This window comes from Bacillus sp. T17B1 (genome assembly GCF_026796395.1).
GTDB lineage: Bacteria > Bacillota > Bacilli > Bacillales > Bacillaceae > Bacillus > Bacillus spizizenii_A.
In genome coordinates this window covers 1-115,343 of sequence record NZ_JALAYA010000006.1, presented here as the reverse complement: position 1 = coordinate 115,343, position 115,343 = coordinate 1, and the positions used below count along the sequence as shown (strand labels likewise).

The following is a 115,343-nucleotide window of genomic DNA, read 5'->3' as shown; positions in this document are numbered from 1 at the left end:
GCAGCACCTCCCTGTGGAGAGCGATACGAACGATTGTGCTTGCAGATCTCTTTATGTCTCTGGACAACGTCATAGCAGTTGCGGGAGCGTCACACGGTGAGTTTTCTCTCGTGGCCATAGGTTTGTGTGTATCGGTGCCGGTTATTATTTGGGGCAGTAAACTCATCCATATCGCACTTGAGAAAATGCCGGTTCTGATTTACGCGGGAAGCGGTCTGCTTGCTTATACAGGGGGAGAAATGATTGTCAGGGACAAGAAGCTGTCTTTTTTTATGGCGCAGCACGGCGTAGTCGAAACGCTCCTCCCCGTTTTAACGGTCGCGTTTGTTATTCTTGCGAGTATTTATTATCAGCAGGTGGAAAAATAAAAGAAGGCTGATCACTCAGCCTTCTTTTGATGATTCGATCTATTAGTTTGCCAAACGCTGTGCTTCTCTTAATTGGAAAGAGCGGACTTTTCTTGGCAGGAAACGTCTAATTTCGTCTTCGTTGTACCCGACCTGCAAACGTTTTTCGTCGATGATGATTGGACGGCGAAGCAAACCTGGATGCTCGTTGATCAAGCGGTACAAGTCTTGCAGCGGCATAGATTCAACGTTCACATTCAGTTTTTGGAATACTTTTGAACGAGTTGAGATAATTTCATCTGTTCCGTCCTCAGTCATTCGAAGAATTTGTTTTATTTCATCAATTGATAAAGGTTCAGAGAAAATGTTTCTTTCTTCAAATGGAATATCGTGCTCCTCCAGCCACGCTCTCGCCTTTCTGCATGAAGTACAGCTTGGTGATGTGTATAGTGTAACCATTCATCTTCACTCCTCTAATTAGTAGGATGAACATCTATTTTATTCTTAAATTGAAATTACTCTAAAAAAGGAATCTTTATAGGTATTATACTATAAAAAAGTAAGTGTGAACAGTATCCTAAGAAAAAAATGTGTCAATCCGGCAAATTTTTAATTTTAATGATATGTTCTAATTCTCAATTAGCTTAACTGATCGAAAATATTTTTTTGTTTTTCTTCATCAATGAGTTTCAGGACCTCATCTGTTTTTTCGTACGATTCGCCGTACCATTTCTCATCTTTATAAGTATGAATGTTTTCATATGTCTGTTTCATGGCTTCAAGAATTTCTTCTTCTGATTCTGTTTTTGGTGACCAGTACAGAATCTCCATCTTGTTTACTTCATTCGTAGCCAATGACCGGCGCCGGTACCCAATTGACTGAGCATGTTTGAAATGCTCTCTTTGATAAAACCTCAGGCGTCTTTCTGTATCAGTGTCATCTTCATCCACAGGCTCCACCTCGAGCAAGATCGGCTTATTTTTCTTTTTCAGGTTCGCGATCAATTTACCGCCAAGCCCCTGCCCTCTTGCATCCTTAGACACATACAGATAATCAACGAATATAAAAGAATCAAATTCCGCAAACATTAAAATATGATGTTTGCCTTCATCTTTATGATAAATATCGCTCCGCTCTTTCATAAGAGCTTCCATATGCGCTTTTGATTTCATTTCTTCAATTGGAAAGTACTCGCTAAGCTTTTCATACCAGTTCATTGATTTGCTCCTTATGAGTTCATTGTCTTCATACTTTTAGATATACCCCATTTCTTCTTGTTTAAACAGCTTTACATCTATAAAGACGTACGAACTTCCGCCATGGTTTCATTTTTTTTCTGCCTGGCGCTCGGTTCATTGTGAAGGGTATGCAAAAAGGCCTCATTAAGTGCTGCTTTCTCTTCTATAATGAAGCAGCCGCGGCTGTGTCAGTGCGATAAAAAAGGTTATGCCATATAATGCGGCAGCCGCGATAAAAACCGTTTTCGCACCAGCCGTATCAGCCACGAGCCCCATGATGGAGTAGGTGACGCCGGACCAAGGAGTCAAAATCGCATTTTTGGCAGCCATGATCCCGATACGCTTCTGTTTCGGAATAACCTCCTGAAGCACGGTTTCCTGGCAAATATCACGCACCTGATAAAAAGGCCCCATTGCAGCACAAGCAAGAGCACATAAAAACGGAATTGGAGAAAATGAGAACAAAAGAGTCAGCATCGACATGACTAGCGAGCTAAACATAATGGCAAATCCCATTTTCCGTTCAAAAAAAGCAGAAAAACGAATGGCAATCAGACTGCCGACAATGGCACCTACAAAATAAGAAGCGTTAAACATCCCCCACCACACCTCTGTTTCATGCAAAACAGCCACCGTAAATGCGAGAAGAATCGCAGACGACCAAACAGAACCTGCCAAAGCTTCTAACATGTCCATTAGCGTAATGTCTCTTACAATAGGGATGATCATGACATCCTTCCATATACCCCCAGCAGATGCTGATTCAGCTGTGCCATCAGCCACTTCTTCATTTACCTGAAGCAAACAAATCGAAGCCCCTGAAAGGACAAACAGGAAAAAGGCTGCACCGACAACGAGTTCAAAAGGTACAGCATACGTCAAAAGGCCTCCTAGTCCCCAGCCTGCAGTCAGAAACAATTGATTCGAGAGGGAGATCACGCCATTCGCTTTCACATATTGCTCTTTTGGAACAATCATCGGCAGCAGCGCGAATCTTGCCGGCTGAAAAAAGGCGCCTGTGAAAGAAAAACAGAACACAAACAGCAGCGTTACCCAAAAGAAAATCTGTCCGTGATGGGTGACGCTAAAAGCCATCAGGATTGTAAAGGCCGCTCTCAGCAGATTTGCGCCCGCAAGCACCTTTTTAAAACCGAGATTGCGAAGCACCGCAGAAATGCAAAAGCTCGCCGCTATACTCGCAAACGACATGAACGATAAAACAAGACCCGCCAAAAAGACGGAATCGGTCATTTGATAGACCCGGACCATTAAAACGATTGTGACAAGGACTCCTGCTAAAGATTGAAGGGATTGAGACAGCAGCAGTGCAAAAACATGTTTGTTATGCAGAAATTGTATCGTATTTCGCCTCCGTTTTTTCCTCTAATTGCAAATATTATCATTCTCACTTTCTATGATTGCGCAAAAAAATCCTTCAAGACGTTTCTCTTGAAGGATTGAAGAATCATGAGTATGCTTTAAATTCTGCTTCCGTGCACATCACAAAATGTCCCGGTTTCACTTCACGGAATTCCATCGTTTCCCCATCTTTTAATTGATGGACAGATGGATCGTATTTCTGACGGACGCGATTTCTCTCGTAATCCGGATCAGGCAGCGGAATCGCCGAAAGCAATGACTTTGTGTATGGGTGAAGCGGATTTTCATAAAGCTCATCTGCTGGCGCAAGCTCAACAAGTTTACCAAAATACATGACTCCGATGCGGTCGCTGATGTATTTGACCATCGATAAATCATGGGCGATAAACAGATATGTGAGGCCTTTTTCTTTTTGCAGGTCTTTCATTAAATTCACGACCTGCGCTTGAATGGATACATCCAGAGCAGAAATCGGCTCATCCGCGATAATAAATTCCGGATCAACAGCAAGAGCTCTGGCAATCCCGATTCTTTGGCGCTGGCCTCCGGAGAATTCATGCGGATAGCGGTTCGCGTGTTCCTTGTTTAAGCCGACTGTTTCCAAGAGCTCGTGCACCCGTTGCATCCGCTCTTTTTTCGTTTTCGCCAGCTTATGAATATCGAGGCCTTCGGCAATAATATCAGCAACTGTCATTCTCGGATTCAGGGATGCATATGGATCTTGGAAAATCATCTGCATTTTGCGGTTGAATTCCAGCAGTTTTTTCCGCGATTTCTTTCCGTGCACATTTTCGCCGTTGAACAGCACCTCACCATCGGTCGCTTCGTATAGCCGAATAATGCTTCGGCCTGTTGTTGATTTACCGCAGCCAGATTCTCCAACCAGCCCTAATGTTTCGCCTTTATAGATATCAAATGATAAATCGTCTACAGCCTTAACCGTTCCTTTTGGCGTGACAAAGTGCTGTTTTAAATGTTTGATTTCTAATAGTTTCTCAGTCAATTCATTCACCTTCTCTCACTAAGACAGGTTTTTCATACGTATTTGCCAGTTTACGCATTTTCGCTTTTACCGCTTCAGGCGGCTCTACCTTTGGCGCGTCAGGATGAAGCAGCCACGATTTGACATAATGAGTATCGGATACCTTAAACATTGGCGGCTCCTGTTCAAAATCGATTTTCATCGCGTAAGAGCTCCGCAGCGCAAAAGCATCTCCTTTTGGCGGGTTTGTCAAATCAGGCGGCGTGCCCGGAATTGCAGTCAGCTGCTCCTCTCCTGAACTTTCCAGTGTCGGCATGGATGCAAGTAGCCCCCACGTGTACGGATGTCTCGGATCGTAGAAAATCTCGTCTACCGTACCGGTTTCTACAATCTGTCCTGCGTACATGACAGCAACCCGGTCAGCAACGTTAGCCACAACACCAAGGTCGTGTGTGATAAAGATGATGGATGTGTCAATTTTCTTTTGCAAATCCTTCATCAATTCGAGAATTTGCGCTTGTATCGTTACATCAAGAGCGGTTGTCGGCTCATCGGCGATCAGCAGCTTCGGATTCGCCGCAAGTGCCATCGCAATGACAACCCGCTGCCTCATACCGCCTGAAAATTCGTGCGGAAATTGGTTAACCCGCTTTTCCGGCATCGGGATACCGACTAACTCCAGCAGTTCAACCGCGCGTTTTTTCGCCGCTTCCTTTGAGATTTTTTCGTGTTTAAAAAGCACTTCCGTAATTTGTTTGCCGACCTTCATCGTCGGATTTAAAGAGGTCATCGGATCCTGGAATATCATCCCGATCTCTTTTCCCCGGACATTTTGCATTTCTTTTTCGGACAGCGGCACCAGATCCTTTCCTTCAAACAAGATCTCACCGCGTTTGAAATAACCCGGAGGCATTGGGATCAGCTTCATGATCGCTTGAGAGGTCACACTTTTTCCGGAACCTGATTCTCCAACGATAGCCAGCGTTTCTCCTTTATCGAGATGAAAATTCACTCCGCGGATCGCCTGAACCTCTCCGCCATATGTTTTAAATGAAATCGCTAAATCTTTTACTTCTAATAGGCGTGTCACCCGTATCACTCCCTTATTTACGTAACTTAGGATCCAATGCGTCTCTTAATCCATCGCCGACAACGTTAAAGCCAAACATCGTAATGCAGATGAAACCGGCAGGGAAGAATAAACGCCACGGATAATATGTCAATGCAGGCAATCCGTCAGAAGCCATCGTTCCCCAGCTTGCCAGCGGAGCCGGCACACCAAGTCCCAAATAGCTTAAAAAGGCTTCTGTAAAAATCGCAGTCGGAACTGTCAATGTCATCGTGACCAAAATAGGACCCATAGCGTTTGGCACGATATGTTTAAACAGGAGACGGGATGTTTTTGCGCCAAGTGTCTGTGAAGCAAGCACATATTCCTGATTTTTCAGCTGCAGCACTTGTCCGCGTACGATTCTGGCCATATTAATCCAGCCCGTAATCGTCATGGCAATAATAATCGTAAATAGCCCTTTCGGAAGAACAACCATCAGTAAGATAACCATTAATAATGAAGGAACGGCCCAAAGGATATCGGCAATACGCATCATAATTTCATCTGTTCTGCCTCCGCGGAATCCTGAAATGCTTCCCCAAATGACGCCGATCAGCAAATCAAGAACAGCGGCTGCAACACCGATAAAGATTGAAATTCGCGCACCTATCCAAGTGCGGACGAAAATATCCCGTCCAAGATCATCTGTTCCGAACCAGTGATCTTTTGAAGGCGGCTTATCCGCATTTAAGAGATTAGTCGTTGAATAATCATATCTTGAGAACATCGGCGCAAAAATGGCCATAAGGATAATGAACACAATAATGATAAGCCCGACCATTGCAAGCTTATTGCTGCGGAAGCGAAGCATCGCATCTTTCCAGAGGGAAAGGCTCTTTTTACTTATTTTCTCAGCATCGCCGGCATTCGCTGCGGCTGGCTCAAACATGTTTTTTGGAATGTTCTGCATGGCCTAGGCTCCTTTCTTTGCTTTGGAAAGCTTAATTCTTGGATCAATAATGCCGTATAGCACGTCTACAATTAATACACACAATAGAAGGATGACACTGAAGAACACCGTTACACCCATAATGACTGTATAATCACGGTTTGTAATACTGTTTACGAAGTGTGCACCAAGCCCTGGGATACCAAAAATCGTTTCAATAATAAAGCTTCCCGTTAAGACCTGCGCGGCCATCGGGCCCATGTATGTAACGACTGGCAAAAGCGCGTTTCGAATGGCGTGCCGCACTGTAACGGCTGGACGGGACAGCCCTTTTGCTTTCGCTGTGCGAATATAATCACTGTTTAACACTTCGATCATGCTTGAACGGGAAAGTCTGGCAATAAACGCCATCGGCATGGAAGCAAGTGCGATTGAAGGCAAAAAGGTGTATGCCCAGGACTCCCACCCCGCGACTGGAAACAGCCCCAGCTTCATGGAGAACATATATTGCAGAACAGCCGCCATGATAAAGCTTGGAACTGAAATGCCGAAAATTGTTAAGATCGCAACGGTATAATCCTGCCACTTATTATGGTAAAGGGCTGCTATAACCCCAAACAATACACCTAACGCTAGAGCGAGGAGAATAGCTTCTGCTCCAAGAGTGAATGAAACGGGGAAACCTGAACTGATCAGGTCGTTAACACTCTGACCTTTATATTTAAATGACGGTCCGAAATCCCACATTGCAACTGATTTTACATAACTGACGTATTGTACAAACAGCGGCTTGTCCAAGCCGTAATGTGCATTTAAGTTTGCTTCAATTTCAGGCGGTAGCTTTTTCTCACCTGAAAATGGCCCGCCCGGTGCTGCCTGCATTAAGAAGAATGTCACTGTAACAATCACAAATAATGTGATAACCATATAGACTAAGCGTCTTCCGATATATTTTAGCAAGGGGGAACACCTCCATGTTTTTTACATTTTAATACTCTTTCAGTAAGAAAGGTATATGGGGCTTTTTTCCCCATATACCTTGAGGTCTTTTATTTTCAGACGAAACCTTATTCAAAATATGCGTTTCTGAAATAAACCTCACCAGTACCTGGCATGATAACACCTTTTAAATTTTCATCCTGTACCCAAGTATCAGTATAGAAATAGATTGGGGCAACTGGCATTTCATCAATGAAAATACCTTCTGCTTTTTTCAGCAGCTCTGCACGCTTTGTTGGATCTGTTTCTGTTTGTGACTGGTTCAGAAGCTTTTTGAATTCTGGATTTTCCCAGCCGGTATCGTTATTTCCTCCGTCTTTGTCACGGAACAATTCAAGGAAACTAATAGGATCATTGAAGTCGGCCAGCCAGCCCATACGGCCGATTTGATAGTCTTGGCTGTGAAGCTTATCAATATATACATTCCATTCTGAGTTATCCAGCTCAACATTCACGCCTAAATTTTTCTTCCACATTTCTTGTACGGCTTGAGCGATTTTCGCATGTGCATCATCAGTGTTATAAGATAATTTGATTTTCGGCAGGTCGGATGCCTTGCTTAGGCCCATTTCTTTCAGGCCTTTTTCAAGGTATTTTTTTGCCGTTTTGATATCGTTGTCTTTGAAGTAGCCTTCTTTGTTATCCTCAAATCCCTTCATTGTCGGCGGCACCGCAGCCATTGCCGGGATTTGCTCTCCTTGTGTAACGTTTTTAACAATCGATTGACGGTCAAGAGAATATGTTAAAGCCTTACGGATATTTATATTGTCTAACGGCTTAGCTTCAATGTTGAATTTGTACCAATACACACCAGCGATCGGCTCAACATGTAAAGAACCGTCTTTTTTCAGGGTAGGCAGAGATTCAGTCGGTAGCTGTCCGAGCGGCATACCGGCCCAATCAAGTTCGCCAGCTTGGAATTTTTTTAGCTCAGTATTGTTATTGTTGATCATCACCATATCGATTTTCTTCAGCTTGACTTTGTCTTTATCCCAGTACTGGTCATTTTTTTCAAGAGTGATAGAACCGCTGTGTTTCCATGCCGTCATTTTGAACGGTCCGTTCGATACATAATCATCTCCGGCATTTGTGTTCCATTTTTTGTTTTTCTCTGCAATATTCTTGTTGATCGGCATATACGTATAGAACGCTGTTAATTCAGTGAAATATGGAGTCGGGTTATTTAATTCAACCTTTAGCGTTTTATCATTTACAGCCTTTACAGCCACATCATCAAGGCTGCCTTTTCCTTTGTTCGCCGCTTCAGCACCTTTTATGTAGTAAAGCTGGTAAGCGTATTGTGATTCGTTATTAGGATCAAGCACCCATTTCCAGGCATATTCAAAATCTTGTGCTGTTACAGGGTCACCATTAGACCATTTCACACCATCACGAATGGTAAATGTATATGTCTTTCCATCTTTGCTCGTTTCAATTTTAGAAGCCATGCCTTCTTCAGGCTCACCATCTGCATTGATGCGTGTCAATCCTTCAAAAGTCTGACGGATGACACCGCCTGATACTGAATCATTTGCCAATCCCGGATGTAAGGAAAACGGCTCAGTTTTAATATTAATGTTAAGTGTCGTCTTTCCTTTACTGTCCTTTTTCCCTTCACCGTTTGATCCGCTGCCGCCAAAGCCGCATGCGCTCAGCACGAGAGTGAAAATGAGCATCAACGTGACAATCGACCAACGCTTATTCATTATCGCAAACCCCCTAATAATAATTTTTCAGCTCCTTACGGCTAAATCCTCAGAAATATCAGACAAATGAACCTGAGTTTCCGTAACTTTTATTCTGTTCCGTCTTTTCTGATTATTTTTGTAAAAAAGCTGTAACAATAGAGTGAACAAGTTCATTATAATGAAACAAATAATTTATTGCAATATTATTTTATCAATTTAAAATATTAGAACTTCGTTAGTTTTTCTTCCACCAACATAATATCCTTCTACCATTTAAAGCATAAATTGATTAAAAACTATTTTATGAGTTTTCTGTCCATATTGCTTTTTACATATAATATCTAGCTGTTTTCACGCTGATAGCAGTTATCATTTAGGGGTTTTACAGCACTTATGGTATTTATATCTTTACAATGTTACTGGATAAAAGAATGTTTTTTCTTGATGACAATTGGTTATAATTGATTTATAATGAAGCAATCAAAAGAAAAGCGTGCTATGAAAAAGAGTAGTACACATTTCACCTGTTTAAAGAGAGTCTGCGGTGCTGGGAGCAGATAACAGGCAATGTGGAATGGACTTTGGAGCAGCTGACCGAAACCGAAAAAGTAGGCTCAGCCGGAGCAGTCTCCGTTAAAAACGTCAGAGTGATTCCATTTTAATGGAATAATCAGGGTGGTACCACGGTTCATTCGTCCCTTTTTTCTTGGGGAAGAATGAGCCTTTTTTATTATGTTTTAAGAAATGAGGTTGATGTTTTCATGAAACAAACAATTTTTTCAGGCATTCAGCCAAGCGGCTCCGTTACGCTCGGCAACTATATCGGTGCAATGAAGCAGTTTGTCGAACTGCAGCATGATTATAACAGCTATTTTTGCATCGTGGATCAGCATGCGATAACCGTGCCTCAAGACCGTCTTCAGCTAAGGAAGAATATCCGCAGTCTGGCGGCACTTTACTTAGCTGTCGGACTTGATCCAGAAAAAGCAACATTGTTTATTCAGTCAGAGGTTCCCGCGCATGCTCAGGCCGGATGGATGATGCAGTGTGTCGCATATATCGGCGAGCTTGAACGGATGACCCAATTTAAAGACAAATCCAAAGGCAATGAAGCTGTTGTCTCCGGCTTATTAACATACCCGCCGTTGATGGCCGCTGATATTCTCTTGTATGGAACGGACCTTGTGCCTGTCGGTGAGGACCAAAAGCAGCACCTTGAGCTGACGCGAAATCTCGCAGAACGCTTCAACAAAAAATATAATGACATCTTTACGGTTCCGGAAGTGAAAATTCCAAAAGTCGGCGCGCGCATCATGTCTCTAAACGATCCGCTGAAGAAAATGAGTAAATCCGATCCGAACCAGAAATCTTATATTACCTTGCTGGATGAGCCAAAGCTTCTTGAAAAGAAAATCAAAAGCGCTGTGACAGATTCTGAAGGCATTGTAAAATTTGATAAAGAAAACAAACCAGGCGTTTCCAACCTTCTTACGATTTATTCAATCCTCGGCAATACGACAATTGAAGAGCTTGAAGCAAAGTACGAAGGGAAAGGCTACGGCGAGTTTAAAGGTGATTTGGCAGAAGTCGTGGTTAACGCATTAAAACCGATCCAGGACCGCTATCATGAACTAATTGAATCTGATGAATTAGATTGGATTCTTGATGAAGGTGCGGAACGTGCGAACCGGACAGCGAACAAAATGCTGAAAAAAATGGAGAACGCCATGGGTCTTGGCCGAAAAAGACGCTAAACAAAAAACCGCTCTTTATAAAGAGCGGTTTTTTTCAGTTTACCTTTGATTCATTTTCCATTTCCCATAGCTTTTCGAAAAAAGGCTGTCCTTTTATCAGGTTTTCACAAAATGCCAGATGCTTGTCCGACCAGCCCTCAATGGTTTCGTTATACAGCATGTCCCAAATCTCTTCAAAGCTCATCCGTTTGATTTGTTCATACATATGTGGGTTCCACTCTGTGTACCAGTAGCCGATTTCAGCGCGGTTTTTCAACCCTTTTAATTGATCCAGCGCCATAAACATCAGCTGCTTGATTTGCCGTTCTTTTCTTGTCAGCCCTCTGACATGCTCTGGTGCTAATGATAAAATGTGATATTCTTTAGAGGATTCCAGCTTCTTTGCCTCAAATTCATATGTAACAGGCTCTACATCTTTTACCATTTCATAAACGAGCTGCTCCTGCCTTGGGATCAGACGGCTTTTTCTGACAGGGATTGTGTAGCCGATCGTGTCGACAGCCAAAATGCCGATTCCGTCTGTTACAACAAAACAATACTCAAGCTTTGTCCGCTCATGATTTTTCCGAATGTACGATTTCTGGTGTACGTCGTCAAGCAAACCTTTCGGAAGCTCAGACAAATCGTTTTCTATGTAATGAAACAGTACCGACGGCACCCTTAACAGCGGCACCTGATCCAAAAGCTCAACCGTATCTTCCTTGCGCCATTCGTGAAAGTGGCATACATTGTAGCCATTTTCTTCCCCTTCAAACCAATTGACCCACACATCATGAAGAAATAACATCTCTAACCCCTCACTTTTATAAAAACTGTTGTCCACAGTATAGGCAAGGCATAGAGAAATTATTCCAAAGAGATTGAGGAAATCTGGAATTACTGGGTTTATGTAAAAATCGAAAAAGCAGATCTCTTTGTATATTTTCTAACAAAAAGAGATCTGCTTTTCTTCTGATTTCGTTATGTTTTATAACAGATATTATTCTCATTGTCATTTAATATTTTTGGGATCCAATGCATCCCGCAGACCATCACCGACAAAGTTGAAGCATAAAACAGTCGTTAAAATTAATAGCCCGGGAAATAACGGGTACCACCATGCTTGAATCATTAATGTAAAGTTTTGAGCATCCTGAAGCATATTTCCCCAGCTTGCGATTGGCGGCTGGATACCGAAACCCAAATAGCTTAAGGTTGATTCAGCTAATATGACACTGCCTACTTTTAAAGTAGCGGAAACAATAATCGGCCCGATACAATTGGGCAAAATATGCGAAAAAATAATTTTATAATTTTTGGAGCCGATTGTTTTAGCGGCCAATACAAATTCTCTTGACCTTAGAGATAAGAACTCACTTCTGACAAGCCTAGCCGTTGTAGTCCAACCCGTCAGAGAAAAAATTAAAATTAATTTATCCATCCCCGGTTGAAAAATTGTCACCAAGGTAATAAGAAGAAAAATATCCGGAATAGATAGGACTACATCGACTATCCTCATCAATACAGCATCTACTATCCCTTTAAAGTACCCCGCTAATGCGCCCACAACGGTACCTATAGTAATGGCACCAATCACTGAAACAAAACCGACCAACAAAGACACACGAGCCCCGTATAACACCCTTGTAAATATATCGCGCCCAAACTTATCTGTCCCCATGAGATTTTGAGAGCTTGGCGGTTTTAGTTTATTTAAAAGAGATTGACTCTCAGGCGAGTATGGCGCAATAAAAGGTGCAAAGACCGCCATTAAAATGATAACTGTTAAAATGATGCCACCGACAACAGCAAGCTTATTTTTGAAAAACTTCTCAAAAAAGATCCTAGTCATTGTTTCTGGTTTTTTTCCAATATTTTCTTTTAGCTTTACCTCATTTGAGGGAGCTGCAGTGTTTGGATGTGCCATATGTGTCTCCCCCTTTTAATATTCAATTCTCGGATCAACTAAAGCATACAAAATATCCGCAATCAAGTTCCCCAGTACAACCAAAACAGCAGAAATAACAGTCATAGCCATAATAACCGGATAATCTCGCGAGAATGCCGAATCAATAAATAACTTCCCTAATCCCGGCCAAGTAAAAATTTGCTCAACCACGACAGCACCACCAATAAATGATGGAATCATTAATCCGAAAATTGTAATAACAGGTAGTAGGCCATTTCTCAAGCCATGTTTGAAAATGACTTTATTTTCTTTAAACCCTTTTGACCGAGCTGTTCTTATATAATCTTGCTTTAATACATCGAGCATACTTGATCGTGTATATCGAGTAATACCGGCCATATCAGCAGTTGCTAAAACAAATGCAGGCAAAATTAAATGATGGAGCCTATCAAAAATGCTAAAGTCAGCGTTTAATGTGCTGACACCCCCTGTAGGAAACCAGCCGAGATTTACAGAAAGAACCATAATAAGAATTAATCCGAACCAGAAATTTGGTATTGCCAGCCCTAAAAATGATGTAACAGTAATACCATAATCAAGTTTAGAATAAGGGCGTTTCGCGGAAAGAACTCCGAAAGGAATTGAAATCAGAAGAGCAAGAAAAGTTGAAAACACCATAAGCACCAAAGTATTCGGTAAACGTGAAAGGATTAGATCAGAAACTGGTGTACCCTTTTTCACAATAGATGTCCCAAAGTCACCTTGGAGCATATTTCCTAGCCATTTTAAGTATTGAACAGGTTCCGGGTCATTGAGTCCATACTTTTCAATAAATTTCGCTCTGTCAGCCTGACTGATTGTTGGATCCATCATTAGTGACATCGGGTCACCTGGTGCCGCTTTCATTATCGCAAATGATAATATTGTAATGCCTAAAAGAATTGGCAGAGACATTAATGTTCGACGAACAATATATGTAACCATATTCTTGTCCCCTTTTCTAAAATAGGATAAAGAGGAAAGGATGCTTGATCCTTACCTCTCTAGGGATTTCTTTATTATTGTTCAAGCCACCATTTTTCAATATGATATAAGTCATTCTTTGGATGGAATACATAGCCATGCATGTTTGTCGGGATTGCCCTATGGTAATTGTAATAAAATAAGAATGAATAAGGCTGATCCTCTGCAATCAATTTATAAATTTCTTCGTATTTTTTCTGATATTCTTTTCTGTCTGTGATTGACTTCGCTTCAACTAAAAGTTTATCTACTTTAGGGTTTTTATACCACATATTGTTCAAGCCCTTTTCAGACTGACTTGAATGGAAGATCGAGTACTGGTCAGGGAACGTAGCTAGACTCCATCCGAGCAACAACGCATCATAATCCCAATTTGGCGGATTTGTCTGTTCAATAAGAGCACTAAATTCTACTATTTGCGGTTTTGCTTCAATTCCTACTTCTTTAAGTTGCTGCTGAACAACAACCGCTAAATCTTCCCGCATTTTATTGCCTTGATTTGTCTTAATGGTAAACGAAAACTTCTTTCCATCCTTATCAAGGTAACCGTCTCCGTCTGTATCTTTCCATCCCGCTTCTTTCAATAGTTTCTTAGCTTTTTTAGGATTGTAATCAAATGTAGGTACATCACTTTTCGGGTAATTCCAGGATAGCGGACTTTCAGGAACGTTTGCAACTTCACCATCACCGTTTAACACCTGATCTACCATTGCTTTTCGATCAAGTGCATGCGTAAGAGCTTGGCGGACTTTTTTGTCTTTAAATAATTCGTTTTTTTCATTCCATCCAATATAGCTGTAGTTCAAACCAAGATCTGATTTAACTTGAACATTATCAAATGTTTTAACTGTCTCAATGTCTGTGCCCGGTACAACAAAGAAGTCAATATCCCCAGCTTTTAACTGAGCAACAGCGGCATTAGAATCAGGAATCGTCTTAACTGTCACTGTATCTAAATATGGTCTTCCGCCATAATAGTCATCATTTGCTTCAAGTTTTACATAATCGCCCTTCTTCCATTCAACAAACTTGAATGGACCCGAACCAATTGGATTCTTCCTGTTAAATTCATTTTCGCCTAAATCTGCAACTGGCACTTTCCCTAAAATGTGTTTAGGCAGAATACCGTAACTGCCTAAAACAACATTGTAAAAATACGCATCCTTTTTCTTTAATTTAAATTCAATTTCATAATCACCTTTTTTTGTCACAGATTTTAGTGATTCAAAACCAGAACCGCGTTCACCATTATAGTCCTTATTTAAAGGGATGCTATAAGTGAAAACAACGTCATCGGCTGTAAGTTCTTTTCCATCATGGAATTTTACACCTTTTCTAATTTTGACATCATAAGTCAGGCCATCTTTGGATTCCGTTACTTTCTCAGCTAAAGCAGGTTTCACATTTAGTTTTTCATCCGTTTCTAATAATTTACTATAGATCATCCCTTCAATATCTGAACTGACGACATCAGTAGAATAGAGTGGATTAAACAACGTTGGCTCCCCGATTGAACCCACAACCAAATCCCCGCCTTGCTGAGGTTTTCCGTTTGATTTTTTCTCACTGCTGCTGCTCGATTTTGATCCGGAGCAGGCCGATAAAAAGATGGCCATAACCATCAATACACTTAGCATCATCAGTGCGGTTTTACGTCTTTTCATTAGATATTCCCCCTCTTGAAATGTTCGTTCTTCTCAGCTGTTGTTTATGTAGTGTGCATACCCCCTCTCAAAGCTGTGCGGGCAACATTAGCTATAAAGGTGACAAGCCACAAAATGGCTGGGAGCAGCTTCTTTAAATTCTGGTATTTGTTCCTTGCATATCGGTTTTGCAACAGGACATCTTGTGTGGAAAACACAGCCTTTTGGCGGATTGGCCGGACTCGGCAGTTCTCCCTTCAGGACGATGCGTTCACGTTTGACAGATCCTTTTTTTCTTGTAACCGGAACGGATGATAAAAGTGCTTGGGTGTATGGATGTAGCGGATTGTCGTAAAGCTCATGCTTGCCGGTCAGTTCCATCATTTTGCCAAGATACATCACTCCGACTCTGTCGCTGATATGGCGGACGACACTTAAATCGTGAGAGATAAATAGATACGTCAGATTAAATTCTTCCTGCAATTCTTCCATTAAGTTAATCACTTGGGCCTGAATGGATACATCAAGTGCGGAAACGGGTTCATCTGCAATGATCAGCTCTGGATTCAAAGTGAGCGCTCTGGCGATGCCGATCCGCTGACGCTGGCCGCCGGAAAATTCATGGGGATAACGGCTGGCAAACGACGGGTGAAGGCCTACTCTCGCAAGCAATTCTTCGACTTTCTCGTTTCGTTCACGCATCGTATACATGTGGTGCGTATTAAACGGCTCCTTTATGATGGAACGCAGCGTCTTTCTTGGATTCAAAGAGGCAAATGGATCTTGGAAAACCATTTGAATATTTTTGCGGACACTTTTCCGCAGCTTCTCCTCTGACAGATTGGATATATCCTGCCCTTTAAAAAGGATTTGGCCTTCTGTCGGTTTGTACAGCCTGATCATCGTCCTGCCGGCAGTCGATTTCCCGCAGCCTGACTCTCCAACAATTCCGAGTGTTTCTCCTTTTTTTAATGAAAGTGAAACACCGTCCACCGCTTTCACATCGCCTACTTTTCTTTGAAAAAGGCCTGAGCGGATCGGGAAGTATTTTTTTACGTCACGAAGCTCTAAGATTGTTTCTTGATTAGCTGCTGTCATGATTGTTCGGCACCCTCTTCCTCATATAAAAAGCATCTGACCGTTCTTCCGCTTTTGTGCGTCAAAAGCGCAGGCTGATTTGTCCAGCATTTATCCATGGCTTTCGGGCACCTTGGGGCAAACCGGCACCCCGGCGGCAGATTATCTGGTGTCGGCACGCTGCCTTTAATCGCATTTAATTTATCAATCTCTCCATCTATGACGGGAATCGACGTAAGCAGTCCTTCTGTGTAAGGATGAAGCGGCTCTAAAAATAAGTCGTCAACGGTGGCGTTTTCTACGACTTGTCCGCAGTACATGACAATCACTCTATCGGCTGCTTCCGATACGACACCTAAGTCGTGTGTGATGAGAAGAATCGACGTGTTGAACTTCTGGCAGAGATCTTTCATGAGCTCCAGCACCTGGGCTTGTATTGTCACATCCAGCGCTGTCGTCGGTTCATCGGCAATGAGCAGTTTAGGATTACAGCTGAGTGCGATGGCAATCATCACCCTCTGTCTCATTCCGCCGGACAGCCGGTGCGGGTACTCTTTCATTATTTGCTCGGCCCGGGAGAAACCGACCATCTGCAAGAGTTCAACAGCTTTTTGGCGAGCTTCTTTTTTCTTCATGTTTTTATGGTAAATCAGCACTTCGGTAATTTGTTCTCCGATCGTTAACACCGGATTAAGGGAGGTCATTGGTTCTTGAAAGATCATGGATACTTCGTTTCCGCGGATTTTGCAATAGTCATTTTCAGTGAATGAGGTGAGGTCCTTGTCTTCGAGTTTAATCGTACCGTCCATGATTTTTCCGCCTGAGCTTTGGACAAGGCCCATAATTGATAAAGAAGTAATGCTTTTTCCCGAGCCTGATTCACCTACAAGCGCGACGGTTTCGCCTTTGCTGATGTGAAAATCGACTCCGTCAACGGCAGGGATCGGCTCCTTTTTCCTGAAAAAATAAGTCTTTAAATTATTCACTTCTAAAAGTGTGCTCATGCTAGCTCTCCTTCCCCCTCTTGTTGTCAAACATTTTCAAGAGAAAGCAATTCCTTTATTCAGAAATAATAAATAATATTGAATTATCGAAAAATTTTATAGTTGTATATTATTACAATCATTTTGCAAAATCAAGAATTTTTTAGGATAAATGTAATATTATTAACGAAGTTCCATTATTTTATTCTTTTAAAGCGTTGCATTCAAAAAGGTTTCTGCAGGAATGGGCAGCCCGTCTGCCGTGTTTGCTTTGTTGACCGTTAAATACTTTTTCACAATATTGAATCCGACGGCGTATCCAAGCATTTTGGGCTGATATCCTTTACCGTATAACAGCTGTGAGAATAATCGATTGTCCCGTTTGATATCCTGATGGGGCGCAATCTTTTTTTCATATAAAGCCTGCAGCTGCTCCGGGGTATACCAAGACGTCCATTCAGCCGTTTGACTTCGGCCGAACCTCTCATAAACAGCATATTCTGCCAGCCCTTCCATGATGATTGTATCAAGTAATGTGACATCCTTTTCCTCTTTTGTCAGATGATCTAACCGGCAAACGTGATGATATTCATGCGTCATCAGAGCAGACACCGATGCGAGATCTAAATTTGACGAGAGAAAGAGAAACACTTTGTCTTGAAAGGCGAGTCCTGATTTTGATCCGAATTCTAAACGAATTCTCTTGTTTTGTTCATCAACCGGCAGTGTGACAATTGGCACATCAGGACCATGCCATTTGTTTTTGAGGTACTGTTCTTCCTTTTGAATATGCTCGTAAAAACCTTTATCTTTCAGCTTGGCAGCAGACTGAATGCCCTCTTTTATGTTTTTAAACATCCCGTGATGCTGGAGATGCCCCAGAATGCCTTTCCAGTTCTTTTTCTCCGCACCTGAAAAAAGCGGGACGATGTAATGGGCCAGATCATCTATTGAAGCAGCCTTCCCGAGCCAGCTATATGTTTGTTCCACACTCATGTAATCGCCTCCTCTTTTTATCCTATGCGCACAAAAAAAACCGGCTACCCTTTAGGGGCAGCCGGTTTGGCGTGATTATGCTTGGTATTTCTTAAAGATTAATGTTGCATTGTGTCCGCCGAATCCCAATGAGTTGCTGAGAACATAATTGAGGTCCTGTCTGCGGGCTTCATCTGGCACATAATCTAAATCGCATTCTTCGTCTGGTGTTTGAATATTGATTGTCGGCGGAATCACACCTTCTTTAATGGCAAGGATAGAGAAAATCGCTTCAATACCGCCAGCTGCTCCTAAGAGGTGGCCTGTCATCGATTTTGTAGAGCTTACCGCAAGTTTATGCGCATGCTCGCCGAATACGGTTTTAATCGCCATAGTTTCGTATTTGTCGTTGTAATACGTGCTTGTGCCGTGAGCATTGATATAATCAATTTCTTCAGGCACAATTCCCGCATCTTTAATGGCTTCTTGCATCGCTCTCGCTCCGCCTTCACCGTCTTGGGCAGGTGCTGTGATATGATAAGCGTCTCCCGTTGAGCCGTAACCAACGATTTCTCCATAAATTTTGGCCCCGCGTGCAAGTGCATGCTCAAGTTCTTCAAGAACGATAATACCTGCTCCTTCACCCATGACAAAGCCATCACGGTTTTTATCGAACGGGCGGCTTGCTGTTTTCGGGTCTGGATTAGTAGACAGCGCTTTGTTGGCACTGAAGCCCGCGAATGACATTCTTGTCAGCGGCGCTTCTGTTCCACCTGTGATCATAGCGTCTGCATCCCCGCGCTGAATGACTTTAAACGCGTCACCGATAGAATTCGTTCCTGTTGCACATGCTGTAACCGTACAAGAGTTAACCCCTTTTGCTCCTAATGCAATCGAAATCTGGCCTGTCGCCATATCAGGAATCATCATTGGCACGAAAAACGGGCTAACACGTCTTGGTCCTTTTGTTAAGAAGATTTCAAATTGAGACTCTAGTGTTTCGAGTCCTCCGATACCGGAGCCTACCCACACACCGACTCTTGGCGCAATCTCATCGGTAATGTTAAGATTAGCGTCTTCAACCGCCATTTTTGCAGCTACAACCGCATATTGTGTAAAACGGTCCATTTTTCTGGCTTCTTTTTTATCCATATAATCTTCAACATTGAAGTCTTTCAATTCAGCGGCAACTTTTGCCGGATATTCTTCAGCATCAACACGAGTGATCGGACCGATTCCGGATACACCGTTGATTGCGTTATTCCAGCTTGTATCGACATCGTTGCCAAGCGGAGACAATGCTCCGAGCCCTGTAACAACTACTCTTTTTTTACTCATCTTGTGTGCACCTCTCACCTTTTTTTATCGGCCCCAGCGTATTGCAATGGCGCCCCAAGTTAATCCTCCGCCGAATCCTACCATGACGACCACATCGCCATCTTTGATTTTACCGGCTTCCAATTCTTCTACGAGAGAAATCGGAATGGATGCGGCAGAAGTATTTCCATATTTATGAACGGTTTTAGACATCTTTTCGACAGGAAGCTCCAAACGCTCACGTGCAGCTTCCATGATGCGGATGTTCGCCTGATGCGGAATCAAAAAGTCGACGTCTTCTTTTGAGAGTCCGGCTTTTTCGATGACATTAACACATGATTCTCCCATTTGGCGGACTGCAAATTTAAAAACTTCTCGTCCATTCATGATTGTATGTCGTTTTTCATCGAGATACAAGTGCTGACCGCCTGTGCCGTCTGCTCCAAGTTCAAATGATAGGATCCCTCTGTCATCACTGACTGGTCCGACTACCGCAGCGCCGGCTCCGTCACCAAACAGAACGGCTGTGTTGCGGTCTTCCCAGTCTGTAATGCTCGAGAGCTTTTCTACACCGACAACAAGGACATGTTTGTACGTTCCGGCTTCAATAAATTGTTTACCGGTGACAACCCCGTACATAAAGCCCGCACAAGCCGCGCTGATATCCATAGCGCACGCTTTCTTCGCGCCGAGCTGTTCTTGAATCATACAAGAGACCGTAGGAAATGACTGATCAGGTGTAACAGTTGCAACCAGGATCATATCCAGGTCCTCAGCAGCCACCTCGGCTTGTTCGAGCGCTTGTTTTGCGGCTGCAACAGCCATATGTGATGAAAAGACGTCGTCTGCGGCAATTCTTCTTTCTTCTATTCCTGTTCTAGTACGAATCCACTCGTCAGAAGTTTCAACCATTTTTTCAAGATCATGATTTGTTAAAACCTTCTCAGGGATATAACGTCCCACTCCAAGTATTCCAGCTTTCATAAGGGAAGACTCCTTTATATAGTAAATTTAGAAGATCAATCAGGTTGTGATCAATTATTAGTATCAGGTACTAATTCTATCCTATTTTTTTTCACATGGCAATATATTCGTCTAAACTATCAGTTCATCTTACTCATACAGTATGGTATATGGAAAAGGAGGCGTATACAGTGGATATATTTTCAAAGATGATGTTCGGCGATAACGCAAAACAAAACCCAGAGAAGGAAGAAGTGGAGGAGGAGGTTTCCCGTACAAACAAAGAAGAGACGATTGATTACATGTATATTATGAACCAAATCGGTTCGATTATGAACTCTATCGATCAAATTAAGCCCGCTCTCAAAGAGCTCGCGCCTATGGTTACCGCTATTAAAAAGAAAATCAAGTGAAAAGCCACTTTCGAAAAAGTGGCTTCTTTTTATTCGGTTTCAGATTTTGCGTCAGACTTGCCAAGCTCATAAGCTTCCGCCATTACCGTTGTAAATAAATTCATAAACGGCTGTAAGGCCTCCATCGACAGCTCAATGCCTGATTTTTCAAGCTGTTCTTTCGCTTCAGGCAGATACTTTATGGCAATTTGCAAGAACTCAAGTGATTTTTCGTGCTGCATGTAACGTCACTCCATTACTCGTTTTTTGGCAGTTCGCCTGTTTTGTTGTACGTTTTGATCAGCTTGGCGATTCTTTGCTGAAAGTCTTTATCGACAAGCGGGCTGAATGTTCCCATTTCAACAACCCCCGTTTTGAGGTCGTAGTAATGATCGCCGCCTTCGAGGGTGCCTTTATTGAATTGCTCAGCGATGATTTCATAAGCCTTGTCCACATTTTGCACCGTGCTGGTTAAAACGGTATTCTCGCCGAGATCCGATTGATCTGTGACGTAACCGATGGCATAAAGGCCGTCTTTTTTGATTTGCTGAATGACAGGAACATTATACCCATCTCCGGCGGGATACACAACATCTGCGCCTTCGTTCTTCATTTTCTGATAAAGCTTTACTGCTGTCGTATCATCATCCCAATGATCCGTATATTTTGTGTTTACTTCTATATCCGGATTTTCATATTTGGCCCCTTTGATAAAACCGTCAACCTCGGGCTGCCACGTAAAAGAAGCAATCACGCCGACTTGATTCGTTTTCGACATATGGGCAGCTGTCATTCCTCCAAAGAAACCCATTGCTTCGCCACTAAAATGGACACTCGTCACATTATCAGCTTTTGCTTTAGCATTAGAAATGACGAATTCCATATCAGGATAATCTTCGCTGACCAAGTTAAACACCTCTCCGTATTCACTCCCATGGCCATAGAGAAGATTAACGCCCCGCTTATGAAAATCCTCAATCGCATTTATAATATCTTCATCTGTTTTAATGCCTTCTTTATAGTAGACATCCACATTGTATTTTGATTGTATATTCAGTAATCCTTTATACCCTTTTGTGCCCCATACGAGGTCATTAATCGTATCAGGAAAGAGCATGCCGACCTTCTCAATTTTTCCTTTAAACGGAGTTTGTCCACAACCGCTTAATAAAAGGAGGACAGAAAAGATCATGACAAGCCTTGTGATCAAGTCATGTTCAACTCCTTTTGACAAGCTATAACATGTATCATTTTTATACGTTTATTGTATCTAGAAAACTCAAAACATGGAAGGTGTTTCTTAATATTTGTCGAAAATTGATGAAAATTGTCTTTTCCACTCGGAAATTTTTGCTTTTGCTTCTTCTTTTGAGGTTTTTTCTGTGACTAGCAAATCAAAAAACTGATCTTTGCTGTCGCGGCTTGATTTAATCAGAAATCTCAGCAGCTCGTCAGCCACATCGTCTGTGTAATAGCCGTCTACCTCAATTTCTTCTTTCCAGGGCCCATACATTTTCGGCAGAATCACCGTTTTTTCTGAACCCTTCTTATCACGCTTCTCCCATTTTTTTCGGTCTTGTTCATATATTAATATATAAGGGGAATCAAATTGGTCTAAAGGCAAAAAGCCGCCGAACTGGATACAAATTGTATCATATTTTTGCTCTCCAATGCGTTCAAGCTGGCGAAAGAGTCCATTTCTCCCAAGCCACATGAGTCTTTCTTCTAAGTACATTTGTCTCGTTTCATCTTTTGTTTCCGCCAGAACGACGTCAACATGTATGCCTTCATTCATCATTCGCTCGCATAATGAAAGGCCGAAAAATTCGTCCGCACCTACAATCAGCGTTGACTCCATTGCATCTGCATCCCTTCCGGTTTTTCTTTACCCAAAGCAAAAAACAGCCTCCGCAAAAGGGAAGGCTGTTGTTATTGTATTCTTTATAACTCTTTTTCATGACTGTGAAAGAATTTGCAGATTGATGCATAAATTCTGCTTGGATGCTCAAATAAGTGAAATGTTATGTCAACCGGTGACCCTTGCTTTTGCTGTTTTCCCTTGAATACTTCGGCATGTACGCTGTACGGATAGGGAGCTCCGGTCATTCGCTGCCATATATGAACCGGCACGCCGCTCGGATAGCTTTCAATGGTTTTGTAACGAAGCACTTCCGCTTCTTTTTCAGAAATTCCGTAGCTTTCTGATACTTCTTTTAAAAATTGCTTATAGAAAAATTTATTTTCTTTCTCTGATTCATAATGTGCCTGAAGATCGAGACAAGGATTCAACATGGCGGCTGAGCGGATATGATCCGGGGAAAAACGAAGCAGTTCATCGGCCACGAGAGCACCCATGCCTTCTGCTAAAATATGAATCTTCGGATTGAGAATTTCCTGCTTCAGCACGGAATGTATCAGCTGTTTGGCATAGGCGACCGCTTTTTCCGCACCCCAATGCCTTCCGAACAGATTGCTGTTAAAAAGAGTATATCCTTCATTCCTCAGCATGTTTAGAAGCTGATTTCTGCCGTAATGTTGAAGCCAAAAGCTTGAATGATTCCCGACAAAGTGGGTTCTGTCTCCCAAGATAAAGATGCCGAAGCCGTTCGGGCGATAGGGCAGATGAATGACATTATGCTCCGTTCCCAATTGAAAGTACCTTTCCGTTATTCCCATCGCTTGCCCGCCTCCTTTCACACTTCATCTCACGCTATCTTATGTAAAAAGAAAAGAAACGAATAAGGTAAAGTCCTAGCCTTTTACAGTTTTGGCTAATATACTGATTGATGTTTTTATATTTTACCATTAAAGTGTGACGAATTAGACTTTTTTGTCACCTCACTTTCTGCTAAAATTTGATTCCCCCTTCGCTTTTTGTATGGTATGATAACTTTTAGAATAGAATGAGAAGGACGAGGTGGAAACGTGCGATATATTATTGCCTTTATTTGGACGTTCCTTTTATCACATATGGCATGCTACTTGATTGCCAGCATGAACAGTGCTGCGTATAACTTCACAACATCATCTGTCATTGCTGTTGTGCTGTATGTCTTAATCATGGTTTTAGCCGAAATCATGCCTATGAACAAAAATGCAAGCCAGCATTAAATAGCCAAAAACCCAAAACTATAAATGTTTTGGGTTTTTTCTTGATCACGGCTTTCTTTTATATGTCCACAGCCGATTGTGATTTGATGTTTCGGGGAACATTTCTCCTGCTGACAGATGGATCTTTTGAGGATTTTTAACCATGCTTCCCGTCTCGCCGATTTCTACATAGATACCGTTATTAGGCGCTTTCTGCCCGGGCCGGAATTGATGCTGCTGTCCCACTATTTTTCCTCCTTATCCTTTTTGCTGTAGTATGCGCCTAAGCAGCTGTGAATATGTTGCCATCAAAAAAACTGCTGAGTCAGGCTCAGCAGTTTTTTGATTATTCCCCTTTGTATAAAATGGCCTTCAGCAATGCTTTTTGCACATGAAGACGGTTTTCCGCCTGCTGGAATACTGCAGAATTTGGCCCGTCAATAATCTCCGCAGTCACTTCTTCCTCACGGTGCGCAGGGAGGCAATGTAAAAATGTATAGTCAGGCTTGGCATGGCTGACAAGCGCCGCATTCACCTGATAAGGTGCAAAGACAGCGAGACGCTCTTGCTCTTCCGCTTCCTGTCCCATGCTTGTAAATACATCAGAATAAATCACGTCCGCCTCCTTTACAGCTTCAACCGGGTCAGCTGTAAGCGTGATAGAAGCGCCCGATTGAAGTGCAAATGTTTTTGCCGCTTCAACTGCTTCGTCTAACACTTCGTATCCCTTTGGAGAAGCGATCGAGATATCACAGCCCATTTTTGCGCATCCGATCATTAATGAGTGCGCCACGTTATTACCGTCACCGATATACGCGACTTTTACGCCTTTAAGCTTCCCTTTCACTTCCTTAATCGTCAAAAGATCCGCTAGCGCCTGGCATGGATGGTATTTATCAGTTAGTCCGTTGATGACCGGAATGTCAGCTTCTTTGGCAAGTTCCTCGACCTTTTCATGCTCAAAGGTCCGAATCATGATGGCGTCCACATAGCCAGACAGCACTTTTGCCGTATCAGCGACAGTCTCACCGCGCCCCAGTTGCAGATCTTTTTGGCTTAAGAAGAGGGCGCTCCCGCCCAGCTGCGCCATGCCGGCTTCAAATGAAACACGGGTCCGCGTGGATGATTTTTCAAAGATCATCGCCAAGGTTTTGCCTTGGAAAATAGGCTGGATTTTGTTTTGTTTCAGCTCACCGGCTTCTGTAAGCAGGGCGTTTATATCCTGTTCACTAAGATCCTTTAACGTTAATAAGTCTTTTCCGTATAAACTGGTTTGCGTCACTGTGTGCATGATGCCACTTCCTTTTTATAGAGATCTTTGAGAGATACAGGCTGCGGATGGCCTGAACCGCTTTGTAAAAACGCCCGCACGGTTTCTTCTTCAGTAAAGACGTTGATGCCATGCGTCATAGCTTCCAAACGTTCTTTACGCGCTTCTTCAGAGCCGCTTAAATTGACGTGGAGCGCTTTTCCTTCCTGTTCCATCCATGAGGCAAATGTCCCTTCATGAACCGTAAAACCGGCGTTTTCTGCTAACTCCTTCACATCGTCCGGCCCGTTTTGCAAATAAATGCTTCCTTTTTGATTCCACACACGTGTATAGATTTTTTTCAAGGCGCTGTCGGCATCATATGCAACACACATGCCTTCTCCCGTTGATTTCATTTCCGGTCCAAGCTTGACATCCACATCCTGAATCGCATGAGAAGAAAAAACAGGGAACTTCACGGCAAACCCATGATGATTCTGAACTGCCGGTTTTAGATCTTTTAATGACGCACCTGCCAGCAGACGTGTGGCGAGCGGGATCATCGGAACGCCCATTACTTTGCTGACAACAGGAACCGTGCGGCTCGCTCTCGGGTTCACTTCAAGAACAAGAATGTTTCCATTGTCGATCACAAATTGGATGTTCATGATGCCTTTAAATGAAAGCTTTCGGGCAATTTTTTTCGCGGCATCTTTTATGCCCTGCTGCAGCTCGCTTGTGATGGACGGTCCGGGAAGGATGGCAAAGCTGTCTCCCGAGTGGACACCTGCCCGTTCAATATGCTCGGTATATGTTGGAATAAAGACATCCTTACCATCGGAAATCAAATCAATTTCGACTTCCTTTCCCGACACATACTGATCAATTAAAATCGGGTACGGCATGCTGTCCTCACCGTTCAGCAGCTGAGAAAGCTGGGCTTGCGAGTCAACAATGATCATGCCCATTCCGCCGATGACGTAAGATGGACGGATGAGCACCGGATAGCCGATCTCATCTGCCTTTTCAACGGCCTCTTCTTTTGTATATGCGATTTCTCCTTTTGCGTGGTTCAATTCAAGCTCATCTAGAAGCTGATAGAATTGATCCCGATCCTCTAACACGTCGAGCGTTTCAAATGAGGTGCCGAGAAGGGTAATGCCGGCTTTTTCAAGCATTTTTGCAGCATTGATCGCGGTTTGGCCGCCAAATTGCACGATTGCAAAATCAATATTTTCCTGCTCCGCCACGTTTAAAATGTGCTCCGTTGTCATCGGTTCAAAATATAGGCGGTCCGCAATTTCATAATCGGTGCTGACCGTTTCCGGGTTATTGTTGATCATGATGGTTTCGAATCCAAGCTCTTGCAGTGTCAGCACGCCGTGAACAGCACTGTAATCAAATTCAACGCCTTGGCCAATCCGAATCGGGCCTGATCCGATAATCAGCGCTCGTTTTTTCTCTTTACGGCTGATGTCCCCATCGGTCTCTCCAAAATATGTGGAGTAAAAGTAGTTTGTTTTCGCATCAAACTCAGCCGCGCACGTATCTACAATTTTGAAAGAAGGCGTAATGCCCATCTCCTTGCGAAGCGTACGCACCTCTTCTTCTGTTTTGCCGATCAGTGTGGCAATCGTTGCGTCTGATAGTCCCTTTTCCTTGGCTTTTTTCAATAATTCAAAAGAGAGATCGCTTCCCGCTTCCATCATGCGGTTTTCCAGTTTGATGATGTTGTCAAAGGTATGCAGGAAAAACGGATCAATTTTTGTTTTTTCATGAATGTCATCAATCCGCACGCTGCGGCTTAATAGCTCCATGACAACGAAAAATCTGCGGTCGTCCGGAGTGACCGCCAACTCCCATAGCGCTTCAATCGACAACCCGCTGAGCTCTGGAAGGTGCGTACCGATATTTTTCAGTTCGAGGGACGCGGCGGCCTTTTGTATCGCCGCTTCTAAATTACGTTCAATCGCCATTACTTCACCGGTGGCTTTCATTTTTGTGCCGAGCTTGCGGTCTGCGTTTTTAAATTTATCAAACGGCCAGCGCGGAAATTTGACGATGACATAGTCCAGTGCAGGTTCAAAGCTTGCGTAAGTCGAGCCTGTGAGCGGATTTTTCAGTTCATCAAGGGTATATCCGACTGCCAGTTTTGCAGCCATCTTCGCAATCGGGTAGCCTGTTGCTTTAGACGCGAGAGCCGATGACCGGCTTACACGCGGATTGACTTCAATGACATAGTATTGTTTGCTGAATGGATCAAGCGCGAATTGAATGTTGCAGCCGCCTACAACATCAAGTGCTGAGATGATCGTCAGACTAGCCGTCCGCAGCATTTGATAGTCTTCATCTGTCAATGTTTGTGACGGCGCCACAACGATAGAGTCCCCTGTATGCACACCGACCGGATCGATGTTTTCCATGTTACATACGGTGATGCATGTGTTATTGCTGTCACGCATGACTTCGTATTCAATTTCTTTAAAGCCGGCAATGCTTTTTTCTACAAGGCATTGATTAATCGGGCTTGCTAATAGCGCCTGCTTAATCATGGCGGTAAAGGCTTCTTTATTAGGAGCGATTCCTCCGCCCTTTCCGCCTAATGTGTAAGCAGGTCTGATAATAACAGGAAAACCGATGGATTCCGCAAAACGGAGGGCGTCGGTCTCGTTATCAACAATTTCACTCTCCGGCACGGGCTGATTCAATTCGTTCATTAACGAACGGAATTTTTCCCGATCTTCACCTTTTTGTATCGTTTCGACGGATGTGCCGAGCAATTTGACGCCGTGCTCTTTTAAAACACCCGTTTCTTCAAGCTCCACCGCTAAATTTAACGCGGTCTGCCCGCCTAAATTGGCAAGAAGGCCATCCGGCTGTTCTTTCTTAATGATGGCTGTCAGGCTTTCTGCTGTCAGCGGCTCAAAATAAATTTCATCAGCGAAGGCTTCATCGGTCATAATGGTCGCCGGATTGTTGTTGACGAGGATCACCCGATAGCCCTCCTCCTTCAGCGCGATGCACCCTTGAGTGCCTGAATAATCAAATTCTGCCGCCTGCCCGATGATGATCGGGCCTGAGCCGATTACTAATATGCTTGAAATACTGGTGTCTTTAGGCATGCGCGATTTCTCTCCTTGCTGGTATCACATTCTTTACATAATCATCAAAAATCCATTCGCTTTCCGCCGGTCCGGGATGGGCTTCCGGGTGGAATTGAACACTCATGACAGGCAGTTTTTTATGGGAAAGCCCTTCAACTGACGTATCATTGACATGATGAAACCTGATCGTGAGCTCTTCTTTATTAATGGACTGTTCATCAACCACATAGCTGTGGTTTTGGCTTGTCATGAAGACGCGTTTTGTTTCACGGTCGATGACCGGATGATTTGCACCCCTGTGTCCGAATGGCAGCTTGAATGTATTCCCTCCAAACGCGAGCGCGATCAGCTGATGGCCAAGACAGATGCCAAGAGTCGGATAACGGCTGACAATGCTTTTGATCTTCCCTAAATACGGCTTAATGGCTTTTGGGTCTCCAGGTCCGTTCGATAACACAATGCCGTCCGGCTTTATATCGTAGACAGCTTCCATTTGCTGATACGGCACCACGGTGACCTTGCATCCTCGTTTGACAAGTGATGACGCGATGGATTTTTTATAGCCGAAATCGATGAGTGCGATATGTTTATTTCCGGCACCGAATGTGCTGATTTCCTGTGCGGAAGCCAGTTCTGCCACGTTCTCTGGCTGAAGGGAGATTTCAGCTGCTTCTTTAGAGGCTGTGACAGTCGCACCCATCGTTCCGTTTGCACGGATTTTTTTCACGACTGCCCTCGTATCAACATGGGTCAACAATGGAATATTCCATTTCTGTAAATACTCCTTGAGGCTGTATACCGCTTCATGATGAGAAAAATGATCACACGCCTCGTAGACAACCGCGGCTTTTACTTGCGGTTTCTTGCTTTCAAAATCCTTTTCATTAATGCCGTAGTTGCCAATCAGCGGATAGGTAAATACGATAATCTGCCCTTTATATGATGGATCTGTCAGCACTTCCTGGTAGCCTGTCATTCCTGTAAAAAAAACAGCTTCTCCCCTGCAGTTTTCATGACTGTCCAGCTCGCCGCTGAACACTGTTCCATCTTCTAACACTAAATAACCTTCCATCTCACAGCCCACCTCTTGATGAATAATTAATTATAAAAATGAATTTTTATACTTTTAAACCGAAAAAAAATTACTGGTTTACAGCAGAATGATGAGTGATTGCCTGTTTCAGCTTGCTGACAGCTTCTGCTATTTCATCCTTTGTTACGGTGAGCGGCGGCAGCAGCCGAATGACGTTCGGGCCGGCCGGCAACACAAGCAAGCCTAATGTCTGCAATTCAGTAATGATGTCAGCAACAGGCCCATCACACTCAATTCCAAGCATTAATCCTTGACCGCGGATTTGTTTGATAAACGGGCTCTTTAGCTCAGCCTCGAGCTGTCCCTTTAAAAACGCCCCTTTGCCAGCAGCCTCTTGCAAAAAGTCAGGCTCGAATACAATTTGTAATGTGGCATTTACAGCAGCCATCGCCAGCATATTTCCTCCGAAAGTCGTTCCGTGAGAACCAGGGGTAAACGCTTCTCCGAGCTGTTTCTTTCCGATGACAGCGCCAACTGGAAAACCATTTCCCAATCCTTTTGCGACTGTGATAATATCCGGTGAAAGTCCGAAATGCTCGTATGCGAAGCCCTTTCCCGTCCGTCCGATGCCGGTCTGGATTTCATCAACGATCAGAAGAGCTTGCTTTTCCTTACAAAACGACTGTACGGCTGTTAAAAATTCAGCGCTTGCCGGATTGACTCCGCCTTCTCCCTGCACTGTCTCAAGCATCACCGCGGCAATGCCGTCTTCCTCCCCAAGAGCCTCAAAAGCGGAAGGTTCGTTGTATGGCAGGTAGTGAAAACCTTCCAGCATCGGGCCAAAGCCTGTTTTGATTTTTTCCTGTCCGGTCGCAGCCATCCCTGCATACGTGCGGCCATGGAATGACTGTAGGAAAGTGATGATTTTCGTTTTCCCAGTTGCTTTTCGGGCGAGCTTTATCGCGCCTTCATTTGCTTCCGCACCGCTGTTGCAGAAAAAGACAAGATCCCCCGCACTGTGCGCCGCCAGTTTTTGTGCCGCTTGCTCCTGGAGACTGTTTTGAAACAAGTTGGATACGTGCCATACGCTGTCGAGCTGTTTTTTGATTGCTTCTGTAACCGTTTCATGGCAGTGGCCTAGGTTAGATACCGCAATCCCCTGAATAAAGTCCAGGTAGGTTTTGCCGTTTTGATCCTCAACGTACGTTCCCTTTGCTTTTTTGATGTCAATATCCCAGCGGCCGTAGGTTTGAAACAAGCTGCTCATGAAACAGCCTCCTTTGCTTTAACAATTTTTGTTCCTTGAAAGGTTTGTTCTGTGAAGAATGATCCTTTACCGTTTACGATCATGACTTCAGACACCTGATCCGATAAAGCTGACAAGGCTGAATTGACCTTCGGAATCATCCCCCCTGTGATCACTTCCTGCTTGATCAGCATTTGAACCTCCTCAGGGGTCAGGACGTCAAGACGCTGCTTTTCTTTCATGATCCCATCGACATCAGTGACAAACATCAGCTTATCTGCTTCAAGCGCTCCGGCGACTGCGGAAGCAGCCAGATCAGCATTCACATTCAGCGTCTTGCAGTCTCTCGTCATAGACAGCGGCGCGATAACAGGAATGATGCCCTTTTCCATCAACGCGTTTACCATGGATGCATCAACCTTTTTGATTTCTCCGACTTCCCCGTATGTTTCCGAATCGAGATAATCTGCCTCCAAAAGACCGCCATCCTTACCAGAGATGCCAGCAGCACACAGTCCGTGTTTGGCAAGCTCAGCAACGAAAAATTTATTCACAGAACCCGATAAAACCATCTCCGCCACTTCTAACACTGGCTTCGTTGTTTTCCGCTGTCCTCCCGAAAACTCTGTTTTGATATTTAACCGTTTCAGCATATTTGTGATTTCCGGGCCGCCGCCGTGAACGATTGCCAGTTTCCATCCCGACGCCATTAATTCTTTCAGATTATCAAAAAATTCCTCAGACAGCTCACGAATGACACTTCCCCCGCATTTAAAAACGATTGTTTTCTTCATTGTGCTCCCCTTTATTACGTGCGATAGCTCGCGTTAATTTTGATATAGTCATAGGTCAGGTCGCAGCCCCACGCTCTTCCGTTCCCCACACCTTCATCCATCTTGATGACAATGGTGATTTTATCTCCTTTAAGATATTCCTTGGCAAGAGATTCAGAGAATGGCTGAGGTTCGTTATGTTTGAACAGGCATTGGCCCCCAAGATATACCTCAACTTCTTCTGCCGTCACCTGAGCTGCGCTGTGCCCGATGGCTCCGATGATGCGTCCCCAGTTGGCATCTGTTCCGTAGACTGCCGTTTTTACGAGATTCGACCCGACAATTTTTTTGGCAATCACGTTTGCATCAAGATTGTTTTTCGCACCCTGCACTTGGGCTTCAATTAGTTTTGTCGCGCCTTCTCCGTCTCTGGCAATCTCTTTAGCCAAATCCTCGCAAGTAAGCAAGAGTGCTTTTTTAAAGACCGGCCATTCTGGATGATCTTCCGTCAGGCACTCGTTTTCCGCGCAGCCGTTTGCCATGACCAAAACCATATCGTTCGTGGATGTTTCACCGTCAACTGTGATTTGGTTAAATGAAACGTCAGTGATGTCACGCAGCGCCTTTTGCAGCGCTTTTTCTTCGATTGCTGCATCTGTTGTGACAAACCCCAGCATCGTGGCCATGTTCGGGTGAATCATTCCCGAGCCTTTAGCCGCTCCGCCGATCGTGACTGTTTTGCCGCCGATTGTCAGCTCATAGCACGTCTGCTTGATCACTGTATCGGTTGTTAATATCGCTTCCTCAAAATCCCCTGAACCCGCAGGTGTTTGTTTCAGCAGCTCGATGCCTGCCTGAATTTTTTCCATGTCTAAATGTTCGCCAATGACGCCTGTAGATGAAACAGCGACAAGCTCCGGCTCAATGCCAAGCTGTGAAGCAAGACTCTCCCGCATTGTGTATGCGTCCTTTATGCCCTGTTCTCCCGTGCAGGCATTGGCAATCGCGCTGTTGACGATAACGGCTTTCAACGCTGCCCCCTGCTTTAAGCTGTCTTGTGTGACTTTGATCGGGGCGGCCTGAAAGTGGCTCTGGGTATAAACGGCTGCACTTACGGCCGGTGTCTCGCTGATAATGACGCCGAGATCTTTTTTCGAGTAGCGCAGCCCGCAATGCACGCCCTTTGCCTGAAACCCTTTTGGCGAGGATACATCCCCTGTTACTTTTACAATTTGATCTTCACTTAACTGAATCATGATTCGATTCTCTCCCGTTCTATGGATATATTGGCGTCATGGTGAGTCCAGTCTCTTCATTCCAGCCATTCATCAAATTAAAGTTTTGCACAGCCTGACCGGCGGCACCCTTCATTAAATTATCGATTACCGAAACGATTGTGACTCTGTTCGTTCTCTCGTCGAAGGTAACAGCGATATCACAGAAATTGCTGCCGTACACTTCCTTCGTTTGCGGATACTGCCCTTTTGGCCTTACTCTCACAAAATATGAATTTTGGTAAAATTCCGAATATAAATGATGAAGGTCATCTGCCGATAGTTCAGAGGTTAATTGTGTGTACATCGTTGCCATGATCCCTCTTGTCATCGGAACCAAATGAGACGAAAATGTAATAGGCCCGAGCCCCGGCTGCCATTCTTGCAGCGCCTGTTCAATTTCCGGCGTATGCTGATGTTCATTGACTTTATAAATTTTAAAATTATCGTTCAGCTCAGAAAAATGAGTTCCCATGGATGCTTTTCTTCCCGCTCCGGAAACACCGGTCTTTGCGTCAACGATAACGAAAGATTCATTGAGCAGTTTCTTTTGAGCCAATGGCGCGAGGCCAAGTAAAACAGCAGTTGGAAAACAACCAGGATTGGCAATGAGTTTCGCCTGTTGAATTTGCTTTTGATTGAGTTCTGCCAGACCGTATACCGCCTCATGAATCACTTCCTTCGGTGCAGCTGTCCGTTTATACCATTTTTCATATTCAGCCGGCTCTTGTATCCTCAGATCACCTGACAGATCAATAACCGGAATCCCTGCATCTGCCAGCTGGGGAGTCAATTCACTTGATACCCCGGGCGGCGCAGCAAGAAACATGATATCTATTTCGTGTTTGATCGTATTCATATCAATCGGCTTCAGCTTTTGATTCGCTAAGCCAGCAAGATGAGGATAAACCTCGCTGTAGACATTCCCTTCTCCGCTGGATGAATAGAGTATACATTCCTCTGCATGAGGGTGATGTGAGAGAATCCTGACAAGTTCGGTGCCTCCATATCCTGTAGCGCCTACAATTCCTATTTTCAAATCAAGTTCACCTTCTTGGTCTTTGTGAAATTATTTAACATTATAACATGAATAAAAATAAATTCAATCGTATATTTAATATTTTTATTCATTTATAAATTTTCTGTTCAATAAAAAATCCGTTCGAAAAAAATGGCAGAGATTCACCAGAAAACGTTGATCTGGCGCCTTATTTCAGCCGCATAAAAAAACAGACTGATCGCATCAGCCTGTTTTCATCATCATCAATCCACTCAAAAAATATAGAATAGAGCTTGCATAAAAAATCATTTCTACTGTAAAAAAGTCAGCGAGAAAGCCGCCGAGCATAATGGCTGCCGCTGAAAAAACAGCTGTCCAAAAATGGTAATTCCCAATCTTCTTTCCGCGCTCTCCGCTATCTGTAAAATCGGCGATCAGCACTTTTTCTCCGTGCTTTTGCAACGCACCAAAGAGCCCTAAAAGGACTTGGACGATATACACTTGAACGACGTTTCCAATATGCGGGACATATAAAAGCAGAACAGCCATGCCCCAAGAGTTTGCAAGCAGAAAATAACGGCTGTCGAACCTTTCAGACAGCCGTCCGAGCAACGGGTAAATGAGCGCTCCGCTTAGCCCGAACAATCCGTAGGAAAAACCGAACTGCGTGTAGCTGGAGCCAATATTTTTCACAAACAGAATATAAAACGGAAAGATTAAGCTGCTTGCAAAAAACACGCTGCTTTGTGATAGTGTCAGCCATTTTAATTTGTTTTTCCCCATTATTTATACCTCTGATAAAAGTAATTCATAAAGCGCTCATCCGGGTCATACGTTCGTTTTTTCTGAAAAAACGCTTCGCTTTTCGGGTATGCCTGTCTCATTTGCGCTTTTGTCTGGTAAGTCATATACGGCAAGTAATAGCTCCCGCCGTGCTTGATGGCAACGTCTGTCATGCGCCTGATGATCCGGGCAGTATCTGCCTGGCCTTCTTTTGAAAAGCCCTCATTTATTAAAAGCACAAGCGAAAACATATCATCCTTCGCATAGGAAAGATCGGCTTTTTCATTTTTCTGCACATAACGAATCGTAATGTTCAACATGTTTAAATCCTCGTCCGACAGAGTTTGTCTCAGGTCGTCAATATAGGACGAATACTCCTTCACCGGCACAAAGTATTCTTGCAGAACATCTGTGTTGTCATTGTTTTCATATTCGAGAAATTTTGATTCGGACCGCATAACATTATTACGTGTGATCTTTGTGCCGTTTTGACTCAGAAAATAGGACTGCTGCGTGTTCCAAAGCCAATTCCTTCCCCATTCATATCTTCTTGACAAGCCGAGTGCAAACTTTGTGATCCCCGTATACTCTTCTGCTTTGAGATCGCTGTATGATGGCAGCTGATCCTGATGATCAGCCAATTCATAATTTGTAACATACATGTCTTTCAGAAATCCTTTTTTCGCTGTTGAAATTCGCGCCAGATGCATTCGGACATCCGGATTTCCTTTTACGTGCTTTGTAAAATAGTCCGCGTATGCACTGTAATTCATTGTTTCAGTCTGCATGACATACAGCTCATCATCCGTCAGCTGAAGCGTTACATCAAGAATCACGCCAAAAAGACCGTACCCTCCGATGACTGCCGTAAACAAATCATCTTTTGGAGTGACGGTGACAATTGATCCGTCCGCTTTTAAAAGCCGAAATGATTTGACTGTATCAATCAGCGAGCCATAGCGGATATCACGTCCGTGGGCATTGGCGCTGAGAGATCCTCCAATTGTAAAAATGTTTTGTGACTGCATGACTTTTACCGCGAGTCCGTATGGATTCACGTCATTCTGGATGTCATTCCATGTCGCGCCGCTTTGCACTCTGATGGTTTTCTTCTCTTGATCAAGCGACAGAATTTTATTGTAGCCTGTCATGTCGAGAACGATCCCGTCCTCATAATATGTATGGCCGCCCATGGAATGCTGGGCCCCGGCGATTGAGATCTTTATGTTTTTTCGATTTGCCTCTTTGATCGTGTCAATGAGCGTTTCCTCTTCCTGCCCTTTCACTGTCTGCTTAATTTTCACAGGCATTAGGCGGCTGACATCCGTCATCTCGCTTGTGTCTGTTTTTTGATCTGAATGCACAGAGTATGCAAACAGGGCCGCATACGCGCCTATACAAAGCGCGAATGCAAGCATTTTCTTTTTCATGGCGCTCTCCCTGCTGTTTTTTTATACCATTATACCAGGTCTGCGCCCTCATTTTTCCAGATTATCTTGCCCGTTTTTCGGCACGGCGGTCAGCCACGATAAAGCAGGCGTGAATCGCGCCCGGCAGCCAAAAGATACAGGTCAATATAAGATTCAGCAATGCCTGAAACGGTTTTCCCGAAAACAAAACAGCAAGCGGCGGGCATAGGACAGCAAGCAGGTACATCATTTTCCCTCACTCCTTTTTTGTTTTGTTTTATTGAATGCCAAGCGCGATTTTCGCGTATCTGGACATTTTGTCTCTTGTCCAAGGCGGATTCCATACAATGTGAACCTCCGTCTCTTTCACTTCCGGAATGTCCGCTAATGCTTTTTTCACTTCATCAACGATAATCGGCGCTAACGGGCAGCCCATTGATGTCAGTGTCATCGTAACGTGCGTTAAGCCATCTTCATCCATATCAACATCATATACCAAACCAAGATTCACGATATCAACACCAAGCTCAGGATCAACAACCTGTTCCAGAGCGCCCATGATGTTCTCTTTTAATGCTTCTTCCATGTTCCCTCACTCCTTTTTTCTACAGTATAACGTAAATCAAGCCCTTCTTCACACCATTGTGCTTTATAAGTACGTATCAAACCATTCAATCGTTTTTAACACAGCTGTCCGCGGGACTTTATGGTCAGCATGTTCATCTCCGATAAATTGGAGGCGTTCCGGCTGCTCGCTGTAATGAGATTTGACCTTGTCATAAAATGTCCGGGTCGGCGCGTAAGGCACGACTTTATCTTTTGCGCCGTGCCAAAATAATAGCGGGCGCTGGCGCAGTTTTTCCGGCTGAAGGCTGAGATCCCGCAATTCGAGACGCTTCATCAGCTCCTCTACCTTTTCTTCCGGCACATCGATATCAATACCCTGAGATTGAATATGGTCAATTTGCTGCTGAAACAGTTCTACGTAATTCGGGCTTCCCATCAGGCTTACGCTGGCTTTTATCCAATCATAAGCAGTTAACGCGCCAAGCGTTGTGATACCTCCCATTGAGGTGCCTGCGAGGCCGATACGACCGCTGTCTATCAGGCCCTCTTTTTCAAAATGCGTTTTGAGTACGCCGATCTCTTCAATCTCATTGAGGACGATATCCCAAAAATGGCCGGCCAGCTCTTCAACAGCCATTTCTTCTCCCCGTTCACCATGGTGCAGAGCCTCCGGCAGAACGGCCCTGAAGCCCTTCTCCGCAAGCAGGTAAGCAATATGAAGGTTGTGTTCCTTCGCGCTCGTAAAACCATGTATAAAGATGACGAGAGGAACAGCGCGGCGCCTGTTCTCTTCCTTTACAATATGTAAAAACGGAATACCGGAAACAGTTTGATTTTCAATTTGAATCACAATGTGCCCCTCCTTAGGATAACCATAATCATAAGTGTAACATGTAGACAATAAAGATGGTAAAAAGCTACACTGTAAGTAAGGCAAAACAAGCAAATTCTAAGGTTAAAGGAGCTTTTCATGAAGACAAAACCCTATTTAATCGCATTAGATTTAGATGGAACGTTATTAAAGGATGACAAAACCATATCAGAATACACCCTTCGGACGATACAGCGCCTAAAAGATGACGGGCATTATGTCTGCATCTCAACGGGCCGTCCATACCGTTCAAGTTCCATGTACTATCAGCAGATGGAGCTGACAACGCCGATTGTCAATTTTAACGGAGCGTTTGTCCATCACCCGCAGGACGACAGCTGGGGACGATATCATACCTCGCTGCCGCTTGATGTTGTCAAACAACTAGTCGAGATCAGTGAGAGGTACAACGTACATAATGTGCTTGCCGAAGTCATTGATGACGTGTACTTTCATTACCATGATGAGCACTTGGTTGATGCCTTTAATATGAATACAACAAATGTGACGGTCGGAGACTTGCGGAAAAATCTCAGTGAGGATGTTACATCCGTACTCATCCACGCAAAAGAAGAAGACGTGCCGGCCATACGCTCCTATTTATCAGATGTGCACGCCGAGGTGATCGATCATAGAAGATGGGCCGCGCCGTGGCATGTCATCGAAATTATTAAAAGCGGCATGAATAAAGCGGTCGGCCTCCAGAAAATCAGCGATTATTACGGTGTGCCGAAGGAGCGGATCATTGCTTTCGGAGATGAGGATAACGATCTGGAAATGCTTGAATTCGCTGGCTGCGGCGTTGCGATGGGAAATGGAATTGACGAGGTCAAGCAGATTGCCAACCGGACAACGACTACAAATGAAGAGGACGGCGTGGCAAGATTTTTAAAAGAATATTTCTCACTTTAAAGACCGTCCATATTAATTTTTCCCACTCATAAACGTTACTTCATCCCACCATACTATTGAAGACGACTCATCTCGTCAAAGTATGGAAGGGGGCAGTCTCACAATGGGTAAACGAAGCAAATCGAGAAGGTTTATTCACCAAGGTAAAGACTCCATCGGGCTACACGCCGCAAGATTTCCATATCGGTCTACATTAGAAGAAGCTCACCAGCATGCCGCGGCACGAGACTCGGCAGAAAGGCAGTATGAATATTAAATGAGAAATGAACTGTTTCAGCAGGCAAAATCATTTGTTCAACAGGCTGTCATGGTGACAAACGGCTTTGAGGAAGGCGATCAGGAGCAAGCCATTCTGAGAGCCAAAAATGCTGTGTCTTCTGCGTATGCCAATTCGACAGATGCGGAACGTCAACAGCTTCACCAATTTCAGGATCAGCTAGACAAACTGCAATAAAAAAAGGCTATGGCGATTCGCCATAGCCTCTATTTGACATCAAATTGCTGAACGGCCTGAACCTGCTTGAGATTTTCCGCTCTCCCCTTAAATGTTACCTTTACCTCGTAAGTTCCGGGCTCAGGGACTTCCTTCCACACATCAGAGAAATCATATGTTTCTCCAGGTTCCAATGTCAGGTTTTGAAAAGCCTGCGTAAACATTTTGTCTTTCGAATAAAGGTATCTTTCTTTGTTGTCAGAATCATACACGACAAGTTCAAATTTTTGTCCTGTGCTGAATTGAAACTCGACAGCACGTTCGCTTTGGTTCTTCAGCGACATGTTAAACTTGATTTGTTCAGGCTCCTGAATTGCGTCAACAGATAAAACAACCTCTTGATTCTCCATTCCGCCTGATACCTCCTTATCGGGTTCTGTCTGCTCATCTTTCCCGCAGCCTATCAAAAGCAGCACAGGAAGGAGCATCACAAGCAGCCGTTTCACGACTTCCACCTGCTTTCGTCAGTCTTTTCTAAAGAAACCAAAAATCCCTGTCGTTTGAACAATGTTCGTAAATGCTTTCGGATCAACTTCTTTAACAATCTTCTCTAAATCGTACAATTCATACCTTGTGATGACGATAATCATCATTTCTTTCTGTTCGTTCGTAAAGGCTCCTTTGGCCGGAACAGTTGTGATGCCGCGCACCATTCTTCCGTAAATGGCTTCTTTGATTTCGTCCGCTTTTTTCGTCACGATCATTGCCGTGAGCTTCATGTGGCGGGTATGAATGGCGTCGATCACCCTCGTTGTCACATACAGTGTTACCAGGGTATATAATGCTTTCTCCCAACCTTGCAATAATCCTGCCGTCAAGATGATAATCCCGTTGAGAATAAAGAAATATGTGCCGACGGGTTTATCCTTCCACTTTGCTAGCACCATGGCGACGATATCGAGCCCGCCTGTTGAAGCGCCGTATTTTAATGTTAGGCCGATACCGACTGCGGAAATGACGCCGCCGAAAACAGCGTTCAGCAAAATGTCATGTGACAGGCTTGTTTCCGGCAGAATTCCCATAAACACAGTGGTGAGTGCGACACTTAAAATACTGTACACCGTAAACGATTTGCCGACCTTCAGCCACCCTAAAATACCGACCGGAATGTTTAAGAGGAACAAGAGCGTTCCCGTCGATATGTAAAAGGGGGCATATTCAACAATGACGCTTGATAAAAGCTGGGCCACACCTGTAAATCCGCTGGCATATACATCTGCCGGAATCAAAAATAAGTTCAGCCCGGCTGCATTGAGTAAAGCGCCGATGATGACGATGAGTAATTTTTTTGTTTGATCTAGTACCATGGCATGTTCCTCCGCTCTTTCTTCTTAATATGTTTTCCCTTAAAACAAATATTTGAACACGATTTTGGCAAATTAATATGATATAGTTGGCTTAACTCTTATGATAACGAGCGATAACGGAAAGAAGGGAAGCAATATGACAGTTCATCTCATCGCTGACAGCGCCGCTGATTTGCCCCGTTCTTATTTTGAAGAAAACGGCATTGGCTTTATTCCGCTCAGAGTCTCTCTCAGCGATAAAGAATTCGAAGATGCAGTCACGATTGATGCGGAACAAATATTTGAAGCGATGCAAAATGGAGAAACGCCTATGACGTCCCAAGCCTCACCGCAAACGATTAAAAATGTGTTTTTGCAATATGCCGAAACAGGTGATCCCGCTCTTTACATTGCCTTTTCCTCAGGCCTCTCCGGCACGTATCAGACAGCTGTGATGATGGCCAATGAAGTAAAGGAGGAATTCCCCGATTTCGATTTACGGGTCATTGATTCCAAATGTGCTTCATTAGGATACGGGCTGGCTGTCCGGCATGCTGCCGATCTCTGTATCAACGGAAATACAATACAAGAAATTGAAACGTCTGTAAAGAACTTTTGCGAACAGCTTGAGCACATTTTTACCGTCGATGATTTAACGTACCTCGCCCGGGGCGGCCGAATTTCAAAAACGTCCGCTTTTGTCGGCGGTCTGCTCAATATTAAACCGCTTCTTCATATGGAGGACGGCAAGCTTGTGCCTCTTGAAAAAATCCGCGGACAGAAAAAGCTGTTCAAACGGATTATTGAATTAATGAAAGAGCGAGGAGACAATTGGAGCGATCAAACCGTCGGAATCAGCTATGCCGCTAACGAAGGAACAGCCAATGACATGAAAAATTTGATTGAAGATACGTTCAAGCCAAAAGAGATTATCATGCATTCAATCGGTTCTACGATCGGCTCACACGCCGGTCCCGGCACATTAGCCGTATTCTTTTTAAGAAAATGAGCAAACAAAAACCTCCAGATATTTGATATATGCTGGAGGTTTTATATTAATTTTTTGTTTACATAAATGATGACTCCAGCTCCATATGCCAAAATCATTGGCGGAATCAGCTGATCTTGTCCTTGGAATGAAATAAAACCGTTTAAAAGAATAAATATCCCTGAATTCAGAAAAAAGTTTCCCGCAATTCTAGCCAGACGGTCTTTGTCACGTATCCGGGACTCACGGAAACCGGACAATATCCATGTTTGCTTTTTAATTCCTGCCATATAAGCAATCCAAAAGAAAAGCATCGCAATCAAGATCAATAAAAAATCGATGCGAATGTACACGACATCTCCCCCTGTCTTTTCACTAACAAAACAATCTGTCTCCTAATGATACGTAACAGAAATTTATTTGTGAAGTTCTTATATAAAAAAATAGAGGGCCTGTACGGCCCTCTATTTTTTCTCGTATGTCCATCCGTCTTCCTGATACACTTTTCCGTTTTTCATCAAATGGCCAAGCGCGCGCTTAAAGGCGGCTTTGCTCATGTTAAAACGTTCTCTGATATCGTCAGGCTGGCTTTTGTCGCTGTACGGCATAGCGCCGCTTCTTGTTCTCATATACGTTAAAATGTACTCGGCATCCACAGACAATGCATCCTGTTTTCTCGGGAGCAGCGACATGTTGACTGAGCCGTCTTCTTTTACTTGAATCACCCGTCCCGTGATTCTTGAGCCGAGTCTTGGTTCCTCTTTTCTTTCTGACGGATGGATAAAACCGCGGATACCATCGTCTGTGATGATAAATGAACCCGTTGCGATTAATCTGTACACCGTACCTGTCAGCTCTTTATTCATCAAATCTTCTGAAGCGTCGGTAAACAGTTCGCTTATCATATCCTCCGGTGCTGGTTTGGCAAACATGCGCCCCCGATTCGTCACTTTGAGCATACAGTAAAGTTTATCCCCTTTTTGCGGCCAGACCTCCTCGTATGGCGGCAAATGCTCAGTTGCAACAAGCGCGTCCTTAGTTAAGCCAACATCAACGAAAACGCCCATATCTTCCACTTTATCCACCACTTCGACCCAGCCGTACTCATCAGCGCTGATGACCGGAATTTTCATCGTGGCCGCAAGTCTTTCCTGCTGGTCGACATATATAAAGACCTCTACCTCATCCCTGTCTTCGATATCCTCAGTTATTTCACTGTTATGTAAGAGAATCGTATCTTCTCCGTCGGTTAAAAAGTAACCGAAGTCAGTTTGGTGATCTATACTCAAGGTTAATTGCTGCCCTGGTCTCATGCTATCGTCCTTCCTGTACCGCTTATTTTTATGCGGATTCTGTTAACATTTTTTCCAATCATCACAAATTGATTCTTTGTTCTGTTGGAAGTTTCTCTTTATTCTACTATAATCGACACATAAGTTAAATGTTATGGAGGTTTTCATATGGCAAAAGAAAGTTCATTCGATATTGTATCCCAGGTGGAATTGCCAGAAGTGCAAAATGCGATTCAAATTGCGCTGAAAGAAATCAGCACACGCTATGACTTTAAAGGAAGCAAAAGCGACATTTCGTTAGATAAAGAGGAGCTTGTTCTCGTTTCTGATGACGAATTTAAATTAAGCCAGCTCAAAGATGTGCTGGTCAGTAAATTGATTAAACGAAACGTGCCGACAAAAAATATTGATTACGGCAAGGTTGAAAGCGCGTCAGGCGGAACGGTGCGCCAGCGTGCAAAGCTTGTTCAAGGCATTGACAAGGACAACGCCAAAAAAATCAATACCATCATCAAAAACTCCGGCCTGAAAGTAAAGTCTCAAGTGCAGGATGATCAAGTTCGTGTCACCGGAAAAAACAAGGATGACCTGCAGCAGATTATCACAGCAGTACGGGGCGCAGAGCTGCCAATTGACGTTCAATTTATAAATTTCAGATAAATTTTCTGAATCCTATTGATTATTGTCTTTATTTTCGGTAAATTTGGAGAAAGGGAAAACGCCAGGCATCTTTTGGCAGCTCCTGAACATGTAAAATTTCATATCCGTTCTTATCAAGAGAAGCAGAGGGACTGGCCCGACGAAGCTTCAGCAACCGGTGTAATGGCGATCAGCCATGACCAAGGTGCTAAATCCAGCAAGCTCGAACAGCTTGGAAGATAAGAAGAGACAAAATCACCGACAAAGTCTTCTTCTTAAGAGGACTTTTTTTATTTCTCTTTTTTCCTTGCTGAATGTGAATAAAGGAGGCAGACAATGGGACTTTTAGAAGATTTGCAAAAACAGGTGTTAATCGGCGACGGCGCCATGGGGACGCTCCTCTACTCCTACGGCATTGACAGATGCTTTGAGGAGCTCAACATTTCAAAGCCGGAGGAAATTCAGCGCATACATAAAGCGTACGTTGAGGCTGGAGCCAACATCATTCAAACTAATACGTACGGGGCCAATTATATTAAATTATCCAGACACGGGCTTGAGGATGACATCAAAAAAATGAATCAGGAGGCGGTAAAAATCGCGCGGGCTTCAGCAGGCGATGCGTACGTGCTGGGGACGATGGGCGGCATCCGCACCTTTAATAAAAATGCGTACAGCCTTGACGAAATCAAACGCAGCTTTCGCGAGCAGCTGTACCTGCTGCTGCATGAGGAGCCGGATGGGCTGCTGTTAGAAACGTATTATGATTTGGAAGAAGCCCGTGAAGTGCTGAAAATCGCGCGCAAAGAGACTGACCTTCCGATTATGCTTAATGTCTCCATGCATGAGCAAGGTGTACTGCAGGACGGAACACCGCTTTCTGAAGCATTGCGATCGATTGCGGATCTCGGGGCTGATATCGCCGGCATTAACTGCCGACTCGGCCCTTATCACATGATTGAAGCGCTTAGCGAAGTGCCGATTTTTGATGATGTGTTCTTATCAGTTTATCCGAACAGCAGTCTTCCCTCACTTGAAGAAGGCCGGCTCGTCTATGAAACAGACGACACGTATTTTCAAAACAGCGCGTCAGAATTCCGCAAGCAAGGCGCACGGATTATCGGCGGCTGCTGCGGCACCACGCCGAATCACATCCGGGCGATGGCGGAAGCGATTGGCGGGCTTGCTCCGATTACAGAAAAAGAAGTCAAAACCCGGCCTAAGGAATTCATTTCTGTTCAGGATGAGCGCACAGAACCGGGCCTGAATGAGATCGCAGCGGTAAAACGCTCCATTATCGTAGAGCTGGATCCGCCGAAAAAATTGAGCTTTGACAAATTTCTGTCCGCCGCTGCTGAATTAAAAGAAGCGGGAATCGACGCCCTGACCCTTGCCGACAATTCCCTGGCTACTCCGCGGATCAGCAATGTTGCCTGCGGCACCCTTGTGAAGCAACAGCTCGATATGCGCTCCCTTGTCCATATTACGTGCCGTGACCGAAACATTATCGGCTTGCAGTCACATTTAATGGGCCTTGATACGTTAGGGCTGAATGACGTGCTGGCCATTACGGGCGACCCTTCTAAGATCGGGGATTTTCCGGGTGCAACGTCTGTGTATGATTTAACATCCTTTGATTTAATCAGGCTGATCAAACAGTTCAATGAAGGACTGTCCCTGTCTGGAAAACCGCTTGGCAAGAAAACGAATTTCTCGGTCGCCGCCGCATTTAATCCTAACGTCCGCCATCTAGATAAAGCGGTAAAACGGCTGGAGAAAAAAATAGATTGCGGCGCAGATTATTTTGTTTCACAGCCTGTCTATTCTGAGCAGCAGCTTGTCGATATCCATAACGAAACAAAGCATCTGAAGACGCCGATCTATATCGGCATTATGCCACTCACAAGCAGCCGAAATGCTGAATTCATCCACAATGAAATTCCGGGCATTAAACTATCTGACTCTATTCGTGAAAAAATGGCTCTCGCCGGCGAGGATAAAGAGAAACAAAAAGCGGAAGGCCTTGCGATTGCGCGCTCCCTGCTGGATACGGCATGCGAGCTGTTTAACGGCATCTACCTGATTACGCCTTTTCTCAGATCTGACTTAACCGCCAAGCTCACTTCGTACATTCAGCAAAAAGATGAGCAGCGCCAAAATATCTATTTGCATTAATACGTAGAAGACTGCCTAAGCCAAATGGGCGGTCTTTTCCAACGTAATTCGTGTTACGATAAAGAAAATGAGATTATGAGGAGGAACATCATGCTCGAAGTTAAAACCATTTCTGCGGAAGATACATACGACATCCGGCACCGCATCCTGCGTCCCCATCAATCCATCGAACAATGCAAATATGAACAGGATCATGCGGAAGGCGCCTTTCATCTCGGCGTGTTTTATGAAGGAATCCTGATCAGCATCGCTTCTTTTTCCCCTCAAAATCAGCCATTATTAACGGAATCCCCTGCATATCGGCTGAGAGGCATGGCGACGCTTGAAGGATATCGCGAGCAAAAAGCCGGAAGCACACTGATCAAATATGCGGAGCAAAAACTGGCAGACAGAAACGTACAGGCGGTCTGGTGCAATGCAAGACAACATGTCAAAGGCTACTATACAAAGCTTGGCTGGGAGGAACTTGGCGAACCGTTTGAGATTCCCGGCATTGGCACTCATGTTGTCATGTACAAAACATTCGGAACAAGCAGATGACGTGATATGAAGGTAATAGATGAGCTAATTGAGCTTCATGAACAACATACCCCCAGACTATTGCGGCTTTGCAGGCAAGCCGGGTGGCCTGATTATGGCGAACAAGAGCTGGCACTGCTTGTCCAGCAAGGGCGTTTTTTCGGTTATCAAAACATCCGCGGTGAGATCATCTCCTGTATCGGCTTATTTTTGTTTGGCCGTCTTGCTTCTATCGGCCTCGTCATCGTCGACAAGGACTACAAACGGCTCGGTCTCGGACGGCGGATGGTAAACGCGTGTATCAGCAAAACGGATGAAAGCACCGCCATCAGGCTTTGCGCCACAAAAGAAGGTTTGCCGCTTTATGAAAAAGCTGGTTTTCATCAAGCAGGTTCAGTCCGAAAATACAGTTGTCACGGTTTTCAACCGATTGAGAAGCAAAATCATCTTGTGGCTGAACTGACTGCCTTTAGAGAACAAAACTTTCAAGAATTAGCCGCGGCCGATCTCACTGCCTTTGGCGGAGATCGATCAAACCTTTTGCAGCAGCTTATTTACACTTCAGAGGAATGCGTCATCGCCCGAAACAATGAGGGACACCTGATTGGCTACGGCCTATCTGTACAGACACCTGCCAATCTGAAATTCGGCCCCATCATCGCCCCATCACCAGACGTGGCTGCTCAATTCATCAATAGGCTAGCCGCCGGCAAACAAGGTCCGATGCGCATCGATATACCGGGTGAACACACATCTTTGCATGAGAGGCTGATGGGGATGGGATTTCATGCAGACGATGAGCCTCCGCTTATGCTTTATCGGAAAAATAAGCTCCCTATCAAAAATGGACACTTATATGCGTTGATTTCACAGGCTCTCGGCTAATCCTCTTTTTTCCCGAACAGGTATTTTCTGTTCGGTTTTTTGCTGTCTAAACGTTGAATAAACGAAGCTATCAGGGACATTCTAAGCAGAAGAAAAGGAGTGTGCTCTGAGATGGAATCATCAAAACAAAATAACGGAATGACGATTGTTGCAATTGGTTCAATCCCTTTAATATTAACACTTGGAAACTCAATGCTTATTCCGATATTGCCAAAAATGAAATCTGAACTTCATTTATCACAATTTCAAGTCAGTCTCGTGATCACAGTATTTTCCTTGATTGCGGCGTTTGCCATTCCGATTGTCGGTTATCTCGCTGACAGATTCTCAAGAAAAGTCATCATTATCCCTTGCTTATTTTTGTATGGAGCCGGCGGGTTGTTAGCCGGGTTTGCGGCAGGTTTTTTTGACAATGCGTACCCTTGGATCATGGCAGGACGGGCGCTTCAGGGAATCGGGGCAGCCGGGACCGGCCCGATCGCCATGGCACTGTCAGGGGATCTGTTTAAAGGCGCCCAGGAAAGCAAGGTGCTCGGCCTCGTTGAAGCTTCAAATGGCATGGGGAAAGTGCTTTCGCCAATCATCGGCTCGCTTATCGCCCTGCTTGTCTGGTACGGCGCGTTTTTTGCCTTCCCGGTATTTTGTATCATTTCGATCGTGTTGACTTGGATTTTTATTAAAGAAAAGAAAAAGGAAAAAGAACCGCCCCCGATCGGAAAATATGCGAAAGGGCTGATAAGTGTTTTTAAGCATGAAGGCAGATGGCTGTTTACCGCTTATTTAGCCGGGGCGACCTGCCTGTTTACTTTATTCGGCATCCTGTTTTATCTATCAGATGTCTTGGAAAAAACATATGATACCGACGGCGTCAAAAAAGGCTTGATTTTGGCGATTCCTCTTTTGGTCATGTGTGTAACGTCTTATACAACCGGAAGCAAAATTGGCCAAAAACAATCGTTAATGAAAAAGCTGATCGTACTCGGATTAGCGTTCATGACCGTGTCTTACGCAACACTGTCATTCATTGAGAACCTGGTCTTTTTTATCAGTGTTCTCGTGCTGAGCAGTATCGGTTCAGGCCTTGTTCTTCCTTGTGTGAACAGCTTTATTACCGGAGCTGTCGGGAAAGAAAGACGAGGATTTGTGACCTCGCTCTACGGATCTGTTCGTTTCTTAGGGGTGGCCATCGGGCCTCCGATTTTCGGCCGCCTGATGGAATGGTCCAGACCCGGCATGTTTTTAAGCATTGCGGGATTGACGCTTGTTGTCGGCATTCTCGTGATTTTGCTGATCCATGTGAATCAACACAAAGAAGAATCAAAAGAAAAAGAAGATCCTAAAATGGCAGGCAATCGGCTTCAGCCGACTGAGGAAAGGTAGCATCCAATTTGAAAATCGAACGGGTTGAGACTTTTCCGCTTTTGCATCGGTTAGAAGAGCCGTACGGTGACGCAAACGGGTTTAAACAATATCGAACTTGCTATCTCATCAGAATTGTCACAGAAAGCGGGATTGACGGCTGGGGAGAATGCGTTGATTGGCTTCCGGCTCTCCATATCGGTTTCACCAAACGAATCATTCCCTTTCTTTTAGGAAAACAGGCCGATAGCCGCCTGCCACTAGTGCGCACGATTCAAAAATGGCATCAGCGCGCGGCCTCCGCTGTAAGCATGGCCCTGACAGAAATTGCGGCTAAAGCTGCGGATTGTTCTATTTGCGAACTATGGGGCGGGCGGTACAGAGAAGAGATCCCTGTATACGCCTCATTCCAATCGTATTCAGACCTGCCGCAATGGATCAGCCGTTCGGTCTCTAACGTTGAAACCCAGTTAAAAAAGGGCTTTAAGCAAGTCAAAGTCAAAATCGGCGGGGCTTCATTCGAGGAAGATGTCCGGCACATCAGTGCGCTGCAGCATACGGCAGGCAGCTCCATTGCGTTGATTCTGGACGCAAATCAAAGCTACGATGCAGCAACAGCTATGAAATGGGAACGCTATTTCTCAACATGGACGAATATCGGATGGTTCGAGGAGCCTTTGCCCTTTGATCAGACGCAGGATTACGCTTTGCTGCGCAGCCGTTTATCTGTTCCTGTTGCCGGTGGAGAAAATATGAAAAGCGCGGCGAAATTTGCCTCGCTTCTTTCACAGCGCTGCTTGGATATCATTCAGCCAGATGTTATGCATATCAACGGGATCGATGAGTTTCGGGACTGCCTCCAGCTCGCGCGTTATTTCGGCGTCAGAGCGTCCGCACATGCATATGACGGATCGCTTTCACGGCTCTATGCTTTATTTTCGCAAGCCTGCCTGCCTCCATGGTCTAAAATGGAAAATGATCAAATTGAACCGATTGAGTGGGACGTCATGGAGAATCCTTTTACAGATCTCGTCAGCCTTCAGCCTTCAAAAGGAATGGTCCACATCCCGAAAGGAAAAGGCATTGGAACAGAAATCAATATGGAGATCATTCATCGCTACGAGTGGGATGGTTCAGCATATTAAGCTGGGCCATTTCTATATTTGCATACATAAATGATGGACAGCCTCATAAAATGGAAACAGCGGACAAGTCTTTTCATAAAGGAGCAAATGACTTAATGGCTGAACTGCTGATGAAAGCAAAACTCACGTTTATGATTGTCGTAGGCGGCGTATTACAGGGACTCGGCATGTCCTTGTTTTTATTTCCACATGATATTCCGACAGGCGGGGCAGCAGGTATTGCGGTGCTGCTGCATTATCTGTTTCAAATCCCACATGGCTTTTCAGTGTGGGCAGTGAATGTTTCGATGCTTTTTACTGCTTTAAAATGGCTGGAGATGAGAACATTTACCGGCACCCTTGCTTCGATTACCGTTACCTCTGTCTCGGTCCTGATATTCGATTTTGTTTTTACGGATATCACATCCAACCTGTGGCTTGATTTGGCAAGCGGCGCTGTGTTATTGGGACTTGGCATCGGACTTTTATACAAATACAAAATTTCGAACGGAGGATTCGGAGCCCTTGCTCTGATGATTTCCATCTATCGCGGCGGGAATCCCGGAACGATCCTCCTTATCATGAATGGCATCATTTTTATGGTCACCGCGTCTATTATTGACTGGGGCATCGTCATTCAAGCCCTGATATGCCAAGTCATATCGACAAGAGTCATCGACTTCATCTATAACATCCGCCTGACTTCACTTCCCTATCTCACGCCTATGTACCGCCATAAAAAATAATAGGAAGAGGCTCTCTTCATGGCGAGAGCCCCGCAGCCGCTGTTTTACAAATAAAAGGTATCGGATCTTAGCCCTAAGCGCAGTGTCTCTAACGCGATGGCATCATGAAAGGGGATATTGGCCAGATTCACATTCGGCCCAATCCTTTGAATAAACCCTTGCTGAAGCGTTTTGTTTGGCGCTTCAAAAATCAGCCTGGTGATATCAATATTTGAGGAAATGATGTCATCAACAATTTGAAACCGGACATCGCCGCTGCTGGAACAGATCCCGCCTGTCCCGCTTTCCCTTGCCTCTGTAATCACTTTTTCCGCGCCCGCTTCCATATCCTCAATGATATACTCAAGCCATTCCCCAGAGCTTTGCCGGCTTGATAATTCCGCATCCTTGCTGCCCACCTCACTGAGCACAAGAAATTCATCAGAAAAATCGGCAATGTAAGCCGCTTTCTCTTTATTTGTCATCGGAAGCGTACCGTTTGAAATCTCAATATATTTACAGCCGAAATAGGTGCAGTACCGATGAAATTCATTCACTTTTTTCTGGCTTACATATTTCTCAAACAATGTGCCGCCAAAGAAAAATTTAATATCATGCTCGTTCAGCGAGCTGATTTTTTCTTCAAGGTCTTTCGTAAGTAATGATGTGCCCCAGCCGAATTTCACAAAATCAATATAGTCGGACGCCCCAGCTATTACATCTTTGAAAAATTGCAAGGGGTAGCCGTTATCAATTAAAATCGTCTGCCCCGTTTCTCTCGGCTTGCTTGTTCTCACTGGCAATTCTAGTGAAAAATCATTCATATTATGACCCTCTCTATCGTTGGAACTTCTCTTTCTTGTTTTACTTTCATCACGAAATCGCCTGTCAGTTCTTTTGTACAGTATGATATGTCTTCCGGATCAAACAATGGCTGGCTGGGATCAAAAAATTTCTCTGCAACAGAAGAGCGTTTTATTCTATCAATTACCCCCGCAGCCGTTACTGCATTTGTCTCTTCAATAATGCCTTTGATATACTCCGCACACGCCATGTCGTCATCACCTGACGGGTGGGAAGCAACAATGTTGATGACACAATCCTTTACGGCGAGTGTTTTTACATGCTCTGCCGTTGTTTTGGCGTTGGAAAATCCGGTTACGAACAGATGTCTGGTGTTCAGCGCCCCTAACGCCGCTGTGACGCCGTTTGTTGTTTTCTGGATCAAACGCTTATCCGCCATATCCTGCATTGCCATGCGTTTTGGAGAATTATCTAAATCAAATCCGGTGATACCCACCCCCTTTTCCTCTCCCGTCAATACGTAATCCGGAAAACTGTCTTTTAGCACAAAGGCTTCCTCCGCTGTCCCGACCAATAAAATCTCTTTCGCTCCGCCGATAAACGCATAATGGGCGACCGTAAAGGCTCTGATGACATCAATGACGATATTAATATCCGCCGGGGCAAGCGAATGATGATGCCCCTGATAAATGGTAATCGGCATACTACCTCTCCTTGGGCATAAAAACCATTTTGCTTAAAAGCATATTCAGCCGGTCTCTTAATGGTTCCGCCCCTTCATTTTAGGCGCCGCCGCACCTAAAAACCCTGAACGTTTATGTGAAAAATGAATAGTCTGCCTATAACTCGATCACTAGATAAGAAAACAAACAGATGCAAACGGGGGGAAAATGTTGAACGAACAAATCATCACTCATGATACATGGAACGACACGCTGTCCAAACAGATAACGGATCAATTGATCGATGAGCTCGATGTGTTGAAATGGGCTTACCGAATATACGGGGAAAAGATTGTGTACGCGTGCAGCTTTGGCGCAGAAGGGATGGTGCTTCTTGACCTCATATCAAAAATCAACAAAAACGCGCACATCATCTTTTTGGATACAGGGCTGCATTTTCAGGAAACATATGAGCTGATCGAGACCGTCAAAGAGCGATATCCGAGCTTGAAAATCCAGCTGCTCGAACCCGAGCTGAGCTTAAAAGAACAGGAGACGCAATACGGCGGAGAGCTGTGGAAGCATAACCCGAATCTATGCTGTGAATTGCGGAAAATCGACCCGCTTAAAAAACACCTGTCCGGCATGACAGCTTGGATTTCAGGTCTGCGCCGGGAGCAGTCGCCTACGAGAAAGCATATTCAATACGTGAATCTGGATCAGAAGTTTAAGCTCATTAAAATTTGCCCGCTCATCCACTGGACATGGGATGACGTTTGGACATACATCCGCCTGCACAATTTGCCTTATAACAAACTGCACGATCAACATTACCCGAGCATAGGCTGTGAAATGTGTACATTGCCTTCCTCGGACCCAAACGATGAAAGAGCTGGCAGATGGGCCGGACGGGAGAAAACAGAATGCGGCCTGCATCAAGAATAATGTCTGGCAAACGCATGCTATGGGAATGAAATGATGTTGAGGCGCTGCTTTTGAAGTTATCAACCAGCGCAGAAAAGAAAAACAAAGGAAACGTAAAAATGGAGGTTGAACACGTTGAATGGAAGCGAGCCCCATGGAGGGGTGTTAATCAACCGCTGCGATCCCGCATGCCATTTTGAAGGGTGCACGTGCGAAGCGGAGCTGGATCAGCTTGCACTGAGCGACCTGGAGCTTATCGCGATCGGCGGCTACAGCCCGTTAACTGGTTTTTTGGGAGAAAAAGATTATCATACTGTTGTGAAAGAGATGAGGCTGGCAAACGGCTTGCCTTGGAGCCTGCCGATTACGCTGCCTGTCGGAGAAGAAACCGCAAAAAAACTGTCTGCCGGAGATCACGTCAAGCTTGTGAAAGACGGCATCACCTACGGCATGATCACAGTTACTGATATATACCAGCCTGATAAAACACAAGAAGCACTGTCTGTTTTTAATACAAACGATCCTGCCCACCCAGGCGTAAAAAAAATGCTGGCGCGGCCGGATTACTACATCGGAGGGCCAATCGTTGTCAGCCGCCTTCCCGACAAATCCTTCGAACAGTTTTACGCAGCACCCGCAGAAACAAGAGCAGCCTTTAAAAAACTCGGCTGGAAAACGATTGTCGGCTTTCAAACCAGGAACCCTGTTCACAGAGCGCATGAATACATTCAAAAAACAGCGTTAGAAACGGTCGACGGTCTGCTGCTTCACCCGCTTGTTGGAGAAACGAAGCCAGACGATATCCCGAGTGATATCAGAATGGAAAGCTACCAGGTTTTGCTTGATCACTATTATCCAAAGGATCGTGTCATGTTGTCGGTGTTCCCTGCCGCCATGCGGTATGCAGGTCCGCGGGAAGCGATTTTTCATGCGCTCGTCCGCAAAAATTACGGCTGCACCCATTTTATTGTAGGCCGTGATCACGCGGGTGTCGGCAGCTATTACGGAACGTACGACGCGCAAAACATTTTTCAATCATTCACTGAGGAGGAACTGGGCATTAAGCCGCTGTTTTTCGAGCACAGCTTTTACTGCCGGAAATGCGGAAACATGGGCACCTCGAAAACATGTCCACACAGCCAAAGAGAGCATATCCACTTATCCGGCACAAAGGTGAGAGAGCTTCTCCGCCAAGGCAAAAAGCCGCCTAAAGAATTCAGCCGGCCTGAGGTCGCAAACGTGCTGATCAAGGGTCTTCAGCAACAGCCCGTTGCCATTCAGCAAAACAGCGGGGGATTGGAATGACACACAATCCGAACATCATTTGGCACCCCGCTGCAATCACAAAGTCTGACAGACAGTCCTTAAACGGACACAAAAGCTGCGCCCTCTGGTTTACCGGGCTGTCCGGCTCAGGAAAATCGGTGCTGGCCAATGCGGTTGATGAAAAGCTTTACCGCATGGGGATTCAGAGCTATGTGCTCGACGGCGATAATATCCGCCACGGCTTAAACAAAGATCTCGGTTTTCGGACTGAAGACAGGATAGAAAACATCCGCCGAATCGGAGAAGTGGCGAAGCTGTTTGTCGACAGCGGGCAAGTGATTTTAACGGCTTTTATTTCTCCATTCCGAGAGGACCGGGATATGGTCAGAGCGCTCTTTCCTGAAGGGGAATTCTATGAAATATATGTGAAATGCCCGCTGCATGTCTGTGAACAGCGCGATCCGAAGGGACTTTATCAAAAAGCGCGAAACGGAGAAATCAAACATTTCACCGGGATCGATTCTCCGTATGAAGCGCCGCTTTCACCTGATTTCATCATTGAATCAGACCAGATATCTATTTCCGACGGAGCTGATTTGATCATTACTGAACTGCAAAGCAAAGGAATCATAAAGAAACCCGATTAATATCGGGTTTTTTCTTATAATTTGGAAAACTGCGCAATCAAATGGTTGATCTTCTCTTTTTCTTCATAGAAAGCTCCGTGCCCGTTATTTACAAACGGAACCAATTCCGACTGTTTGATGCCGCGCTTCAATTCTTTCGCAAAATCAAATGGCGCAATTTTATCCTTTCTCCCGTGCAGGATCAGCGCCGGCACCTTGATCAAGGCAAGATCCTTTCTGAGATCCTCGTCTCTTAATGCAATGCCTGAGTGGATCGTCCCGTAAGAGGAAGCTTCCAGCATCAGATTGAGAAACCACTGCCTGAACTCCGGAGACACTTTTTCCTCAAAAAACTGTTCTCCTAAATCAGCCAGTGTTTTTGGCCGATCGTTTTTGATTTGTTCAATCATATCGTCAATATCCTGCTTCCTCATGCCGTACGGATAACCCGGGCGTTTTGTGAATGCGGGCGCTGCTGCAGACAATAAAATCAGCTTATCAATATCGGCTCCGTCATGCCTTGCTAAATAACGGATTGCAATTGCGCCGCCCATCGAAAAACCGGCAAGAACCGCGTTCTCAAGCTGCAGCGTATAAATGACTGCCTTCACATCATCGGCCATTGTGTCATAATCGTAGCCTTCCCACGGGCGGTCAGATTGCCCATATCCCCGTAAATCAATGCCGATAAAACGAAATCCTCTTTTCGGAAGCTCATTCATTTGATATTCAAACATCTTATGATTCAACGGCCACCCGTGCAAAAAGATGATTGGCCTTCCATGTCCGATATCCTCTACAAACAGTGTCACATGCTCCTCGGTTTTGACGTAATGCCCCATTCCGCATTCCTCCTGTTCCCTTTTCTTTCCCGGCCTGTAAACGCCTTGACGCACAGAAAGCTTTCCATTTATGCTTACAAAACAAGCGGGCTGCTGACCAAGAAAAGGCTCTTCACGTTTTACTATATGTATCAACTTCCATAACAATCTATTAAATTGATCCCGGAGGCCTCTGGTTTTCGGGCAGTAAAGGATGTCATCTCATGAATAAAGTAGTGATTCAAAAACCGCACATACCGGAAAACCTGCAAACCGCAGATTTTCATGAAACCGCGACGCAGGATGATATGGTCAGCATGCATTTGTTTGCAGATTGTACAATCTGTGGCGAAGATATAGAAAGACTTTGTGTGGAAAAAACGATATTCAGAAATGTCGTGTTTATCGATGTGTCTTTCCGGCATATTGAACTGACCGATGTGATCTTTGAGAAATGTGATTTATCAAACGCTGATTTCAGCGGGGCTGTCATTCACAGAACATCTGTTAAGCAATCAAAAATGGTTGGAATGAATGTGGCAGAATCAACGCTGCGGAATGTCTCATTCGAGGAGTGCCACGGACATTTCAGTTCATTCTCATACTCAAATATGAAACAAGTCCGTTTTGATCACTGCGCCCTTATGCAAAGTGAGTGCAGCAATATGGCGCTTCAGCAGACACACTTTGACGGGTGCGAACTGGAAGGCGCCAGCTTTACCGGCACATCCCTTCAAACCATGGACATCAGCACGTGCCGTTTTGACCAGCTTCATGTCTCCCTCGACAAATTGAAAGGCTGCAAAATCGCGCCTGAGCATGCGATTGCTTTCGCCAGAGCGCTCGGAGCTGTCATTGTGTAACAAACGTTAGGACATCAGGCGGCGGGCTGTATCGGCTGCCGCTTTAATGCCTGTTTTCAAATCCGCAAGAGAGGCATAGGCATATGACAGCCTGATGCTGTTTCGGTCTTCACCGTCATAAATGGAACCGGGATTCACCAGCACCTGCTGTTTCAGCAGTTCATGAAAGAAACGGCTGATAGGCAAGGCTTTGTGAAATGTCACCCACATATAAAAGCCGCCGGCGGGAATCCGCCACGTCGCGATGTCTCCGGCATACCAATTGAGAAAATGAACTGCCGCGTCTCTTCTTTGTTTTAGTGCCCTTCGTATCCATGTCAGCTGCTCTTCATAATACCCCTGTGACAGCCATTCAGCAGCCGCCCACTGGGACAGTCCGCTCGATCCGTAGTCTGTCTGCATTTTAATATCCGCCAGCCTTTCAATGACCGGCTCCGGTCCGGCAAGCCAGCCGATTCGAAGGCCTGGGCTAACCGTTTTTGAAAAAGTGCCCAAATACAGAATATTGCCTTCATGGTCCATTGCTTTTAACGGCTGCGGCGGTTTCTCTTCAAACCATAAATCACCGTACGCATCATCCTCAATGATCGGCAGCTGCTCTTTTTTTGACAGGCCGATGATCTCTTTCCTTCGCTGCTCTGACATAACAGTGCCTGTCGGATTATGAAACGACGGAATGGTGTAAAGCAGCTGTCCTCCGTATTGTTTTCGATAAGAAGAAACAAGCCCCGCATTGATTCCTTCTTCATCCATCGGCAAGCCGCGAAGCCGCATCCCCGCTGATTGAAACACATGCAAAGATTGAAGGTAGGAAGGCTTTTCCGTCAAAATAACAGAACCTCGTTTTAAAAGCCCGATCGAGATGAGCTGAAGCGCCTGAAGTGCGCCAGACACAATTAAAATGGATGACGGTGATACATGGATCTGCTTGCCTTTTAAATGGTCCGCTACCGCCTCCCGCAGCTTAGGATTTCCTTTCGGCTGCTCGTATCCTAAAGACAGGGCAAGCGGATTGATCTGCTGAAACATCCGGCGCATTGTGTCAACTGGAAGCAGATCCGGTGAAAGCTCTCCTGTGCCTAATCTGATAATATCCGCTCTTGGTTCGTTTTGATTAATATCCTGTATGATAGAAGAATTAGGGTGATGAATGCCTGAACGGACGTAATCACTCCAATCGAGTGGAGGCTCAGCCGCCAGCACGCTCCACGTACTGTTTACAACCTTCGTGCCGCCACCTCTTCTCCCCTCTAATAGGCCTTGAGACGTGAGTTCATCAACGGCAGCTGTCACTGTGCTGCGGTTGACTTGAAACATATCGGCCAGCGTTCTCTGCGAAGGAATTTTCGTCCCCACAGCCCACTCTCCGTGAAGAATTTTATCTTTCATGTATTGTTCGATCTGCCGATGCAGCGGAACATCCGAATCTTGGCTTGGCTGCCATTGCGTCAAGGTCATACCCCCTCTTTTCTTCACATTATACATTTGGCTGGTTCTAAACCCAACCAAATGGCCGGAGACTCGGGAAAAAATCTCCCTTATGATTGAAAAAACAGATGTGAAAGGAGTTTTTTCCGCATGAATGCAATCATTCACGGAGTTGCGCTTGCCTTTGGCTTAATTTTGCCGCTGGGAGCGCAGAATGTGTTTATTTTTCAGCAAGGAGCGTGGCAAAGGCATATTTGGCGGGCACTCCCTGCCATCATCAGCGCTTCTGTCTGCGATACTCTGTTAATTGTTTTAGCTGTTGCAGGCGTATCTGTCATCGTCCAGCAGCTGCCGGTGTTTGAGACAGCCATGATGGCCTGCGGATTTTTGTTTCTCCTCTATATGGGCTGGGTAACTTGGACCAGCCATCCGAAAACAAACCAAAATGAGAAACATACGTTCACAGCTAAACAGCAAGCTGTGTTTGCGGCAGCCGTTTCTCTTTTAAACCCACACGCTATTCTGGACACGATCGGTGTCATCGGCACGAGCTCGCTCCAATATTCTGGGCTTGAGAAATGGCTCTTTATGGCCGCCTGCATCGCTGTCTCTTGGATTTGGTTTATCAGTCTTGCGATAGCGGGCCGGCTGTTTCAGACGATAGATACGAGCGGCAGGCTTATGCTAATCGTAAACAAATGCTCTGCAGTGGTGATGTGGGCAGCAGCAGGGTATTTCGGGGTAGCTTTTTTCAGCAATTGAAGGAATTACAATTGAAACAGCGAATTTCTTAGAAAAGGAGGCAATGCTGATGACTGATGCTAAACAGTTTTATGACTACCATTCCTGGGCGAACAAGCGAATCTTGAACCATATGGAACATCTGCCGGAGGAAACTGCTTATCAAGAAGTAAAGAGCGTATTTCCTTCTGTCAGTGACGTGCTGCTTCATATGTGCAGGGCTGACTACATGTGGATAAAAACTCTTTCAGGAGCAACCTACAAAGAGGTGATAGACAGTGTCGGCAAATTCGAGGCTGCACATCGTAATATGGCAGCGATTAAAGAGCATGTAGCTGAACTGCAGGCACAGTATCATGATTTCTTCAGCCGCCAGACGGACTTTGAACAGCAAGTCTCATTTCAGCATCCGACACATGGAACACTAGAGACAACTTATGCAGACGTCATCCTGCATGTCGTCAACCATGGCACGTATCACAGAGGGAACGTGACCGCAATACTGAGGCAGCTTGGACATACAGGTGTACCTACTGATTATGTCTATTATCTATATGAAAAGAAAGAAAGCAAGGGCTAAATTGTCCTTGCTTTTTTGATAGGAACGATTTGCGGGAATAATACGAAATATAGGTATAATGATAACGTTTACAAACTAGTGTAAGCACTCTTCTCATCCAACTGTACAGGTTTGCCGCTTCGGTACGAATCGGTCGCGGCGATGCCGACTTCTAAATTGATCGTTGCATCGACATCCGTCACAATCGGCGTTGTTCCATTCCGGACACACTCGGCAAAATGCTGCAGCTCTAAGCAGTAGGCTTCATGAAAACGAGTTTGAAAGTCTGGAATAATGTCATAGCTGCTCCCTTTCGCCGACAGGATGGTCACATGTTGGTTCCTCAATGTCCCTATGAAAATACTGCCCTCTGTCCCGATAACCTCCGCTCGAATGTCATGTCCGTATGGAGAGGTTCTGCTTGCCTCGACATCTCCCGCAGCACCCGAGTCAAATTCTAAATACGTCAGCGCCTGATCCACATCGCCATACTGCTCCATAAACGGATTCTTCAGGATCCTGCCGTGTCCCGAAACAGAAGTAATCTCCGCTCCTATCAAATAACGGGCCATATCATAGTCATGGATAGAGCAGTCAATAAAGATCCCTCCACTGTGTTTGATAAACTCCGCGGGAGGCGCTCCCTGGTCTCGCGTAAAGCCTTTATAATAGATGGGTTTACCGATTTCCCCAGCGTCGATCCGCCGTTTGGCATCTGCGTATGCGGGATCAAATCGTCTCATAAAGCCGACTTGGCAAATGACTCCCGTCTCTTTCACTTTTTCAGAAACTGCCTTTGATTCCTCAAGGCTCAATGTCAGCGGTTTTTCAACGAATATCTGCTTCCCGTTCTCGGCTGCTTTGATGATCATATCACCATGTGTGCTTGTCGGCGTTACAATAATGACTGCGTCAATCCCGGGATCTTCTAACATCTCATACGGGTCCTCTGACCATTTTTCGATACCGAATTCTCTAGCAACCTGCTCCGCTCTCCCTTTCAACGGATCACCGACACTGACCAGCTTTGCCCCCGGCACACTGGAGACGAGATTTTTCGCATGATCATAACCGAGCCTTCCTAATCCTAATACAGCGCACCTTACTTGATGTTCCACGTCCCATCCTCTCCTTTATGTCATTTTATGCTCGTTCAAGAAAGCGCTTTCTCTTACCAGCTAAAAAAAGTGGTTCAATCCGCTTTCACATGTTGCGCAAGCGCTTTCCCAAAAGATGGCTTCATTTTACACTGCCTGTTGTTTACACGCAATATGTTTTTTTGGCCCATTGTCAAAATGAAAAGAACCCGTATTAGCGGGCTTTTGTTTTGAGCGGCGATGTAGAGTGTCTAATCACGAGCTCAGGCGGCAGCACGATTTTTTGTTTCGTCTTTCGTTTTCCTTCGATTGCTTCTGCCAGCAGTTCGATGACGCTCCGCCCCATATCTTTAATCGGCTGGGCCACGGTGGTCAGGGGCGGGGCAGCCATTTCTGCAAGTATGGTGTTATCAAAACCGATGATGGAAAGGTCATCCGGCACTTTTATGCCTCTTATTCTCGCTGCTTGTATGGCGGCGCAAGCCAATACGTCGTTGAAGGCAAAAATAGCCGTTGGGGCGTTCCTGTCCAGCAATTTTCCCGCTTCTTCCTTACCGCTTTCCAAAGAAAATCGTGTCGGAATGATAAGCGATTCATCGACAGGCACGCCTGCTTCCTCCATCGCCTGACGGAAGCCTTTTATTCTGTTTTTTTCACCCGTTGTTGACCCGTCTCCAACAATGCAAGCGATGTTCGTATGGCCGAGCGACAGAAGATGCTTGGCCGCCTCGTACCCGCCACGAACGTCATCCACCACGATAATATCCATCGGAAGCAGCGGCTTATCCTGAGAAATCATGGCGAGCGGAATTTGTTCACTGGCGATTTCCTCCAAAGCAGACATGCTGTCATGATTCTCAATCCCTGTCGCAAAAATAATCCCGTCAACTTTTTTCTGCTTCAGCACCGAAAAATATGTTGTTTCTTTTTTCGGATTGTAATCAGTACTGCAAATCATCATTTGAAAACCGAGCTCATCCGCCCTTTCCTCAATGCTTTTGGCAAGTTCGCCGTAAAACGGGTTTGAAATATCAGGTACCACAAGTGCAATCATATTCGTTCGTTTTCCTGTTAACGCCGCGGCGTGGACATTGGGCGTGTACGCCATTTCCTTCATGACATTCATCACCTTCTGCCTCGTTTTGTCGCTGATTCTGCCCGTCTTGTTAATCACACGCGACACAGTTGTGATCGAGACGCCCGCCGCCTTTGCCACATCGTAAATGGTTGTTTTCATGTTCATCCCTCGTCTGGTTATTGAACTTTCCGACTGACAATTTTCCGGTATTCAATTGGTGAAATGCCTTCGATCTGTTTAAAGAGTTTTGAAAAGTATGTCGGGTCTTCCATTCCTACCGTTTCTGCAATGACGCCCATTTTATCATTTGTAGAGGATAATAGGCGCTTTGCTTCCGTCATTCTCACCCGGTTCGTGTATTGTGCCGGTGTGACGCCTAGCACCTGCTGCATGCAGCGGCTCACATAATCCTGATGATAGTGAAGGGCGAGCGAGAGATCCTTGATTGTCGTCTTTTCCCTATAATGCTCCTGTAAGTACCGGGCCGCCTCCCAGGCTATCCGCTCTTTTGCAGACGGAATTTGAAACGCCTCTTTTTGAAGATGCAGCATCAGCTCCTCAAATAAGATTTGCTTTCTAAGCGGCAAATCGGAGTTTTCCGCGGAGTAATCGATCAGCCTTTCAAACTGCTGCGCCATAAAATGCGGGCGCTGCACCTTGCCTTTTCTCGGCAAAGCCAGTCCGTAGCGGGCCGGCTCCTCGAAGCTCCCTTTTTCCCGCTGAAGCTCAGACCAATTGCTGCCTCCCTTTGCCGTAAATTCATACCGATGTTCATTAAAGTGAAGCCAATAATAGGAGGTTGCTTCATCACTGCCCTTCGTCCCGTAGTGTTCAAGGCCGGGAGAAAGCAAGATGTACTCGCCGCCTTCAACAGAGTACGATGTTTCATTTTCTGTTATATATAACGTCCCCTGTTTGACGTATATCAGATCAAACACGGAGAATACACGTTTCACATGGGTTTCTCCCCTTTTAAAAACCCCTTCTCCGGCTGCGATAAATACCGGAAAAGGCGGGACTGTAAACAGGATGCGGGGCATTTTGATCATCCTCCTTTTTAAGTCGGATTTTTGCAAGAAGTATCGTTTCTCTCCCTTTTTATTATAAGGAAATGGAGGTACACTTTAAAACGTTGATTTTATTTACGAAAGGGGTTAGAGACAATGAAACAAGCCGTCTTCAAATCAACTGCTTTGAAAAAACCCGCTGACAAATCGTTCTCATTATTTTCACTTACTTGGCCAATCTTTATTGAGGTCTCATTATATATGTTTATGGGTAATGCCGATACACTGATGCTCAGCCAATACTCAGATAACAGCGTGGCAGCAGTCGGCGTCAGCAACCAGATTTTGAATTTAATTATCGTGATGTTCAGCTTTATCGCAACAGGAACGACCGTTATCATTTCACAATTTTTAGGGTCACGGCAAAAGAAAGAAGCCATGGAAGTCGCTTATGTATCAATCGGCGCCAACTTCTTCATCAGCCTTGCCATCAGCGCTATCGTCTTTTTTGCGGCTGCCCCTCTGCTTCATATGATGGGATTATCAAGCGATCTGATGCCTGATGCAAAAGTCTTTTTACAAGTTGTCGGAGGTCTATCCTTTATTCAGGCTTTAATCATGACATTCAGCGCGATCTTAAAAAGCTACGGCTACACAAAGGATACAATGTTTGTCACAATCGGCATGAACGTATTAAACATTGCCGGAAACTTTGTTGTGATTTTCGGTCTGTTCGGTTTTCCTGTTCTCGGCGTTGCCGGTGTGGCCATGTCTACATCTATCGCCCGCGTCATCGGATTAATCGCGATGATTGTCATTGTCAACAAACGTATCCAGCTGAAAATGTCGCTGAAAAAAGTCTTTCATATGCATAAAGAGCATTTGCGCAAGCTGCTGAAAATCGGCATCCCTTCTGCGGGAGAACAGCTTTCATACAACCTGTCGCAAATGATTGTCACGTATTTTATCGCCATCATGGGCGCGCAGGCTTTGACTACAAAAGTGTATACGCAAAATATTACGATGTTTATTTTGCTGTTCGGCACTGCGATCAGCCAGGGCACGCAAATTTTAATCGGCCGCTATATCGGCGGCAAACAGTTTGATGCCGCGTATGAGCGCTGCATGAAGAGCTTATATTGGGCTCTGGGGATTGCTGCGGCTACATCGGTTTTGATGACCATTTTTTCAAAAGACCTGATCAGCATCTTTACACAAAGCCCTGACATTATTGCGACTGCGAGCCTTTTGATTGCCATGACGATTATCCTTGAACCGGGCCGCTCGTTTAATATCATTATCATTAACTCCCTGCGTGCCGCGGGGGATGCAAAATTCCCGGTTTACATGGCAATGATTTCGATGTGGGGCATCGGTCTCCCGCTTGCTTATCTATTCGGCATCCACCTCGGTTTCGGTCTTGCCGGCATTTGGATTTCCTTTATCGCGGACGAATGGGTACGGGGAATCTTAATGTATAGAAGATGGCGTTCCCGTATCTGGATTCAAAAAGGTATGGCGTAACACCCGGCTCAAGGCCGGGTGTTTTTTATGTCAGACAGAATCTGCTTCGCTTCATTCTCTGTAACGTCGTATTGATGCTGAAATACATCGTGCTGCTCCGCCCGGATTTTTTCTAAAACAGCCCGGTACAAACGAAGAGCGGCTTTCACCGTTTTTTGCGAATACTGTGGGAATAGAGGCAAGGCATCCTGACTCTCCTCAAGGTAGGCTTCCGCTTCAAAAGCGATATACTCCCACGTCATTGTGAATGCCTTATTCACGACACCCTTCTGAAGGTCGTCCTCTGTATATCCAAATTGCTGCATCACCTGCCGAGGGATGCGGCTTTTTTGCTGTTGGCCTGTGCCGATATCTCTCATAAGCCGAATCAGCTGAATCGCTAAACCGAGAGAACCGGCTGCATGTGTAAGCTGTTCCCGTTGTCGGCGCGCCATAATCGGGAGCATCATCAATCCGGCCGTACCGCCCGTCTGGTATGCGTACATGAGCAGTTCATCAAGGCATTCGAACGGTTTATCTTCCGCCTTCTGTGCGGCAATGAACTCACGGAATGGCTCGCTGTCCAATGTAAAGGTCTGATACGCATGGCTGAAAGCCTTGTATAAAAAATGATTCCCGTTATATGTCCCGGAAAAAACATGTTCTGCCTCAGCTTCAATGGCAGATAACTCGTTCTCATCCGCATTGGCTGCCGTATGGCAAAATGCCATAACCGCCCAAGCAGCCTGTCTTTGCTTCAGCGGAAGAAACGAGAATGCTTTGTAACAGGCAGGTTCGCGGGCGCTGACGATCTGCCTGCACTGCTGATAGGCTTCTTTTATCTCTTTCATTTCTTTTCACTCCTATGTAACACTGCTTCTTCAAGTCTATTATGTTTTTTCCCAATTGTATATGAAGAAAAAGCCGATTTCTGCTTTGTAGAAGATAAGTGAGTGTATGTTTTTATGATGATAGCTAAACCTATCTTTAATGTCACACACAATTTTAAAATTAGTCCTAGCTCGTACAGTGACATAGGGGTTGCAGAATTATTGAATCTGATTATTAAACCTTCACAAGGCTATTTCAGTTAACAAACCTAAACAGGATAATCAACGTAATACCATACAACAGAAAGTGAAAAAATTTAAATAAATATCTATGGAGGCAGATTACTTCAATAAAAGAAGGAATTTAGGAAAAAAAGAGTAATTATTATTTGATGTACCATATTATTGGAGTGATTTGAGTGATAAAATTTTTTGAGTATAACTGGCAGGTTAGGGATCAATGGTTTACTTGGTGTAATCAACTAACCACTAAAGAGTTACTTAAAAACCATCTTGGTGGAGTAGGAAGTATTTTATATACCCTTTTTCATATTATTGACGTGGAATATAGTTGGGTTCGTGCTATCCAAGGGAAAGAAGATATCGTTGTTCAGTTCGCTGATTATCATACACTAGACAAGGTTAAATCTCTTTCAAATACATTCCGAACTGAAATTATTGACTTTTTAGAAACAAATGTAGATGAAATAAAAGATGAGCTTGTAAGCGTTCCTTGGGATAAAGAAGTTTTATATACGAGAGACGAAATATTACACCATATCATAGCTCATGAAATTCACCATATTGGTCAACTTTCTGTATGGGCTAGGGAATTAAAATTAAGCCCAATATCAGCTAATTTTATTGGCAGAAAATTAAAATCTGTCCATTCTTATTGAAGTAAGGGGGGCTTTATTGTAACAACAAGTCCGATATTGTTGTTGTAGTAAATGAAGTCATTTGTAGTACAAAAAAGGATAGATAGAGCAAATTTCTCTGCTCACCTATCCTTTTTTTGTTTTAGTCTATAAAAAGTGTGACATTCCATTGGGAATCTTCTAGATAATAGTGACCTTTAATAAAATTTGCGCAGAATCGGCTTTTTTCTTTATCCCTCATCAATATCAATGCGATACGCTTCAAACCATGTATGAATTTGAGCAAGGTGGGCGATCAGCTGAGGTCCTTTCATGTTCATTTCCCCTAGAATATCTATATCTAAAAGAAAATAATTTGCCACCCTTTTATACGCTTATACTATTATTTACAAACTGATTTTTAGAATCCTATAGAGACTTAGGAGGCAAATCAGAAGCCTTTCATTATAACTAAAATCTTTAGAGAACAATAGAAATATTTCAAACATTGTTTTAAAATATTAAATAAATATAACGAGGTGACAAATTTGTACTCCCGAGAGAAACTTAGAAAACTTTACTTATCAAATACTATTTTGGAAATAATTCTTTTTGCTTTAGCAGCTTTAGTTTTAAATATATTTCTTGGAAATGATATGTTTAAAAGTGCTGTAGCTACAGCATTAATTGCTATTATTTTAGAAATCATTTTAAAAGTTAAAGGAATCAATCCCTTACTAAAAAAGGCAAAAAAAGTAGAGATCCTATATGATAACATGAAAAAAAACGGGATTAAAAATATTTATTTCATGTATGACCGTAACTCTAAAAAAGAGCGAAATGAAAAAACTCAAGTTGCTATTAGTAAAGCATCTTACATGTATTTATTAGCTGAAACAGGTCGCTCATATATAGATGCTTCAACAGATAGACATTGGAAAGAAGTTAAAAACCAGTTAGATAAAAGCACTTCTTTCAAAGTACTATTAATAAATCCTGAATGTGAAAATAAAATTGTACGAAATAAATTAAATAATTCTAATGGCGTGGACAGAAAATTAAATTTTGAAGAATTAAAAGCTCTTGTATCAAAATATGAAACTTTAGAAATTCGATTTACGGACCAAGTTTACAATACACTTTTCTTTACGAACGATTATATGATATACGATCCTTACCATTTAGGAAAAACTTCTGAGCGTTTAGAAAACAATTTTGTAGCAATCGAATTCGATAGTAGTAGTAATAACTATAAAACAATGAAAAGTCATTTTGATTACTGTTGGAAAAACAGCAAATCGATTGAAGACATTGAACTAGATTTGGGAGGTGTTTAATTGAAAAGACTAATCCTTACATACAATCAAAGTTGTAATTTAAACTGCAAATTCTGCTATATTGATTTTCATCATAAAAAAATTGAAGATAGATCTATCTCAATAGTAAAACAGGCAATTCAATTAGGAATCGACATTATTACTTTTGGGGGGGGAGATTCATTTAGTAAAAGGGATTTTCGAGAAGCATATAAAATCGCACATCAAAAACAGCTTATCACTCATGTTGATACTAATACAATAAGTATTAATGGATTTGACGACTTTAAATTTATTGAAGATAATATAGATATGTTAGGCGTTTCAATAGACGCTATTGGTGATAAATATAATCAATTTAGAGATTCTAAACGTCTTTTTCAAAAGCTGAATCATACATTGCATCAATTAGAAGGATACAGTATAGATATTAAAGTTAATACTATATTAACTGCACAGAATTTAAATTTTATACCTGATATTTTTGAATATATAAAAACTCTCAAAAACATAAAACGTTGGAGCATATACCAATTTTTCCCCTTATCTTCCGCAAGGAGATTCGAGGGTATATACAAAATATCAGATAGTGATTTTGAAGAAACTTTAAAATTTTTAAATACATCAAAAACAGATTTAATTATTGAAAAAAATAAATATACTGATAGAGTGGAAGGTTATATATTTTGTGATGAGGAAGGAAACTTATACACTAATAACATTAACGGTGAGTACCTTTCTTTAGGATCTATTTTCGATAAAGAAGTTACAGAAAATGTTTTTTCAATAGATACTTTGATCAACCCCAAAATAAAACAACGTTATAAATAATTACAAACATCATCACATAAGTAATTCTTTACTATTAGTGTTACATTTAATAGTTTATAATTTTTTATTAAAAGAAAAAAGAACTGAATTCCTTATTTGCTCTGAATAGCTAGCCCTTTCCAATGACTGTTTTCCACATGAAAAAGCCGATTCCATTTGCGCAGAATCGGCTTTTTTCTTTATCCCTCATCAATATCAATGCGATACGCTTCAAACCATGTATGAATTTGAGCAAGGTGGGCGATCAGCTGTGGCCCCTTCATGAGCTGCCCGAACCACGGAACCTTGAAGGAGGAGCCTTCCGTTTCTAAAAGCTGATCCAATTGCTTTCTGTCAAGCAGGGTATGGAGCACGGAGTCTTTTTGGCTTCTGATCGTTTTCAGCCATTCGCTGACCCCTTTTGTATATTCCGGGTGGTGTGTTTTCGGATATGGGCTTTTTTTGCGATACAGAATGTCATCAGGCAAAATGCCCTCAAGCGCTTTTCGCAAAATGCCTTTTTCCCGGTTGTCATGCATTTTCATTTCCCATGGGATATTCCAAACATATTCCACGAGCCGGTGATCGGCGAACGGCACCCGCACTTCAAGGCTCGCACCCATGCTCATGCGGTCCTTCCGATCCAAAAGGTTCGTCATAAACCAAAGCATATTTAAATAGAACAGCTGTCTTCTTGCTTTGTCCACACCCGTTTCTCCGTCTAATAATGGCGTTTCCGCCAAGGTTTCTTCGTATTTGGCATTTACGTATTCTTTGAGATTCAATTTTTTCTGCCATGAATCAGAAAGCAGTTTGATCCGCTCTTCTGTCGATCTCATCCATGGAAAGCCCGATTCAACGTCTGCCATATGGAACCACGGGTACCCGCCGAAAATCTCATCCGCGCACTCTCCCGACAGGCTGACGACAAAGTCCTTTTTGATTTCCCTGCAAAACCACAGCAGAGACGAGTCGACATCAGCCATTCCCGGCAAGTCTTTGACCAGCACGGCTTCCTCCAGATGATTGACGAGATTCTTTTGGCTGATGACGCATTTGTGGTGTGTTGTGCCGAAGGCCTCTGTCATTTTTTCAATCCAAGGCCCGTCGTCATTCGGCTGAAAAGCGCTCGCTTGAAAAAATTTATCGTTCTCTTCGTAATCAATCGAATAAGTATGAAGTGGCGCTTTTCCTCCCTTTTCAAAATGGCCTGCTGCAATTGCTGTAATGGCGCTTGAGTCCAGACCGCCTGATAGAAACGTACAAACCGGCACATCCGACACAAGCTGTCGCGTCACCGCATCCTGAAACAACGATCTGACATTGGCAACTGTGTCATCAAAACTGTCCGTATGTTTTTCGCTTTCAACATTCCAATAACGCCAAATATTCAGCCCATCTTTAGAAAACGTCATCGCGTGAGCCGGCCGGACTTCTTTTATGCCTTTAAACACACCAGTTCCCGGGGTTCTGGACGGCCCAAGTCCGAAAATTTCAGAAAGTCCTGTTCTGTCCACTTGCGCTTTTATATCAGGGTGTGCGAGGATCGCTTTGATTTCGGACCCGAAGAGAAAAGAAGATCCTTGCTTCGTGTAAAAAAACGGCTTCACACCGAGACGGTCTCTCGCGGCGAACAGCAGATCGCGCTTTTCATCCCACACAGCAAAAGCGAATATGCCATTGAGATGGTCTACACAGTCTTCCTGCCATTCAATGTAGCTATGCAGCAGCACCTCCGTATCTGACGTACGCTCGAACTGATGGCCCCGCGCCCGTAATTCTTTGCGCAGGTCCTCCGTGTTATACAGCTCACCATTGTAAGTAATGGTGTACGTATCCCCTTTATAGGTGCATGCCATCGGCTGGCGTCCGCCTTCGATATCGACAACCGCAAGCCTTTTATGTCCGAATAAAACATGGTGCTCTCCCCAAACGTTAGAATCATCAGGCCCCCGTTTGGAAAGAGTGTCTGTCATTCTGTTGATCGTTTGCTTTTCCTGGACGAGCTGCTTTTTAAAATCGACCCAACCCGTAATTCCACACATGTGATATCAGCTCCAATCCCGTTTCTTTCGTAACAATTTCGTTTCCTTTCAGCACCTTAGTAAGTTTATGCATCTATAGGCAGATAGTTGATTTGTCCACAAAAGAGTTGTATGGGACAGGCTTAAATTGGAAAGAACGGAGAGGAAAGATTAAAAAGGAGACAGCATGGTATGAAACGGAAACAATTATTATATAAAGAGGAACGAAAATGGGAATACGGCACCATCCTCATCGAAGATGGCATCTGTTTAATCGAAAACGGGGAAGGAGATATACTGCTGGCGGACAGTCTCCATCACAGCCCAATCTGGATCCATCATAAAGGAAAGTGGAAGCAGGCCGGCTTCCATGATCAATTGATTCTGGCATGCGGTGAAGAAAACATCTCCCTTTCAGGCGGAGAACGTATCCGCTATGAAAAATCAGTCAAGCGGCCGCTCATGGCGCTTTTGGATTCGCTTGATGACGAAACCTTTCTCGCATTTTTACAACACTTGCACAGCTTTGGCTTATCGGTATTCGATTGCGTCTTTTCTTATAATAAAGGAGTCTTTTCGAATACATCGGAGGAGCAGGGTGTTTCTTTTTATCACTTTTCAAACGACACCGCCCAATGCGCGATGCAGCATCACTACAGCCATGACGGGACAGGAGACCGATTCGAATGGACGGCTTCCAATGGAAAGCGATCCATTATGTATTCAGCAGTCCAGCGGGGACGCAAATAAAAAAAGCGGTGCAGCGAGCACCGCTTTTAGATTACTTTTCAACAACAACTTTTACATCCTTGCTTTCTTTTTTATCTGTATCAGCAGCCGTGACGTACAGTACCGTTCCGGCTTTTTGTTTTTTGATTTTCACCGTGAACGTTCCTTTCGCGTCAGCTTTGGCAGAAGCAATGACTTTCTTTGATTTGTTTTTCACTCTGATCATTGCCTTGCTGTACGCCTTTCCTTTCACTGCCGTATCCTTCGTTTTCACCGCTTTTACCTTCGGTGTGCCGGAAGGTTTTCCTTTGACGACGACCACTTTATACGATGTTTTTGCATCGCCTTTTGTCGCTTTCACATACAGTACTTGATCTTGTTTTTGAGTTGGGATATTGACCTTGAACGCATTGTCTTTGCCGGCTTTGGCACTGCCAAGTTTTTTCTTGCCGTTCATGACCTCGATCAGCGTGCCTTCCTTTGCGCTTCCTCTGACGGCTGTTTGTGTGCTTTCCAGCTTGTTGACCTTGAGCTGTATATCAGCTGCGCTGACAGCCTTCATGACATTCAGCCGCCCGTAGCCTGAGTACCAGTCTACTCCAGGCGTTTTTGGAATGTCAATCGGATCGCCATTATCGTCATACATTTCTTCTTCCTCGCCATCCACGCTCTCAAAAGAAATGTCATCTGCCGTCTTTTTCAAAATATCCTCAGCCTCTGTTCTTTTCAGCTTAGGGTTTTGAGAGAACAGCAATCCTGCAGCAGCGGCAGCATATGGCGTGGCCATAGATGTTCCGCTCATGTACGTGACATTTCCGTTCGGCACTAAGCTCGGAATATCAGACCCTGGAGCAGAGATATCCAGACCTTTTCCATAGTTAGAGAAGTCAGCAGTCATATCCATACGGTTCGTTGCCCCGACTGACATCACATATTTAGAAGAGGCAGGATACGATAAGGAATTGGCTCCGTCATTCCCGCTGGCAGCGGCAATCAAGACATTTTTGTCTGCTGCGTATTTCAAAGCAAATTCTAGTACGCGGCTGTAGCCTCCGCCTAAACTTAAATTAATCACCTTGGCTCCTTTGTCAGCAGCATATTTGATGCCGAGGGCAATTTGTTCAGTATCTCCGTAACCTGTGGAATCAAGCACTTTTACCGGGATAATTTTCGCTTTGGCATTCAATCCAGTCATAGAAAAGCCGTTATCGCTTTGGGCGGCAATAATGCCTGCGACATGTGTCCCATGCCCCTGATCATCCATTGCATTGTTATTCCGTCCAACAAAATTGCGTCCGAGATCGGTTCTTACTTTGCCTTTTAAATCAGCAAGCGTACTGTCCACACCTGTGTCTACTACTGCAATCAATGTATCGTTCAGCTTGCGTTTGGACAGCAAGGTGCTGGCAGGTTCGAATTTCACATCCGCATTTTTGACACCGCCGTTTTCACCGGTGTTTTTAAGCGGCCATTGGTAAGGGTATTGAATATCGTTTGACAGTCGTTTATACTCCTGCACAGGTTCAGCAAACTCTACGTTAGACATCTTGGATAATGTCGCAGCAGCGCTTTTGACCCGTTTTGCGCTTGCTGTGTATACACCGTTTTGCTTTTCATCTTTCGGAAGTTCGAAGGAATACAGATTGTCGAACAGTTTCTTTGCCTTTTTCACATTTGAAATGTCTTTTTTCGATTGCGCACTTGCAGAAAAGCCCTTCATTTCATTATGTACGGATGAGAGGCTTTTATTGTTCTTCACCTTGAAAATGACTTTTGTTGTCTGAACTTCACTTTTTGCCGCAATACTGTTTTCTGTTAAAATAGTTCCTGCTGTTTTGCCTTGCAGCTTCTTGATATTTAACCGTTCAGCCTGTTTCTTTATCTCCTCTTTAAGGAAAGACGGGACCGATTGTAAAGCTGTATCATATAGCCGGTTGATTGCTGCTTGATCCTTTTCAGTTATCTTATATGAAGAAGACGCACCGTTTTCTGACACATTATCAAACAACGGCTTTAATGTCACAAGATCTTGATAGATTTCATTTCTCGCAGTTTTATTGAGTGCGAGCTTTGCCACGATAAACGGCGCCGCTTTGTAGTAAAGGCTAGTCAGCTCTTTGCCTTCTGCTGTTTGGCTAAGCTGCTCATCACGAATCGCTCTCAGCTTGTCTAGGATGCTTTTTCCCGATTTTTTCTGATCAACACTCATTTCCACAGGACAAGCTTCTTCCTGTTCTAAATCTGACGGCTGCTTATTCGTGCCTTTATACCCAATCGAATACTTGGCTTCCGCAGCTGCTTCTGCCGTTCCGCCGTCCTCTGGTTTTTCTTCTCCGAGGTATTCAACTTTTACATAGTAAGGGCCGCTCCATGCGTATGGAAAAATGATTTCGCTTTTTCCATCCTCCGCCGTGTATGAACGGTACATCTCAAACGTTTCATCTTTTAGCGCTTTTTCCTTGCTTGGATATACAGATACATTCAGTACTGAATCGCTCTTTACGGTTAAGGCCATATGTGAGTTTTTCTGAATATCTGCTTTATCCGGAGTCACTTTGTACCATTTCACCTGTTCCGGTTCCTTCATGGTGCCTGTCTGTTCTTTGCCGTTTTCCAGAGCAGCCGCCTGATCGATCGCACCGGCCGCTGCCGCTTTGGTTCCCGGAGAAAAAAGGCTGAAGATCAGTGCAACAATAAGCACTGCCGCCACAAACGAGCTGAATTTTCTGCGTTTCATGATATCCCTCCTGCAAATATTGAATCTTCTTGAAGGTATCATAATTTCATAGGACGAGATACCACTCGCAGGGAATTTTAAGGTTATTTTAAATGATTTGGAATTTAAGGGATAAAACACACAAAACCCGACTCCTTCATAGGGCCGGGTTCGTGCTTTTTCTATTAAAACAATTGAAAACCGATTGGCAAATGCAGACCGAGCAGCACTGTCAGGACAAGAACAATGACGAAACCGATCCAGAGGCCTCCGGTTGATTTTTCTTTTTTCTTGCGAATGAGGAGCATTTCCATCAGACCGATGGTGATAATGCCAAGAATCATTTTGCCGGCGTATTCTCCGTTCCAGTTGGCGAAACGGACAAACAGCTCAGCTCCTGTCAAAATAATAAGGATATAGAATAGCCGCAAAATCATATGAGTGATTTTGGCGCCTTTCGCACTTCTTGACGAATACAGCGAGTAGCTGACGAAAAGCAGAATCAGCGCTACCACCCATGTCGTAATATGTAGGTGTGTCATACAGGTTCCCCCTATCAGATAAATTACCCCACTTATAGTACCATGAACTTGTCCTCTGCCACAAAGATGAATCTCAGAAAAAACGGGCTTCTAGTCCGCCCTCCGGTTTGATTCAGCCAATTTGGTTTGACAGCGTTCCGATCGGGTCAATCGTAATGTCGATTTTGTCACCTGGCCGCAAGAATTTTGGCGGCTTAAATCCCTTTCCGACTCCAGACGGCGTACCGGTGGCAATGATGTCTCCCGCTTCAAGCGTCATCCCCTTTGAGAGGGTTTCAATTAATTCCGGAATGGAAAAGATCATATCGCTTGTCGCACCGGATTGGCGCAGCTCGCCGTTGACTCTTGTTTCAACCTTGAGGCGCCCAGGCTCCTGAATGGATGATTTATGTACAAGCACGGGCCCCATTGGACATGTCGTATCCAGGCTTTTTCCCATAAAAAACTGCTTATGCCTTTTTTGCAGATCACGCGCCGTGATATCATTCACAATCGTATATCCAAAAATATGGTCATAGGCGTCTTCTTTTGAAATGCGAGTGCCGCTTTTTCCGATGACGACAGCAAGCTCTCCTTCATAATCAAGCTGAGAGGTGACCTCTTCATGGCTGTTTACGGTATCACCGTGCCCTGTTACCGTTACCGGCGATTTTGTAAATACCATCGGATGCTCCGGAATGTCAGCTTCGCTTCCCATTTCAATCGCATGATCCCTGTAGTTTTTGCCAATGCAGATGATATTTTTTGACGGCTTAGGAATGGGTGCATGAAGCTTCACCTCTGATAATGAATACATAAATGATCCCAGCTCATCATTCGGTTTCTTTGCCCACTCGGCCAGTTGCCTTGCATGCGCAACAAATTTATCCCCTACTGCGATACATTCAATCAGCGATCCCGGAATCGTTTCAAGTTCAAACAGTTTTTTTTCAGCCTTTTGCAAATCCATGATCTTCTCATCATCAATGATCAGGCCGACAAACATTCGGTTGTAAAGTTCCCCTGTCGCAAATTTCATGTTATTCCTCCATCATCTTTTAAATCAGAATGCTCCTTCATGTATTCTCTGTCGAATGCCGAAATCCCTTTTTCCCATATCCGTTTTCATTTCGTTTCAGGACGGGCTTGCTGCACATATCATACAAATGTCGTTTTGAGGAGGAGGCAAGAATATGAAGAGCGTGCATTTATTTTTTCATCGGCAGCAGCTGAATTGTAAAGGTACTGCCAAAGGGCTTCTGGTGACAAACCGATCAGTTTCTCCCATTCTTCTCACACAGCGTGACAAGGCGGATAAGGTATCCTATGAAATCAACTGGGAAAAGTCTCTGCTTGGTGAAAGCACACTTTTTTTGAATGCGGAACAGGATGATCCGTCCATGATGCGGCGCAGGCTCGCTTATTGTTTTTTTAACCAGATCGGCGTTCCTGCTCCCGCTGCCTCGTACAGCTTTCTGACCATCAATGGCGAGCCAGAAGGCATTTATTTGAGCATCAAGAACCATCAGCTGGCCGATAGAACAAGTTACCGAATAAGGACAGCCGATCCGAGAGTTCCGCTGTCCGTTTTTAGAAATGAATCTTCGCCGTTCTTATACGAATTTCTGACGCTGATTCGCACAGCTGGAGATGATGAATTGGCTGAACGCATTAAAATGTATCTGGATGTCAAACTGTTTTTTTTATGGCTGATCGGCAGCGCCTGCACCAATCAAAGCTTTTATTACACGTTTTGTTTAAACGAATCGGGCCGGCTTCACGTTTCCCCGATAGAGACCAGATCACTTGCCGCACACGGAATATCTGACGAAGACCCTCTGCTGACAAAAGGACGGACGCTTTCGTCAAGGCTTCTTGCCATTCCCGCCTTCAGGTCTCAATATCACACGTTAATGAAAAACGTGCTGAACCGGTCATTTACCATTGAACGATTGTCACCTTTCATCAGCGAATGGCACCTTGACATTTGTCAAAAAGCTGATGATGATCCTTTCATAAAAAAAAGACCCTTGCAATTCGAAAAGGAGCAGACAAATATACTTAGAGAAATTGAGGAGCGGCAGGACTTTTTGCAAGTACACTTAGCAAGACTATAGTCCTTTCCTCCATTAATAAGGCCGCAGCAAAAATTGTCGCTTTTTTTGTCAAATTGACGAAAGGCAACCTTTTCAGCCAAAATAGGTTATACTAACGATATCCTGCGTTTATATAAAAATAAAATCTAGAATTGGAGATAGCGTAATGAACAGTAAAATTGAAGAAATGAGGATCACACTAATAGAAACAGCACAAAAATACGGCATGAATTCAAAGGAAACGATTCAATGCAGCCAAAAGCTGGATAGCCTGCTGAACACCCGACTTAAAGAGGAAATGATTTTTGGGGGATATTCCGAAAACTCCCGTATGTAAATCATTATCTATAACAATTTGAATACACCACATGTAACTCCGCTTTTTACTCAGCACATCTGGATATACCTTGGGTCGAGAATATGTCCGCCCAAATATCGGAATACCGCAGCATGACATACTCCAAACGCATTTCTTCACGCAAAAACACCAAAGAAACTGAAACAAATCACGCAGGCGGATAGCGGCACGACTGCCGCATTTCCGCTCAATTGATACAATACCGGCTTTAACGAGAGCGCTTACATTTAAACTCGATATGCCCACCTTTAAATTTCTCTCACACATATGTGCGATTGTCATAAGCTATCGTGAATAGCCCAATTAAAATTAAATTCATTTTTACTTTACCTGCCTTTTTTCAATTTTTCAATAAAGGATGTGCTCGTATGCCGGCCATTGTCGGAGCGTTTAAAATTAATGCGATTGGTACGAGCGGAGTCATTCACATCGGGGACTGTATTACGATTTCTCCTCAGGCCGAGGTCAGAACGTTTGCCGGTGCAGGCAGTTTTAATACCGGCGACAGCCTCAAGGTGATGAATTACAAAAACGCGACGAATGTGTATGACAACGATGCAGTTGATCAGCCGATCGCAGGGAATGCGTAAAAGGAGTGTGCTTCATGAACTTTTATATTAATCAAACCATTCAGATTAATTATCTCCGGCTGGAATCAATCAGCAACTCCTCCATTCTGCAAATCGGAAGCGCCGGGTCCATTAAATCGCTTTCTAACCTGTACAATACAGGCAGCTATGTAGAAGCGGCTCCCGATGTTTCCGCTCAGGGGCAGCCAGTCGAATTACAGGAGCCCGATACAGGTTCATTGGTTCCGCTCCAGCCTCCTGGCCGTTAATCATATGAAAGAGGTGAAAGACATGTATGATCAATCTGTTTCCTCTTACTTGCAAAACTTGAATTCCTTCGTTCAGCAGCAGGCGCTTCATATACAGCAGCTCGAACGTCAGCTGAAAGAGATTCAAACTGAAATGAATACGATGAAACAGCGGCCGGCCACTACCATTGAGCGTGTGGAGTATAAATTTGATCAGCTGAAAATCGAAAGGCTGGACGGGACTTTGAATATCGGCTTAAATCCGACAGACCCAAACAGCGTCCAAAATTTTGAAGTCAGCCAAACAGCACCTGAAATCGGGATGATGCAGCAGGAAGAGAGCGCTCAGCTCATGCAGCAGATCCGCCAGATAGTTGACATGTACTTAACTGAGGAAATCCCAGAAGTTTTGGAGCAGCTTGAAAACCAATATAACAGCAGGCTTGACGATACAAACAAACATCATGTCATTGAAGACATCAGAAAACAAATGGACAGCCGAATTCACTATTATATGTCCCATATCAAAAAAGAAGAACATACACCGCCTAAACAATATGCGGAACATATCGCTGAGCATGTGAAACGTGACGTGATCCGTGCTGTAGAACATTTTCTGGAACATATCCCATCCGAAATGAAAGGAGATGAGCAAGCATGATCTTTACAGTCATCAACCGCAACCTGGAAGTCGGGGATATCCGGATGAATGGTGTTTCCAGCTCTTCTGTTTTCCACATCGGAGACACTGAATCTATCTATCTGTCTTCTATTTTTGATACTCCGCCAGAATCTCTTATTATCGGGCCGTTTGCTCCTCTGCCGTCAGAATAATGTTTAAGCGTATATCCCGGATCAGATTGCTTAACATTAACTCACTGGGAATAGCAAGTGTGTTTCAAGTTGGCGACACAAACGAAATCGATATGAGTGTAAAAGTATTTTCTGTTCAGCGCTCACTGTCCACGTTTTACCATAATGAAGGCTCATTTAACAGAAAGGAATACCAGATCTTTCAGCAGCAGGCAGTGAAGCCGCTTCCCGAAACAGGTGTACAAAGCGCATTTTGCCACGAAGTGCCGGTTATTCATGTACGCAATATCAAAATTCAAGGGGTCTCATCCTCTTCAGTTTTTCATGCGGGCTCAGCTTCGGCCATACGCGGCGACGCGCGCATTAAACATATCCGGCAGATTCAGTCTCCGCGCTCACAATCGCCAGACAAGAGCATATAATAAACAGAGACTTCGATAAAGGGTGTCGTTTATGCCAGCAATTGTCGGGCCTATAGCTATCAATTCCATATCGGGCGGAGTCGTAAACTTTGGTGATTCCTTTTACCTTTCTCCGAAAAGCTCTTCAAAATCTGCGCTCGGTTCGGGAGCAGGCAACACGGGAGATTTCCTTCTATTAAACAACGCAGTCAACGCGACAAATTATATAGACCCCGATGTCAGTGATCAGGATATGGTTGGAAACGGATAAAAGCAGCCACTCTGCAAAGAGAGGGCTGCTTTTTAGTCATTTTTTCTTTTTTCGTTCATTTGATTTCTTTGTTTTGATCAGCTTCTCAGGCGGCTGTTTTCTGATCCATTTGACAAACCGGGCAAGCTGTGGATCACTTCGGAGTTCATCTATTCCGTTTAAGCGAACGGCAAGCTCTTGATTGGTATATAAGGCATGAATCTGTTTATGGCAAGGAATACAGAGCATCGCTGTCGGCAGAAACGTTCCGCCTTCCTCTTTCGGTGTGAGATGGTGCTCTGTCAGCTGGACATCGCTCCGGCCGCACAGCTCACATATTCCGGCGATCTGCTTTGCCATATCCTCTCCTCCCTTACATCAACTCAAGTGATATCCGTGTTCCGCGGCCGCTCGGTTCAGCCGGATGTACGATCAGCTTTTTCGGAAGCCGGGCCCGCAGTTCCTGCACATGGCTGATGACACCGACAGACAGATTGTCTGACTGCAGTTTTTCCAAGGCTGTCACAACCGTATCAAGCAGATCTTGATCCAGGGTACCGAACCCCTCATCTAAGAAAAAGAACTGGAGCGGGTATTCTCCGCGAAGCTGGATCTGCGCAGACAGCGCTAGAGCAAGCGAAAGTGAGGTGAGGAAGGTCTCTCCCCCAGATAAGCTGGATACCGGACGTTTGACGCCTCCATTCGCGTCATCCCGCATCACGAATCCGCCTTCTGAATCCACTTCAATGGCATAGCGCTGTCTCGTCAGCATGCCGAGTCTTGCTGATGCGTCCCGCGCAACGCTTTCAAGCTGCTCTTCTGCTAAAAATTCCACGAAGGTATTGCCTTTAAACACAGCTTGCAGCTTGTCCAGCCTGTCGATATGCGTCTGCCATTTCTTCAGTTCGGCTTCAATTTCGTTAAACCGTTTATGCTGATCGCGGATGACGGCCAGCGCTTTCGCTGCTGCGCCTTTTTCCTCTATAGCAGCGCCAAATGCATCCTCAGCTTCTTGTAATGCCGTAACGGTTGCTCTCCATTCGCTCTCTGATAAGGCTCTGCCGGCAAGTATTTCTGCAACTCGTTCTAAGTTTGCAGCATTTTGCTTCAGTTTATCCTTAAACTGATCTATATCCTCTTTCATCTTTTCAAGTTTATCAGCTGGGACAAGACTTCGTTCCACCTCTTCAGTCCGGGTAAAACGGGTGCCTTTCGCATGCTCAAGCCAAGCAGCTTCCGCTTTTTCCAATCTGTCCTTCGCCTCTTTAAGCGTGAACTCACTTGCTGAAGCGCGGCTTTTCGCCTGATTGAGCATCGATTGGGTGCTTTGCAGTTCATCATACAGAGACTGCTCTTTTTCCTTTAACAGCTTTAAATCCTGAAGGACAGAGCGGAGTTTGATTTGGATCGAATCTCCTTTTTCGTAATCTCCGAGCTCTTGCTCATAATCAGCCATCACGCTCTTCATGCGTTCAGCTGCATAATGAAGCTCCAGCTTTTCCCGTTCGAGCTGGTGTCCCGATTCCCGCAGCTTTTCCTTTTGTGCTTCATGCTCAGCAAGAAACGCGATGCTCTTCTCAATCCGTTTTTCACATTCTTCTGCAGCCCGATCCTTTTCTTCAATGGCTTGCTGCCATTTTTCCGCTTCATCCACAGACTGATCCCGAAACGCTTCTTTAAACATTTCCAGGCGGCTGTCCATCGAGGACTGAAGCTCGGCGATGTTGCTGTCAATCCTGTCAGCCTCTCTTTTTTCAAAACCGATTTTTTCATTAAGCTGATCGGCTTTTTTTAAAGACTCCTGGTAGGCGCTGATCACTTGTGCCATTCGTGTTTTAACAGAAAGAATATCCTGTTTGACTCGCTTCCATTCAATTGTGGCTGTATCGAATGCCTCATGCATTGGCTGGTTCTCGTAGGAAGCTGCCGCTTCAAGATTCGGTGCTTGAATTGCTTGCAAAAACGGACACTGTTCAATAAAGCGCGCGGACTGTTCTTCAAGCGTGATTTTGGCTGAAAGAATCTCCTGGCTGAGAACTGCCGCTTCCGTCAATAACACATCTGTCTGTTTGATATTCTTTTCAAGATTGCTGTCGAGCTCATATGTTTCATGTACTGAGGCAGACGGATCATGATGGGTTGAACCGCAGACCGGGCAGGGCTTTCCGGCGGTCAGCTTTTCGGCTAACTCTTTTGTGAGCAGCGCCATTCTTGCTTTTTCACGCTGCGAGTGAAGCGTTTGCTGTCTCTTTTTAACCTGCTCAGTCATACGTGTTAATGAACGTTCCGTCTCACACACCATATGGTACACGGTTTGTACAGCCTCATATGCCTGAATAATGTTGCTTTTTTCCGCTTCCGTCTTTTGAACGAGTGTACCCTTCTCCTCATTCATCTTCTGAAGCACGAGGTTCAATGCGTCACTTCGTTTTTTCTCTTTTATAATTTGCTCTTCAATCTGTCTGATGCGCAATGCCATTTCTGCGGCCTGCTGGCAGCTTTTTCGCTCATCGGATGTCACTTGCAGGGATTTGAGCTGCTCCTTCAATTCCGTCTGTCTGTTTTGCCCTCGTGTTAGACGGTCTGTTACCGTCTCCAATTCATTCATTACAGATTGAAGAGCCTCTTCTTTCTGCTGGAGTTCAGCTTTTTTGCGCTCTTCCTCTTGCTTGGCCTCTCTCAGTTTGATTTCGATCTGCTGCAAGCGGGAAAGCTGTTCCTGCTCTGTTAAGAGCTCAGGCTCTTTCTCGCTTTTATGCCGGCGCCACGCTTCATACTCTTCATGTTTTTGTTGAAAAAAAGTGGTCCGGTCTGCTAAATCCTTTTGGGCAAGCGTATGTTCCTTTTCAGCTTTTTCCGTATGCAGTATCGCTTCTGCGTACCGATCAGCATAAGGCTTCAGAGCGGCGGCTGTTTCGGCTTCCAGCAGACGCCTTTGCATGCTGTCTACGTGCGGCTGTTTTTCTTCGAGACGTTTTTTCTCTTCCTCATAAGCGGCTTTTTCCTTCTGGACATTCCAAATCTCCTGGTGCTCCGTAAACCGCTCTTTTGCCTGATCACGATTCTTCTTCATCGTTTCCAGCCGGGCTTCAGCTTGTTCGAGAGCTTTTTCCGCGTGCTCAACCGCTTCTGAACTCGCCTCACCGAGACCGGATTGTTCAGCAAGCATTTCATTTTTCCTCGCATAGGCTTCCTGCGCCTGCCGTCTCAGCTTTTTCACAAGCCGGTCTCCATACTGCTCCAAATGAAATAAACGCTGAAGCATATGCCTGCGCTCCGCCCCTTTTAAAGACAGAAATTCAGCAAATTTTCCTTGCGGCAGGACCACCGCTCTCGTAAAGTCGTCGATCGTCAGTCCCAAGAGCTCCTCCACTCTTTTATTCACTTCGCTGGCTTTATCCGCCAGCACTGTCTGCTCGTCCCTGATTTCGATGAAACGGCAAAGTGCCGTTTTCACCTTCATTTCATCCGTTCGCTTAAAGACGCGCTCTACTTTATAAGAGATTTGATGATTTGTCTGAAGCGCAAAGGTAAAGGAAACAGACAGCGTATCTTCCGCATGGTTTAAAATCCCGTGCGTATTATTCGCCGCCCGCTCCACCTTTCCGTATAAAGCGAGCGTCATTGCGTCGAGAATAGAGGATTTTCCGCTTCCTGTCGGGCCGAAAATGCCGAAAACACCGGCACCGGAAAGCCCTTCAAAATCTATCGTCTGCTCCTCTCTAAAGCTGTGGAGCCCCTTAATGCTTAAGGCGATCGGCTTCATTTCGCATCCTCCTCTTCAACGCCTGATGCAAGCTCTAAAAACAGCTTCACCATTTCTTCATCCGGCACCGCGCCGCCAGTTTGTTTTTCATAAAACTTCTTAAAGCGGTCTTCGATCGACACATGCTTGACCTCGATCCGTTCCCGGTCGTTATTCTGTTCTTCGAAAACCGGCCTGATATGGATAAAGCCCGGGTGCGCCTTTCGTAGCCTGTGAATTTCTTCAAGTGACAGCTGGTCCGAGACACGGATTTCAAGGTCAATCCAGGCATTCTGATCCCTGCCTTCATCCAGCCAGCTATACACCTCGCTTAAGCCATTTGCGGCTTTCCACTTCACAAGTGGCTTGCCGCTTGATAATAATACCTCACGCCAAGAGGCCTCTTCCCCCGGCTTAGCATCCACGATCGTCACTGATTTAGCGTAGCCCGATTCAGAAAAGCTATAGGCGAGCGGAGAGCCCGAATAACGCGCAAGCGTCCGCGCCCGCTTGATCGTTTGCGGACGATGCAAATGGCCGAGCGCCACATAAGCTGCATCCGGCGGCAGGCTTTCAGCAGCTACCGTATAAGCGCCGCCGACTTCAATCGGCCGCTCAGAATCCGTTTGGTTGCCGCCTGCCACATAGATATGGCTAGCGGCAACCTTCACTGCATCCTTGCGGAACCGGCTTGTCATATGCTCAAACGCCTGCCTGATTTTCACGTCATAATGATCACGGAGCAGCTTTTCATCAAATGTATCGGAGAGCACTTCATTTAACCGCGCTTCAGATGGGTACGCCAGCGCTCCGACAGCCAAAAGCTCCCCTGCTGAAGGCACTTCAATATGAAGCGGTTCTGTTGTCGGATAGCCAATTAAATAAATGCCGTTTTCATGTGTCAGCGGTGAAGCAGCGGACAAACGGTCAGGGTTATCATGGTTTCCGGCAATGACAACAATTGGGCGCTTTCCTCTGTCGCTAAGCGCAGACAAGCTCTCATAAAACAGCTGCTCGGCTAAAGCCGGCGGGTTCACAGTGTCAAACGCGTCCCCTGCCATTACAATGGCATCGATCTGCTCTTCCTTTACAATCGTATTCAATTCATCAAGCACATCGGCCTGTTCACTCAGCCTGCTTCTTCCTTCTAGCGTTTTTCCAAGATGCCAGTCAGCCGTATGTAAAATCCGCAATGCTTTCACCTCTTTTTTGTATAGAAAACGAGATCCGCTCCGTCTGAATTCCCGGAGCTTACGGATCTCGCTATAATGTCAGAATGTGCCCTCCGTCAAAGAAATAAAGCGCACAACCCTTTATCTTTGTTTTTGCAATTTGCTCAACTGCCTTTGTGTACAGTTGAATTTGCGTTTCATATCGTTTCTTCAAGATCGGGGCCGCTCCTTCAAATCCGTGTTGGAATTTGCCCTCAATTCGGTCTGATTTATAGTCCAAGAGATATAAGCCGTCCTCAGTTTCATAGAGACAGTCGATGATTCCCTGCACCAAAAGCGGTTCATCCGCCTCCTTTGCGTCAGCATAGATCTCCTTGGCCGGAAGCGCTAAACTAAATGGCACTTCCCGATCCTTCCATGTAGCGGCGATCAGCTGTCCGCCGATTTCAGTATGGAAAAATCGCACGATTTCTTCAATATCAATAGCGGTTTTTTGTTCTTCAGTGAGCAGTTCTTTTTCGTAAAGCTTGTGAACCGTCTGCTCCGCTTCTTCTATCGTTGGGATATGTGTAAGCGGGATATGCTGCATAACCGTATGCATGGCCGTCCCTTTCTCCGCCGCAGTCAGGCCTTTTTTCATCATGAAAGCGGGACGCCTGTACAGGATGCTTCCGTCTGAAGGTTTAACGGGGGCCCGGCCGCTGTATTCATCCTCATACTCTCTTTTTCTCTTGATCTCGGAAACAGACTGCTTTGTCCGAATTTGCGTGACCTCGTGATGCGGATATGTCCAGCTCAGCTGCTCGCGGGCTTTTTCATCAAATGCAAACGATCCGGGAACATGTTCACCTTTGCGTATTGCTTCTAAGCGCTCACTTTTTTCTTCCGTTCTTTCTTGCAGATCATCATCCAGCAAATCATAAGAATGAATCATTCGAACGGCAAAACGAGCTGGATGTCCTGATATATCAGCATGCGTTGCCGCACCGTTTTCAGCCAAAACCTCCATATCTCTGTGTCTGGCAAGAGCCGGTCCGATGAAATCTAAATACGTTTTTGCCTGATAGCGGTCAAATTCCGGAAGAAGCCAGTCAGTTTGGGGCGCGGATGCCTGCCATTTTGCGAGCTGTTTCTGATGATCCTTGCACGAGCCAATCAGAAACAGTTTTTCTTTCGCTCTCGTTAATGCAACATAGAGGACACGCAATTCCTCTGACAGCAGCTCCCTGCGCATTTTTTTCTTCATCGCAATGAGCGGCAGCGTCGGGTAGCTGATGCGCCATTGCGGATGAATATACTTCGTGCCGAACCCAAGCTCCTTGTCCAGCAGGTACGATTTGTTCAAGTCCATCATGTTAAAATTCCGGCCGAGACCTGCTGCAAACACGACGGGAAATTCGAGCCCTTTACTGCTGTGGATCGTCATTAAGCGGACAACATCCTCCTGCTCGCTGAGCGCTCGCGCCGTTCCAAGATCATCGCCCCGCTCCTGCATGCGTTCGATAAACCGCAGGAAACGGAACAGGCCGCGAAATGCCGTCGATTCATATTGGCGCGCCCGGTCATAGAAAACACGCAAATTGGCCTGGCGCTGTTTTCCGCCCGGCATCCCGCCGACATAATCCATGTATTTCGTGTCGCGGTACACTTCCCAAATCAGCTCAGATACTGAGTGGTTTTTTGAAAACGCGCGCCATTTTTGAAGATGTCCGTAGAACGTTTCCAGCTTTTGATAAAGCTCGTCGTTGCGGTCGCCGGCAGCCAAATAGTCCTTCATTGCTTCATAGTACGGCGCTTTTTTATTTTCAAGCCGGATCAAAGACAGCTCGTTTTCATCTGCTCCGACAATCGGTGAGCGGAGAACAGAGGCAAGCGGTATATCCTGATACGGGTTATCGATCACCTTCAGCACAGAAAGCGCGACGGCAACTTCGACCGCTTCAAAATAGCCTGACGTTAAATTGGCGTAAACCGGTATGCCCTGAGCTCTCATCTCCTCCATGATTTGCGGCGCCCACGGCATGGAGCGGAGCAAAATCACGATATCGCGATATTGAATATTGCGGTGTGTTTTTGTTTTTCCGTCATACACCTTAAATGGCGATGAAATCAGTTTACGAATTTCCCTAGCGATCGCTTTCGCCTCGAACTGCACCGTTTCCAGCTCTTCTGCTTCATCGCCTGCATCCGTCTCTTCTGCGTTGTCGATCAGCAGCAGCTCCGTTTTTGTCTCAGCATTGTCCGGATACGCCGCACCAAGCTTTAGCTCAGCTTGTTCGTCATAATCAACCTCACCAATTTTGCCGCCCATAAGCTGTTTAAATAAAAAGTTTGTGCTATCTAAAATATCAGCCCGGCTCCGGAAATTTTTATTCAAGTCAATTTTCCGTCCCGTGCCTTCTCCGTTCTCTGTAAACCGTTTGTATTTGGAGAGGAAAAGAAGCGGCTCTGCCAGCCTGAATCGGTAAATCGACTGTTTGACATCTCCTACCATAAACAGGTTGCCTGTTTCCTCCGGTCCGCTTGTGACGAGCTGCAGGATCGATTCCTGCACAAGGTTGGTATCCTGATATTCGTCAACGAGCACCTCATGAAACTGCTCTTGATAAAATCTTGCTGCCTCGCTCGGCTTGCGCTCACCTGTTTCATTCTCGGCTGTCAAAATGGATAAACAGTAATGCTCCAAATCAGAAAAATCAATGATTGATTTTTCCTGCTTCGCGGCTTCGAACCGTTTTCCATAGCTGATGACAAGCTGTATGAGCGTTTCAATGACAGGTTTTATGTCGGCCAAGCTTTTCAAATGCTGTTCAGGACTTCTCGTGAAGTAGTCGGCTTTAAGCTTTTCAAGCAGTTTTTTTGCACCGTTTCTCAAATCTGTCACTTCTTCAAGGAGTGCAGGATCAAACTCGTCCCCTTTTACTGCTTTCGCGCGCTTAAAAGAGACTGCGGGCACCCGCTTATAAAGCTCGCTGAAATCACCCTGATACTGAATCAGTTCATCAATCTGCGCAAGATCATCAAGAAAATTGTCAGCGCGCGGAGCGGGACCGCCCGGCACTTTCGTCAATTCAAGCGCGCGCTGAAGCTTTTCCTTCGCTCCGTTAAGCACCATCGCAATATCCTCTTTGACATATTGATAAAACGGAAGCTCCTCTATGGCGCTCTTTTCCGAAACATCATACAAATGAACAAAGCTTTCCAGCCATGCCTCCGGGTTTGGGTGGGAACGGGAATACTCGTACACCTGTTTGACGAGAAATTGCAGATCCAGATCGTGCCGATCTGTCGTGTAGCGGTCAACAAGCTCAAAAAACGCCTTTTCGCCCTTTGCATATTCGTCTTCAAACAGCTCGTCCAGCACCTCATCCCCAAGTAACTCGCCTTCTGTCTGATCAGCAATCCGAAAGCCCGGATCAAGATCGATCAAGTAGTAATATTTCTTCAGCACTTGCAGACAAAAGGAGTGGAGTGTCGAAATACTGGCCCGGTTTAAAAGAGACAGCTGGCGTCTGATATGCAGCGAGCCAGGATGTTTTACAAGCTCTTTTTCCAGGGCATCAGCGATCCGGTGTTTCATCTCTGCCGCTGAGGCGTTTGTAAATGTCACAACGAGAAGCCGGTCTACATCAATCGGGTTGTCTTCCGCGGTGATTTTCCGGATCATTCGTTCAACAAGCACAGCGGTTTTTCCGGAGCCCGCCGCCGCTGCTACGAGAATATCCTGGCCGGTTGAGACAATGGCATTCCATTGGTCATCTGTCCATGTGCTGTCTGCCGGTTTAGGAATGTTCATTGCCATCCGCCTCCTTTTTTATCCACTCAAGTATCGTCTTATCCTTTTCAGCCTTTAACGGGCGATACTCGTTCTCTTCTAATGATTCATCAAATTGGCATACTGATTTGAACGCACAATATGTGCACGGCGTCTTGTTCTTCATTTTATAGGGCTCAATCGATACGCGTCCGTCGGTGATTTGTTCGCCTGCTTCTTGGAAGGTGCGGCGCACATGTTTCGTCAACAACTCAAATTCCTTTTCGCCGACTGCTGCTGAGTCCGATCTTAGAGAGCCATCTTTTTTCAAACCCGCATTGATAATATTTGACCGTCCCTCTTGGAGGGTTGTATCCATAAGGCGAACCGCTTCCTGATCACCGAGGAGCAGGCCCTTCATTTTAAATTTCTTAAAGATCTCCTGTTCAATCTCGTCAAGCCCAAGCGGGAGATTAGATTGAATCATCGGGTCATGAATATGGAAATACAGCACTCCTGCCGGCGTCGCCCTCATTCCGAGCCAGTCGGCTGAATGAGTAATCGATAAATCAAGGTACGTCAGCATTTGCAGCGCCAGTCCGTAATAAACTTCCGCTAAGTCAAGGCCTTTGTCGCTAGATTTATAATCGACAATCCTTAGAAGCAGGCCTTTTGAGCTTTCTGCTTTATCAACACGGTCAATTCGCCCGACAAGTTCCATCGTGCAGCCGTTTTTCAGCTTAAAGGTCAGCGGCGGAAGCGGCCCTTTTCCTCCAAATCCCAGTTCAAGCCCGATAGGCACAAACCCGCTCGCTTTCGCATGTTCGCTTAAAATACCGGACACACGTGTCACAATTTTTTGCAGTTTTTCCTTCACATAATAATGCCGGTTTGAACTGAGTAAAATTTCTTTTTGCAGTTTCGGCGCCAGCCGCTCTACCGCATCATAGGAAAACAGTTCGCACTGCTCTTTCGTTAAATCGCGCCAATCCATTTTTTGCTCGCGCAGCCGGTCTGAAATCAGCTTTAAGCTGGAATGAAACAACTGGCCGATATCCGGTGCTTCCAGCTTGAAAAATTGCCGTTCCTTTAGATGCAGCCCATGTGATGCGAAATGGGAGAACGGGCACGCGTTAAAGGTTTCCATTCTCGATACACTGCCTTGAATGCGTTCACCGTAGAGCTGTCTCGATACGCTGCGTTCAAGCTGCTTCACTTCATTCCGGAAAAACAGGCTTGAGAACAGCTTTTTCGATTGCAGCTTGTCCGGCTCACTCATCAGCACATTGTACGTGCTCCACCAGACGTCGCTGATATCGTATTCCCGAGTCCATAATCTGAGCTGGCTCGCGGTAAAGGACTGTGCCACGCTCTTATTGACGACATACATCAGCTGTTCCTCATCGCTGACCTGTTCAGGTTCATTTGTCAACAGCCGCTCCTTATGCTGAGGAAACAGTTCTTCCAGCCGTTTAATGACAATCGATGGCAAAAGCGTTTTTCCTTCCGCATCGGCAATCGGATACGATACGTAAAGCCGGTCAGACGGACTGGAAAACGCCATATAGATGAGGAAATGCTCATCAAGCAAACGCTCCCGTCCGCCTGAGGAAAGCTCAATTCCAATTGCTTTCAGCCATTCCCTGTCATCGTCCGACAGCACCCCATTTTCATCAGGGCGTGCCGGCAGAACGCCATCGTTTGCCCCCAGCACAAAGGTGCAAGAGGTGCCGTACATTCTGGATAAATCCATATTGCCGACAAACACCTGGTCAAGCGCAGGCGGAATTAGAGAAAATGAAAGCGACTCCGCGCCGGCTTCCATCATTTGCTGAAACAAGTCAAGAGAAATCTCATCATCCCCCATCATTTCAACAAACTCCTCAAGAAGCTGAATGACTGCATCCCACGCCTGCTGATGCTGCTGCGCTTCAATGATTCTGCCGTCTTCCTCAGCACGCTGTCTTTCCTGATCCAGCTTCAGCGGTACATCCGTCTCTTCTAGATAGCGGTAGAGCGCCTCCGCCTTCTCCTGAACCGTCTTTGCTTTTTTCATTCGTTTTTGCAGCTGAAAAAGCGGCGGAACAATCCAGTCGCGTGTGTCATTCAGCATGTTTTCCATTTCGATTTCCTGATCGGTCTGCACAAAATCATCATCCAATGAGACAAAACGTCTGTAATGAAAACGGTCGCCCTTTGTCCAGCGATCGCCTTTGATCCCGTAGGCGATACAGTAATTTTCAAGCTGATCGACCTGTTCTCTTACCTTAGTCTTCGGCTCGTTAAGCGGGAATAGCAGTTCGGTTTTCACGCAGCGAAACACCGCTTCATAACGCCAATTCCCTCTCAGAACATCTATACTCGACCGGATAAATTCGATTAACGGATGGTTCAGCATAGATGCTTTTCCGTCAATGAAATAAGGAATCTCGTAATCTGCGAAAACTTCCTTCACCATATCCTTGTAGTCTTCCGGCTGGCGCGCAAGAATCGCTACATCTTTATAGCGATAGCCCTTCTCTCTGACAAGAGTGTGAATTTCCCGGGCAATGCCTTCCAGTTCGGCTCGTCTGTTTGCGGCCTGCATCACAGTAAAGGCCTCTTGTTTTTCTGCGTACGGGATGGCCGGGCGTGCCTCATACTGTGCCTCTAGATGTGCCAATTCCGGCGTCTGCGTATGCCGTTCAGTCCCGCTTAGCTCTTTATAGGTAATGTCTAAATTCAGTTCCTTCGCCTTCTGATGCAGACGGTAATACGTTTTTCCCGTCATTCTGAACAATTCCAGTTCATGCGGCTCCCGCTCATAAAACGGCTTGTCCGCTGTCAGCGAAAACGTGATGTGTTCTGCATGAACCATAAGCTGCTCCAACACCCTGAATTCCTGCGGCGTAAACTGATAAAAGCCGTCCACATAGATATGCGCGCCTTTTATATCGTCCGCGAGCGGAAGATGCTCTGCCAGCAATGTCAAATAATCCTCAGAGTGAAGATATTGATCGGCAAGGCTTTTTTCCATTTGCTGATACAGAATCGATAAGTCATGGAGCTTTTCAGATAAAACACGTTCTCCGCGATACTCGGAAGCCGTTCCGCTTTCCGCCATCCGGCGGATATCCTCCGGTTCCAGACAATACCGCTTAAACTCTGTCAGCATCCGCTCAACCTGTGCGGTAAATCCGCTTTTATCACTTGCTTTTTGATAGACTTTAAACTCCTGTTTATGCTCCTCAATGAGCTTCCGCAGGAGCATCTGAACACCTGTGCTCGTAAGAAACGGCCTGCTCATTCCTCCCGTATGCTGAAGGACGCGCCAGGCCAAACGTGAAAAGCTGAACACTTGAGCACGTATCATTCCGCCCATATCAGGCGTTTTAGCAAGCTCGTATTCCATTAAAAACGTCATTTGATCCGGGACTAGAAAAATGATCGGTTTCCCGAATGGAGCCCGGCGCAGTTCATCCTGAATGCTGTCGATGATCAGCTTCGTTTTTCCACTCCCGGATCTGCCTACTAAAAACTCTGCTCCCAATTTAGAAGACCCCTCTCTTTTTATCTCTATATATTTTATCGAATGTTGACGAAAATGACCAATATGATCTATTGGTAATAACGGCCTTTTCACATATAAAAAGCTGAATTTCTCCGCACATGTCTTCCTGCCCTCCATATACTTCTATAGAAGCCCAATTCCTAAGAATGGAGTTGAACCGTTTTGCAGAACAGCTACTATCCTTTTCCAGCGCCATACCGGAAAGATTCTGTTTTAATTCTGAATCTGAAAAAGGCCATTAACGCAGAATTCAGCGCGATTCAATGCTATCGCAAGCTTGCCGTACTTACCCACCGCGATGAAGTCAGAAAGCAGATTGAAGAAATCAGGCGTGATGAAATGCGCCACCTCCGAGAATTTTCCACATTGTACGGTGCCATTACCGGCAAACACATCATGCCGAAACAGATGGAGGAATGCCCGGACACTTTCAGAAAAGGGCTGAATACCGCTTTTAAAGATGAACAACAAACAGTCGACTTTTACTTGCGTGCGGCCGAGGAAACCTCAAACTTAAAAGCAAAAGGCATCTTTACGCGCGCCGCACGGGATGAACAGCATCACGCCGTCTGGTTTCTATACTATCTGATGGAACGTTAATATACCCGTTCAGCGTTCAGGGATAAATGTACATATCCATTACCCAAAAACACACTTCCCTGTTTTTTTCAAATGCAGCTGGGAAACATAAAACCATACACTGCCATACAGGAGGAATCCACCATGGAGCAAAATTTAGAAGCTTGTATTGAGGCTTGCATCGATTGTATGGAAGCTTGCAATTATTGTTTTACAAAATGCCTGGAAGAAAGCGCGCATCACGATCTCAGCGGCTGCATCCGGCTTGACAGGGAATGCGCAGATATTTGCACGCTGGCAGTCAAAGCCATGCAAACGGACAGCCCGTTCATGAAAGAAATTTGCGCACTTTGCGCCGATATTTGTGAAGCGTGCGGCACTGAATGTGAAAAGCATGATCACGATCATTGCCAAGCATGTGCGAAGTCCTGCTTTGCCTGCGCTGAACAATGCCGCAGCATGGCAGCGTCTTAAAAGACGGAGAGGGTTCCATAATAGAACCCTCTTTTTTTATTTGGACAGCCACACGGAGTACAAATCAATCCACCCCTCTTCATCAAGCATCAGGCCTTTCACATTCTCACTTGATGTCACCTGCAGCACATTTTGATACAGCGGAATCGCATTGAACTCCTGTATAAGCTGACGGTCAATGTCCCGCAGCATATGGATTCTCGAACAGCGGTCAGACATTGAAAATATGCGTTCTGTCATTCCTGAACATATCTGTTCCAGCTTTTCAGATAGATGCTGACACAAAAAACTGTTCTCCGACAGCAGCAAATGCAAAAAACCAAACTCACTGTCTTGATAAAACGTCGCACTGTCATGAATAATATCCGCCATCTGCACGGTTTCGTGCCGGCGCAGATCAGCAGAATCACAGAACTGAAGTGTAAGCCTGATGCCATGTTGGGCGCAAACATTTTGAATCCACTCGGCATCCTCACGATGATCCGTTTCCGAAAAGGTATACAGCACCAGTGTTTCTCCCTCATAGCCGCTCTGCTTCAGCAATTCAGAAGGTGAAACGCCTCCCCACTCAAAAGGGCCCGGATGCACAAAAGACGTAACCGGGGTTTTGCGGTGCCCTCCCGCTTCACGAACGAGCCGTTCAGAGGAAATCAGCAGGCGGAGCGCTTTTCTAAAGCTTCGGTGCTGAAGAGGCCCCTTCTTTTTCAGATTGAGTGACAAATATTGAACATGCCGCTCATCAAAAACAGTTTGCTGCTCAGAAAATGTTTGTTTTTCTTGAATGGTAAAACTGTTCATCTCTCCGGCTTGTTCAGAAAAGACAAACTCAACGCGATCCAAAAAGGGCCGTCCCTTGAAGTAGCGCTCATTGGCTTCAAGCACAAGCATCTGCCCGCAATGCTGATTCACCCGAAAAGGCCCTGTTCCATTGATCCCGCTTCCCTGTTCCGCCGGCAGAATGGACAGCCGTTCATCACAAAGAACATACGGCAAAAGCTCATTCGGCTTATCAAGTATGATCTCCACACAATAAGGCCCATTTTCTAAGACTTGTTTCACTCCGTGTAACAGCCATTTATAAGGGTTGTCAGCTTGTGTCAAAAAGCGCTGAAAGGTAAACGCAACATCCCGCGCTGTCAGCGGCTGTCCATTATGAAAAGACACACCCTTTCGGAGATAAAATCTCCATCGTTTTTTCCCGTCCTCTTCCCAGCCATGAATCAATTGAGGCTTCGGCTCCTGCACAGCCGGATCAAACGTGAGCAATGTATCAAATATCTGCTTGACGAAATGCCCCTCAGACCGCAAAAATATTTGGCACGGGTCCAAACTGCTGACAGATTCAGGGGTGATGAACAGCCGGAGAACATCCTTTTCTCCATCCCGGCCGGTTTCTGTCACAAAACCGAATACCTCAGAAAACCACATACCATATTCGGTTTGAAGCCCCGGAAACGCGGACTGATACTGCTGAAGCAGCTCCTTTGCCTTTTTAAGCTTTCCAGCCATTGTATATTCCTTGGCAGTTTGAAGAAGCAGTTCCTCAGGCTGGCGGAGAAACGCGATTTTTGATTTGTGGCCGCGCCCTGCCCCGCTTTCCCGTATGATCCAATTCTTGTTCTCCAGCTTATGTAATATAAGCTTTGCATTTCTTTCTGTGCAAAATAAACAGTCAGCAACTTCAGTGAGCGCCATTTCGTTCATTTGTCCATATACAAAACGTCCTGTTTTTACTAGTGCCACGTAGTGCTCAATCAGCTTCAATTCACGCACCTCCCAACAAAAGGGGAATCTTTTTCTCTTATTGTCTTCACTTTTTGGGCCGCCGCCCCTTCTATACACTACTACTATATCAAACACCGAAAGGCGGCGATCACATGTGGGCCATTTTTCAAGCTATAAAATCGAGATATACCGCTCCAGTTTGGCTCCGCTTTATCGGCGAAATGCTGACAAGCCTGACAGGTGCAATGATGGGTCCTTTTATGGTGCTGTATCTGCATGAACAATTAAACGGCAGTGTCATGATTCCGATGCTTATTATCAGCCTTCAGCCATTTGCTGATATTTGCCTGACACTCGTTGCAGGACGGGTAACGGACCAGCTCGGGCGGCGCACAGCGATTCTGATCGCATTGCTGCTGCAATCAGCGGCTATGGCGGGATTTGTATTTGCCAATCATGCGTATGTTTTTGCCATTCTCTACGTCATGAATGGCATCGGGAGATCGTTGTACATACCTGCTTCCCGCGCCCAGATCGCTGAAAGCACGCCGGAAAGCAGACGTTCGGAAGTGTTTGCGGTTATCAATGCGATCTATTCGGCGGGCCTGACGGCAGGGCCGCTAGCGGGGATGCTGCTGTACAATCACAACCCCGTGTGGATATTTGCTTTAGATGCTGCGGCATTGTTCATCTACTTTCTGATCGCTGCACTGAAACTGCCAGAAACAAAGCCGCTAAAGACAGCTGTAACATCGGAAATGTCCGAGAGCTTTACGATATACAGGCCTGTACTGCTTCTATTGCTGCTTTCTCTCCCCATCAGCATGTTATACGCGCAAACAGAAACAACATACAGGCTGTTCAGCAAAAACATGTTTTCTGATTATCTATCCATGCTGACCATCTACTCGGCCGCAAAAGCTTTATTCAGCTTTGTTCTCCAAGTTCCTCTGGTAAAAGGGACCGAAAAGCTTTCAATGAAAACAATCCTTTTCATTACTTATATCTGCTACTCACTTGCGGCTGCCGGCTTTGCATGCTCAACCTCCCTGACAATGCTTTTAGTGACGGCAGCGGTGATGACAGTTGGTGAAAGCATCGGACTAACTCACATCCAGACTTTCATTTCGAAATTGGCACCGCCTCACTTGCTCGGCCGTTTTTATGCGGTATACGGCCTGCATTGGGATATATCCCGCTCAATCGGACCACTGGCAGGCGGGGTAATCCTGACATCGTTTGGCGGGGAAGTGATTTTTTACGTCCTTGCCGTGTGTTTGCTGGCAGCGGGTTTATGCCTGACTTACACAATAGAGAAGCTCGAACACAAAGTCATAAGAAAAGTGAATGGCTAACAGAAAATAATTCATAATTTCTTTATCAACGAAAATATACTATAGTAATTATACATTCACTACGTGAACAATTGGAGCGTTACTTGAAAAGGAAGAAGGGTTTGTATTGAAGAAAGACGAAAATCTCCTCAAAGATCTATGGTTTATCACAATCAGTGCAGCCGGGGGGTTTATTCTTTCATTAACCGGAATATCGATTGGATGGATGATCGGAACGCTGATTGTCGCCTGCTGTCTCGCTATGATACGGCCGCCATGGCTGATGATGGCGCCAGACCAAAAAGGGATTAACCGCCGTTGGCTCGCCCTCGGGCAGATGATCCTCGGCATCGAATTAGGCCAAAAGCTGAACTTATCCGTTCTTTCTGTCCTCAAAGACCATTGGTTTTCAGTCGGCGTTATGCTGATATTGTCTATACTGCTGGCCATGCTGTCAGGATATGTGCTCTGGCGTTTCAGCAAAACGGATATGATGACAAGCTTTGTCGGCACGGCTCCCGGCGGGCTGTCCGCTATGCCGAGCATCGCGCAGGAGGTCGGCGCCAATACTGCCATTGTCAGCCTTGTTCAAATGATGCGGGTGCTGCTCGTGGTGCTTTCCATTCCGTTTTTAGTCATTCTGATCTATACAAAACAAGATCGTTCTGTTAGTGCCGCAGCAGAAACACTTTCCTCAGCAACGGCGGATTTTAGGCTCGCTCCCGTTCTGTGGACCGCCGTCCTTATTCTTGCTGCCTGGGGAGCTTGCAAAGCTGCAAAATATTTAAGATTTCCGGCTCCATGGCTGCTCGGCAGTATGCTCGGTGTGGCACTTTTGCATGTTGGCGGAGCTGCGGTGACGGGACACGACATGACGGCTTGGTGGCCGTCACAGGCTAACCATGTATCGCAAGTATTTCTCGGGGCCACGATCGGCTCTAAGATGTACAAAAGCATGTTTTCCGGCGTCAGCCGCATTATCATTGTCGGGTTTGTCTCGTCCGTCGGTTTAATCGCAGCTATGTTCTTGAGCGCCGTGATCGTTTCCAAGCTGACAGGAATCTCGCTCATCACTTCTGTTCTGGCATTTGCGCCCGGCGGCATAGCAGAAATGGCGACGACGTCCGTTACCTTGCATGCCGACTCCACCTTTGTCGTTGCGGTTCAGGTTATACGCGTCATCCTTGTCATTGCCTTATTGCCGCCGTTTTATCGTTTGCTTCACCATCTCCATGGTGAAAAAAAAGGCAAAGAGAGTTCGATAAGCGGCAGCAATGCCTAGTTGGAAAAACAAACAACCCCACATTGTGGACTTAAGCAGAAAAGGGAAGGAATGAAACTATTCTGTAGAGTATGGAAGACTTCAAAATGGGGCAGGCAAGATAAATAAAAGGGTTCAAGAACTTTTAAATCACAAAAGAAAATTTTTGTTGTTAATCGAGACAGTACTGGATCAACAAAAGATTATTCGAAAGTATGAGATGTGTTAATTGAGATTACTGACACAAATGAATTACAAGTAAAAACGGATACAGCATTAGGCAACGAGTATTAAAGAATCTGGTAGATTTAAGTAGGAAGAAGAAATAATTAACGTTTATGGTATAGGAGCATTTATGAGAAAAACAAGCTTCCTGATTGAAAAAGAGGTTAAATATAATAACCTCTTTTTCTTATATAAAGATATAAAATGATAAGGAAGTGAAAACCTATAGTTAAGTTGATTCTCTTATAATAAGATTTGTTGGCAGTTTAATAATTCTTCTATTTAAAGAAGTGTTATCCAAAATAGACTCTATTATTTTCAACACAGCCTGTTGACCTAATTCTATTATGGGAGTATCAATTGTTGTTATAGTCGGAGTAACTACTTGGCAAATCGATTGGTTGTCAAAACCAATTACAGCCAAGTCTTCTGGAACTTTAAAGCCATTTTTATCGCCTGTTTAATAATCCCTGCGGCGACTTGATCATTTCCTGTAAATATTGCTGAAGGTCTGTCCTTTAGATCCTTTATCTTATGAAAAACACGAAAGCCATCCTCGATATTAAACAATTCTCCAAATATCCATTCGTTTCTATGATGTAAATTGTAATCTTGTAAAGCTTTCAAGTAACCCTCTTTCCTCTGACATTGAGCTTCGCTATATGGAGTATCAAAACAAAATCCAATTTTTTTATGCCCTCTTTCAATTAAATGTACGACCCCCATGTATGCGGCTTCAAATTCATCATACCCAATTATCGTAATGTCCGCCGAGTGATGATATTCATTACATAATAAGATAGGACCATACTTTAAGAAAGGGGATATCTTATCCCATTCATTTTCTAAAGTTCCAAGAATAATGCCATCAACTTCTTTGTGTTTCAATAACTCTAATAGTTCCAGCTCTGTCTGTTGGTCATAAAAGGTTTGACATACAATGACCTTGTAATTCTTAAACAGCGCTTCATGAGAGACCCCTTTTATTAATTGAGCAAAAAACGGATGGTCGATACTCGGAACCGATAAAGCTATCGTTTGTGTCTTATTTCTCCTAAAATTCCGGGCTAAATAATTGGGAGTGTAGTCAAGTTCGTTAATAGCCTCTAAGATCATATCTCTTTTTTCTTTCGACACATAAGGATGATTATTCAATACTCTTGAGACTGTGGTTTTAGACACATTGCACAATTTTGCTATTTCATCAATTGTAGGCATATTTTCCCTTCCTCAAAAAAAGTGATTGACATGTTATCGGTTTCAGAAATTAGGATAAATTTGTATCAAATTTTCCAGATTATAAAATCATTGGAGGTACTGTTCATGCAAAAACAAGTTAAGGTTTCAGGTAAAAGTAAAGAAAACATGTTACTCCTCAAACACTTAAAAGGTGACGTACAAGGAAAAGAACTTGTTATTGAAGACAGTATTGTAAACGAGCGATGGAGACAAGTATTAAAAGAAAATACAGATATTGAAAACGACCTTTTCAACTACCAAAAAAATCGTGAAATCAGTAAAGTCCCTTTTATGCCTGTAGACAGATTAATAACCAATGATGAAGTGGATGATATCTTACATACATTAACTACAGTTTTGCCAACTGGATGGAAAATTTAAGGCTATGAGCAATTTGAAAAAAGTTTTATCTATATATTTACATAAAAGGTATGTTATTGCAACCAGCAGTGGAACGGATGCTATTATGATAAGATTATTGGCTTTAGAGTCAAACCGAGGGGATGAAGTAATCATGCCAGCTAATAGCTTTTCAGCTACTGAAAATGCTGTGTTAGCTTTGGGAGGCGTTCCTATCCATACCTATCTTGTAGATATTAACCCACAAACATTCTGCATTGATCCTAACAAAATTGAGGAAGCAATAACTCCTGATACAAAGTTTATTCTACCTGTGCATTTATACGGAAAACATTCAGATATGAAGCATATCCCTCAAATAGCAAATTGTTTCGAATTGAAAGTCATTGAGAATGCTTGCCAAGGAATTGGACTGACAGACTTAGGAAATCATGCAGACATCACTACATTAAGTTTTAATCCATATAAGAATTTTGGTGTAATGGTTCATACACAAAAGGCTCATAGCCAGGTACTGCATTTGCCATTATATCCGTCATTTACTTTAGAAGAACAAGACAGAGTAATGGAGGGACTGTTTCATGTTATTAAGCAAGAAGTCAGATTATAAAACGTTACCCAAGGTTGAACATCCTAAATATATTGTTTTTTGTGATTTTGATGAAACGTATTTTCCACATACAATCGATAAACAAAAACAACAAGACATATATGAACTCGAAGACTATCTAGAGCAAAAAAGTAAAGATGGGGAACTACTAATCGGATGGGTTTCTGGGAGTAGTATAGAATCTATTCTCGATAAAATGGGACGAGGAAAATTTAGATATTTCCCGCATTTTATAGCTAGTGATCTTGGAACTGAAATTACGTACTTTTCAGAGCATAATTTCGGACAGCAAGATAATGAGTGGAACAGTCGTATAAATGAAGAGTTTAGTAAAGAAAAGATTGAAATACTTGTGAAACAGTTACATGAAAATCATAACATTCTTTTGAATCCTCAAACTCAATTAGGAAAGTCGCGGTATAAGCATAATTTTTATTACCAGGAACAAGATGAAATAAACGACAAGAAAAACCTGTTAGCAATTGAAAAGATCTGCGAGGAATTCGGAGTTTCAGTTAATATAAATCGCTGTAATCCCTTAGCAGGTGATCCAGAAGACAGCTATGATGTAGATTTTATCCCTATAGGAACAGGAAAGAATGAAATTGTAAAGTTTATGTTAGAAAAACACAACCTAAATCCCGAAAAAGCTATCGCATTTGGAGATAGTGGAAATGATGTTCGTATGTTACAGGCAGTAGGGAATGGATTTCTACTAAAAAATGCAACAGAAGAAGCCAAAAACTTGCACCACCTGATCACTGATAGTGAGTACTCAAAAGGAATTATGAATACCTTAAAAAAATTAATTGGATCATGAGGAGGAAATAGAGTATGAAGAAGATCCGTATTATAGGTGCAGGTGGAATTGCAAGAGCACACGCAACTGCTATATCTACAATTAAAAATGCAGCGTTAGCAGGAGTGTAGGACATAAATCAACTAAATGCGGAAAACTTTGTGAAAACTTTCGGTGGGAAGACATATGAAAATGTATATGAACACAAATTAAAAACAAAAGAGGATAAACAGGTACTAGTAGTTGACTATGCAGAAATTTATGGTCAATTGAAGAACAAGGTATTTGTAAATATCATCACATCAAAATGTTCTGTACCTGAAGACTGTGGTTTTAGCATTGAGGTAGTTGGACACAAAAAAGAGTTTAAATACCACACAGGTAATCCTCACGTTTACAAGCTCATAGATGGCTTGAACGTGGCAGACTGCCCAGTACCGCAAAGTCTATTAAACGATCCGCCAAACGAATTTTATGGTTGGGCTGATTCTTTTAGAAGCGAGTTAATCAATTGGATTGCTTCAACTCATAAAGATTGGGTTGAGATCTCTTCTTTTAAGGGATGGTTTTAGATCTCAGAAAGTATTAGACATGTTCTTTGAGAAAGATAGCAACTCTCAAACAAAGTCTGTTTTAGCAGTCAACTAGTATTTCAAAGAGATAAGTTACTGAAAAAGCAGGAATGTATGTTCCTGCTTTTTCATATAGGGGTGTAATGAATGGTAAGAGGGACATATTTATTTGGATATGCTTTCTTTTTCACAGTAGGTATTATCCATATATCAACAGGGAGTTTGACGCCATTTCTACTAGAGTCTTTTAACAAGACAACAGATGATATATCGGTCATCATTTTCTTTCAGTTTACCGGATTCTTAAGCGGAGTTTTACTCGCACCGTTAATGATTAAGAAATACAGTCATTTTAGGACACTGACTTTAGCTTTGACAATAATGCTTGCAGCGTTAAGTATCTTTTTTCTAACTAAGGATTGGTATTATATTGTTGTTATGGCTTTTCTTTTAGGATATGGAGCAGGTACATTAGAAACGACAGTTGGTTCCTTTGTTATTGCTAATTTTGAAAGTAATGCAGAGAAAATGAGTAAGTTGGAAGTCCTCTTTGGATTAGGTGCTTTATCTTTTCCATTATTCATTAATTCCTTCATCGATATCAATAACTGGTATTTACCGTATTACTGCATATTCACCTTTTTGTTCGTCCTGTTAGCAGGGTGGTTCATTTTCTTATCCAAGAACAGAAAGTACGCTAAGAACGCTAACCAGCCAGTAGCCTTGCCAGATGCAGGAGCATTTCAATACTTTATAGGAGATCGAAAAAAATCAAAGCAATTAGGCTTTTTTGTATTTTTCGCTTTCATATATGCTGGAATTGAAACAAATTTTGCCAACTTCTTACCTTCCATCATGATAAACCAAGACAATGAACAAATTAGTCTTATCAGTGTCTCCTTTTTCTGGGTAGGGATCATCATAGGAAGAATCCTGATTGGTTTAGTAAGCAGAAGGCTTGATTTTTCTAAGTACCTTCTATTTAGTTGTAGTTGTTTAATTGTTTTGTTGATCGCCTTCTCTTATATAAGCAATCCAATCCTTCAATTAGGTGGTATATTTTTGATTGGTCTAAGTATTGCGGGCATATTTCCCATTGCCTTGACACTAGCATCAAACATTATTCAGAAGTACGTTGACGAAGTTACAAGTTTATTTATTGCTTCCGCAAGTTTTGGAGGAGCGATAATCTCTTTCTTCATTGGATGGAGTTTAAATCAGGATACGATCTTATTAACCATGGGGATTTTTACAACGATGGCGTTCATTCTAGTAGGTATTTCTGTAAAGATTAGGAGAACTAAAAAAGAACCTGTTTCACATGAAAGCAAAGCTTCAAAAACACGTCGTATAAACGAAAGATACTAATAGACATTTCGTAAGTAAGAAGAGGACACAATGTCCTCTTTTTTATCATGAGAAAACAGTGTTTTAGCAAGGGCGATATAGATGAGTGATTATGGTTCTGTACCTTCCGAGATACGTTCCGGTGACACAGCAAAGGTATTTACAAATTTGTTTTATGATACATCCATACATCAAGGTATACTATCCTGTTGCCCTTTTAGAATTTTCCTCGAAATATTCTGAGGAGCATCAAAAGCTAAAAATCGACCTTTGAGATTAACCGAAGATGCATGTAAACTAAAGGAGAAATCATAAAATTAGTAGGGGTGTTATGGTGAAAAAGATTTTTAAAGGGAGTTTGCTGCGCGACAATCCCGAGAAGGCAATGCACTTATATTATGGAATATGTTTAGCTATCTGGCTGGTTTATAATGTGGTGACATCCGGCTCCCCCGGACTGCCGCTTACCATTTTAGCCGGAGGAAATTTGATTTACCTGGCAATCTTGAAAAAGAAAGAAGAAACGTGAATACAACACGCACCTCAGTGCGTTTTTTTATTTAAAAACGTTGTGAAACCCCTCTTCCATTTCTTCTTAGGACGGATACCATTTTGCCACCAAATCCCGAAACAGCCGGTCCGCAAACAGAATTTCCTCTTCAGTATACCGGTCATAAAATGACAGAAAACGCTGCTCGACTTTCTGATGATAATATTTGTGCAGCCCATGCAGTTTTTTCCCGGCCTGCGTCAAACGGAAGTAGACCTCCTTTTTATTATCGCTGAGCTGTGTCCTATGAAGAAGCCTGCACTGAGCAATTTTGTGCTGATGCGCGATACAATTGGGATTCACTCCCGTGCTCGTCATCCAGCTTCTTCAATCATTAGATAAAAAGGTTTTTATAAGTCCCTCCCATTTCTCCTGCTGATGAATAAGCTCCGCATACCATTCAATCAAAAAGATTGCGTTTCGTATGGTCTGTGTTTATCGGTTTTACCATCCTTTTTCATTGTCATATCGTTTTGTTACGGGTGAATAAATCGAATTGAGCTACACCAGGATAAGGAAAAACAAATAAACCAAAAATCAAACTATTTATTGTACAAGTGTAACAATAATGATTATAGTCGCTTACAAATTTTCTTCAACACATGTTTCCAAACAGCACAAAAAAGACGCCGTTTCAATTGACGTCTTTTTATTCACCATCAGAAATTACACCGACAATCTTTTTTTCTCTAATCGGACCAAAGTGCCGGCTGTCGAAGCTGTATATGCGATTATCTCCAACGACAAAATATTGTCCTTTCGGCACCTTGCTTGTTCCTATTACATCTTTCAACGTAAAATCACCCGTTACATGGCTTCCGGCAGAAACAGATTTCAAATGCTTTAAAAATGGTTCAGCAACCTGCTTTCCGTTCACATACAGCTGATCATCTTTATATTTGATCGATTCACCGGGCAATCCGATTACCCGCTTAATCAGCACTTTTTGATCAGGGCCTTTAAAAAGGACAATATCAAAACGATGGATGGTTTTAAATCGATGTGAGTATTTATTGACCAGCAGTTCGTTTCCTTCCTGAAAGGTCGGGTTCATACTGACGCCCTCTACCTTGTAATCAATAAAGACGGCATTTTTCACCTGAATGGCGAGAACGACGGACACTACACCGGCAAGAAACCAAAACCGTTTTTTCATGTTACTGTCTCCCTCCATCATGCTCACGCTGACTGGCTCTCACATGCAGGTACCGCTCTACCTTTTTGCCGACATACCATAGGATAATGATCACCAATGCAGCAATGACCGTTCGAATCGGCTGTGTAATCAGTGCGTGCAGATCATACCCGATGAAGCTGATCATAAAAATCATGACAAGCTTCCCCGAGGCAGCCGCCAAAATAAACGGCCGCGTTCCGATCCTCGACAAACCGGCAACAACATTCACCGCGGCTGACGGTGTAAACGGAAAACAAAGCAGAAGAAACACGGGACCAAAGCCGTGCCTCTCCACCCATAACATCAGCTTTCTGACCGAAGGGTGACTGCGGATAAAACCAAGCAATCTTCTCTGTCCGTATTGACGGACAATCAAAAACACGAGAATAGATCCAGCAGTTGATCCCGCCCAAGACAAGATAAATCCTTCCCACAGGCCAAATGAGTTGGTATTCGCCACCACAAATACGACCAGCGGCAAAAACGGCAGAAATGCTTCAACTAAAGGCAGCAGCACAGCAATGAGCGGACCGAAAGCCCTATAGCTTTGAAAGAATTCAGTTACATGTTCTTGTGTAAAATAGGATAAAAAATGCTCCAACATTTATACTCCTTACCGGGTTTGTCTATCCTTATTCTACACATTATCAGCAGAAAACTAAAAAGTTTTGGCGATTTTTTCTGTCTTGAAACATTTCACCAGCCGATATAGAATACAAATAGAACAAACGTTCCTATAAGAAAGAAGGAGTCAACATGCCGAATCTGCAGGAGGAAATATACGATTTAATTGAACGGGCTCTCTTTTTGCCCATGGCCATTACGATTTTCAATCGTGATCTTGCCGTAATTGAACAAAGCCCATTAAAATTGAAGCATCCTTATAAACAGCTTATCAGCGAATCATTAAAAATAGCACAAAAGGATTTGATGGAGGTCAGAAAAGAGCTGAGAAAAAGAAAAATTGCGATCCACGAGGCGGAACGCGATGAGGCTTTTACGCTTTATGTATTTGTGATTGATGGTTATGAAGAAAAGCACCGCTATTTTAACCCGCGCATCCGGGAGCAGGTCAGCGAATTATTAACATTCTATTTATTTGCACCGGACAGGCCATGAGTCTTTTGGATCATTCTGAACTCTCCCAATACTGCCCGCTCCCTCTTCGGGCGATTCTAACAATAAATTTCAGACAATTCACACTATACAAACAAAATAAATTTATTTATAATTCGAACCACAACCTTTCACCCCAAATAGTGACATGTGCTGCCATATCTGCGACATCATTTTCAGTTCGCTTAGGCTTGCACACCCCAATCATAAAAGAGAAGGAGGATTCTATGAAGCTGATTCACGTTCTCGCCGCTTTGCCCTTTATCGGTATCTTACTCGGCATCCCTTTTGCAAATAAAGTGACTCCCTATGTGTTCGGTATGCCGTTTATTCTTGCCTATATCGTGATGTGGGCTCTTTTGACATCTGCGATAATGGCGATTGTGTATGTCCTCGATAACGAAAATAAAAAGGAGGAAGCAGAATGAACACAGCTCTCATCATTATTTTCGGCGTCCTGCTTTTGAGTATTTTTCTCGGCATACGCGCCCAAAAAGGAAAAGACATGAACCTTGAGCAGTGGACGGTCGGAGGCCGCGGCTTCGGAACCGTATTCGTGTTCTTATTGATGGCAGGCGAAATTTATACCACATTTACGTTTCTCGGCGGAAGCGGCTGGGCCTACGGGAAAGGCGGACCGGCCTTTTACATCATCGCCTACGGATGCTTGGCTTACATTCTTTCTTATTGGCTCCTGCCGGCGGTTTGGACGTACGCGAAACAGCATAAGCTGATGTCACAGTCTGATTTTTTCACCAAAAAATATAACAGTCCGCTGCTTGGCGTGCTCGTTTCACTGGTCGGCATTGCCGCGCTCATTCCGTATCTTGTACTGCAGCTGAAAGGTCTCGGGCTGATTGTATCGGAAACATCGTACGGCAAAATCTCTCCGACTGCTGCCATCTGGATCGGCGCCATTTCGATCACGGTTTACGTTATGGTATCCGGCATTCACGGGTCTGCCTGGATATCGGTTGTGAAAGACATCATGATTTTGGTTGTCGTTCTGTTTTTAGGTGTGTATTTGCCAATTCATTACTACGGCGGATTTCAAGACATGTTTCAGCAGATTGAAACGGCAAAGCCGGGCTTTCTTACGCTTCCTGAATCGGGGCAAAGTGCGGCCTGGTTCAGTTCAACCGTGCTCTTGACAGCACTTGGGTTTTACATGTGGCCTCATACGTTTTCCGCTTCGTATTCAGCCGAAAACCCAAAAGTCTTTCGCAAGAATGCCATTATCATGCCTTTATACCAGCTGATCCTGCTCTTCGTCCTTTTCGTCGGCTTTGCGGCTATCCTGCAAGTTCCTGGTCTGAAAGGCGCAGACGGAGACCTATCGCTTTTGAGACTGTCTCTGCAAACATTTGACCCTTGGTTTGTCGGAGTTATCGGCGCCGCCGGACTGCTGACAGCGCTTGTGCCGGGATCTATGATCTTAATGTCCGCCTCCACACTGTTTGCGAAAAATGTGTACAAAGTGTTCGCACCCCGCACGACAGAACAGCAAGTATCTGTGCTTGCCAAGTTTTTAGTGCCGGTGATCGCGCTGATTTCGGTGTACTTTACCTTTAAAGGCGGGAATACCATCGTTACGCTGTTATTGATGGGCTACAGCCTTGTTACACAATTATTTCCGGCCCTGCTGTTCAGCCTGTTCAAGCATAATATGGTGACGAAGCAGGGAGCGTTCGCAGGCATCATTTCAGGTGTTGGAGCGGTTTCTTATATTACATTGACGGAAACGACGATCGGCACTTTATTTCCCGCACTGCCTCAAGCCGCAAAAGACTTAAATGTCGGCATAGTCGCCCTGCTTTTGAATATTACGGTCATGGTAGCTGTAAGCTTTGCGACAAGAAAAGCGAAAAGTGTTGCGGCTCAGGCGGCATAAAATCATAAAAAAGCAATCTGGACATCAGATTGCTTTTTCTTATTTAACGTTCGCAGGCGATATAATCTTTGTCGCGGTCTTTCTTTTTATTGGCATCATAAAGCGCCTTAGAGACATAAGGCTTATACTTCGTTTTTCCGCCTTTGTTTTTGACCTTCGACGTGCGGGCCACCCCGCCTTTGTATACTTTGTTTAACTCCTTGCAATTCTTATAGACCTTCACCTTTGTTTTGGCTTCCGCTACATGGTCAGCTCCGTATGAAAAACCGAAAACGAGACCGAATGACAGCAAAACCGCAGCCGCTTTTTTCATGACATTATACTCCTTTCATATCCAATATTTAGTTGTTTTATAGCTGGATATTATCATAAATCATACATCCTTATTTTACAAGATAAATATGGAAGAAGGGTTAGTTATTCTTGTCTTTCATCGTCAATCTGCCAAAACATGTTTTTCGCCATATGCTCAGGGGTACACATACGAATGTAAACCAAACCAAAAAGGAGCGTTGATGATGTCTGATTCAAACCTTACGAATCCTGTAACAGCATGTTTTCATGATGAATTTCCCGAACAACATCAAGAACCGCCAGGCCTGCAAAAGAATATGAAGCCTGTCCCTGATTGCGGAGAAAAAAGCTACAAAGGATCAGATAAATTAATCGGCCGTAAAGCGCTTGTCACAGGCGGCGATTCCGGTATTGGCCGCGCTGCCGCGATTGCTTACGCCAGGGAAGGCGCCGACGTGGCTATTAACTACTTGCCTGAGGAGCAGCCTGATGCTGAAGAGGTGAAAGAACTGATAGAAGCAGAAGGGCGAAAAGCAGTGCTGCTCCCCGGAGACTTGAGCGACGAATCCTTTTGCCAAGATCTAGTCAAACAGGCGCATCAGGAACTCGGCGGACTTGATGTGTTAGCGCTGGTTGCAGGTAAACAGCAAGCGGTCGAAAACATCGAAGACCTGCCGACTGAACAAATCTATAAAACATTTGAAGTGAACGTCTTTTCCCTTTACTGGGTTGTAAAAGCGGCACTTCCGTATTTGCCGGAGGGCGCCTCAATCATCACTACTACCTCAGTTGAAGGCTATAATCCAAGTCCGATGCTGTTGGATTACGCAGCGACGAAAAACGCCATTATCGGCTTTACCGTAGGACTGGGAAAACAGCTAGCTTCCAAAGGCATCAGAGTGAATTCAGTTGCACCTGGGCCAATTTGGACACCACTGCAAATTTCCGGTGGACAGCCGACGGAAAACATCCCGAAATTCGGCCAAGGCACCCCGCCCGCTCCATTAAACCGCGCTGGGCAGCCAGTAGAATTGGCAGATGTTTATGTATTCTTAGCTTCAGAGAATTCAAGCTATGTGACATCTCAGGTATATGGCATCACCGGCGGAATTCCGACGGCCTAAAGCAGGAGAAGGAGCTGCCCTGTTTGGTCAGCTCCTTTCTCTTTCTAATACCGCTCCCCGAGCTCACGCAAAATAAAATCATAAATCATCTTCGTACGCTCTTCCTTCGGATACAGCATAAATTCTTGCCGTTTCGGCACGCGGTGTTCGATTCTATCTTGGAATTTAGTTCTTAGCCATGCTGTCCGGTATACCTGGTTCTCGAACGAATTATAGGAGATCGGCAACTCCATCGTTTTCCCATTCGAAAACGTCACTTCCGTATCGTCGAATTCAGTCGGTTTGAATTCTTTCACATGCACATGGGAAATCCAGCCGCATTGGGGTCTTGTCGAAGAAAGTGTAGGGAATAAAAAGATTTGATTCGAAGGGTCCACCATGATCGGCGGTTTGTGTGAAATTTTTGTTACTTCATAAGTTCCAGCTTTTCTTCCCGCATAGCTTGATCCGAAAAACCGGCAGCTTCTGTCGACAATTTGCAGCGGTTTCATGCTGACGTAAAACTCGCAGTCTTTTTCAATAATTTTGGAACAAAATTTGCCGTTGATTTCTTCAGGCAGCACGGCAATTGTTGCGCTGTTCACTTCATACGATTCTAATGGTGCGTCTGTTTTCTGACTCATGTTATGGCCTCCATCCTTTTTCTGCAAAATTTATACTAATAATCTATCATCTGTTTTTATAAAACGACAGTTTTTTTTAATAAATAAGTTAAAATCATCTTTTAATGATATTTATCGGTACTAAATTACTAGTAATAACCAGGTTTTACACTCGTATAATCTTCCGGTTGACGGCATTTTGCAGGATATGTCGATAGATTGCCAAGCATTAGTTGTCTAAAAATTATAAAAATTAATTGATTTTTTCGACCGTTATCCATATACTATAAAAAAGGCATTGGGGGGATTCTTTATGAAAGAGAAAAAATCTTACACTGAGCTCATGAAGTCCCGCAACACGCAAAAAACAAAAGAATTTGATGTCACAATGACGGATGTCTACATTCAAATGGTGCTCGATGAATCCTTGTATAAGCGTCGGCTGGCCATGCTGACGGACCAAATCAACAAAGCCTTGGACGAAAAAGATAAAGCTGCGTTTCTTACGCTCTCTAAAGAATATGCAACGCTCAAACAGAGCGAATAAGCCAATCCTCAAGGATTGGCTTTTTATTACCCATTCACAATTGTTCCGCCATTGACGTGAATCGTCTGTCCTGTGACATAAGTAGAATCGTCACTGGCAAGGTATAAATAGCTTGGCGCCACTTCTACCGGCTGTCCCGGGCGTTCCATCGGCACGTCTGAACCAAACACTTCCACATCCTCTGCCGCAAAGCTGGCCGGGATAAGCGGTGTCCAAATGGGGCCTGGCGCTACTGCATTAACCCGTATGCCCTGCTGAACAAGCGACTGGGAAAGCGACCTTGTAAACGTAACGATCGCGCCTTTTGTTGCTGAATAATCGATCAGCGTTTTATGGCCTTTATAGGCGGTAATTGATGCAGTATTAATGATAGAGCTTCCCTTTTTTAAATGAGGCAGCACAGCCTTTGTTAAGTAAAACATGGAGAAAATGTTCGTTTGGAAGGTTCTGATCAGCTGGTGGCTTGTAATTTTTTCAATGCTGGGCTGGACATGCTGCTCAGCTGCATTGTTGACCAATATATCAATCGACGGAAACGCTTGGCTTGCCTGCATGACCACATCGTTGCAAAACGCTTCATCTCCGATATCTCCTGCAATCAGCAGGCATTTTACTCCTTCCTTTTCTACATACTGCTTAGTCTCCTCAGCGTCCTGATGCTCATTCAAATACACAATGACCACATTAGCCCCTTCTTTTGCGAATAACACCGATACAGCGCGTCCGATTCCGCTGTCTCCTCCAGTAATGATAGCGGTTTTGCCCTCTAATTTTTTCGCTATCTTCGGCTTATCAAAAACCGGACGGGGATCCATAAGATATTCAAAACCTGGCTGCTGGTTCTGATGCTGAGGCGGCAATGTTTTCTTTTTTTGATTCGCCAATGAAATCACTCCTTTTCAACCCTATTATGTTATGAACAATCCCTGCCTCCTATGTATGAAAAGAAAAAATATGGAAAAATTAAAGAATAAATCTGATTGGAGGTATCATGGCTTGGCTAATCCATATTTTGCAAAGGAAGCACCTGAAACATACTGGAAAACATCAACTGACCTGCCTTCTTTTCCGGCGCTTCAAGAGGATACTGAATGTGACGTCACCATTATCGGAGGCGGGATTACGGGAATCACAACGGCGTATGAACTCACGAAAAGAGGCTTCCGTGTCGTATTGATTGAAGCAAATCAGGTTCTCAACGGCACCACTGCCCATACAACAGCTAAAATAACCGCCCAGCATGACATGATATACGATGAATTTATCCGCAATTTTGGTTTGAATCACGCGAGGCTTTATTATGAAGCCAATCAAAACGCAATTGATTACATAAAAGGAATTGTGGATGAGCATCAAATTGATTGTGAATGGATCGAACAAGACGCTTATCTATACACAGCAAAAGAAAACGCTGTACAAAAAATCCGCACTGAACATGAGGCATACACAAAGCTTGGCATTGAAAGAGACCTTATCAAGGATCTTGCGATTCCCGTAGGTTCTAAGCTGGCGCTTGTCATGAAAAATCAAGCCCAATTTCATCCGCTGCAATACTTAAAGGCGCTTCTGGAGCAGATTGTTCAAAAAGGCGGACGGATTTATGAAGAGACCGTTGCGCTTGATATCAAAAAAGGAGAAAGGCCAGAAGTGGTAACAAAAAGCCGGCACGCCATTAAGAGCCGCTTTATCATATGCTGCTCCCACTTCCCTTTTTACGACGGAGGCGGATTATATGCTACGAGAATGTACTCTGACAGATCTTATGTCCTCGCCATCAAGCCGAAGATCGAATATCCCGAGGGCATGTATTTAAGTATCGATCAGCCTTCAGTGGCGCTCCGCTATACGGTTGTAAACGGTGAAAAGCTGATTCTCTTCAGCGGAGTAAGCCATAAAACAGGCCAGGGAGAAGATATGTCTACACATTATGAAACACTGAGACAGCTGGCCGAAAGCACCATCGGCATCGAAAGCATCCCATATTACTGGTCCACCCAGGATCTCGTCACAATCGACAAAATCCCATTTATCGGGCCGATGTCGGAAAATGAGGACAATATTCTAGTAGCGACCGGGTTCAAAAAATGGGGCATGACGTCATCAGGGGTTGCCGCCACACTATTGTCAGACCTTGTAGAGAGAAAAGATAATCCATACGAAAGCATATTTACGCCGTCCCGTTTCCATTTGAACCCAGGACTGCAGAAAGTGATTTCTTACAATGCCGATGTCGCCAAACATTTTATTAAAGGAAAACTTGAAAAGCCTGACTTTCAGTTTGAAGACATTGCGCCGGGAGAAGGGAAAGCAGTCACCGTAAACGGCAAACGCGCGGGGGCTTTTCGGGATGAAAAAGGCTGTCTCCATCTCGTCGATACGACGTGCACCCATTTAGGCTGTGAGGTCGAGTGGAACGACGGCGAGCATACGTGGGATTGTCCGTGCCACGGATCACGGTTTAAGCCAACCGGCGAAGTTGTGGAGGGACCGGCCATCAAACCATTAAAACAAATAGACCTCGATTAAACCGTTCATTTTAATGAACGGTTTTTTGATTATTTTTCATCTGCATCTTCATTCATGCTTCTCTTGGCCGATAAAAAAGAAAAAGGCTTAAAAAGCCAAAAAATGAAAATTATATTTTTCCCAAGGGGGATCATTGTATTGTTATTTAAAAAAGATAGAAAACAAGAAACAGCTTACTTTTCTGATTCAAACGGACAACAAAAAAACCGTATTCAGCTCACAAACCAATATGCAGATGTCAAAAAACAGCTCAAAATGGTCAGACTAGGAGATGCCGAGCTTTACGTTTTAGAGCAGCTTCAGCCATTAATCCAAGAAAATATCGTATACATCGTCGATGCGTTTTATAAAAACCTTGACCACGAAAGTTCATTGATGGATATTATTCATGACCATAGCTCAGTTGACCGCTTAAAACAAACGTTAAAACGGCATATTCAGGAAATGTTTGCAGGCGTTATCGATGACGAATTCATTGAAAAGCGAAACAGGATCGCCTCCATTCATTTAAGAATCGGCCTTCTGCCAAAATGGTATATGGGCGCGTTTCAAGAATTGCTACTGTCAATGATTCATATTTATGAAACATCTATTACAAATCACCAAGAACTGCTGAAAGCCATCAAAGCGACAACTAAAATCTTGAACCTAGAACAACAGCTGGTCCTTGAAGCGTTTCAAAGCGAGTACAACCAGACCCGTGATGAACAAGAGGAAAAGAAAAACCTTCTTCATCAGAAAATTCAAGAAACCTCTGGATCGATTGCCAATCTATTTTCAGAAACGAGCAGATCTGTTCAAGAGCTTGTGGACAAATCTGAAGGCATTTCCGAAGCATCCAAAGCCGGCACAGTGACATCCAGCACTGTTGAAGAAAAGTCGATCGGCGGGAAAAAGGAGCTTGAAATTCAGCAAAAACAGATGAATAAAATTGACACAAGCCTTGTCCAAATCGAAAAAGAAATGGTCAAGTTGGATGAAATCGCACAGCAAATTGAAAAAATCTTCGGCATCGTCACAGGCATTGCTGAACAAACAAACCTTCTCTCGCTCAATGCTTCGATTGAATCTGCCCGTGCCGGCGAACACGGGAAGGGCTTCGCCGTAGTGGCAAATGAAGTACGGAAGCTTTCTGAAGACACGAAAAAAACCGTCTCTACCGTGTCTGAGCTTGTGAACAATACGAATACACAAATCAACATCGTATCCAAGCATATCAAAGACGTGAATGGGCTAGTCAGCGAAAGTAAAGAAAAAATGACGCAAATTAACCGCTTATTCGATGAAATTGTCCACAGCATGAAAGTCAGCAAAGAGCAATCAGGCATAATCGACGTTGATTTGCAGGCCTTCCTCGGAGGGCTTCAGGAAGTCAGCCGCGCTGTTTCTCATGTGGCCGCATCTGTTGATTCACTTGTCATCCTGACAGAAGAATAAATATTAAAAGCCGGTCTGCCAAGCAGCCGGTTTTTTCACGCCATTATGTTAACTTAAATTAAAAATAAGTTGACATAATAAAAGACTGGATTTATTGTATAACCATATTTTATTACTGTTTGGAGGATTTCACATGCTGAGATTAATAGACATGATGCATATTGCCATTTTCACCGCGCTGATGGCCGTGTTGGGTTTTATGCCCCCTCTCTTCTTATCCTTTACACCCGTTCCGATTACATTACAAACGCTTGGTGTCATGCTGGCAGGCAGCATCCTCAGGCCTAAGTCTGCTTTCTTAAGCCAGCTTGTCTTTTTGCTGCTCGTCGCCTTTGGAGCGCCGCTTTTGCCAGGAGGACGAGGCGGGATTGGCGTTTTTTTCGGACCGAGCGCTGGCTTTTTAATCGCTTATCCCCTCGCCTCATGGATGATCAGTTTAGCCGCTTCCAGACTGCGAAAGGTGTCTGTATTGCGTCTCTTTTTCACTCATATCATATTCGGCATCATCTTAATTTATCTGCTCGGTATACCCGTACAAGCTTTTATGATGCATATTGATTTGTCACAGGCCGCGTTCATGAGCCTTGCGTATGTGCCTGGTGATTTGTTAAAAGCGGCTGTATCTGCGTTTCTGGCGATAAAAGTCACCCAAGCCTTGTCGCTTTCGGATACGATGTTTACGAAAGGAGGCTGACACTTCATGACCATTACTCTTACCTATTCATCTATTGCGGAAAAATCGCCCGGCCGTGTGGCGATCCAAACTGAATCGGAGCAAATTACGTACCGGGATTGGGCTCGTCTTGTCTCTCAGACCGCACATTGGCTGCGGTCGCAGCCGAGCATGCCGAAGCGTGTGGCAATCCTGCTCCCGAACAGCCTGGCGTTTTTGCAGCTGTTTGCCGGAGCTGCAGCAGCGGGGTGCACAGCTGTTCCCATCGACACACGCTGGAGTGCAGATGAATGCAAGGAGCGTCTCTTCACAAGCGATGCGGATCTTGTGATTACTTCAGCCTTTTTCAAAAACAAACTGACAGATAGTAGGACACCTGTTGTATTGTTGGATCACTGTATGTCAGATATTTCTGAAGCATCCGCCGCTCCCTTGCCTACCATTAATTCGGAGCACCCTTTTTATATGGGGTTTACGTCAGGCTCGACAGGAAAACCGAAGGCCTTCACACGATCTCACCGCTCTTGGATGGAGAGCTTTACCTGTACGGAAACAGATTTTTCAATTTCATCAGATGATAAGGTTCTGATTCCCGGGGCATTAATGTCCTCTCACTTCCTATATGGGGCTGTCAGCACCTTGTTTCTCGGAGGGACCGTTTGTCTGTTGAAAAAGTTTTCACCTGTTCAAACGAAGGAATGGCTGAGCCATGAATCTGTCAGCGTTCTTTATACCGTACCTACGATGACAGACGCCCTCACCCGTGTAAAAGCCTTTCCCGACAATCCTGTCAAAATCATTTCATCGGGTGCAGACTGGCCGGCAGAATCTAAACAGAAGCTCGCCGCTACATGGCCTCACCTCCAGCTATACGATTTTTACGGCACGTCAGAGCTTAGCTTTGTGACATATTCCACTCCGGAAGACAGCAAACGAAAGCCGCATTCAGCCGGCCGCCCGTTTCACAACGTCCAGATTGAAATCCGTAATGCTGCCGGGGAACGCTATCAGCCTGGGGAAATTGGAAAAATATTTGTCAAAAGCCCAATGAGGTTTTCCGGCTATGTCAACGGCAGCGTACCAGATGAATCAGGGTGGATAACAGTGGATGATATGGGCTGTGTCGATGAGGATGGCTTCTTATACCTATCAGGAAGAGAAAACGGAATGATCGTATACGGAGGATTAAATATTTTCCCAGAAGAGGTTGAACGTGTGCTTCTCTCCTGTCCAGAGATTGAAAACGCGGCTGTCGTCGGAATCCCAAACGAGTATTGGGGAGAAATTGCTGTAGCTGTCATTCACGGAAACACTGATGCCAGAAAGCTGAAAGCCTGGTGCAAACAGAAACTGGCAGCCTACAAAATCCCGAAAAAATGGGTATTTACTGACTCCTTGCCAGAAACGAGCAGCGGAAAAATTGCCCGTTCGAGTGTGAGGAAATGGCTAGAAGAAGGTGAAGTATAACTTGAATGCGGTTATTGTTGATGCAAAGCGAACGATCTTTGGAAAACAAAATGGGCTGCTGAAGCCCTTTCTGCCGGAGGATTTGGCGGCTTCCATCATAAGCTGTCTCACCCGAAAGCTAGGGAATCAAATTGATGAGGTGATTCTCGGAAACGCGACCGGCAGAGGCGGCAACCTCGCCAGGCTGTCAGCTCTGCAAGCCGGACTGCCTTTAACGGTTCCCGGAATGACAATTGACAGACAGTGCGGCTCCGGCCTTGAAGCTGTGCGCTATGCCTGCAGTCTCATTCAAGCCGGAGCCGGCACGATGTACATAGCGGGCGGCTCAGAAAGCAGCAGCCGATCGCCTTTTTCAGAACGCGCCCGTTTTTCTCCAGATGTGATAGGTGATCCCGACATGGGCATCGCAGCCGAATATACGGCTGCACGCTATTCCATCAGCAGAAGCATGCAGGATGAATACGCGCTTCTCAGCCATCAACGCAGCAGAAACGCGCATGATAGTGGATTTTACCGTGAAGAAATTGTTCCCCTCGGAGAATTGGTGATGGACGAAGCATTTTTGAAAAAGCGGCCGATAGAAGCGATTATTTCCCGTGCAAAGCCGGTTTTCGACACCAGTTCCGGAACGGTTACAGCAGCCAACAGCAGCGGCATATCAGACGGAGCGGCCGCTCTCCTGGTATTAGAAGAGAAAAAAGCGGCATCTCTCGGCTATAAGCCAGTGCTCCGGTTTATCGGCAGCGCTGTCAGCGGGATTCATCCGAACTATCCGCCCGCGGCACCGGTTGATGCGATCCGTAAGCTCTTAGCCGCACATGATGTAACACCTGATGATATCGGCTTATTTGAGATCAATGAAGCCTTTGCCATCAAAATTTGTGTCTGCTCGCAAGAACTTGGCATCCCCTTTTCAAAAATCAATGTGCGCGGCGGCGCATTAACTCTAGGCCATCCGTACGGCGCATCGGGTGCAGCTCTGGTAACCAGATTGTTTTATGAAGCGCAAAGACGGACAGACTGTCAATATGCCGTTGCGGCCATCGGAAGCGGCGGCGGAATCGGACTGGCTTTATTATTTGAAGTTCTTGCATAGGCTTTTTCATAGGATGCGTGCTGTTGATTTAGTATAATAGCGATATGACCAAAGTCAGGAAGGGGATTTTATGACAGCCGTTTGCTTAGTAAGACATGGAGAAACCGATTGGAATCTGCAGCAAAAATGCCAAGGCAAAACCGATATCCCGCTGAACGCCACAGGTGAACGCCAAGCAAGAGAAACCGGAGAATATGTAAAGGATTTCTCTTGGGATATTATTGTGACGAGCCCGCTGAAAAGAGCGAAAAGAACCGCGGAAATCATAAATGAATATCTGCATCTTCCCATTGTCGAGATGGATGATTTCAGGGAACGCGATTATGGCGATGCGGAGGGCATGCTGCTGGAAGAACGGACAAAGCGCTACCCGGATAAAAACTATCCGAATATGGAAACGCTGGAAGAACTCACTGACAGGCTGATGGGCGGTTTGGTAAAAGTGAATCAGGCGTATCCAAACAAAAAGGTGCTGATCGTCGCTCACGGCGCAGCGATTCACGCACTGTTGACGGAAATTTCCGGGGGTGACCCAGAGCTGCAAAGCACGCGCCTCGTCAACGCCTGCCTCAGCAACATTGAATTCGCAGAAGAGAAATGGCGGATTAAAGACTATAATATCAATAGCCACTTATCCGGCTTTATCAAATAAGAAAAAGACAGGCGTTTGGTCTTACCCCTGTCAAGTAGACAGCCACAAAAAGCCTAAGCAACCAGTGTGTTACGGTATTCTA

The 115,343-nt window shown here is 44.5% G+C and carries 109 protein-coding genes, 10 pseudogenes, 1 riboswitch and 1 other annotated feature (1 of these 121 running past the window's edge); of the genes and pseudogenes, 55 read left to right on the top strand and 64 right to left on the bottom strand.

Annotation, left to right across the window (positions count from 1 at the left end):
• On the top strand, positions 1-368 hold the 3' portion of the coding sequence (locus tag MOF34_RS04150) for a TerC family protein (RefSeq protein ID WP_268398679.1). It extends 289 nt beyond the left edge of the window; the window shows 368 of its 657 coding nt (coding positions 290-657); the start codon falls outside the window, past its left edge; the stop codon is at positions 366-368.
• Positions 369-410: 42 nt separating this feature from the next.
• Here the strand turns inward: MOF34_RS04150 and spx are convergent, their stop codons facing one another.
• From spx to oppA, 8 genes are all read right to left on the bottom strand, one after another.
• Entirely contained in the window at positions 411-806 is a 396-nt protein-coding gene (spx, locus tag MOF34_RS04145) for a transcriptional regulator Spx (protein WP_003239281.1), read from the bottom strand.
• Between the two features lie 180 nt (positions 807-986).
• On the bottom strand, positions 987-1,565 hold the full coding sequence (locus MOF34_RS04140; RefSeq protein WP_268398677.1) for a GNAT family N-acetyltransferase: 579 nt from the start codon (positions 1,563-1,565) through the stop codon (positions 987-989).
• A gap of 165 nt (positions 1,566-1,730) precedes the next feature.
• Complete coding sequence (locus MOF34_RS04135) at positions 1,731-2,945, bottom strand: MFS transporter (RefSeq protein ID WP_268398740.1); 1,215 nt, start codon at positions 2,943-2,945, stop codon at positions 1,731-1,733.
• Positions 2,946-3,051: 106 nt separating this feature from the next.
• Positions 3,052-3,969 (bottom strand): oligopeptide ABC transporter ATP-binding protein OppF, encoded by a 918-nt coding sequence (gene oppF, locus MOF34_RS04130; protein WP_268398676.1) that lies wholly within the window; start codon positions 3,967-3,969, stop codon positions 3,052-3,054.
• A 1-nt stretch (position 3,970) separates the two neighbouring features.
• Positions 3,971-5,047, bottom strand: coding sequence for an oligopeptide ABC transporter ATP-binding protein OppD (gene oppD, locus MOF34_RS04125; protein WP_072182805.1), 1,077 nt, complete (start codon positions 5,045-5,047; stop codon positions 3,971-3,973).
• A gap of 4 nt (positions 5,048-5,051) precedes the next feature.
• Positions 5,052-5,969, bottom strand: coding sequence for an oligopeptide ABC transporter permease OppC (gene oppC / locus MOF34_RS04120; protein ID WP_019713967.1), 918 nt, complete (start codon positions 5,967-5,969; stop codon positions 5,052-5,054).
• 3 nt (positions 5,970-5,972) lie between these two features.
• Positions 5,973-6,908: an oligopeptide ABC transporter permease OppB gene (gene oppB / locus MOF34_RS04115; protein WP_019713966.1), complete on the bottom strand. Its 936-nt coding sequence runs from the start codon at positions 6,906-6,908 to the stop codon at positions 5,973-5,975.
• A gap of 107 nt (positions 6,909-7,015) precedes the next feature.
• The gene (gene oppA, locus MOF34_RS04110; protein ID WP_268398673.1) at positions 7,016-8,653 is read right to left on the bottom strand and encodes an oligopeptide ABC transporter substrate-binding protein OppA; all 1,638 of its coding nucleotides are present in this window, start codon (positions 8,651-8,653) and stop codon (positions 7,016-7,018) included.
• A gap of 471 nt (positions 8,654-9,124) precedes the next feature.
• Positions 9,125-9,338, top strand: a binding site (T-box leader).
• Positions 9,339-9,396: 58 nt separating this feature from the next.
• Between oppA and trpS the strand changes: the two genes are divergently transcribed.
• A complete protein-coding gene (trpS, locus tag MOF34_RS04105) occupies positions 9,397-10,389 on the top strand; it encodes a tryptophan--tRNA ligase (RefSeq protein WP_268398671.1) in 993 nt (330 codons plus the stop codon).
• A 34-nt stretch (positions 10,390-10,423) separates the two neighbouring features.
• On the opposite strand, the gene MOF34_RS04100 is transcribed toward trpS, so the two are convergent.
• The 9 genes from MOF34_RS04100 to fabH form a co-directional block, all read right to left on the bottom strand.
• Positions 10,424-11,176 carry a YjbA family protein gene (locus MOF34_RS04100; protein WP_019713963.1) on the bottom strand — a complete coding sequence of 251 codons (753 nt, stop codon included), beginning with the start codon at positions 11,174-11,176 and terminating at the stop codon, positions 10,424-10,426.
• A gap of 204 nt (positions 11,177-11,380) precedes the next feature.
• Positions 11,381-12,295: an oligopeptide ABC transporter permease gene (gene opp4C / locus MOF34_RS04095; RefSeq protein WP_019713962.1), complete on the bottom strand. Its 915-nt coding sequence runs from the start codon at positions 12,293-12,295 to the stop codon at positions 11,381-11,383.
• Positions 12,296-12,310: 15 nt separating this feature from the next.
• On the bottom strand, positions 12,311-13,261 hold the full coding sequence (locus MOF34_RS04090) for an ABC transporter permease (protein WP_268398668.1): 951 nt from the start codon (positions 13,259-13,261) through the stop codon (positions 12,311-12,313).
• Between the two features lie 74 nt (positions 13,262-13,335).
• Positions 13,336-14,964 (bottom strand): peptide-binding protein, encoded by a 1,629-nt coding sequence (locus MOF34_RS04085; RefSeq protein WP_268398666.1) that lies wholly within the window; start codon positions 14,962-14,964, stop codon positions 13,336-13,338.
• An 87-nt stretch (positions 14,965-15,051) separates the two neighbouring features.
• Complete coding sequence (gene appF, locus MOF34_RS04080; RefSeq protein WP_268398664.1) at positions 15,052-16,041, bottom strand: oligopeptide ABC transporter ATP-binding protein AppF; 990 nt, start codon at positions 16,039-16,041, stop codon at positions 15,052-15,054.
• Positions 16,038-17,024 (bottom strand): oligopeptide ABC transporter ATP-binding protein AppD, encoded by a 987-nt coding sequence (gene appD, locus MOF34_RS04075; protein WP_268398662.1) that lies wholly within the window; start codon positions 17,022-17,024, stop codon positions 16,038-16,040. Before appD ends, appF begins: the two co-directional genes overlap by 4 nt.
• Positions 17,025-17,213: 189 nt before the next feature.
• Complete coding sequence (locus MOF34_RS04070; RefSeq protein WP_268398657.1) at positions 17,214-17,999, bottom strand: DUF2268 domain-containing protein; 786 nt, start codon at positions 17,997-17,999, stop codon at positions 17,214-17,216.
• Positions 18,000-18,074: 75 nt separating this feature from the next.
• Positions 18,075-19,316, bottom strand: coding sequence for a beta-ketoacyl-ACP synthase II (gene fabF / locus MOF34_RS04065; protein ID WP_268398655.1), 1,242 nt, complete (start codon positions 19,314-19,316; stop codon positions 18,075-18,077).
• 24 nt (positions 19,317-19,340) lie between these two features.
• Positions 19,341-20,279, bottom strand: coding sequence for a beta-ketoacyl-ACP synthase III (fabH, locus tag MOF34_RS04060; protein WP_019713955.1), 939 nt, complete (start codon positions 20,277-20,279; stop codon positions 19,341-19,343).
• Positions 20,280-20,449: 170 nt separating this feature from the next.
• Here fabH and MOF34_RS04055 point away from each other — a divergent pair, with 170 nt between their 5' ends.
• Entirely contained in the window at positions 20,450-20,671 is a 222-nt protein-coding gene (locus MOF34_RS04055; RefSeq protein ID WP_019713954.1) for a hypothetical protein, read from the top strand.
• A 29-nt stretch (positions 20,672-20,700) separates the two neighbouring features.
• Here the strand turns inward: MOF34_RS04055 and comZ are convergent, their stop codons facing one another.
• The 4 genes from comZ to MOF34_RS04035 form a co-directional block, all read right to left on the bottom strand.
• On the bottom strand, positions 20,701-20,892 hold the full coding sequence (comZ, locus tag MOF34_RS04050) for a ComG operon transcriptional repressor ComZ (protein ID WP_268398654.1): 192 nt from the start codon (positions 20,890-20,892) through the stop codon (positions 20,701-20,703).
• Positions 20,893-20,906: 14 nt separating this feature from the next.
• On the bottom strand, positions 20,907-21,860 hold the full coding sequence (gene med / locus MOF34_RS04045) for a transcriptional regulator Med (RefSeq protein ID WP_268398651.1): 954 nt from the start codon (positions 21,858-21,860) through the stop codon (positions 20,907-20,909).
• Positions 21,861-21,950: 90 nt separating this feature from the next.
• Positions 21,951-22,508, bottom strand: coding sequence for a hypothetical protein (locus tag MOF34_RS04040; protein WP_268398648.1), 558 nt, complete (start codon positions 22,506-22,508; stop codon positions 21,951-21,953).
• A gap of 83 nt (positions 22,509-22,591) precedes the next feature.
• Positions 22,592-23,326, bottom strand: coding sequence for a hypothetical protein (locus MOF34_RS04035; RefSeq protein WP_019713950.1), 735 nt, complete (start codon positions 23,324-23,326; stop codon positions 22,592-22,594).
• Positions 23,327-23,575: 249 nt separating this feature from the next.
• On the opposite strand from MOF34_RS04035, the gene MOF34_RS04030 reads away from it, so the two are divergent.
• Entirely contained in the window at positions 23,576-23,761 is a 186-nt protein-coding gene (locus tag MOF34_RS04030; protein WP_019713949.1) for a YjzD family protein, read from the top strand.
• Positions 23,762-23,806: 45 nt separating this feature from the next.
• Here the strand turns inward: MOF34_RS04030 and MOF34_RS04025 are convergent, their stop codons facing one another.
• The 13 genes from MOF34_RS04025 to MOF34_RS03965 form a co-directional block, all read right to left on the bottom strand.
• On the bottom strand, positions 23,807-23,986 hold the full coding sequence (locus MOF34_RS04025; RefSeq protein ID WP_010329358.1) for a YjzC family protein: 180 nt from the start codon (positions 23,984-23,986) through the stop codon (positions 23,807-23,809).
• A gap of 100 nt (positions 23,987-24,086) precedes the next feature.
• Complete coding sequence (gene argF, locus MOF34_RS04020) at positions 24,087-25,031, bottom strand: ornithine carbamoyltransferase (protein ID WP_268398636.1); 945 nt, start codon at positions 25,029-25,031, stop codon at positions 24,087-24,089.
• Positions 25,019-28,111, bottom strand: a complete 3,093-nt coding sequence (locus tag MOF34_RS04015) for a carbamoyl phosphate synthase large subunit (RefSeq protein ID WP_268398635.1) — start codon at positions 28,109-28,111, stop codon at positions 25,019-25,021. The genes argF and MOF34_RS04015 overlap by 13 nt, the downstream gene beginning before the upstream one ends.
• Positions 28,104-29,165, bottom strand: coding sequence for a carbamoyl phosphate synthase small subunit (locus MOF34_RS04010; protein WP_268398633.1), 1,062 nt, complete (start codon positions 29,163-29,165; stop codon positions 28,104-28,106). Before MOF34_RS04010 ends, MOF34_RS04015 begins: the two co-directional genes overlap by 8 nt.
• A 70-nt stretch (positions 29,166-29,235) precedes the next feature.
• Positions 29,236-30,393, bottom strand: a complete 1,158-nt coding sequence (locus MOF34_RS04005) for an acetylornithine transaminase (RefSeq protein ID WP_019713946.1) — start codon at positions 30,391-30,393, stop codon at positions 29,236-29,238.
• The gene (gene argB / locus MOF34_RS04000; RefSeq protein WP_268398631.1) at positions 30,390-31,166 is read right to left on the bottom strand and encodes an acetylglutamate kinase; all 777 of its coding nucleotides are present in this window, start codon (positions 31,164-31,166) and stop codon (positions 30,390-30,392) included. The genes MOF34_RS04005 and argB overlap by 4 nt, the downstream gene beginning before the upstream one ends.
• Before the next feature lie 14 nt (positions 31,167-31,180).
• The gene (argJ, locus tag MOF34_RS03995; protein ID WP_268398630.1) at positions 31,181-32,401 is read right to left on the bottom strand and encodes a bifunctional ornithine acetyltransferase/N-acetylglutamate synthase; all 1,221 of its coding nucleotides are present in this window, start codon (positions 32,399-32,401) and stop codon (positions 31,181-31,183) included.
• 19 nt (positions 32,402-32,420) lie between these two features.
• Positions 32,421-33,458 (bottom strand): N-acetyl-gamma-glutamyl-phosphate reductase, encoded by a 1,038-nt coding sequence (gene argC, locus MOF34_RS03990; protein WP_268398628.1) that lies wholly within the window; start codon positions 33,456-33,458, stop codon positions 32,421-32,423.
• Positions 33,459-33,662: 204 nt separating this feature from the next.
• Complete coding sequence (locus MOF34_RS03985) at positions 33,663-34,202, bottom strand: MFS transporter (protein ID WP_019713942.1); 540 nt, start codon at positions 34,200-34,202, stop codon at positions 33,663-33,665.
• Positions 34,202-35,632, bottom strand: coding sequence for an FAD-binding oxidoreductase (locus tag MOF34_RS03980; RefSeq protein WP_268398626.1), 1,431 nt, complete (start codon positions 35,630-35,632; stop codon positions 34,202-34,204). Before MOF34_RS03980 ends, MOF34_RS03985 begins: the two co-directional genes overlap by 1 nt.
• A gap of 61 nt (positions 35,633-35,693) precedes the next feature.
• Positions 35,694-35,861, bottom strand: coding sequence for a YqaE/Pmp3 family membrane protein (locus tag MOF34_RS03975; protein ID WP_268398624.1), 168 nt, complete (start codon positions 35,859-35,861; stop codon positions 35,694-35,696).
• A 27-nt stretch (positions 35,862-35,888) separates the two neighbouring features.
• Complete coding sequence (locus tag MOF34_RS03970; RefSeq protein ID WP_003224525.1) at positions 35,889-36,197, bottom strand: metal-sulfur cluster assembly factor; 309 nt, start codon at positions 36,195-36,197, stop codon at positions 35,889-35,891.
• 63 nt (positions 36,198-36,260) lie between these two features.
• Positions 36,261-37,028, bottom strand: a complete 768-nt coding sequence (locus MOF34_RS03965; RefSeq protein WP_268398622.1) for a prolyl oligopeptidase family serine peptidase — start codon at positions 37,026-37,028, stop codon at positions 36,261-36,263.
• Positions 37,029-37,148: 120 nt separating this feature from the next.
• Here MOF34_RS03965 and yitU point away from each other — a divergent pair, with 120 nt between their 5' ends.
• The 3 genes from yitU (at position 37,149) to MOF34_RS03950 (ending at position 38,415) form a co-directional block, all read left to right on the top strand.
• On the top strand, positions 37,149-37,961 hold the full coding sequence (gene yitU / locus MOF34_RS03960; RefSeq protein WP_268398620.1) for a 5-amino-6-(5-phospho-D-ribitylamino)uracil phosphatase YitU: 813 nt from the start codon (positions 37,149-37,151) through the stop codon (positions 37,959-37,961).
• A 103-nt stretch (positions 37,962-38,064) separates the two neighbouring features.
• On the top strand, positions 38,065-38,217 hold the full coding sequence (locus MOF34_RS03955; RefSeq protein WP_003224519.1) for a hypothetical protein: 153 nt from the start codon (positions 38,065-38,067) through the stop codon (positions 38,215-38,217).
• The gene (locus MOF34_RS03950) at positions 38,218-38,415 is read left to right on the top strand and encodes a DUF3813 domain-containing protein (protein ID WP_003224518.1); all 198 of its coding nucleotides are present in this window, start codon (positions 38,218-38,220) and stop codon (positions 38,413-38,415) included.
• A gap of 29 nt (positions 38,416-38,444) precedes the next feature.
• Here the strand turns inward: MOF34_RS03950 and MOF34_RS03945 are convergent, their stop codons facing one another.
• Positions 38,445-38,900 (bottom strand): BsuPI-related putative proteinase inhibitor, encoded by a 456-nt coding sequence (locus tag MOF34_RS03945; RefSeq protein WP_311766028.1) that lies wholly within the window; start codon positions 38,898-38,900, stop codon positions 38,445-38,447.
• Positions 38,901-38,918: 18 nt separating this feature from the next.
• Positions 38,919-39,761, bottom strand: coding sequence for a YitT family protein (locus tag MOF34_RS03940; RefSeq protein ID WP_268398618.1), 843 nt, complete (start codon positions 39,759-39,761; stop codon positions 38,919-38,921).
• Between the two features lie 136 nt (positions 39,762-39,897).
• On the opposite strand from MOF34_RS03940, the gene MOF34_RS03935 reads away from it, so the two are divergent.
• The gene (locus MOF34_RS03935) at positions 39,898-40,749 is read left to right on the top strand and encodes a DegV family protein (RefSeq protein ID WP_268398616.1); all 852 of its coding nucleotides are present in this window, start codon (positions 39,898-39,900) and stop codon (positions 40,747-40,749) included.
• A 41-nt stretch (positions 40,750-40,790) separates the two neighbouring features.
• On the opposite strand, the gene MOF34_RS03930 is transcribed toward MOF34_RS03935, so the two are convergent.
• Both MOF34_RS03930 and MOF34_RS03925 read right to left on the bottom strand, forming a co-directional pair.
• The gene (locus tag MOF34_RS03930) at positions 40,791-41,042 is read right to left on the bottom strand and encodes a DUF3784 domain-containing protein (protein ID WP_284439959.1); all 252 of its coding nucleotides are present in this window, start codon (positions 41,040-41,042) and stop codon (positions 40,791-40,793) included.
• A gap of 150 nt (positions 41,043-41,192) precedes the next feature.
• Positions 41,193-42,090, bottom strand: a pseudogene (locus MOF34_RS03925) (S1 RNA-binding domain-containing protein).
• Between the two features lie 98 nt (positions 42,091-42,188).
• Here MOF34_RS03925 and MOF34_RS03920 point away from each other — a divergent pair.
• From MOF34_RS03920 to MOF34_RS03890, 7 genes are all read left to right on the top strand, one after another.
• Positions 42,189-42,680 (top strand): YajQ family cyclic di-GMP-binding protein, encoded by a 492-nt coding sequence (locus MOF34_RS03920; RefSeq protein WP_268398614.1) that lies wholly within the window; start codon positions 42,189-42,191, stop codon positions 42,678-42,680.
• A 107-nt stretch (positions 42,681-42,787) separates the two neighbouring features.
• A riboswitch (SAM riboswitch) is annotated at positions 42,788-42,905 on the top strand.
• Between the two features lie 90 nt (positions 42,906-42,995).
• The gene (locus tag MOF34_RS03915) at positions 42,996-44,834 is read left to right on the top strand and encodes a bifunctional homocysteine S-methyltransferase/methylenetetrahydrofolate reductase (protein WP_268398613.1); all 1,839 of its coding nucleotides are present in this window, start codon (positions 42,996-42,998) and stop codon (positions 44,832-44,834) included.
• Between the two features lie 90 nt (positions 44,835-44,924).
• Positions 44,925-45,374: a GNAT family N-acetyltransferase gene (locus MOF34_RS03910; RefSeq protein WP_268398611.1), complete on the top strand. Its 450-nt coding sequence runs from the start codon at positions 44,925-44,927 to the stop codon at positions 45,372-45,374.
• A gap of 6 nt (positions 45,375-45,380) precedes the next feature.
• Positions 45,381-46,238, top strand: coding sequence for a GNAT family N-acetyltransferase (locus MOF34_RS03905; RefSeq protein WP_268398609.1), 858 nt, complete (start codon positions 45,381-45,383; stop codon positions 46,236-46,238).
• A gap of 111 nt (positions 46,239-46,349) precedes the next feature.
• A complete protein-coding gene (locus tag MOF34_RS03900) occupies positions 46,350-47,618 on the top strand; it encodes an MFS transporter (RefSeq protein ID WP_268398607.1) in 1,269 nt (422 codons plus the stop codon).
• Between the two features lie 8 nt (positions 47,619-47,626).
• Positions 47,627-48,742 (top strand): mandelate racemase/muconate lactonizing enzyme family protein, encoded by a 1,116-nt coding sequence (locus MOF34_RS03895; protein WP_268398605.1) that lies wholly within the window; start codon positions 47,627-47,629, stop codon positions 48,740-48,742.
• A gap of 95 nt (positions 48,743-48,837) precedes the next feature.
• Positions 48,838-49,467 (top strand): YitT family protein, encoded by a 630-nt coding sequence (locus MOF34_RS03890; RefSeq protein WP_029317017.1) that lies wholly within the window; start codon positions 48,838-48,840, stop codon positions 49,465-49,467.
• Positions 49,468-49,511: 44 nt separating this feature from the next.
• Here MOF34_RS03890 and MOF34_RS03885 read toward each other — a convergent pair whose 3' ends face one another.
• Both MOF34_RS03885 and MOF34_RS03880 read right to left on the bottom strand, forming a co-directional pair.
• On the bottom strand, positions 49,512-50,270 hold the full coding sequence (locus MOF34_RS03885; protein WP_268398603.1) for a phosphosulfolactate synthase: 759 nt from the start codon (positions 50,268-50,270) through the stop codon (positions 49,512-49,514).
• The gene (locus tag MOF34_RS03880; protein ID WP_268398601.1) at positions 50,267-50,953 is read right to left on the bottom strand and encodes a 2-phosphosulfolactate phosphatase; all 687 of its coding nucleotides are present in this window, start codon (positions 50,951-50,953) and stop codon (positions 50,267-50,269) included. The genes MOF34_RS03885 and MOF34_RS03880 overlap by 4 nt, the downstream gene beginning before the upstream one ends.
• 190 nt (positions 50,954-51,143) lie before the next feature.
• Here MOF34_RS03880 and MOF34_RS03875 point away from each other — a divergent pair, with 190 nt between their 5' ends.
• The 3 genes from MOF34_RS03875 to cysC all read left to right on the top strand — a co-directional run bounded on the left by MOF34_RS03875 (position 51,144) and on the right by cysC (position 53,749).
• The gene (locus MOF34_RS03875; RefSeq protein ID WP_268398600.1) at positions 51,144-51,857 is read left to right on the top strand and encodes a phosphoadenylyl-sulfate reductase; all 714 of its coding nucleotides are present in this window, start codon (positions 51,144-51,146) and stop codon (positions 51,855-51,857) included.
• Between the two features lie 114 nt (positions 51,858-51,971).
• Positions 51,972-53,141 carry a sulfate adenylyltransferase gene (sat, locus tag MOF34_RS03870; protein WP_268398599.1) on the top strand — a complete coding sequence of 390 codons (1,170 nt, stop codon included), beginning with the start codon at positions 51,972-51,974 and terminating at the stop codon, positions 53,139-53,141.
• Positions 53,138-53,749 (top strand): adenylyl-sulfate kinase, encoded by a 612-nt coding sequence (gene cysC, locus MOF34_RS03865; protein ID WP_268398598.1) that lies wholly within the window; start codon positions 53,138-53,140, stop codon positions 53,747-53,749. The genes sat and cysC overlap by 4 nt, the downstream gene beginning before the upstream one ends.
• A gap of 14 nt (positions 53,750-53,763) precedes the next feature.
• Here the strand turns inward: cysC and MOF34_RS03860 are convergent, their stop codons facing one another.
• Positions 53,764-54,570 (bottom strand): alpha/beta fold hydrolase, encoded by an 807-nt coding sequence (locus MOF34_RS03860; protein WP_268398596.1) that lies wholly within the window; start codon positions 54,568-54,570, stop codon positions 53,764-53,766.
• A gap of 203 nt (positions 54,571-54,773) precedes the next feature.
• Between MOF34_RS03860 and MOF34_RS03855 the strand changes: the two genes are divergently transcribed.
• Positions 54,774-55,412: a pentapeptide repeat-containing protein gene (locus tag MOF34_RS03855; RefSeq protein ID WP_268398595.1), complete on the top strand. Its 639-nt coding sequence runs from the start codon at positions 54,774-54,776 to the stop codon at positions 55,410-55,412.
• 6 nt (positions 55,413-55,418) lie between these two features.
• Here the strand turns inward: MOF34_RS03855 and MOF34_RS03850 are convergent, their stop codons facing one another.
• Complete coding sequence (locus MOF34_RS03850; RefSeq protein WP_268398594.1) at positions 55,419-56,870, bottom strand: PLP-dependent aminotransferase family protein; 1,452 nt, start codon at positions 56,868-56,870, stop codon at positions 55,419-55,421.
• Between the two features lie 82 nt (positions 56,871-56,952).
• Between MOF34_RS03850 and MOF34_RS03845 the strand changes: the two are divergent.
• Positions 56,953-57,602 (top strand): annotated as a pseudogene (locus MOF34_RS03845) (LysE family transporter).
• 49 nt (positions 57,603-57,651) lie between these two features.
• Positions 57,652-58,161, top strand: coding sequence for a DinB family protein (locus MOF34_RS03840; protein ID WP_268398592.1), 510 nt, complete (start codon positions 57,652-57,654; stop codon positions 58,159-58,161).
• 68 nt (positions 58,162-58,229) lie between these two features.
• On the opposite strand, the gene MOF34_RS03835 is transcribed toward MOF34_RS03840, so the two are convergent.
• The 3 genes from MOF34_RS03835 to MOF34_RS03825 all read right to left on the bottom strand — a co-directional run bounded on the left by MOF34_RS03835 (position 58,230) and on the right by MOF34_RS03825 (position 61,355).
• A complete protein-coding gene (locus tag MOF34_RS03835) occupies positions 58,230-59,258 on the bottom strand; it encodes a Gfo/Idh/MocA family oxidoreductase (RefSeq protein ID WP_268398591.1) in 1,029 nt (342 codons plus the stop codon).
• Between the two features lie 193 nt (positions 59,259-59,451).
• Positions 59,452-60,474: a transcriptional regulator DegA gene (degA, locus tag MOF34_RS03830; RefSeq protein ID WP_019713906.1), complete on the bottom strand. Its 1,023-nt coding sequence runs from the start codon at positions 60,472-60,474 to the stop codon at positions 59,452-59,454.
• A gap of 17 nt (positions 60,475-60,491) precedes the next feature.
• Entirely contained in the window at positions 60,492-61,355 is an 864-nt protein-coding gene (locus MOF34_RS03825; RefSeq protein ID WP_268398733.1) for an AraC family transcriptional regulator, read from the bottom strand.
• A 123-nt stretch (positions 61,356-61,478) separates the two neighbouring features.
• Here MOF34_RS03825 and MOF34_RS03820 point away from each other — a divergent pair, with 123 nt between their 5' ends.
• Positions 61,479-62,846 carry an MATE family efflux transporter gene (locus MOF34_RS03820; protein ID WP_268398589.1) on the top strand — a complete coding sequence of 456 codons (1,368 nt, stop codon included), beginning with the start codon at positions 61,479-61,481 and terminating at the stop codon, positions 62,844-62,846.
• An 8-nt stretch (positions 62,847-62,854) separates the two neighbouring features.
• Here MOF34_RS03820 and MOF34_RS03815 read toward each other — a convergent pair.
• Positions 62,855-63,699: pseudogene (locus tag MOF34_RS03815) on the bottom strand (phytoene/squalene synthase family protein).
• Between the two features lie 375 nt (positions 63,700-64,074).
• On the opposite strand from MOF34_RS03815, the gene MOF34_RS03810 reads away from it, so the two are divergent.
• Entirely contained in the window at positions 64,075-64,554 is a 480-nt protein-coding gene (locus tag MOF34_RS03810) for a DinB family protein (protein WP_268398588.1), read from the top strand.
• 209 nt (positions 64,555-64,763) lie between these two features.
• Here MOF34_RS03810 and MOF34_RS20950 read toward each other — a convergent pair.
• Positions 64,764-64,847: pseudogene (locus MOF34_RS20950) on the bottom strand (hypothetical protein); the annotation flags it as partial.
• Positions 64,848-65,060: 213 nt separating this feature from the next.
• Here MOF34_RS20950 and MOF34_RS03805 point away from each other — a divergent pair.
• Positions 65,061-65,849, top strand: a complete 789-nt coding sequence (locus tag MOF34_RS03805; protein ID WP_268398586.1) for a hypothetical protein — start codon at positions 65,061-65,063, stop codon at positions 65,847-65,849.
• Positions 65,850-66,659: a radical SAM protein gene (locus MOF34_RS03800; protein WP_268398585.1), complete on the top strand. Its 810-nt coding sequence runs from the start codon at positions 65,850-65,852 to the stop codon at positions 66,657-66,659.
• A gap of 179 nt (positions 66,660-66,838) precedes the next feature.
• Here MOF34_RS03800 and asnB read toward each other — a convergent pair whose 3' ends face one another.
• Positions 66,839-68,683 carry an asparagine synthase (glutamine-hydrolyzing) gene (gene asnB / locus MOF34_RS03795; RefSeq protein ID WP_268398583.1) on the bottom strand — a complete coding sequence of 615 codons (1,845 nt, stop codon included), beginning with the start codon at positions 68,681-68,683 and terminating at the stop codon, positions 66,839-66,841.
• Positions 68,684-68,832: 149 nt separating this feature from the next.
• Between asnB and MOF34_RS03790 the strand changes: the two are divergent.
• A pseudogene (locus MOF34_RS03790) lies at positions 68,833-69,412 on the top strand (DUF2777 domain-containing protein).
• 31 nt (positions 69,413-69,443) lie between these two features.
• On the opposite strand, the gene wprA reads toward MOF34_RS03790, so the two are convergent.
• The 3 genes from wprA to MOF34_RS03775 form a co-directional block, all read right to left on the bottom strand.
• Positions 69,444-72,128 (bottom strand): cell wall-associated protease WprA, encoded by a 2,685-nt coding sequence (wprA, locus tag MOF34_RS03785; protein ID WP_268398582.1) that lies wholly within the window; start codon positions 72,126-72,128, stop codon positions 69,444-69,446.
• 164 nt (positions 72,129-72,292) lie between these two features.
• The gene (locus MOF34_RS03780; protein ID WP_019713898.1) at positions 72,293-72,649 is read right to left on the bottom strand and encodes a YisL family protein; all 357 of its coding nucleotides are present in this window, start codon (positions 72,647-72,649) and stop codon (positions 72,293-72,295) included.
• A gap of 112 nt (positions 72,650-72,761) precedes the next feature.
• Positions 72,762-73,667 (bottom strand): fumarylacetoacetate hydrolase family protein, encoded by a 906-nt coding sequence (locus MOF34_RS03775; protein ID WP_268398580.1) that lies wholly within the window; start codon positions 73,665-73,667, stop codon positions 72,762-72,764.
• Positions 73,668-73,821: 154 nt separating this feature from the next.
• Here MOF34_RS03775 and MOF34_RS03770 point away from each other — a divergent pair, with 154 nt between their 5' ends.
• The 8 genes from MOF34_RS03770 to MOF34_RS03735 all read left to right on the top strand — a co-directional run bounded on the left by MOF34_RS03770 (position 73,822) and on the right by MOF34_RS03735 (position 77,384).
• On the top strand, positions 73,822-74,745 hold the full coding sequence (locus MOF34_RS03770) for a CotH kinase family protein (RefSeq protein ID WP_268398577.1): 924 nt from the start codon (positions 73,822-73,824) through the stop codon (positions 74,743-74,745).
• 145 nt (positions 74,746-74,890) lie between these two features.
• Entirely contained in the window at positions 74,891-75,061 is a 171-nt protein-coding gene (locus MOF34_RS03765) for an aspartyl-phosphate phosphatase Spo0E family protein (protein ID WP_268398575.1), read from the top strand.
• A gap of 389 nt (positions 75,062-75,450) precedes the next feature.
• On the top strand, positions 75,451-75,672 hold the full coding sequence (locus MOF34_RS03760; protein WP_003224441.1) for a spore germination protein: 222 nt from the start codon (positions 75,451-75,453) through the stop codon (positions 75,670-75,672).
• A gap of 14 nt (positions 75,673-75,686) precedes the next feature.
• Entirely contained in the window at positions 75,687-75,920 is a 234-nt protein-coding gene (locus MOF34_RS03755) for a spore germination protein GerPB (protein WP_019713894.1), read from the top strand.
• A gap of 22 nt (positions 75,921-75,942) precedes the next feature.
• Positions 75,943-76,560, top strand: a complete 618-nt coding sequence (locus MOF34_RS03750) for a spore germination protein GerPC (protein ID WP_268398572.1) — start codon at positions 75,943-75,945, stop codon at positions 76,558-76,560.
• On the top strand, positions 76,557-76,733 hold the full coding sequence (gerPD, locus tag MOF34_RS03745) for a spore germination protein GerPD (protein ID WP_014113307.1): 177 nt from the start codon (positions 76,557-76,559) through the stop codon (positions 76,731-76,733). The genes MOF34_RS03750 and gerPD overlap by 4 nt, the downstream gene beginning before the upstream one ends.
• Positions 76,733-77,134: a spore germination protein GerPE gene (locus MOF34_RS03740; protein ID WP_268398570.1), complete on the top strand. Its 402-nt coding sequence runs from the start codon at positions 76,733-76,735 to the stop codon at positions 77,132-77,134. The genes gerPD and MOF34_RS03740 overlap by 1 nt, the downstream gene beginning before the upstream one ends.
• Positions 77,135-77,165: 31 nt before the next feature.
• Positions 77,166-77,384, top strand: coding sequence for a spore germination protein (locus tag MOF34_RS03735; protein WP_010333667.1), 219 nt, complete (start codon positions 77,166-77,168; stop codon positions 77,382-77,384).
• Between the two features lie 36 nt (positions 77,385-77,420).
• Here MOF34_RS03735 and hlpB read toward each other — a convergent pair whose 3' ends face one another.
• The 5 genes from hlpB to addB all read right to left on the bottom strand — a co-directional run bounded on the left by hlpB (position 77,421) and on the right by addB (position 89,563).
• Positions 77,421-77,723, bottom strand: coding sequence for an HNH nuclease-like protein HlpB (gene hlpB / locus MOF34_RS03730; protein WP_268398568.1), 303 nt, complete (start codon positions 77,721-77,723; stop codon positions 77,421-77,423).
• Between the two features lie 13 nt (positions 77,724-77,736).
• Positions 77,737-81,129: an exonuclease subunit SbcC gene (gene sbcC, locus MOF34_RS03725; protein ID WP_268398566.1), complete on the bottom strand. Its 3,393-nt coding sequence runs from the start codon at positions 81,127-81,129 to the stop codon at positions 77,737-77,739.
• Positions 81,126-82,301: an exonuclease subunit SbcD gene (gene sbcD, locus MOF34_RS03720; RefSeq protein WP_019713889.1), complete on the bottom strand. Its 1,176-nt coding sequence runs from the start codon at positions 82,299-82,301 to the stop codon at positions 81,126-81,128. Before sbcD ends, sbcC begins: the two co-directional genes overlap by 4 nt.
• Positions 82,302-82,371: 70 nt before the next feature.
• Positions 82,372-86,076 (bottom strand): helicase-exonuclease AddAB subunit AddA, encoded by a 3,705-nt coding sequence (gene addA / locus MOF34_RS03715; protein WP_268398563.1) that lies wholly within the window; start codon positions 86,074-86,076, stop codon positions 82,372-82,374.
• The gene (gene addB / locus MOF34_RS03710) at positions 86,063-89,563 is read right to left on the bottom strand and encodes a helicase-exonuclease AddAB subunit AddB (RefSeq protein WP_268398562.1); all 3,501 of its coding nucleotides are present in this window, start codon (positions 89,561-89,563) and stop codon (positions 86,063-86,065) included. The genes addA and addB overlap by 14 nt, the downstream gene beginning before the upstream one ends.
• Before the next feature lie 183 nt (positions 89,564-89,746).
• On the opposite strand from addB, the gene MOF34_RS03705 reads away from it, so the two are divergent.
• Positions 89,747-90,184: a ferritin family protein gene (locus MOF34_RS03705; RefSeq protein WP_268398560.1), complete on the top strand. Its 438-nt coding sequence runs from the start codon at positions 89,747-89,749 to the stop codon at positions 90,182-90,184.
• 123 nt (positions 90,185-90,307) lie between these two features.
• Positions 90,308-90,637 (top strand): four-helix bundle copper-binding protein, encoded by a 330-nt coding sequence (locus MOF34_RS03700; RefSeq protein ID WP_268398559.1) that lies wholly within the window; start codon positions 90,308-90,310, stop codon positions 90,635-90,637.
• Positions 90,638-90,673: 36 nt separating this feature from the next.
• On the opposite strand, the gene MOF34_RS03695 is transcribed toward MOF34_RS03700, so the two are convergent.
• Positions 90,674-92,401, bottom strand: coding sequence for an ABC transporter substrate-binding protein (locus MOF34_RS03695; protein WP_268398558.1), 1,728 nt, complete (start codon positions 92,399-92,401; stop codon positions 90,674-90,676).
• Between the two features lie 113 nt (positions 92,402-92,514).
• Between MOF34_RS03695 and MOF34_RS03690 the strand changes: the two genes are divergently transcribed.
• Positions 92,515-93,717: an MDR family MFS transporter gene (locus tag MOF34_RS03690; protein ID WP_268398556.1), complete on the top strand. Its 1,203-nt coding sequence runs from the start codon at positions 92,515-92,517 to the stop codon at positions 93,715-93,717.
• 106 nt (positions 93,718-93,823) lie between these two features.
• Positions 93,824-94,978: an AbrB family transcriptional regulator gene (locus MOF34_RS03685; RefSeq protein ID WP_268398555.1), complete on the top strand. Its 1,155-nt coding sequence runs from the start codon at positions 93,824-93,826 to the stop codon at positions 94,976-94,978.
• A 433-nt stretch (positions 94,979-95,411) separates the two neighbouring features.
• Here MOF34_RS03685 and ntdR read toward each other — a convergent pair.
• Positions 95,412-96,400, bottom strand: a pseudogene (gene ntdR / locus MOF34_RS03680) (NTD biosynthesis operon transcriptional regulator NtdR).
• Positions 96,401-96,505: 105 nt separating this feature from the next.
• Between ntdR and MOF34_RS03675 the strand changes: the two are divergent.
• From MOF34_RS03675 to MOF34_RS03655, 5 genes and pseudogenes are all read left to right on the top strand, one after another.
• A pseudogene (locus tag MOF34_RS03675) lies at positions 96,506-97,391 on the top strand (aminotransferase class I/II-fold pyridoxal phosphate-dependent enzyme).
• Entirely contained in the window at positions 97,363-98,211 is an 849-nt protein-coding gene (locus MOF34_RS03670; RefSeq protein ID WP_268398553.1) for an HAD-IIB family hydrolase, read from the top strand. The pseudogene MOF34_RS03675 and the gene MOF34_RS03670 overlap by 29 nt, the downstream one beginning before the upstream one ends.
• A gap of 14 nt (positions 98,212-98,225) precedes the next feature.
• Positions 98,226-98,838 (top strand): annotated as a pseudogene (locus MOF34_RS03665) (Gfo/Idh/MocA family oxidoreductase).
• 71 nt (positions 98,839-98,909) lie between these two features.
• Positions 98,910-100,130 (top strand): MFS transporter, encoded by a 1,221-nt coding sequence (locus MOF34_RS03660; protein ID WP_268398552.1) that lies wholly within the window; start codon positions 98,910-98,912, stop codon positions 100,128-100,130.
• A gap of 310 nt (positions 100,131-100,440) precedes the next feature.
• Entirely contained in the window at positions 100,441-100,638 is a 198-nt protein-coding gene (locus tag MOF34_RS03655; RefSeq protein ID WP_019713877.1) for a hypothetical protein, read from the top strand.
• Between the two features lie 66 nt (positions 100,639-100,704).
• On the opposite strand, the pseudogene MOF34_RS03650 reads toward MOF34_RS03655, so the two are convergent.
• From MOF34_RS03650 to MOF34_RS03640, 3 genes and pseudogenes are all read right to left on the bottom strand, one after another.
• Positions 100,705-101,098: pseudogene (locus MOF34_RS03650) on the bottom strand (MarR family transcriptional regulator).
• A gap of 210 nt (positions 101,099-101,308) precedes the next feature.
• Positions 101,309-101,815, bottom strand: coding sequence for a signal peptidase I (gene lepB, locus MOF34_RS03645; RefSeq protein WP_268398551.1), 507 nt, complete (start codon positions 101,813-101,815; stop codon positions 101,309-101,311).
• A gap of 1 nt (position 101,816) precedes the next feature.
• Entirely contained in the window at positions 101,817-102,440 is a 624-nt protein-coding gene (locus MOF34_RS03640) for a TVP38/TMEM64 family protein (RefSeq protein ID WP_032728123.1), read from the bottom strand.
• A gap of 152 nt (positions 102,441-102,592) precedes the next feature.
• Here MOF34_RS03640 and MOF34_RS03635 point away from each other — a divergent pair, with 152 nt between their 5' ends.
• The 3 genes from MOF34_RS03635 (at position 102,593) to MOF34_RS03625 (ending at position 104,843) form a co-directional block, all read left to right on the top strand.
• Positions 102,593-102,955, top strand: coding sequence for a hypothetical protein (locus tag MOF34_RS03635; RefSeq protein ID WP_268398550.1), 363 nt, complete (start codon positions 102,593-102,595; stop codon positions 102,953-102,955).
• A gap of 224 nt (positions 102,956-103,179) precedes the next feature.
• The gene (locus MOF34_RS03630; RefSeq protein ID WP_019713873.1) at positions 103,180-103,380 is read left to right on the top strand and encodes a DUF3311 domain-containing protein; all 201 of its coding nucleotides are present in this window, start codon (positions 103,180-103,182) and stop codon (positions 103,378-103,380) included.
• A complete protein-coding gene (locus MOF34_RS03625) occupies positions 103,377-104,843 on the top strand; it encodes a sodium:solute symporter family protein (RefSeq protein ID WP_268398549.1) in 1,467 nt (488 codons plus the stop codon). Before MOF34_RS03630 ends, MOF34_RS03625 begins: the two co-directional genes overlap by 4 nt.
• 43 nt (positions 104,844-104,886) lie before the next feature.
• Here MOF34_RS03625 and MOF34_RS03620 read toward each other — a convergent pair whose 3' ends face one another.
• Positions 104,887-105,156 (bottom strand): excalibur calcium-binding domain-containing protein, encoded by a 270-nt coding sequence (locus tag MOF34_RS03620; RefSeq protein ID WP_268398547.1) that lies wholly within the window; start codon positions 105,154-105,156, stop codon positions 104,887-104,889.
• A gap of 205 nt (positions 105,157-105,361) precedes the next feature.
• On the opposite strand from MOF34_RS03620, the gene MOF34_RS03615 reads away from it, so the two are divergent.
• Positions 105,362-106,261 (top strand): SDR family oxidoreductase, encoded by a 900-nt coding sequence (locus MOF34_RS03615; protein ID WP_268398545.1) that lies wholly within the window; start codon positions 105,362-105,364, stop codon positions 106,259-106,261.
• 44 nt (positions 106,262-106,305) lie between these two features.
• Here MOF34_RS03615 and comK read toward each other — a convergent pair whose 3' ends face one another.
• Positions 106,306-106,884 (bottom strand): competence transcription factor ComK, encoded by a 579-nt coding sequence (comK, locus tag MOF34_RS03610; RefSeq protein WP_019713869.1) that lies wholly within the window; start codon positions 106,882-106,884, stop codon positions 106,306-106,308.
• A gap of 292 nt (positions 106,885-107,176) precedes the next feature.
• Between comK and MOF34_RS03605 the strand changes: the two genes are divergently transcribed.
• Positions 107,177-107,410, top strand: a complete 234-nt coding sequence (locus tag MOF34_RS03605) for an IDEAL domain-containing protein (protein WP_019713868.1) — start codon at positions 107,177-107,179, stop codon at positions 107,408-107,410.
• A gap of 26 nt (positions 107,411-107,436) precedes the next feature.
• Here MOF34_RS03605 and MOF34_RS03600 read toward each other — a convergent pair whose 3' ends face one another.
• Positions 107,437-108,294 (bottom strand): SDR family oxidoreductase, encoded by an 858-nt coding sequence (locus MOF34_RS03600; protein WP_019713867.1) that lies wholly within the window; start codon positions 108,292-108,294, stop codon positions 107,437-107,439.
• A gap of 112 nt (positions 108,295-108,406) precedes the next feature.
• Here MOF34_RS03600 and MOF34_RS03595 point away from each other — a divergent pair, with 112 nt between their 5' ends.
• The 7 genes and pseudogenes from MOF34_RS03595 (at position 108,407) to phoE (ending at position 115,261) form a co-directional block, all read left to right on the top strand.
• A complete protein-coding gene (locus MOF34_RS03595) occupies positions 108,407-109,936 on the top strand; it encodes an FAD-dependent oxidoreductase (protein WP_268398542.1) in 1,530 nt (509 codons plus the stop codon).
• 54 nt (positions 109,937-109,990) lie between these two features.
• Positions 109,991-110,617: pseudogene (locus MOF34_RS20945) on the top strand (protoglobin domain-containing protein); the annotation flags it as partial.
• Positions 110,618-110,857: 240 nt separating this feature from the next.
• A complete protein-coding gene (locus MOF34_RS20940) occupies positions 110,858-111,373 on the top strand; it encodes a methyl-accepting chemotaxis protein (protein ID WP_419901023.1) in 516 nt (171 codons plus the stop codon).
• A 133-nt stretch (positions 111,374-111,506) separates the two neighbouring features.
• Entirely contained in the window at positions 111,507-112,067 is a 561-nt protein-coding gene (locus tag MOF34_RS03585) for a biotin transporter BioY (RefSeq protein ID WP_268398540.1), read from the top strand.
• Positions 112,068-112,073: 6 nt separating this feature from the next.
• A complete protein-coding gene (locus MOF34_RS03580; RefSeq protein ID WP_268398539.1) occupies positions 112,074-113,513 on the top strand; it encodes an acyl-CoA synthetase in 1,440 nt (479 codons plus the stop codon).
• Position 113,514: 1 nt separating this feature from the next.
• Positions 113,515-114,609, top strand: a complete 1,095-nt coding sequence (locus MOF34_RS03575) for an acetyl-CoA C-acyltransferase (protein WP_268398537.1) — start codon at positions 113,515-113,517, stop codon at positions 114,607-114,609.
• A 70-nt stretch (positions 114,610-114,679) separates the two neighbouring features.
• The gene (gene phoE / locus MOF34_RS03570) at positions 114,680-115,261 is read left to right on the top strand and encodes a phosphatase PhoE (protein WP_019713861.1); all 582 of its coding nucleotides are present in this window, start codon (positions 114,680-114,682) and stop codon (positions 115,259-115,261) included.
• Positions 115,262-115,343: the final 82 nt, after the last annotated feature.

What these genes read in the sequence shown, in the direction of transcription:
- wprA (WP_268398582.1), bottom strand. Translation starts at nt 72,128, where the DNA reads ATGAAACGCAGAAAATTCAGCTCGTTTGTGGCGGCAGTGCTTATTGTT.
- MOF34_RS03640 (WP_032728123.1), bottom strand. Translation starts at nt 102,440, where the DNA reads ATGTTGGAGCATTTTTTATCCTATTTTACACAAGAACATGTAACTGAA.
- sbcC (WP_268398566.1), bottom strand. Translation starts at nt 81,129, where the DNA reads ATGAAGCCGATCGCCTTAAGCATTAAGGGGCTCCACAGCTTTAGAGAG.
- MOF34_RS03775 (WP_268398580.1), bottom strand. Translation starts at nt 73,667, where the DNA reads ATGAAATTTGCGACAGGGGAACTTTACAACCGAATGTTTGTCGGCCTG.
- MOF34_RS03915 (WP_268398613.1), top strand. Translation starts at nt 42,996, where the DNA reads ATGGGACTTTTAGAAGATTTGCAAAAACAGGTGTTAATCGGCGACGGC.
- lepB (WP_268398551.1), bottom strand. Translation starts at nt 101,815, where the DNA reads ATGAAAAAACGGTTTTGGTTTCTTGCCGGTGTAGTGTCCGTCGTTCTC.
- yitU (WP_268398620.1), top strand. Translation starts at nt 37,149, where the DNA reads ATGAAGACAAAACCCTATTTAATCGCATTAGATTTAGATGGAACGTTA.
- MOF34_RS03735 (WP_010333667.1), top strand. Translation starts at nt 77,166, where the DNA reads ATGCCAGCAATTGTCGGGCCTATAGCTATCAATTCCATATCGGGCGGA.
- MOF34_RS03970 (WP_003224525.1), bottom strand. Translation starts at nt 36,197, where the DNA reads ATGGAAGAAGCATTAAAAGAGAACATCATGGGCGCTCTGGAACAGGTT.
- MOF34_RS03765 (WP_268398575.1), top strand. Translation starts at nt 74,891, where the DNA reads ATGAACAGTAAAATTGAAGAAATGAGGATCACACTAATAGAAACAGCA.
- MOF34_RS04140 (WP_268398677.1), bottom strand. Translation starts at nt 1,565, where the DNA reads ATGAACTGGTATGAAAAGCTTAGCGAGTACTTTCCAATTGAAGAAATG.
- oppA (WP_268398673.1), bottom strand. Translation starts at nt 8,653, where the DNA reads ATGAATAAGCGTTGGTCGATTGTCACGTTGATGCTCATTTTCACTCTC.
- MOF34_RS03670 (WP_268398553.1), top strand. Translation starts at nt 97,363, where the DNA reads ATGTTATTAAGCAAGAAGTCAGATTATAAAACGTTACCCAAGGTTGAA.
- MOF34_RS03920 (WP_268398614.1), top strand. Translation starts at nt 42,189, where the DNA reads ATGGCAAAAGAAAGTTCATTCGATATTGTATCCCAGGTGGAATTGCCA.
- MOF34_RS03975 (WP_268398624.1), bottom strand. Translation starts at nt 35,861, where the DNA reads ATGATGTACCTGCTTGCTGTCCTATGCCCGCCGCTTGCTGTTTTGTTT.
- MOF34_RS03655 (WP_019713877.1), top strand. Translation starts at nt 100,441, where the DNA reads ATGGTGAAAAAGATTTTTAAAGGGAGTTTGCTGCGCGACAATCCCGAG.
- asnB (WP_268398583.1), bottom strand. Translation starts at nt 68,683, where the DNA reads ATGTGTGGAATTACGGGTTGGGTCGATTTTAAAAAGCAGCTCGTCCAG.
- MOF34_RS03690 (WP_268398556.1), top strand. Translation starts at nt 92,515, where the DNA reads ATGTGGGCCATTTTTCAAGCTATAAAATCGAGATATACCGCTCCAGTT.
- MOF34_RS03860 (WP_268398596.1), bottom strand. Translation starts at nt 54,570, where the DNA reads ATGGGGCATTACGTCAAAACCGAGGAGCATGTGACACTGTTTGTAGAG.
- MOF34_RS03615 (WP_268398545.1), top strand. Translation starts at nt 105,362, where the DNA reads ATGTCTGATTCAAACCTTACGAATCCTGTAACAGCATGTTTTCATGAT.
- MOF34_RS03910 (WP_268398611.1), top strand. Translation starts at nt 44,925, where the DNA reads ATGCTCGAAGTTAAAACCATTTCTGCGGAAGATACATACGACATCCGG.
- MOF34_RS03760 (WP_003224441.1), top strand. Translation starts at nt 75,451, where the DNA reads ATGCCGGCCATTGTCGGAGCGTTTAAAATTAATGCGATTGGTACGAGC.
- appD (WP_268398662.1), bottom strand. Translation starts at nt 17,024, where the DNA reads ATGAGCACACTTTTAGAAGTGAATAATTTAAAGACTTATTTTTTCAGG.
- MOF34_RS03780 (WP_019713898.1), bottom strand. Translation starts at nt 72,649, where the DNA reads ATGACACACCTACATATTACGACATGGGTGGTAGCGCTGATTCTGCTT.
- MOF34_RS03625 (WP_268398549.1), top strand. Translation starts at nt 103,377, where the DNA reads ATGAACACAGCTCTCATCATTATTTTCGGCGTCCTGCTTTTGAGTATT.
- MOF34_RS03935 (WP_268398616.1), top strand. Translation starts at nt 39,898, where the DNA reads ATGACAGTTCATCTCATCGCTGACAGCGCCGCTGATTTGCCCCGTTCT.
- MOF34_RS03770 (WP_268398577.1), top strand. Translation starts at nt 73,822, where the DNA reads ATGAAGAGCGTGCATTTATTTTTTCATCGGCAGCAGCTGAATTGTAAA.
- MOF34_RS03985 (WP_019713942.1), bottom strand. Translation starts at nt 34,202, where the DNA reads ATGGGGAAAAACAAATTAAAATGGCTGACACTATCACAAAGCAGCGTG.
- fabH (WP_019713955.1), bottom strand. Translation starts at nt 20,279, where the DNA reads ATGAAAGCTGGAATACTTGGAGTGGGACGTTATATCCCTGAGAAGGTT.
- trpS (WP_268398671.1), top strand. Translation starts at nt 9,397, where the DNA reads ATGAAACAAACAATTTTTTCAGGCATTCAGCCAAGCGGCTCCGTTACG.
- cysC (WP_268398598.1), top strand. Translation starts at nt 53,138, where the DNA reads ATGACACACAATCCGAACATCATTTGGCACCCCGCTGCAATCACAAAG.
- MOF34_RS03905 (WP_268398609.1), top strand. Translation starts at nt 45,381, where the DNA reads ATGAAGGTAATAGATGAGCTAATTGAGCTTCATGAACAACATACCCCC.
- MOF34_RS03630 (WP_019713873.1), top strand. Translation starts at nt 103,180, where the DNA reads ATGAAGCTGATTCACGTTCTCGCCGCTTTGCCCTTTATCGGTATCTTA.
- MOF34_RS03740 (WP_268398570.1), top strand. Translation starts at nt 76,733, where the DNA reads ATGTTTAAGCGTATATCCCGGATCAGATTGCTTAACATTAACTCACTG.
- MOF34_RS20940 (WP_419901023.1), top strand. Translation starts at nt 110,858, where the DNA reads ATGAATAAAATTGACACAAGCCTTGTCCAAATCGAAAAAGAAATGGTC.
- MOF34_RS03900 (WP_268398607.1), top strand. Translation starts at nt 46,350, where the DNA reads ATGGAATCATCAAAACAAAATAACGGAATGACGATTGTTGCAATTGGT.
- comK (WP_019713869.1), bottom strand. Translation starts at nt 106,884, where the DNA reads ATGAGTCAGAAAACAGACGCACCATTAGAATCGTATGAAGTGAACAGC.
- MOF34_RS03950 (WP_003224518.1), top strand. Translation starts at nt 38,218, where the DNA reads ATGAGAAATGAACTGTTTCAGCAGGCAAAATCATTTGTTCAACAGGCT.
- argB (WP_268398631.1), bottom strand. Translation starts at nt 31,166, where the DNA reads ATGAAGAAAACAATCGTTTTTAAATGCGGGGGAAGTGTCATTCGTGAG.
- MOF34_RS03855 (WP_268398595.1), top strand. Translation starts at nt 54,774, where the DNA reads ATGAATAAAGTAGTGATTCAAAAACCGCACATACCGGAAAACCTGCAA.
- MOF34_RS03620 (WP_268398547.1), bottom strand. Translation starts at nt 105,156, where the DNA reads ATGAAAAAAGCGGCTGCGGTTTTGCTGTCATTCGGTCTCGTTTTCGGT.
- MOF34_RS03660 (WP_268398552.1), top strand. Translation starts at nt 98,910, where the DNA reads ATGGTAAGAGGGACATATTTATTTGGATATGCTTTCTTTTTCACAGTA.
- MOF34_RS03580 (WP_268398539.1), top strand. Translation starts at nt 112,074, where the DNA reads ATGACCATTACTCTTACCTATTCATCTATTGCGGAAAAATCGCCCGGC.
- MOF34_RS03750 (WP_268398572.1), top strand. Translation starts at nt 75,943, where the DNA reads ATGTATGATCAATCTGTTTCCTCTTACTTGCAAAACTTGAATTCCTTC.
- MOF34_RS03850 (WP_268398594.1), bottom strand. Translation starts at nt 56,870, where the DNA reads ATGACCTTGACGCAATGGCAGCCAAGCCAAGATTCGGATGTTCCGCTG.
- opp4C (WP_019713962.1), bottom strand. Translation starts at nt 12,295, where the DNA reads ATGGCACATCCAAACACTGCAGCTCCCTCAAATGAGGTAAAGCTAAAA.
- MOF34_RS03700 (WP_268398559.1), top strand. Translation starts at nt 90,308, where the DNA reads ATGGAGCAAAATTTAGAAGCTTGTATTGAGGCTTGCATCGATTGTATG.
- MOF34_RS03825 (WP_268398733.1), bottom strand. Translation starts at nt 61,355, where the DNA reads ATGCCCCGCATCCTGTTTACAGTCCCGCCTTTTCCGGTATTTATCGCA.
- MOF34_RS04040 (WP_268398648.1), bottom strand. Translation starts at nt 22,508, where the DNA reads ATGGAGTCAACGCTGATTGTAGGTGCGGACGAATTTTTCGGCCTTTCA.
- MOF34_RS04085 (WP_268398666.1), bottom strand. Translation starts at nt 14,964, where the DNA reads ATGAAAAGACGTAAAACCGCACTGATGATGCTAAGTGTATTGATGGTT.
- addA (WP_268398563.1), bottom strand. Translation starts at nt 86,076, where the DNA reads ATGAACATTCCTAAACCGGCAGACAGCACATGGACAGATGACCAATGG.
- MOF34_RS03930 (WP_284439959.1), bottom strand. Translation starts at nt 41,042, where the DNA reads ATGCTTTTCTTTTGGATTGCTTATATGGCAGGAATTAAAAAGCAAACA.
- MOF34_RS04035 (WP_019713950.1), bottom strand. Translation starts at nt 23,326, where the DNA reads ATGGGAATAACGGAAAGGTACTTTCAATTGGGAACGGAGCATAATGTC.
- MOF34_RS04100 (WP_019713963.1), bottom strand. Translation starts at nt 11,176, where the DNA reads ATGTTATTTCTTCATGATGTGTGGGTCAATTGGTTTGAAGGGGAAGAA.
- MOF34_RS03635 (WP_268398550.1), top strand. Translation starts at nt 102,593, where the DNA reads ATGCCGAATCTGCAGGAGGAAATATACGATTTAATTGAACGGGCTCTC.
- MOF34_RS04015 (WP_268398635.1), bottom strand. Translation starts at nt 28,111, where the DNA reads ATGCCTAAAGACACCAGTATTTCAAGCATATTAGTAATCGGCTCAGGC.
- argJ (WP_268398630.1), bottom strand. Translation starts at nt 32,401, where the DNA reads ATGATTCAGTTAAGTGAAGATCAAATTGTAAAAGTAACAGGGGATGTA.
- spx (WP_003239281.1), bottom strand. Translation starts at nt 806, where the DNA reads ATGGTTACACTATACACATCACCAAGCTGTACTTCATGCAGAAAGGCG.
- argF (WP_268398636.1), bottom strand. Translation starts at nt 25,031, where the DNA reads ATGCACACAGTGACGCAAACCAGTTTATACGGAAAAGACTTATTAACG.
- MOF34_RS03885 (WP_268398603.1), bottom strand. Translation starts at nt 50,270, where the DNA reads ATGAATGATTTTTCACTAGAATTGCCAGTGAGAACAAGCAAGCCGAGA.
- MOF34_RS03820 (WP_268398589.1), top strand. Translation starts at nt 61,479, where the DNA reads ATGAAACAAGCCGTCTTCAAATCAACTGCTTTGAAAAAACCCGCTGAC.
- MOF34_RS04070 (WP_268398657.1), bottom strand. Translation starts at nt 17,999, where the DNA reads ATGAGTGTGGAACAAACATATAGCTGGCTCGGGAAGGCTGCTTCAATA.
- MOF34_RS03755 (WP_019713894.1), top strand. Translation starts at nt 75,687, where the DNA reads ATGAACTTTTATATTAATCAAACCATTCAGATTAATTATCTCCGGCTG.
- MOF34_RS03605 (WP_019713868.1), top strand. Translation starts at nt 107,177, where the DNA reads ATGAAAGAGAAAAAATCTTACACTGAGCTCATGAAGTCCCGCAACACG.
- MOF34_RS03840 (WP_268398592.1), top strand. Translation starts at nt 57,652, where the DNA reads ATGACTGATGCTAAACAGTTTTATGACTACCATTCCTGGGCGAACAAG.
- MOF34_RS04090 (WP_268398668.1), bottom strand. Translation starts at nt 13,261, where the DNA reads ATGGTTACATATATTGTTCGTCGAACATTAATGTCTCTGCCAATTCTT.
- phoE (WP_019713861.1), top strand. Translation starts at nt 114,680, where the DNA reads ATGACAGCCGTTTGCTTAGTAAGACATGGAGAAACCGATTGGAATCTG.
- degA (WP_019713906.1), bottom strand. Translation starts at nt 60,474, where the DNA reads ATGAAAACAACCATTTACGATGTGGCAAAGGCGGCGGGCGTCTCGATC.
- MOF34_RS03940 (WP_268398618.1), bottom strand. Translation starts at nt 39,761, where the DNA reads ATGGTACTAGATCAAACAAAAAAATTACTCATCGTCATCATCGGCGCT.
- MOF34_RS04010 (WP_268398633.1), bottom strand. Translation starts at nt 29,165, where the DNA reads ATGGAAGGTTATTTAGTGTTAGAAGATGGAACAGTGTTCAGCGGCGAG.
- fabF (WP_268398655.1), bottom strand. Translation starts at nt 19,316, where the DNA reads ATGAGTAAAAAAAGAGTAGTTGTTACAGGGCTCGGAGCATTGTCTCCG.
- MOF34_RS03890 (WP_029317017.1), top strand. Translation starts at nt 48,838, where the DNA reads ATGGCTGAACTGCTGATGAAAGCAAAACTCACGTTTATGATTGTCGTA.
- hlpB (WP_268398568.1), bottom strand. Translation starts at nt 77,723, where the DNA reads ATGGCAAAGCAGATCGCCGGAATATGTGAGCTGTGCGGCCGGAGCGAT.
- gerPD (WP_014113307.1), top strand. Translation starts at nt 76,557, where the DNA reads ATGATCTTTACAGTCATCAACCGCAACCTGGAAGTCGGGGATATCCGG.
- MOF34_RS03980 (WP_268398626.1), bottom strand. Translation starts at nt 35,632, where the DNA reads ATGAAAAAGAAAATGCTTGCATTCGCGCTTTGTATAGGCGCGTATGCG.
- MOF34_RS03880 (WP_268398601.1), bottom strand. Translation starts at nt 50,953, where the DNA reads ATGCCGATTACCATTTATCAGGGGCATCATCATTCGCTTGCCCCGGCG.
- MOF34_RS03955 (WP_003224519.1), top strand. Translation starts at nt 38,065, where the DNA reads ATGGGTAAACGAAGCAAATCGAGAAGGTTTATTCACCAAGGTAAAGAC.
- MOF34_RS03585 (WP_268398540.1), top strand. Translation starts at nt 111,507, where the DNA reads ATGCTGAGATTAATAGACATGATGCATATTGCCATTTTCACCGCGCTG.
- comZ (WP_268398654.1), bottom strand. Translation starts at nt 20,892, where the DNA reads ATGCAGCACGAAAAATCACTTGAGTTCTTGCAAATTGCCATAAAGTAT.
- appF (WP_268398664.1), bottom strand. Translation starts at nt 16,041, where the DNA reads ATGACAGCAGCTAATCAAGAAACAATCTTAGAGCTTCGTGACGTAAAA.
- oppC (WP_019713967.1), bottom strand. Translation starts at nt 5,969, where the DNA reads ATGCAGAACATTCCAAAAAACATGTTTGAGCCAGCCGCAGCGAATGCC.
- MOF34_RS04005 (WP_019713946.1), bottom strand. Translation starts at nt 30,393, where the DNA reads ATGAGCAGCTTGTTTCAAACCTACGGCCGCTGGGATATTGACATCAAA.